Annotated in this window: 82 protein-coding genes, 1 tRNA gene and 2 pseudogenes; 33 read left to right on the top strand and 52 right to left on the bottom strand. The window is 42.7% G+C overall.

Going from position 1 to position 104,601, the window contains the following annotated elements:
- Positions 1–93: 93 nt before the first annotated feature.
- From KTR06_RS11625 to KTR06_RS11595, 7 genes are all read right to left on the bottom strand, one after another.
- Entirely contained in the window at positions 94–753 is a 660-nt protein-coding gene (locus tag KTR06_RS11625; RefSeq protein ID WP_007855991.1) for a hypothetical protein, read from the bottom strand.
- A 90-nt stretch (positions 754–843) separates the two neighbouring features.
- The gene (locus tag KTR06_RS11620) at positions 844–1,422 is read right to left on the bottom strand and encodes a hypothetical protein (protein ID WP_007855990.1); all 579 of its coding nucleotides are present in this window, start codon (positions 1,420–1,422) and stop codon (positions 844–846) included.
- A 310-nt stretch (positions 1,423–1,732) separates the two neighbouring features.
- The gene (gene mobV / locus KTR06_RS11615) at positions 1,733–3,040 is read right to left on the bottom strand and encodes a MobV family relaxase (protein ID WP_007855989.1); all 1,308 of its coding nucleotides are present in this window, start codon (positions 3,038–3,040) and stop codon (positions 1,733–1,735) included.
- 266 nt (positions 3,041–3,306) lie between these two features.
- Positions 3,307–4,278 (bottom strand): toprim domain-containing protein, encoded by a 972-nt coding sequence (locus KTR06_RS11610; protein WP_007855988.1) that lies wholly within the window; start codon positions 4,276–4,278, stop codon positions 3,307–3,309.
- A 251-nt stretch (positions 4,279–4,529) separates the two neighbouring features.
- On the bottom strand, positions 4,530–5,771 hold the full coding sequence (locus KTR06_RS11605; RefSeq protein WP_007855986.1) for a primase-helicase family protein: 1,242 nt from the start codon (positions 5,769–5,771) through the stop codon (positions 4,530–4,532).
- Between the two features lie 268 nt (positions 5,772–6,039).
- Positions 6,040–6,417 carry a hypothetical protein gene (locus tag KTR06_RS11600; RefSeq protein ID WP_007855985.1) on the bottom strand — a complete coding sequence of 126 codons (378 nt, stop codon included), beginning with the start codon at positions 6,415–6,417 and terminating at the stop codon, positions 6,040–6,042.
- A gap of 12 nt (positions 6,418–6,429) precedes the next feature.
- Entirely contained in the window at positions 6,430–7,650 is a 1,221-nt protein-coding gene (locus KTR06_RS11595; protein ID WP_007855984.1) for a site-specific integrase, read from the bottom strand.
- Between the two features lie 307 nt (positions 7,651–7,957).
- Between KTR06_RS11595 and KTR06_RS11590 the strand changes: the two genes are divergently transcribed.
- From KTR06_RS11590 to KTR06_RS11540, 11 genes are all read left to right on the top strand, one after another.
- Positions 7,958–8,545 (top strand): TIGR00730 family Rossman fold protein, encoded by a 588-nt coding sequence (locus KTR06_RS11590; RefSeq protein ID WP_061447943.1) that lies wholly within the window; start codon positions 7,958–7,960, stop codon positions 8,543–8,545.
- Complete coding sequence (locus tag KTR06_RS11585) at positions 8,542–9,375, top strand: DUF4271 domain-containing protein (RefSeq protein ID WP_008641572.1); 834 nt, start codon at positions 8,542–8,544, stop codon at positions 9,373–9,375. The genes KTR06_RS11590 and KTR06_RS11585 overlap by 4 nt, the downstream gene beginning before the upstream one ends.
- 4 nt (positions 9,376–9,379) lie before the next feature.
- Entirely contained in the window at positions 9,380–10,126 is a 747-nt protein-coding gene (locus KTR06_RS11580; RefSeq protein ID WP_008023747.1) for a uroporphyrinogen-III synthase, read from the top strand.
- Positions 10,127–10,131: 5 nt separating this feature from the next.
- Positions 10,132–10,521, top strand: a complete 390-nt coding sequence (rnpA, locus tag KTR06_RS11575; RefSeq protein WP_009040713.1) for a ribonuclease P protein component — start codon at positions 10,132–10,134, stop codon at positions 10,519–10,521.
- Complete coding sequence (gene yidD, locus KTR06_RS11570; RefSeq protein WP_009040714.1) at positions 10,518–10,793, top strand: membrane protein insertion efficiency factor YidD; 276 nt, start codon at positions 10,518–10,520, stop codon at positions 10,791–10,793. Before rnpA ends, yidD begins: the two co-directional genes overlap by 4 nt.
- A gap of 24 nt (positions 10,794–10,817) precedes the next feature.
- Positions 10,818–11,504, top strand: a complete 687-nt coding sequence (locus KTR06_RS11565; protein WP_217290367.1) for a TatD family hydrolase — start codon at positions 10,818–10,820, stop codon at positions 11,502–11,504.
- An 86-nt stretch (positions 11,505–11,590) separates the two neighbouring features.
- Positions 11,591–12,883 carry a tyrosine--tRNA ligase gene (gene tyrS / locus KTR06_RS11560; RefSeq protein WP_008641576.1) on the top strand — a complete coding sequence of 431 codons (1,293 nt, stop codon included), beginning with the start codon at positions 11,591–11,593 and terminating at the stop codon, positions 12,881–12,883.
- 107 nt (positions 12,884–12,990) lie between these two features.
- A tRNA-Gln gene (locus tag KTR06_RS11555) sits at positions 12,991–13,061 on the top strand.
- A 410-nt stretch (positions 13,062–13,471) separates the two neighbouring features.
- Positions 13,472–14,314: a 5-dehydro-4-deoxy-D-glucuronate isomerase gene (gene kduI, locus KTR06_RS11550; protein ID WP_008023755.1), complete on the top strand. Its 843-nt coding sequence runs from the start codon at positions 13,472–13,474 to the stop codon at positions 14,312–14,314.
- Positions 14,315–14,354: 40 nt separating this feature from the next.
- Positions 14,355–15,158, top strand: a complete 804-nt coding sequence (locus KTR06_RS11545; protein WP_004313702.1) for a gluconate 5-dehydrogenase — start codon at positions 14,355–14,357, stop codon at positions 15,156–15,158.
- Positions 15,159–15,374: 216 nt separating this feature from the next.
- A complete protein-coding gene (locus tag KTR06_RS11540; RefSeq protein WP_217290366.1) occupies positions 15,375–16,616 on the top strand; it encodes a DUF4861 domain-containing protein in 1,242 nt (413 codons plus the stop codon).
- 117 nt (positions 16,617–16,733) lie between these two features.
- Here the strand turns inward: KTR06_RS11540 and KTR06_RS11535 are convergent, their stop codons facing one another.
- The 17 genes from KTR06_RS11535 to KTR06_RS11455 all read right to left on the bottom strand — a co-directional run bounded on the left by KTR06_RS11535 (position 16,734) and on the right by KTR06_RS11455 (position 35,784).
- Positions 16,734–17,204 carry a lipocalin family protein gene (locus KTR06_RS11535; protein WP_004307810.1) on the bottom strand — a complete coding sequence of 157 codons (471 nt, stop codon included), beginning with the start codon at positions 17,202–17,204 and terminating at the stop codon, positions 16,734–16,736.
- Between the two features lie 50 nt (positions 17,205–17,254).
- Positions 17,255–17,974, bottom strand: coding sequence for a hypothetical protein (locus KTR06_RS11530; protein ID WP_371745217.1), 720 nt, complete (start codon positions 17,972–17,974; stop codon positions 17,255–17,257).
- A 105-nt stretch (positions 17,975–18,079) separates the two neighbouring features.
- Positions 18,080–18,715 carry an outer membrane beta-barrel protein gene (locus KTR06_RS11525; RefSeq protein WP_008641585.1) on the bottom strand — a complete coding sequence of 212 codons (636 nt, stop codon included), beginning with the start codon at positions 18,713–18,715 and terminating at the stop codon, positions 18,080–18,082.
- Between the two features lie 20 nt (positions 18,716–18,735).
- Positions 18,736–19,227 (bottom strand): hypothetical protein, encoded by a 492-nt coding sequence (locus KTR06_RS11520; RefSeq protein WP_008641587.1) that lies wholly within the window; start codon positions 19,225–19,227, stop codon positions 18,736–18,738.
- A 99-nt stretch (positions 19,228–19,326) separates the two neighbouring features.
- Positions 19,327–19,557 carry a hypothetical protein gene (locus tag KTR06_RS11515; RefSeq protein ID WP_004313711.1) on the bottom strand — a complete coding sequence of 77 codons (231 nt, stop codon included), beginning with the start codon at positions 19,555–19,557 and terminating at the stop codon, positions 19,327–19,329.
- 685 nt (positions 19,558–20,242) lie between these two features.
- Positions 20,243–20,857, bottom strand: coding sequence for a polysaccharide deacetylase family protein (locus KTR06_RS11510; RefSeq protein WP_008023766.1), 615 nt, complete (start codon positions 20,855–20,857; stop codon positions 20,243–20,245).
- Positions 20,858–20,968: 111 nt separating this feature from the next.
- Positions 20,969–24,382, bottom strand: a complete 3,414-nt coding sequence (locus KTR06_RS11505; protein WP_008997643.1) for a DUF2723 domain-containing protein — start codon at positions 24,380–24,382, stop codon at positions 20,969–20,971.
- A gap of 562 nt (positions 24,383–24,944) precedes the next feature.
- Positions 24,945–25,781: a metal ABC transporter ATP-binding protein gene (locus tag KTR06_RS11500; protein ID WP_217290368.1), complete on the bottom strand. Its 837-nt coding sequence runs from the start codon at positions 25,779–25,781 to the stop codon at positions 24,945–24,947.
- 36 nt (positions 25,782–25,817) lie between these two features.
- Complete coding sequence (locus KTR06_RS11495; RefSeq protein WP_074708756.1) at positions 25,818–26,747, bottom strand: metal ABC transporter solute-binding protein, Zn/Mn family; 930 nt, start codon at positions 26,745–26,747, stop codon at positions 25,818–25,820.
- 38 nt (positions 26,748–26,785) lie between these two features.
- Positions 26,786–27,520 (bottom strand): tRNA (5-methylaminomethyl-2-thiouridine)(34)-methyltransferase MnmD, encoded by a 735-nt coding sequence (mnmD, locus tag KTR06_RS11490; RefSeq protein ID WP_087321035.1) that lies wholly within the window; start codon positions 27,518–27,520, stop codon positions 26,786–26,788.
- Between the two features lie 51 nt (positions 27,521–27,571).
- Complete coding sequence (locus tag KTR06_RS11485; protein ID WP_008023780.1) at positions 27,572–28,051, bottom strand: YqaA family protein; 480 nt, start codon at positions 28,049–28,051, stop codon at positions 27,572–27,574.
- Positions 28,036–29,046 carry a hypothetical protein gene (locus KTR06_RS11480; RefSeq protein WP_009041166.1) on the bottom strand — a complete coding sequence of 337 codons (1,011 nt, stop codon included), beginning with the start codon at positions 29,044–29,046 and terminating at the stop codon, positions 28,036–28,038. The genes KTR06_RS11485 and KTR06_RS11480 overlap by 16 nt, the downstream gene beginning before the upstream one ends.
- A 114-nt stretch (positions 29,047–29,160) precedes the next feature.
- Positions 29,161–30,435 carry a phosphoribosylamine--glycine ligase gene (purD, locus tag KTR06_RS11475; RefSeq protein ID WP_120067698.1) on the bottom strand — a complete coding sequence of 425 codons (1,275 nt, stop codon included), beginning with the start codon at positions 30,433–30,435 and terminating at the stop codon, positions 29,161–29,163.
- Positions 30,436–30,503: 68 nt separating this feature from the next.
- Positions 30,504–32,702 (bottom strand): DPP IV N-terminal domain-containing protein, encoded by a 2,199-nt coding sequence (locus KTR06_RS11470; RefSeq protein WP_120067694.1) that lies wholly within the window; start codon positions 32,700–32,702, stop codon positions 30,504–30,506.
- A gap of 14 nt (positions 32,703–32,716) precedes the next feature.
- Positions 32,717–33,277 carry an ORF6N domain-containing protein gene (locus KTR06_RS11465; RefSeq protein WP_004296702.1) on the bottom strand — a complete coding sequence of 187 codons (561 nt, stop codon included), beginning with the start codon at positions 33,275–33,277 and terminating at the stop codon, positions 32,717–32,719.
- Positions 33,278–33,422: 145 nt separating this feature from the next.
- Positions 33,423–34,862 (bottom strand): class I SAM-dependent RNA methyltransferase, encoded by a 1,440-nt coding sequence (locus KTR06_RS11460; protein ID WP_120067692.1) that lies wholly within the window; start codon positions 34,860–34,862, stop codon positions 33,423–33,425.
- Positions 34,863–34,878: 16 nt separating this feature from the next.
- Positions 34,879–35,784 carry a serine O-acetyltransferase gene (locus KTR06_RS11455; protein WP_004296704.1) on the bottom strand — a complete coding sequence of 302 codons (906 nt, stop codon included), beginning with the start codon at positions 35,782–35,784 and terminating at the stop codon, positions 34,879–34,881.
- 123 nt (positions 35,785–35,907) lie between these two features.
- Here KTR06_RS11455 and KTR06_RS11450 point away from each other — a divergent pair, with 123 nt between their 5' ends.
- Together KTR06_RS11450 and KTR06_RS11445 are read left to right on the top strand one after the other, a co-directional pair.
- A complete protein-coding gene (locus KTR06_RS11450; RefSeq protein ID WP_120067689.1) occupies positions 35,908–37,950 on the top strand; it encodes a histidine kinase in 2,043 nt (680 codons plus the stop codon).
- A complete protein-coding gene (locus KTR06_RS11445) occupies positions 37,947–38,726 on the top strand; it encodes a LytTR family DNA-binding domain-containing protein (protein WP_004296706.1) in 780 nt (259 codons plus the stop codon). Before KTR06_RS11450 ends, KTR06_RS11445 begins: the two co-directional genes overlap by 4 nt.
- A gap of 88 nt (positions 38,727–38,814) precedes the next feature.
- Here the strand turns inward: KTR06_RS11445 and KTR06_RS11440 are convergent, their stop codons facing one another.
- A complete protein-coding gene (locus tag KTR06_RS11440; protein WP_004296707.1) occupies positions 38,815–39,210 on the bottom strand; it encodes a DUF3836 domain-containing protein in 396 nt (131 codons plus the stop codon).
- 390 nt (positions 39,211–39,600) lie between these two features.
- Positions 39,601–42,450, bottom strand: a complete 2,850-nt coding sequence (gene polA / locus KTR06_RS11435; RefSeq protein ID WP_217290364.1) for a DNA polymerase I — start codon at positions 42,448–42,450, stop codon at positions 39,601–39,603.
- Between the two features lie 88 nt (positions 42,451–42,538).
- On the opposite strand from polA, the gene KTR06_RS11430 reads away from it, so the two are divergent.
- Complete coding sequence (locus tag KTR06_RS11430; protein ID WP_008641604.1) at positions 42,539–43,513, top strand: polyprenyl synthetase family protein; 975 nt, start codon at positions 42,539–42,541, stop codon at positions 43,511–43,513.
- Here KTR06_RS11430 and KTR06_RS11425 read toward each other — a convergent pair whose 3' ends face one another.
- The 8 genes and pseudogenes from KTR06_RS11425 to KTR06_RS11390 form a co-directional block, all read right to left on the bottom strand.
- A complete protein-coding gene (locus KTR06_RS11425) occupies positions 43,514–44,194 on the bottom strand; it encodes a DUF1266 domain-containing protein (RefSeq protein ID WP_120067727.1) in 681 nt (226 codons plus the stop codon).
- Positions 44,195–44,592: 398 nt separating this feature from the next.
- A complete protein-coding gene (deoC, locus tag KTR06_RS11420) occupies positions 44,593–45,495 on the bottom strand; it encodes a deoxyribose-phosphate aldolase (RefSeq protein ID WP_217290363.1) in 903 nt (300 codons plus the stop codon).
- Positions 45,482–45,820 (bottom strand): nucleotide pyrophosphohydrolase, encoded by a 339-nt coding sequence (locus KTR06_RS11415; RefSeq protein WP_004313731.1) that lies wholly within the window; start codon positions 45,818–45,820, stop codon positions 45,482–45,484. Before KTR06_RS11415 ends, deoC begins: the two co-directional genes overlap by 14 nt.
- Before the next feature lie 39 nt (positions 45,821–45,859).
- A complete protein-coding gene (gene dtd, locus KTR06_RS11410; protein WP_004313732.1) occupies positions 45,860–46,312 on the bottom strand; it encodes a D-aminoacyl-tRNA deacylase in 453 nt (150 codons plus the stop codon).
- Between the two features lie 245 nt (positions 46,313–46,557).
- Entirely contained in the window at positions 46,558–48,402 is a 1,845-nt protein-coding gene (gene uvrC / locus KTR06_RS11405; RefSeq protein ID WP_120067684.1) for an excinuclease ABC subunit UvrC, read from the bottom strand.
- A gap of 70 nt (positions 48,403–48,472) precedes the next feature.
- Positions 48,473–49,003, bottom strand: a complete 531-nt coding sequence (locus KTR06_RS11400; RefSeq protein WP_004313735.1) for an adenine phosphoribosyltransferase — start codon at positions 49,001–49,003, stop codon at positions 48,473–48,475.
- A gap of 50 nt (positions 49,004–49,053) precedes the next feature.
- Positions 49,054–50,940, bottom strand: a complete 1,887-nt coding sequence (mnmG, locus tag KTR06_RS11395) for a tRNA uridine-5-carboxymethylaminomethyl(34) synthesis enzyme MnmG (protein ID WP_120067682.1) — start codon at positions 50,938–50,940, stop codon at positions 49,054–49,056.
- Between the two features lie 923 nt (positions 50,941–51,863).
- Positions 51,864–51,953: pseudogene (locus KTR06_RS11390) on the bottom strand (DNA-binding protein); the annotation flags it as partial.
- 308 nt (positions 51,954–52,261) lie between these two features.
- Between KTR06_RS11390 and KTR06_RS11385 the strand changes: the two are divergent.
- The 12 genes and pseudogenes from KTR06_RS11385 (at position 52,262) to KTR06_RS11335 (ending at position 71,308) form a co-directional block, all read left to right on the top strand.
- Positions 52,262–53,587 (top strand): VapE domain-containing protein, encoded by a 1,326-nt coding sequence (locus tag KTR06_RS11385; protein ID WP_217290362.1) that lies wholly within the window; start codon positions 52,262–52,264, stop codon positions 53,585–53,587.
- Positions 53,588–53,953: 366 nt separating this feature from the next.
- Entirely contained in the window at positions 53,954–54,523 is a 570-nt protein-coding gene (locus tag KTR06_RS11380; protein WP_074705654.1) for an RNA polymerase sigma-70 factor, read from the top strand.
- Between the two features lie 247 nt (positions 54,524–54,770).
- Positions 54,771–55,976 carry a FecR family protein gene (locus tag KTR06_RS11375; protein ID WP_217290361.1) on the top strand — a complete coding sequence of 402 codons (1,206 nt, stop codon included), beginning with the start codon at positions 54,771–54,773 and terminating at the stop codon, positions 55,974–55,976.
- A 49-nt stretch (positions 55,977–56,025) separates the two neighbouring features.
- Positions 56,026–57,541: pseudogene (locus KTR06_RS24745) on the top strand (carboxypeptidase-like regulatory domain-containing protein); the annotation flags it as partial.
- A 141-nt stretch (positions 57,542–57,682) separates the two neighbouring features.
- On the top strand, positions 57,683–59,398 hold the full coding sequence (locus KTR06_RS24740; protein WP_371745216.1) for a hypothetical protein: 1,716 nt from the start codon (positions 57,683–57,685) through the stop codon (positions 59,396–59,398).
- Between the two features lie 19 nt (positions 59,399–59,417).
- Positions 59,418–60,908: a RagB/SusD family nutrient uptake outer membrane protein gene (locus tag KTR06_RS11365; protein ID WP_151935811.1), complete on the top strand. Its 1,491-nt coding sequence runs from the start codon at positions 59,418–59,420 to the stop codon at positions 60,906–60,908.
- Positions 60,909–60,930: 22 nt separating this feature from the next.
- A complete protein-coding gene (locus tag KTR06_RS11360) occupies positions 60,931–61,707 on the top strand; it encodes a DUF4843 domain-containing protein (protein ID WP_234393982.1) in 777 nt (258 codons plus the stop codon).
- Between the two features lie 18 nt (positions 61,708–61,725).
- Complete coding sequence (locus KTR06_RS11355) at positions 61,726–63,450, top strand: PKD-like family lipoprotein (protein ID WP_151935810.1); 1,725 nt, start codon at positions 61,726–61,728, stop codon at positions 63,448–63,450.
- A 4-nt stretch (positions 63,451–63,454) separates the two neighbouring features.
- Positions 63,455–65,791: a DPP IV N-terminal domain-containing protein gene (locus KTR06_RS11350; RefSeq protein ID WP_151935809.1), complete on the top strand. Its 2,337-nt coding sequence runs from the start codon at positions 63,455–63,457 to the stop codon at positions 65,789–65,791.
- 18 nt (positions 65,792–65,809) lie between these two features.
- Positions 65,810–68,167 carry a DPP IV N-terminal domain-containing protein gene (locus tag KTR06_RS11345; RefSeq protein WP_151935808.1) on the top strand — a complete coding sequence of 786 codons (2,358 nt, stop codon included), beginning with the start codon at positions 65,810–65,812 and terminating at the stop codon, positions 68,165–68,167.
- 3 nt (positions 68,168–68,170) lie between these two features.
- The gene (locus tag KTR06_RS11340; protein ID WP_217290360.1) at positions 68,171–70,864 is read left to right on the top strand and encodes a prolyl oligopeptidase family serine peptidase; all 2,694 of its coding nucleotides are present in this window, start codon (positions 68,171–68,173) and stop codon (positions 70,862–70,864) included.
- Positions 70,865–70,885: 21 nt separating this feature from the next.
- Entirely contained in the window at positions 70,886–71,308 is a 423-nt protein-coding gene (locus tag KTR06_RS11335) for a lipocalin family protein (protein WP_074705670.1), read from the top strand.
- A 120-nt stretch (positions 71,309–71,428) separates the two neighbouring features.
- On the opposite strand, the gene ybeY is transcribed toward KTR06_RS11335, so the two are convergent.
- Positions 71,429–71,848, bottom strand: coding sequence for an rRNA maturation RNase YbeY (ybeY, locus tag KTR06_RS11330; RefSeq protein WP_217290359.1), 420 nt, complete (start codon positions 71,846–71,848; stop codon positions 71,429–71,431).
- A gap of 16 nt (positions 71,849–71,864) precedes the next feature.
- Positions 71,865–73,097 (bottom strand): nucleoside recognition domain-containing protein, encoded by a 1,233-nt coding sequence (locus tag KTR06_RS11325; protein ID WP_055278528.1) that lies wholly within the window; start codon positions 73,095–73,097, stop codon positions 71,865–71,867.
- A gap of 127 nt (positions 73,098–73,224) precedes the next feature.
- Here KTR06_RS11325 and ruvB point away from each other — a divergent pair, with 127 nt between their 5' ends.
- The 5 genes from ruvB to KTR06_RS11300 all read left to right on the top strand — a co-directional run bounded on the left by ruvB (position 73,225) and on the right by KTR06_RS11300 (position 80,141).
- On the top strand, positions 73,225–74,256 hold the full coding sequence (gene ruvB, locus KTR06_RS11320) for a Holliday junction branch migration DNA helicase RuvB (RefSeq protein ID WP_004313748.1): 1,032 nt from the start codon (positions 73,225–73,227) through the stop codon (positions 74,254–74,256).
- A gap of 62 nt (positions 74,257–74,318) precedes the next feature.
- Positions 74,319–75,095 carry a dienelactone hydrolase family protein gene (locus tag KTR06_RS11315; protein WP_207895138.1) on the top strand — a complete coding sequence of 259 codons (777 nt, stop codon included), beginning with the start codon at positions 74,319–74,321 and terminating at the stop codon, positions 75,093–75,095.
- A gap of 30 nt (positions 75,096–75,125) precedes the next feature.
- Positions 75,126–76,622 carry an oligosaccharide flippase family protein gene (locus KTR06_RS11310; protein WP_217290358.1) on the top strand — a complete coding sequence of 499 codons (1,497 nt, stop codon included), beginning with the start codon at positions 75,126–75,128 and terminating at the stop codon, positions 76,620–76,622.
- A gap of 2 nt (positions 76,623–76,624) precedes the next feature.
- Positions 76,625–77,980, top strand: a complete 1,356-nt coding sequence (locus KTR06_RS11305; RefSeq protein ID WP_004313751.1) for a TIGR00341 family protein — start codon at positions 76,625–76,627, stop codon at positions 77,978–77,980.
- A gap of 19 nt (positions 77,981–77,999) precedes the next feature.
- Positions 78,000–80,141 carry a S46 family peptidase gene (locus KTR06_RS11300; protein ID WP_217290357.1) on the top strand — a complete coding sequence of 714 codons (2,142 nt, stop codon included), beginning with the start codon at positions 78,000–78,002 and terminating at the stop codon, positions 80,139–80,141.
- A 98-nt stretch (positions 80,142–80,239) separates the two neighbouring features.
- Here the strand turns inward: KTR06_RS11300 and KTR06_RS11295 are convergent, their stop codons facing one another.
- The 8 genes from KTR06_RS11295 to KTR06_RS11260 form a co-directional block, all read right to left on the bottom strand.
- Entirely contained in the window at positions 80,240–82,165 is a 1,926-nt protein-coding gene (locus KTR06_RS11295; protein ID WP_118407498.1) for a DEAD/DEAH box helicase, read from the bottom strand.
- A 114-nt stretch (positions 82,166–82,279) separates the two neighbouring features.
- The gene (locus tag KTR06_RS11290; RefSeq protein ID WP_120067722.1) at positions 82,280–83,347 is read right to left on the bottom strand and encodes a tyrosine-protein phosphatase; all 1,068 of its coding nucleotides are present in this window, start codon (positions 83,345–83,347) and stop codon (positions 82,280–82,282) included.
- Between the two features lie 162 nt (positions 83,348–83,509).
- Positions 83,510–84,979: a glycoside hydrolase family 125 protein gene (locus tag KTR06_RS11285; protein WP_120067670.1), complete on the bottom strand. Its 1,470-nt coding sequence runs from the start codon at positions 84,977–84,979 to the stop codon at positions 83,510–83,512.
- A gap of 38 nt (positions 84,980–85,017) precedes the next feature.
- The gene (locus KTR06_RS11280) at positions 85,018–86,178 is read right to left on the bottom strand and encodes a glycoside hydrolase family 76 protein (RefSeq protein WP_120067668.1); all 1,161 of its coding nucleotides are present in this window, start codon (positions 86,176–86,178) and stop codon (positions 85,018–85,020) included.
- A 268-nt stretch (positions 86,179–86,446) separates the two neighbouring features.
- Positions 86,447–88,054 carry a DUF6377 domain-containing protein gene (locus tag KTR06_RS11275; protein WP_055235641.1) on the bottom strand — a complete coding sequence of 536 codons (1,608 nt, stop codon included), beginning with the start codon at positions 88,052–88,054 and terminating at the stop codon, positions 86,447–86,449.
- 152 nt (positions 88,055–88,206) lie between these two features.
- Positions 88,207–89,127 (bottom strand): carbohydrate kinase, encoded by a 921-nt coding sequence (locus KTR06_RS11270; protein ID WP_055235642.1) that lies wholly within the window; start codon positions 89,125–89,127, stop codon positions 88,207–88,209.
- Entirely contained in the window at positions 89,115–89,720 is a 606-nt protein-coding gene (locus KTR06_RS11265) for an SIS domain-containing protein (protein WP_004298060.1), read from the bottom strand. Before KTR06_RS11265 ends, KTR06_RS11270 begins: the two co-directional genes overlap by 13 nt.
- Positions 89,721–89,724: 4 nt before the next feature.
- Entirely contained in the window at positions 89,725–90,258 is a 534-nt protein-coding gene (locus KTR06_RS11260) for a TIGR00730 family Rossman fold protein (protein WP_008023845.1), read from the bottom strand.
- Between the two features lie 105 nt (positions 90,259–90,363).
- On the opposite strand from KTR06_RS11260, the gene KTR06_RS11255 reads away from it, so the two are divergent.
- Positions 90,364–91,584, top strand: coding sequence for a pitrilysin family protein (locus KTR06_RS11255; RefSeq protein WP_055235644.1), 1,221 nt, complete (start codon positions 90,364–90,366; stop codon positions 91,582–91,584).
- 58 nt (positions 91,585–91,642) lie between these two features.
- Positions 91,643–92,737, top strand: coding sequence for an SGNH/GDSL hydrolase family protein (locus tag KTR06_RS11250; RefSeq protein WP_055235645.1), 1,095 nt, complete (start codon positions 91,643–91,645; stop codon positions 92,735–92,737).
- A 133-nt stretch (positions 92,738–92,870) separates the two neighbouring features.
- Here KTR06_RS11250 and KTR06_RS11245 read toward each other — a convergent pair whose 3' ends face one another.
- From KTR06_RS11245 to KTR06_RS11210, 8 genes are all read right to left on the bottom strand, one after another.
- Complete coding sequence (locus KTR06_RS11245; protein ID WP_008023849.1) at positions 92,871–93,785, bottom strand: glycerophosphodiester phosphodiesterase family protein; 915 nt, start codon at positions 93,783–93,785, stop codon at positions 92,871–92,873.
- Positions 93,786–93,848: 63 nt separating this feature from the next.
- Entirely contained in the window at positions 93,849–95,108 is a 1,260-nt protein-coding gene (locus KTR06_RS11240; RefSeq protein ID WP_004313817.1) for an IPT/TIG domain-containing protein, read from the bottom strand.
- Positions 95,109–95,114: 6 nt separating this feature from the next.
- Entirely contained in the window at positions 95,115–96,896 is a 1,782-nt protein-coding gene (locus KTR06_RS11235; RefSeq protein ID WP_120067665.1) for an IPT/TIG domain-containing protein, read from the bottom strand.
- Positions 96,897–96,908: 12 nt separating this feature from the next.
- Complete coding sequence (locus tag KTR06_RS11230; RefSeq protein ID WP_225473428.1) at positions 96,909–97,850, bottom strand: phosphodiester glycosidase family protein; 942 nt, start codon at positions 97,848–97,850, stop codon at positions 96,909–96,911.
- A 10-nt stretch (positions 97,851–97,860) separates the two neighbouring features.
- Positions 97,861–99,147, bottom strand: coding sequence for a RagB/SusD family nutrient uptake outer membrane protein (locus KTR06_RS11225; protein WP_136013345.1), 1,287 nt, complete (start codon positions 99,145–99,147; stop codon positions 97,861–97,863).
- A 5-nt stretch (positions 99,148–99,152) separates the two neighbouring features.
- Positions 99,153–102,407, bottom strand: coding sequence for a TonB-dependent receptor (locus KTR06_RS11220; protein WP_009040956.1), 3,255 nt, complete (start codon positions 102,405–102,407; stop codon positions 99,153–99,155).
- Between the two features lie 222 nt (positions 102,408–102,629).
- Positions 102,630–103,577, bottom strand: coding sequence for a FecR family protein (locus KTR06_RS11215; protein ID WP_008023857.1), 948 nt, complete (start codon positions 103,575–103,577; stop codon positions 102,630–102,632).
- Between the two features lie 148 nt (positions 103,578–103,725).
- The gene (locus KTR06_RS11210) at positions 103,726–104,292 is read right to left on the bottom strand and encodes an RNA polymerase sigma factor (protein ID WP_008023858.1); all 567 of its coding nucleotides are present in this window, start codon (positions 104,290–104,292) and stop codon (positions 103,726–103,728) included.
- Positions 104,293–104,601 lie beyond the last annotated feature (309 nt).

The raw sequence follows: 104,601 nt of genomic DNA, 5'->3' as shown, positions 1-104,601 counted from the left end.
TTAGGCGTGTTCGTACCATCGCTATTACAATAACCGAAATAGCAATTATACAAATTACCCAAATGAACAATGGCTGCATATTGGAAGTAATATTTATCTGAATCTTTCAATCCATCTATAATCATCCCCCTTAGTACTCCACTGAAATTTCCACATATCACCTGTATTATCGTTTATAAGATAGTATTGATACATACTTGTCAGTGGCTGAATAGAGAATATACACCTTTCGTTATTTTCTACTAATTCGTATTTATTTATAGGAATACAAAATAGGTTGTCTAAATCTTGTGTACTATATTGAACTTGCCATAGTCGTCCATTATATGAGTCCAACAATATAAATGTCCACATGTTGTCAGTGGCAAACATCTGAAATCTATTAGTCCAATTTGACGACTTCTCAGGATATGCAAGAGAAAATATGTTGATTGGTGCAGCAAACATGTAATCCTCACCCTTGACACTAAACTGGACTTGCCAATTCTTACCTGTATATGTATCAAGCATTATGAATGTCCACATATTCTGTGTTTCATAAAGGCGAAATCGTCCTTCTTTATCTCCTAAAATTTCTCTCGCACTACAAATTTCCCAAGACTGACCATCATCTTGAATTTGTTGTACTTCGCCTGTCATTGTATTTAAGCGAAGTTGATTATGATAGTTCCGAGTCTTATACATTTTATAGACTTGAGCATATGATGTAAAAGCTATAACCATTAAAGCGAATAATACGAAAAGCTTTTTCATAATTCTGTTATGTTATTATTTGACAATTAACGGATTGTATTTCTTATTCATGTACCAGATACATTTTGAATAAGTCGCATACATTGGATACTAAATATCCTCTAAATCTTTTTGAATTTTAGTTTCTACATTTTGAGAATCACGATAACGAATCATTACCATACCCTCATAAATACCAGAAGTTTTTTCTATCGATAATTCAATGTTTCCTCCTGTTACCTCCCAAGCACTACCCCAAACAACAGTTCCTTGATGAACTTCTGCCATTAAAGCTGTATTGGAATCCGAATGGGCAGGGTTCTTCTCTTTTGAAATAGTCGGATTGCCATATTTTCGGGTGTATAAATCTTTATAATAGTTATAAGTATTAACAAGCGTATTCCATTCACCACTTGGGTCAAACAACACAGCTACGGCAAATACACTTTTCCCATCATCTGTAGCTGTTACACCTATAGTTGCATTACGACCTGTAAAGTCTCCCATAAACAATGCAAGATTGTTTTCACTGCCAATAGAAGTGAATCCTTTAGCTTTTAACTTCTGACAAAATTCAGTCATACTTCCCTCAATGGGAATTCCCTTAAAGGTAAGGTGTTCGGAACTACTTTGAGCATACGATGTCAAAGCAATTAAAACAAATGCGAATGATACAATCAACTTCTTCATAATTTGTTGTATTATATTTAATAAACATTTTAGTCCAACCTACGAAAAAGCGTGAACTACAAAGCCACACTCTTACTTGAAGGTCGTAGGAAACCATAGATGCAGATGTAACAATAGTAGCCCACGCTATATGCGTGAGAACCACTATGCTATCCTTGCATCTAATTGAAAATTTCCTACGTTTTCAAGTACAAGATAAGCATAACGCTTCTTCTTAATTCTAATATGTTTTGGAAAGAGTAGCCTCAATCCAATACAAAAGTATGAAAAATCCGTGATATACCATTCTACTATCACGGATTTTTTTGATTTACAGTTTCATACTTCTATTCTGTCTTGGCTTCGGTATTCCGATGGCTTCTCTAAACTCATTCATCTTCTTTCTGAACCAGTTCACGTGAGAAACCCCGTCTATCTTGAAATCGAATTTACCGTTTTCATCCTGTTTGATAGAGCAGACGGAGTGTCGGGTATCAAAACTTCGGTTAAATTCGGAAGAATAGAGTTCGCCTTTTATCCCGACCTCCTTGAACTCGCACAGTCTTCTGATTATTCCGTCATTGAACTTCAATCGGTCACGCAGGAAGTTTATTATAGGCATCAGCTTCTCCACATATGGAAAGTAGCGTCTGACAAAATCCGCAAACTCCGACAGCTTGCGGTGCTGTTGCTCGTAAGCGTTTCTTATCTCCTGTATCTGCTTGGCTTGTTGCCGTTCCCGTTGTCGGGCTTCGTTTTCAAGTTCAAGGATGCGGTCTTGCAAATCCTCGTTCCTGCGCTCCAACGATTTCATCTTTCCACTTCCGAAAAGAGAGCCCACACTGCTTGCAAGGGCGGTTGCCGTATCGGTGGCTGCGTTTTTGAGCTTGTCGGTACGGATTTCCGCTTTCACCTGCTTCAGTTCCTCCTGCGCCTCGGCTTTCTTCTCCTGCAACAGTCTGGTTTCAGTTTCGAGGACTTCATTCTTCTTTTTCAAGTCCCTATAATACTGCATGGTGGTGGTGTGCCGTGCTTCCGAACCCCGTACCCCACGCTGCAATCCGTATTTCGCCATCACCCTTGCGTAATTGTCGTGGTAGGCGACCAAGGTCTGGCGGTTGAACAGGTCATCGGCACACAAGCGGACGGAATTTGTTTTCTTGCGGTACTTGCGCTTACCGTCCGTTTGCTCTTTCTTGGCTTTGCGCCTTTCACCCGTCACGATGGGAACAACGGCTGCGTGGATGTGCGGAGTCTTCTCGTCCATGTGCAGATGTGCGGCAACCACATTGTCTTTGCCGAATGTGGCTTGCAGCCATTGGATGCTGTCGTTGCACCATTCATCGAGTTCTCCTTTTTCCTGTATGTTCATCATGTCCTCGTGCGTACCCGACAAAACCACCCGAACGACACGGACTTGGTCGTGTGTGATTTTCCGTCTGATGCCTGCCGTGTTCAGTCTGTGGGCAATCGCTTCATCCCTGCCGTGAACGCCATCGGGGTATTCGACAAGCACCCTGTTCAGATGTGTCCTTGTCGGGTCTGCGTTTTTAGGTATTATCTTTCTCTCTATATGGTCGGACTGAGTGGTGTCCGATGTACCCTTTGCTTTCTTAATGTCCAATGAAAAATATCCCATTTTATTTCTATTTTGCGGTTATCGTTATGTTTCTTCTCTCTGCCTGTGGCATCGGCTCACAGGGTTTATTATGCAAATGAACCCTTGCTGCACTCGGCATAATCCAAACGAGTTTGGCTTCTGCTCTCGTTTGCACAGGGTTTCCAAAGGGATTTCCCTTTGGCTCGATAGGGTGTTTTTAGCGTTACGGAGTAATGCGTGAAGAAAACGCCCTATTGAGCTATGGTATTTCTGTCTAAATACCTTTCGGAAAGCAGACGAGCACATTACAGATGAAATCCCCCTTTCTTTTTCGGTGGCTGCATCATCCGCCTTGCGGATTGGACTTGCTTCTTCTCCTTTATCGGCTCTGCCGATTGGGACAAGGGCTTACCGCACAGGTAGTCGTTCAAGTCCTTATACTCACGATAGTACATTGACTTGTCAAGCAGCCGTTCCCCAAACTTCTCTTTCAGCTTCTTGCAAGTGTTCCGTCCTGCCGTGTCGTTGTCAAGGAAACAGCCGACTTGGGTGTAGGTCTCCAATATGCTTTCCGCTTTTGCAAGATTGGAAACGGAGTTCAATATGATATAGTCCTGTGTGTCCAATCGCGGGTGTTGCGGATTGTTTTCTACTCGGATGGTAAGGAATGAAAGGTAATCCATGAACCCCTCGAACAGGTAACACATACATCGTTGTCCGCCCTGCTGTCGGATATGGGTGATATCTTTCGGGGCGACACATCCCTTGAAGTATCTGTTGCGCACTTCATATCCTCCTGCCATGTTCGGAAAGCCGATGGCAAAATAGGGTTTGTCGGCATTCATAAACCGAAGCTCCCTGCATTCTCTTTTGGCAAGTCCGATGTTTATTCCCCTTTCTTGCAGATAGGCTATAAGAGCAGGGGAGGACAATTCTCCAACCTTTAATCCCTGATAAGTACGATTGTCGGAATGCTGTCTGCCAAAAGAGAACGATGCAGGGCGGATGTATGCTGTCCGCTCCTCTATGCGTCTCAACAGATAGGCTACATCTTCCGAACGGTAGAGTTCCGCTGCCAATGCGAGGATGTTTCCGCCTTTGCCGATGCCGAAGTCATACCATTTTTCAAGCTCGGTGTTTACCTTGAACGATGCGTCCGTTTCTTCCCGTAACGGTGATTTGTACCACAGATTCCTGCCTTGTTGCTTTACAGGCGTATAGCCCAGACTTTGCAGATAGTCTGCCAGTTTGATTTGCTTTACATCTTGGATTGTCATATTACATACGGTTTTGAAGTTGATGAAAATTTGTTGATTTGATGAATTGTCAATGTAATATGTTTATATACAGCCTCGTAACCTCTCAACATCTTCTCAACAAACCGCTCGCCAAAAGAGAAATCCACAAACGGGTGTCGGTGGTCTCTCAACTTCTCTTTTGGCTTGTTGAGATTTTGTTGAGAATGTATATCGTTTATTGTCAGTGTATTTATACCCATATTCAACAATTCAACAGAAAAATGATAGTATTACAGGGATTCGAGTTGCTTCCTTGTGACGGTGTAGAAGCGTCCCACCCTCTTTATCGGCTCATAGTGACAACTTCTGTTGTAATTGCCCTGATAGGTGGTGTAGGTAAGCCCGTTTGGTGCAGGTGTCAGTTTCCAGCACTCCTGCACCACCTTACGCACTTGGTGCTTTTCCGCCTTTACCTGCGAGTGCACCAGCAGTACGACAAGGTCGTTAAGGCAGAATGAAACGCTATCCACATCCATTGCAACCATAATGTCAAGCAGCAGTTCCGACATCTCTATCTCCAGCCGATTGCGGTTGCTACGGATAATCTTCTGCAAGGCTTCTGTATGCAGCAATGTGGGGTTGAACCACATCCGGCTTTCCTTTTCGGTGGACAGTTTTCTGTGTTGCAGGAAATGGAGAAAGGCGGGTATCTCCGCTTTCAGCTTTTGCAGGAAGTCGGTATCATCGGACTGCAAGCGGTCTATCTTGCGCACCCAATAGCGTGTTTCCCCTGCGTCTATGATTACGGGCAGATGCTCGTTGTTGGAACACAGCACGAATTTGGCGAAGAACGCAATCTCATCACGGTCTTTGCCTTTGGCTTCCACCTTATAGGAAAGTGTGGTGCTGAGGTTCTTCAACCGCTCGCTATCCTCCCTGCGGTTGAGCAGCACCTCATCCACCACGATAAGGAGCTTGCCAGCCCAGTCGGAATTGAACTGGCTGCGGAAATCCTCGTTGGTGTTGAAAGTCACATTGTTCTGAAAAAGGGCTTTCAGAAAGTTCAGGAAGGTGCTTTTGCCCGTGTTGCGTTCTTCCGACACCAACAGCAGGATAGGCAACTTCTGAATTGGTTGCAGGTAGAGCAGTTGCAGATAGTCCATCCCCAACTCGTACTGTTCCCCGAAGATGTGCCGTACCAAAGATTGGATATGCGATAAATCGCCCTCCTGCGGTCGGTGGTCTATCGGTTCGTAGAGGTTAAGGAACTTGCCGACCACGGAACGGTAGCCGATGTGTTCGGGTACTGTGCAGAAGCCGTCATACTTGGGAACTCTGCCGATGTAATCCTTGCCGTAATCCTGTCGCAGGGTCTCGTTGTTCCATGCGATGCGTTTCCTTATATACCCTCCGTTCAGTTTGGGCTGCTCCACAATCTTATAGAGCGTTGTCCCCACTCGGATAAACTCTTCCTTTGCCATGCCGCCATCCGATGGCGGTCTGTGGCTGTCCTGTTGTTCGATAGCTGACATAATCAAATGGTTTTAAGTTTGAAAATTACCAGCTGCAAAAATATAATCAATTATCGGATAGGTTGTTATGCAAAACACGGCAGAATGGTGACAAATAGCCCCCGAAACAAAAACTTTCAATGGTTTGGGACAGGAAACGGGTTGTGCAAACGGAAAACTCCCGAAAAGCGAATGTCGGATTACGCTTTTCGGGAGAAAAAATCAGAGCGTCTGTCGTACTGACTTAATGAATTACTGACTTACCGAGTGAATTATGTCAGGCATTCAGCTACGAGAAGTATTCGGATTTGGATATACCGTTGGTATTCAGCGAGAAGAAGATGCTTGTTTTCTCTTTTCGCAGGTACAGTATTTCAAGAACGGCATTGCGTACCCGTTCCGCTCCGAATGTGCCGATATGGAAAGCGAGGGTAACTATCGCTTCAAGGTTGTAAACCTCCATACAGCAATTATCGGATACCCGTATGCTTCGCCTTATCCCGTATTCCCTTAAAACTCCGCTCTTGCAAAGAGCCTTCAGCCCTGCACGGAATGTCGGGGCGGTTACTCCGAACAGGTCGCAAAGTTCCCATTCGCTCATGGCGGTTGCGCTAATGTCGGTCGGCATGATGATGTTACCGTCTGTTGTTATGATGCTTCGTTTCATGGCTATGCTTGGTTATGGGGTTACACTTCCGAACGATGCGTTCAGCTTGTTGCCGAACATCGTCAGGTCATTGTCAAGTTTCTGCGTGGTTATCTTCGCATAGATTTGAGTCGTGACAATGTTCGTGTGTCCCAGAACACGGCTCACGCTTTCAATGGGCATCCCCTTGCTAAGAGCCAGTGTTCCAAACGTATGACGAGCGCAATGGTAGGAGATTTGCTTCTCTATTCCGCATTCCGCCATTACCTTTTTCAGCTGTTTGCACATCGTCCAATAGTTGATTTTCCCGAAAACCAGCTTGTCTTCCGACAGATACTTGTACCGTTCGATTATCTGCAAGGGAATATCCAGCAGCTTCACTTGGAACGGGACATTTGTCTTGTGCCGTTTCGACAATATCCATTTCTCACCATTCACCTCCACTATTTCATCCGTTGTGAGTTCTTTCATATCCACGAAAGACAAGGCGGTGAAACAGGCGAAAATAAACAGATCCCGCACCAATGCGAGGGTGGGGTTGTCAAACTCGTGCGCCATGATTCTTTTGATTTCGTCCTCTGTCAGATACTCCCGTTCCTTAACATTCGGGCTGATATGGAACTGCGCAAACGGATTTCTCGGTATCAGTCCGTTATAGTGCGCACGCATGACCACCCCTTTCAGCCACATGCAGTTCAGCCAGATGGTGGCGTTTTTCAGTCCCCGTTCAGCCGTAAGATAAGCCGCAAACTCCTTGATGAAGTCGGGTGTAAGTTCCAGCATGGACATGTCCGTCCGTCTGTAGAATGACTTGATAAAGGCTGCGACATAGTTCCTTGCCCTTACCATGACCTTGTACGTGCCGATGCTGCGGTCTTTACCGACACGTTTCAGGAAGTTGGCGCAATCCTTGTCAAAAGCCTTTATCAGTGTCTCATACTCGCTTCCTACCCCTTGGTAGGCATTGCGCACCATTTCAGCCGTTACGTATGCCTCTCGGTCGGATATGCGCTGATAGTGCTTGATGATTTGCGCCTTGATGTTGTCCAATGCCAGATTGACGTTCCGTGCTTCGGCACTCTTGCCTTTGGCTCGGTTGCCTTTCGCATCCCAAAGGGTTTTCGGGATGGTCTGCTTGCAGCTGAACTGCGCCACAGTACCGTTGATTGTCACTCGTCCCATGATGGGGACAATACCGTCTTTCTCCTTGCTGCCGTTCACGTAGAACAGCACTTTGAATGTACTTCTTGCCATACTCGTTTTTTTTGTTTGCAAAGTTAAATATCAACGAGTTAGACCTTGATATGCAAATCGGTGACAAACGGTGCAATAGCATCTCCCATATGTTAAATCTTACTCTTTCACGGGTAATGATTTGCAAACCATTCTTCTTCTTAAATCCGCTTTTCTTTGCGTTTTCCGCTTTTTCGGCTTGTCATCATTTGACACCGTAACAACTCTGATATTAAGTCGTTTAGCGTCATTTCACCCGTTTTTCGAGGTTATTCCAGAGATTTTTCGTAATTTTGCCTTCTCGATATAATAATGGATAGTGATGAAGATGAATCAGATAAATTCCGTATGTGTATATAGTGCTTCCAGTACCAAGATAGACGCTGTTTACTTCCAAGCAGCCGATACTCTCGGCTATCTGCTTGCCGAACACCGTATTCGTTTGATAAATGGAGCCGGAAGTATTGGCCTGATGCGTTCTGTGGCAGATGCTGTATTGAAAAATGGTGGTGAGGTGACAGGTGTGATTCCTCGTTTTATGGTGGAGCAAAATTGGCATCATACGGGATTGACAGAACTGATTGAAGTAGAATCCATGCACGAACGCAAGCGGAAGATGGCAGATTTGAGCGATGGCATTATTGCTTTGCCCGGTGGATGCGGTACCCTTGAAGAACTGCTGGAGATTATTACCTGGAAACAATTGGGATTATATCTCAATCCGATTGTAATCCTCAATATAAACGGATTCTTCGATCCACTCCTCGAAATGCTTGAAAAAGCTATTGATGAGAACTTTATGCGCCGGCAGCATGGCGATATATGGAAAGTGGCGCAGACGCCGGAAGAAGCGGTTCAATTGCTTTATGAAACTCCTGTATGGGACATTTCCATTCGTAAATTTGCAGCGATATGATAGGCGACACACTAAGTTCCCGAAGTGCGGATACGCTGTCCCTTCTTCGGCAGAACCAGACTAGTCCGGCAAAGGCGGACACTGATAGTCTGCAGTTGGTTGATCTTCATGCTGTGCAAGAAGTTGATTCCGGCTTTGAGGGGACACCTATCTCCTACTCTCCCCGCACGGACGATGCCATTGCGTTGACCTTGCTGGCTTGCTTCTTTCTTTCCTCCATAGCCTTGGCGCGCGGAAAGAAATTTCTCTCCCAACAGGTGAAAGATTTTGTATTGCACCGTGAACGAACGAGTATTTTTGATAGTTCTACGGCAGCCGATGTGCGTTATCTCCTTGTGCTTGTGTTGCAGACTTGTGTCTTGTCGGGTATCACATTTCTCAATTATTTTCATGATACATGCCCTGCTTTGATGAACCGGGTATCCCCTCTCCTTTTGCTGGGTATCTACGTTGGATTCTGCCTTGCTTATTTCTTACTAAAATGGCTGATTTACATGTTTCTTGGGTGGACGTTTTTTGATAAAAATAAGACAAATATATGGCTGGAATCCTATTCTGCGCTCATATATTATGTCGGATTTGCCCTCTTTCCATTCGTTCTTTTTCTAGTTTATTTTGATTTAAGTCTCACAAATTTGGTCATAATTGGGGCTATTATTTTAATTTTCACTAAAATATTGATGTTTTATAAGTGGATAAAGCTTTTTTTTCATCAATTTAGCGGGCTTTTCCTATTAATTTTGTACTTTTGCGCTCTTGAAATAGTACCTTGTTTGCTACTCTATCAAGGTATGATTCAAATGAACAATATTTTGCTAATAAAATTTTAGGACGTTGAAAATTAAAAAAGTACTAGTGTCGCAGCCTAAGCCTGCGTCAGAGAAATCTCCCTATTACGACATAGCTGAAAAGTATGGCGTTAAAATAGATTTCCGACCATTTATTAAGGTTGAAAGTCTTTCGGCGAAAGAATTTCGGCAACAGAAAATTTCGATTCTCGACCACACTGCCGTAATATTCACTTCGCGCCATGCTATTGACCATTTTTTCACTTTGTGTACTGAATTGCGCGTGACAATTCCCGAAACGATGAAGTATTTCTGCGTGACGGAAGCTGTTGCATTGTATATTCAGAAATATGTGCAATACCGCAAGCGTAAGATCTTCTTCGGAGCTACCGGAAAGATTGAGGACCTGATACCTTCCATTGTGAAGCATAAAACGGAGAAATATCTCGTTCCGATGTCAGACGTACACAATGACGATGTGAAAAACTTGCTCGACAAGAATAACATTCAGCATACAGAAGCTGTGATGTACCGTACAGTGAGCAACGACTTTACACCGGACGAGGAGTTTGATTATGACATGTTAGTGTTCTTCAGCCCTGCCGGAGTGACTTCATTGAAGAAGAACTTCCCTGATTTTAATCAGAGAGAGATTAAGATCGGCACTTTCGGCTCTACTACCGCACAGGCTGTACGTGACGCAGGTCTCCGTCTGGACCTTGAAGCTCCTACGGTGCAGGCTCCGTCAATGACTGCCGCACTTGATATGTTTATCAGAGAAAACAATAAATAAACAGAGTGGGTATATATACTTTGTGTAAAGCCGAAAGGCTGAATAGTAAAATTTTGATCGGAAAGATGTTTGAAGGCGGCGTTTCGAAGTCGTTTTCCATCTTTCCGATACGCGTTGTATATATGCCTGTTGAGCAGGGCGAGGCTCCTGCTTCTATATTAATCAGTGTATCGAAACGTCGTTTTAAACGAGCGGTGAAACGCAACCGTGTGAAACGTCAGATACGCGAAGCCTACCGGAAGAACAAATCTCTCCTGGTGGACGAATTGCAACGCCGGGAGCAGCGGTTAGCCGTTGCCTTTATCTATCTGTCGGACGAGCTTATTGCAACTTCCGAATTGGAAGAAAAGATGAAAATAGCGCTTGCGCGCATCTCTGAAAAACTATCCTCATGAAACCTCGTAACTCCCGGATATCTGCCCTGTGGGTATTCTTAACGGGAATTTTGAGGAAAGTATTCTCTTTCTTGTTGCTTGTTCCCATCTACTTTTACCGGGTTTGTATTTCGCCTCTTACTCCTCCCTCTTGTCGATTCACGCCAACTTGTTCGGCTTATGCTGTCGAAGCAATTAAGAAACACGGTCCTGTAAAGGGGCTTTACCTCGCTGTGCGGCGTATTCTGCGATGCCATCCCTGGGGTGGTTCCGGCTATGATCCCGTACCTTGAAACAATTAAAATGAGAAATAGAAGATGAAAAAGAATGTGACTGACATTTTGGATATTCATACTCATAAACTGGAGGCCGATTCTCTGGGAAAATCTATCGTGAATTATCCGCTGTTGGCGGACTCTCCATCGTATATGCCTTTCGCAGGAGATGTGGAAGTGGATAGGGGATATTATTATTCTGTCGGCATTCATCCCTGGGAGTTGACAGAGCATAATGCCGGACAGCTTTTGGATTATCTTAAGCAGCAGTTGCGGAAAAAGCAGTTTGTCGCCGCAGGAGAAGCGGGATTGGATAAATTGGCAGCAGCTTCAATGGAACTTCAGTTAACGGTGTTTAAAGCGCAGGTGAGGCTGTCGGAAGAGTATGGTTTGCCGTTGATTATCCACTGCGTGAAAGCAATGGACGAGCTGTTAGCAGTGAAAAAAGAATTTCGTCCCCAACAAGCTTGGATATGGCATGGTTTTCGTGGAAAACCGGAGCAGGCGGTGCAGTTGCTAAAAAAGGGCTTTTATCTCTCTTTTGGAGAACATTATCCTGATGAAACGATGCAGACAGTACCCGACGAACGGTTGTTTCTGGAAACGGACAACAGTTCGCTTGATATTGAAGATATCCTGTGCCGGGCAGCCAAAGTGCGTGGGGTAGAAGTGGAAGCGTTGCGTGAGACGATCCGCCGAAATATCCAAAATGTCTTTTTTAGGGCGTAAGAGTTGTATCTTCCGAGAAAGAGTCGTACTTTTGTCGCACATGGAATTGGAATACAATAAAAACCAAATAATTAAAGAGTAATACGATGAATTTTGTAGAAGAATTGAGATGGCGTGGCATGTTGCAGGACATTATGCCGGGAACAGAAGAGTTGTTAAGCAAAGAGCAGGTGACTGCCTATTTGGGTATCGACCCGACTGCTGATTCGCTACACATTGGTCACCTTTGTGGAGTGATGATCCTTCGTCATTTCCAACGCTGCGGTCATAAGCCGTTGGCACTGATCGGTGGCGCTACAGGTATGATTGGAGACCCTTCCGGAAAATCAGCAGAACGTAACCTGCTGAACGAGGAAACATTGCGTCACAATCAGGCGTGTATCAAGAAACAGCTTGCCAAGTTCCTCGACTTCGAGTCGGATGTGCCTAACCGTGCCGAACTGGTGAACAATTATGACTGGATGAAAGATTTCACTTTCCTCGATTTTGCTCGCGAAGTAGGTAAGCACATTACTGTGAATTATATGATGGCAAAAGACTCTGTAAAACGCCGTCTGAATGGTGAAGCGCGTGATGGATTGTCATTTACCGAGTTCACTTATCAGTTGCTTCAAGGATATGACTTCCTTCATTTGTATGAAACAAAGGGCTGTAAGCTTCAGATGGGTGGTTCTGACCAATGGGGAAACATTACTACCGGTGCCGAATTGATCCGCCGTACCAATGGGGGAGAGGTGTTCGCACTGACTTGCCCGCTGATTACAAAAGCTGACGGTGGTAAGTTTGGTAAAACAGAATCCGGAAATATCTGGCTGGACCCTCGCTATACTTCACCTTACAAGTTCTATCAATTCTGGCTGAATGTAAGCGACTCCGATGCCGAGCGTTATATCAAAATCTTCACTTCTATCGAAAAAGAAGAAATTGAAGCACTGATTGCCGAACATCAGGCTGCTCCGCACTTGCGTCTCCTTCAGAAACGTCTGGCTAAAGAAGTAACTGTGATGGTTCACTCGGAAGAAGATTATAACGCAGCGGTTGACGCATCCAATATTTTGTTTGGTAATGCTACTTCCGACGCTTTGCGCAAATTGGACGAGGATACATTGCTGGCTGTATTTGAAGGAGTACCCCAATTTGAGATTTCCCGTGATGCGTTGGCAGAAGGAGTGAAGGCAGTAGATTTGTTCGTCGATAATGCGGCTGTATTTGCTTCGAAAGGTGAGATGCGTAAGTTGGTTCAAGGCGGTGGCGTTTCGTTGAACAAAGAGAAACTAACGGCCTTTGATCAGGTAATCACAACTGCTGACTTGCTCGATGAGAAATATCTGCTTGTTCAGCGCGGTAAAAAGAACTATTTTTTGCTGATTGCAAAGTAATGATGCACGATTCACTCGATAGAATGTAAAAAAGTGAACGAAATATTTGGAGGTTTGCTTGCAAACCTCTATCTTTGCACCGCTTTTTAACAGAAAGCACATAAGTTTGGACTATGGTGTAATGGTAGCACAACAGGTTTTGGTTCTGTTTGTCCAAGTTCGAATCTTGGTAGTCCAACGAAGAAAAGCCCCGAAAGAGACATCTTTCGGGGCTTTTTCTTTCGTGACTCTGAAGTCGTCGTTTTTGTATATCCTTATAAAATTGAAGTATATAGGGGATCAGCGTATATAAAATTCATTAATCTTATTTTATTCGTTATATTGACTATTTTAATGCTTATCGTGTTGGTCGTTGAATAGCTTGTATTTTATTATAGAAGGTTCAAACTGTATTAGGTAGAAATCTCTCCCAAATCGTATTATAGTTCGTTAAAAAAGTGTACATTGCACAGATTCTGGACATTTTTGGTGGATAATTGGAACAAAATTGCAAGGTAAACCCGTTTTCTTTTGCTATTTTTGCATCGTGTACGTAAACGAAGTGCACGTAGAAAGAGAACTTATTCAATAACTATAAATAAATAAGGTATGAAAACGAACTATGAAATTCGCTATGCTGCGCATCCTGAAGATGCAAAAAGTTATGATACTACAAGAATCCGCAGAGATTTCTTAATTGAAAAGATATTTGTCCCCAATGAAGTAAATATGGTATATTCCATGTACGACCGTATGGTGGTAGGTGGTGCGCTGCCGGTAGGAGAGGTGCTGACGCTTGAAGCAATCGATCCGCTGAAAGCTCCGTTCTTCCTCACCCGTCGCGAAATGGGTATCTACAATGTCGGCGGTCCCGGTATTGTGAAAGCGGGCGACGCAACCTTCGAACTGGATTATAAAGAAGCTCTTTATCTGGGTTCGGGCGACCGTGAAGTGACTTTCGAAAGCAAGGACGCTGCTCATCCTGCCAAATTCTACTTCAACTCACTGACTGCACATCGCAATTATCCCGACCGTAAGGTGACGAAAGCCGATGCCGTAGTAGCTGAAATGGGTTCTTTGGAAGGCTCCAACCACCGTAATATCAATAAGATGCTGGTGAATCAGGTGTTGCCCACCTGCCAGTTGCAGATGGGTATGACGGAACTGGCTCCGGGAAGTGTATGGAACACGATGCCGGCCCACGTACACAGCCGTCGTATGGAAGCCTACTTCTATTTCGAGATTCCCGAAGATCATGCTATCTGCCACTTTATGGGTGAGGTAGGCGAAACACGTCACGTATGGATGAAAGGCGATCAGGCTGTTCTTTCGCCCGAATGGTCTATCCACTCGGCTGCTGCTACCCACAACTATACCTTTATCTGGGGAATGGGTGGTGAGAACCTCGACTATGGCGATCAGGACTTCTCGTTGATTACAGATTTGAAATAACAAATCCAATAGTTTTCCTAATTTAATAATAAAAAGAATTATGAATCAGTATTTGAATTTTTCTTTGGAAGGTAAAGTAGCGCTCGTTACAGGTGCTTCTTATGGTATCGGTTTTGCTATTGCTTCTGCATTCGCAGAACAAGGCGCTAAAGTTTGTTTTAACGACATCAATCAAGAGTTGGTAGACAAAGGAATGGCTGCATACGCTGCAAAAGGTATCAAAGCTCACGGTTATGTATGCGACGTGACAGACGAACCGGCTGTTCAGGCTATGGTTGCTACAATTGCCAAAGAAGTAGGTACAATTGATATCCTTGTAAATAATGCAGGTATTATCCGTCGTGTTCCTATGCACGAGATGGATGCTGCTGATTTCCGTCGTGTAATCGACATCGACTTGAATGCTCCGTTCATCGTTGCTAAGGCTGTTCTTCCTGCTATGATGGAAAAACGTGCTGGTAAGATCATCAACATCTGCTCTATGATGTCCGAACTGGGTCGTGAAACTGTATCTGCTTACGCTGCCGCTAAGGGTGGATTGAAGATGCTGACTCGCAATATCTGCTCTGAATATGGTGAATACAACATTCAGTGTAACGGTATCGGCCCGGGTTACATCGCTACTCCGCAAACTGCTCCTCTTCGTGAGAAACAAGCAGACGGAAGCCGTCACCCATTCGATTCATTCATCTGCGCCAAGACTCCTGCCGGTCGTTGGTTGGATCCTGAAGAACTGACAGGTCCTGCTGTGTTCCTTGCTTCTGAAGCTTCTAACGCTGTCAACGGCCACGTTCTTTATGTAGATGGTGGTATCCTTGCTTATATCGGAAAACAGCCGAAATAATGTAAGATAGAAGAGATTCCGATAAGGTGATAGAATGGCAAAGAGCATCCTCTTTTCATCTGTCACCTTATTTTTTATCATTCCCTTTGCAGGAGCTATAGGACCGACTTATTGGACATATATGCCCAACGTGTTGAACATATATAGATCCAACAGATGCGGATATAATAGCCTCTATTTGCAAAGTATATATTATTCATTCAATGTAGACTAATTATGAAAAAGATATTAATTCTGTTCGCTGTAGTCTTGATAGGGTTTGCTTCCTGTGCCGACAGTAAACAGTCAATGACAATCACAGTGACCAATCCGTTGGCTCTTGAACGGGTGGGAGAGATGGTTGAAGTGCCGATGAGCGATGTTGTTGCCAAGTTGAAACTGGCAGATACAGCGCAGATTGTAGTGCTTGATGTTGACGGTCAGCAAGTGCCTTACCAGGTGACGTATGACGAAAAGGTTGTTTTCCCCGCTACGGTAGCAGCGAACGGAACGGCTATTTACACTATTCAACCGGGTACACCGGCACCTTTCGATGTCGTTGCTTGCGGTAAATATTATCCCGAACGTCTGGACGACGTTGCCTGGGAGAATGATCTTGGCGGATTCCGTGCGTATGGCCCTGCCTTGCAAGCACGCGGAGAGCGTGGTTTCGGCTACGACCTTTTCACGAAGTACAACACAACGGAACCGATTCTGGAATCTCTCTATGCGGAAGAACTGAATCCTGAAAAGCGTGCCAAGATAGCTGAATTGAAAAAGACAGACCCTAAAGCTGCCTCCGAACTACAAAAAGCTATCTCTTACCATATCGATCATGGATATGGCATGGATTGCTATGCCGTAGGACCTACGTTGGGTGCCGGTGTTGCTGCTCTGATGGCGGGTGACACTATTATCTATCCTTACTGCTATCGTACACAGGAAATTCTTGATAATGGCCCGCTGCGTTTCACGGTGAAGCTGGAATTTAATCCGCTGGTAGTTCGTGGAGACTCTAATGTAGTGGAGACACGTGTAATCTCACTGGATGCGGGTTCTTATCTCAACAAAACGATTGTTTCATATACCAATCTGAAAGAAGCAATGCCGGTGACTACCGGACTGGTTCTGCGTGAACCGGACGGTGCGACTGTGGCAGATGCTGCCAATGGCTATATCACTTACGTGGATCCTACAACAGATCGTAGCGGTGCAAACGGCAAGATATTTGTCGGTGCTGCATTTCCTGCACAGGTGAAAGAAGCGAAAGTGGTTCTTTTTTCTGAAAAGGAAAAGAAAGAACGTGGCGGGGCCGACGGTCATGTTTTAGCTATCAGCGAATATGAGCCGGGTTCTGAATATACTTATTACTGGGGTTCTGCCTGGGATAAGGCTGCTATCAAGACTCCAGATGCCTGGAATAAATATATGGCTGAATATGCGCAGAAGTTGCGCACGCCGCTGGCAGTAGCATATTGATGTGTTGAATTGCTTTTCCAATAGATTAAGCAAAGGTTTCTTTGGTGAAAAGAAACCTTTGCTTAATTTTATCTTCCTGAAAAAGAAAGAAAGTTTTTATGTTATAACGCCTTTGAATTATCTCGTAAAAGCGTGTTGTTCGTAATATTCGTATGTTGTTCCGTCTTCTTTCTCTTTTTCACGAAGTTCATAGACTAATTCATTTTCTGTCATTGTGGTCACTGTCCACACTTCTGTGTAATTATCCTCTTCAGTGTCGATGAGAGTCAGCTTATTACCGGAGTAGCTCCATGTACCATGATAATAATTAGTACTTCCGGAGGAGTTATAGACATCTTTTTCTACATACGTACCGTCTTCCTTGAACTCTATGGAATAACGGTTGGTTCCATTTACAAAATCTTCTTTAGAGTCACTTACCTTTTCACCATCTTCCCATTCTTGTGAAAGATAATACACTCCATTCCATGTTCCTAACAATAAATCGCGTGAACCGACAGCGTCGTCATCGTCGTCGCCACAGGAATAAATGCTGAACGACAGTAATACTGCAACTATGCAAACAGTTGCTTTCCAGATTGTTTTCATAATAAATTGTTTTAATTGTTTGATTTTGAGATGATTCGTTTTTTTAGACTTTATTTGATAATAGTTTCCACATGTCCGTTCTTGAAGAACAGGTAGAACGAGCTGGAATACATCCATTGTACTTCTCCATTTGATTCTTGAATAGTCTGCGGTTTGCCGAAAGCCAGTAGACATTCATCTTCCGTCATGCCTTTCACCGGCTTGTTGATGTTGATTTCATTCCAGTGAGTAATCGGTGAAAGCTGGTTCGTTATGATGAAGTCGAACATTTTGTTCAATACTTGCGATTCAACCTGTACGAAATCATCCATGATTTCTTTGTGAGATGCTTTCTTGTCCGGTTGTAGCTTCTCCATAGGAGTGATTTTTTTCATTATCACTGCTGATGACTCTATCCGTATATTGGAAAGATAATAGACCAGTTTACCGTCCTTTACTTGAAACAGGGCTTTGCAATAGTAAGTATTCTTTTGGCTTGAGTCTGCCTGCGAGGCAAGTATCAGATCGCAACTGAAGTTTTTAGCCGGTACGTTGACCTCCGCTATTCCTTCCCGTAACTGTGGGCAGACATTCTTGACGATCCATAGCAGTGCATTAGCGTAGATGTTTTCGTCTTGCATATCGCTGAAAGGGGTAAATCCGCTGACCACATATTTATTGCCGTCTGCACTGACAGGATAGCTCTTTTTCTGTTCGGTGAAAGTCTGTGCTGTTAGTGGGATAATTCCTAGCAGTAGATACAAGATTACCAGAAATTGTCGTTTGGTCATCATATTCCGTTCTTTTTAAGAAAACAGCATCCACGGCCCTTTTTGTGAAAAGAAAAGATCGTGGACGCTGAATAAATAATATGGTTTATTGAGGTTTGGTTGTCCTTAGAAGGCAATACCCAGACGAATCATAAAGTTACTGGTTTTGAATCCGTCGGCATCGCTGAATGCATCTATAAATCCGCGTTGGTAGGTGAGATCCAGATTGAAACGGTCATACCAGACTCCTACGCCGATATTCATACCGGCATCAAAATGATTGTAGTCAACCTCCATATAATCTGCATAATCACCCCAACTGATGCTTTCTCCATCTTCTTTCATTTTGCTTGTGTAATCGTAACTAGCGAAGACTCCTACATGCGGGTCGATACGGACGTTGTCCGCCACAGCAAATTTCCATCCGAATGTGAACGGAGAATATTGTATGTTGTGAGCCATACATTTCGTGTCGTCCACTTTGAAACCACGGGAGCCAAGTCCAAACTCCATCCCCCAGTATCCTCCTGTACTGCCTAAAGGCTTCTGATAACCAAATGTTGCGTTATATCCGATGTTTGAATCAGCTCCTTCGGCCCCGTCACCGGAGAAATTCATGATATTCAAACCTGCACGCAAGAACCATTGTGTGCTGCTGGCTTGCTTCTCTGTTTTGACGATTGCGCTTCTGGATGATACGATTTGCGCTTGAGTTCCTACACACAATAAGAGTGCGGCAACCATTGATAGTACTTTTTTCATTGTTATTGATATTTTAGTGATTAATTCTTATTCTTAACGACGGGCGCTATCTGGCTTTTTCCATCTGTGGGTGATAACTTTTGCAGACGTATCCATTCATAATCCTCTTTTGTGGCCGGATGCCAGTTGACGAAGATGCCGGGATAACCTACTACTGTGACTGTGTATCCCCCTGTTTTCTCATTATCTTCCACTTTGAAAGTGGCTCCCATGATGACATCGCAGTTGTATTTGATGGTGGACAGATATGTCCCCCATGCACGGATGTTGTCAAGTTCTCCTTTCATGGCGATTTCCACTTCCTCTTTGCTTAGTGTCCATTCATCCTTGATCCGTCCCTTATCTTCCAGTATTTTCACCTCGACAACTGTAGGTTTGACACAAACTTCAGTAACTGCATCACCTGCACGTGCCTGTGCGTCGCGAAACTTGAAGACCGTCTTTTGCGCATGGGCTCCGACGGCACAACCGACAACCAGAGTAATAATCAGAAATAGTTTTTTCGTTTTCATGTCCTTTTGTGATTATATGTTAATATGCCTGCAAAGGTATGCGAAAGGAGTATACTACCGGGTGAAAACATAGTTCCAAGAACGATACGAAATTGTATCCTATTTGGATACACTGGGGAAGCTTCCGGTGTTGATGCTGTCGGACAGATCACGGAAGAAATCGTGGCCGAGGATGTAGGAGATGCGCCAGAGCAGGTGGATGTCGATATTCTCTTTCCGGAATATCTTGTAAACATTGGGGCGTGTGCAGCATAGTTGGGTAGCGAACCAGGTGACGGTGCGTCCCTGTTCGTGAAGCGTGCGTTCAATAAGTTGTCCCGCATGAATCATGTGCCTATTCTGCTTATGTGTGTCCCCCGGATTCCCGTTGGGCGGACAATTCAATCTATTGTTGACAGGAATATATAGAAAAGGCGTGGGAATCTCTCACCTTCGTCCGTTCCATGTTCAAGGCCTTCGCAATGCCAATTATCGGGAACGAACAACGCAGAAAGCCCACGCCGATATGTACAACACCCGTAGCCCCCCTTTGTTTATCAAAGTGAGGCACGGATGTATATAAATACACATCAGGAGGACGTCTTTGTTGCTGTTAGTCATTCCGATAGGTCAAAGTTTGCGAAGTTTTGAACATAAATGACAAACGCTTGTAAACGTCTTCTCAATATAAACATCTCTCCCTCGCCACCCGGAGGCTTTCTGCGGAAGAGACCGTTGCAAATGTATAAAAAAATACGGATGGAAAGGGTAATGTGAATCAGAAACTTTTTGAATACCGGTTATTTTGCCCTCTTTTTTCCCTTTGCCGGGCGAAATGCGCTTGTACTGACATCTTATAAGAAAGAGGAGTGATCTCCCAATTTCGGGCACGAAACAGGCCTTAAACTACAAAAGCCGGGGCGTAAGACCTCGGCTTATATTTTTATCTTCTTATCAGGGAGCTTTTGGGCTCATTGGAGACTTTTTTCAAAAATCTCTGTTCTTTTCGAAGTTCCTGTTTTCTCAAAGGTTGTTTCTATAACATCTTGAACTCATACCCTTCCTCTTTCAGGAATTCAATGGCACGAGGAAGTGCATATTGCAGGTTACCGTTATTCCAAGACTTCAGTGAATCATGGAAAGTGATGATGGAACCGTTGCGTGCATAGCGCTTCACATTGTTCAATACCTGTTCCGGGCGCATCCGTTTACTATAATCACGAGTCACGAGATCCCACATGATAATGCGGTAATGATAGCGCAAGGTATAATACTGCCGGAACCCCATGTGTCCGTGTGGTGGACGGAAGAGATCGGAATGGATAATTTCGTCTACCTTTCTGGCGTTTGCAAGATAATCCGGATTAGAATATTCAAATCCACGGATGTGGTTGAAGGTATGGTTACCGATGCGGTGTCCGTGTTCTACCACCATCCGGTATTCATCCGGGTGCTTGCGTATATTGTCGCCTACCATAAAGAAGGTAGCTTTAATATGATGCTTTTCCAATACTTCCAGTACCCAGGGAGTTACTTCAGGGATGGGGCCGTCGTCAAAAGTCAGATAGACTGCCCGTTCATTCGGATCCATCCGGAAGATAGCTTGTGGATACAACGCCCGGAAAAGCCAAGGTGGTTGTTCTATAAACATGAGAGTCTGTGTTAAACAAGTATTAAGTAATAAGTATTAAGTATTATCCATGCGGAAAACATGTCGGAAGCCTATGGTAATACTTAATACCTGATACTTAATACTTACTATTTATTTCCCTTTCATTCTTGTCACGTACTCGTTATAAAGTTGGTCGAGTTGCGTGGAGTAATGTTTCGCGAGTTCTTCTGATTTGTATTTTTCCATTAAGCGGACTTCGGCGTCAAGCAAGCTGGCGTTGTACACGAAGTTTTCGCCGGCGATGGCAAGCTGGTTATCGTTCAGGCTAAGATACCAGATCATGTATTCGAGCGATTTGTTGGCAAGCTCGTCGATGATCTTGTTGGCTTTCTCGTTCTGTCCCAGCTGGTAATAAGATTCTGCCATTTGGAAGGCGCCGTTTGCCCAGTCGTACGGTACGTTGTATGACGGAATCATCTTTTCGGCGTAGTCGAGTGCGGCGAGTGCCTTATCCTTCTTGCCTTCTTTGATAAGCTGGCCTACAAGTTGCGTGAAGATACGGCGGTGCGTGTAGCACATACGCATCACGTTCTCGTCGATATAGATACCCGGTTTGTCGATACCGCCGAACTTGAACTTGTTCATCAGGTTGTCATACATCTTTTCGCTGTCTATCTTGCTGTCCAGTTTGTCCGTATCGAATGGTGTGAAACGGTAGGCAAGACCTTCCTGCATAAAGTGGTTGCCCATGCCCAGATGGTTTTCGCTTCCTACGGTGATTGCCATATAGATAGGACGTTCCCAGTTGGCATTGGCAAGCATTTCGAGCATCATCAGTTCACTCTTGTAGAGGGCGCGTTTCGGGTTGCCGTTGGCGTCTCTAAGGGTGATTGTCATGTATTCGGGGATAGAGTCGCCCAGAGCTTCCGGTATCTTCATGCCGGAGCGGCGTACGGCTTCTTTGTCCACCTTCATTACGATGCTGTCCGTAGGGATAAGCGGCAGTTGGATATCTTTTCCAGTCTTTTTGAGAAGCTCTTTCAACTGGTCGTTCTTACCGAGCATCCAACGGTTGATGATTTCCTTCAATTCGTATGGATTCTCACCAAAAATGGAGTGAACGAGTGATAATATGGTAGTGTCTCCCTGTGCAGCCAGTTCGTTTGCCTGTTTGAAATAGCTGTCGATGAAAGCCTTCATTTCCGTACGGATAGGAATATATTCATTTTGTCCTTCTACATATTCCACACGGTCCCAAGTGATAGGAAGCGAAGGGGAATCGTAGGCTGGGCGTTTCATTTGGTCGATATACCAGTCTGTTTGCAAGTAACTTAGGTTACAGGTGCGGGCATCTGTACGGAAGCCTTCTGTTTCCTGGTTGTACCACAATGGGAAAGTATCATTATCACCATTGGTATAGATAATCGGATTTCCTTTTTCCTGTAAGGTCATCAGGTAGTTCTGTCCGAAGTCGCGGGCAACGAAGCGTCCGCTACGGTCGTGGTCATCCCAAGTCTGTCCCGCCATCTGGATGGGGACGAACAAACAGAGCACTGAAGCCAATACGGCTGCCGGAAGTTCCTGCATCTTACAGTATTCTCGCAGCATACGGATGATACCTGCCACTCCCATACCTACCCAGATGGCAAAGGCGTAGAACGAACCGGCATACGCGTAATCTCGTTCACGGGGCTGTGCAGGGGTTTGGTTGAGGTAGAGCACGATGGCGATACCTGTCATGAAGAACAGGAAGAAGACCACCCAGAATTGCTGGATACCCCGCTGGCTATGATAAGCTTGCCAGAAGAGTCCGATTAAGCCGAGAATCAGCGGCAGACAGTAGAATACATTGTGTCCTTTATTGTTTTTGAGATCCTGCGGAAGCAGTTCCTGATTACCTACCAGCAAGTTGTCGATAAACGGAATACCGGTGATCCAGTTGCCGTGTTCAATTTCTCCGCTACCCTGTATGTCGTTCTGCCGTCCGGCAAAGTTCCACATGAAATAACGCCAGTACATGAAGTTCAACTGGTAGGAGAAGAAGAATTTGATATTTTCCCATTGGTTAGGCATGTTCACCATTACCATTTCTCCGCACTGGTCGTAAGGAACGTCGTGTCCTTTGATGTCTACCCATTGCTTGTAGAGTGGTGCGTGTGACGAGCTGTACATACGCGGGAAAAACATATTCTGTGCATATTCGTATTCCACACGTCCGGGAAGTTCGATATAAGAGTCTTTTTCGTCGGGAGAAGTCTTTTCCTTGCGGACAAACTTGCTTCCTGCTTCCGACTGGCGCGGAATACAATAGCCGTCTTTTACGTCGAGTGCCACTTTCGAAGAGAAAGCAGGGCCGTAGAAGAGCGGACGGGTTCCGTATTGTTCACGGCCGAGGTATTCGCCCAGGGTGAATATATCCTCCGGTGAGTTTTGGTCCATCGGAGTGTTGGCAGTAGAACGGATAACGATCAGTGCGTAAGAAGAATACCCGATTACGATCATCATGGTGCACAGCAATGCTGTGTTCATGGTGCGGGCGGTGATACGCCATCTCTCTTTGATTTTAGCCTGTACACTCGGAGCAAGATAAAGTCCCAGTGCGGCAATAACCAAAATACCGATGATGATACTGCTGGCTCCGTGTCCGTAGAATGGGATACCCAGCAAAGCGATCGTCAGGATAAAGGAGATAGCCATGCGCGCTTTGTTCTTTTCGGTGTAACTTTCGTATACACCCCAAATCAGAGCGGCCGCAAGCAGAATGATATAAACCACTACGCCCGAATTGAATGACATTCCGAGTCCGTTGACGAACAACAGTTCAAACCAGCCGCCTACTTTCACGATACCCGGTACGATGCCGTAAAGCACGGCTGCAACGAGCACCATTGAACCTAATAGCGCTATTAACGAACCTTTGGCGGTAGCATTCGGCGTTTTTTTGTAGTAGTATACCAATACGATGGCAGGCAGACAAAGCAAGTTCAATAAGTGCACACCGATACTCAATCCGGTCAGATAGGCGATGAGGATAATCCAACGGTCGCTGTGCGGCTGGTCGGCTACGTCTTCCCATTTCAGTATCAACCAGAAAACAACAGCGGTAAAGAGGGAGGAGAAGGCATATACTTCACCTTCCACGGCCGAGAACCAGAATGTGTCACTGAATGTATAAACCAGTGCACCGATCAGTCCGCTACCCATCACTGTGATAAGCTGTCCTTTGGTGATATTGTTTTCGTCAGTGATAATCAGTTTGCGTACCAGGTGGGTGATGCTCCAGAAAAGGAACAGGATACAGGCGCCACTCATGAGGGCACTCATGTAATTCACCATTTTAGCAACAGTTGTTACGTCGGAAGCAAATTGAGAAAACAGATTCGCCACTAGCATGAAGAAAGGTGCGCCGGGCGGGTGACCGACTTCCAGTTTATAGCCGGTGGTTATGAACTCCGGGCAATCCCAGAAACTTGCGGTCGGTTCTATTGTCAGGCAGTAGACGGTTGCCGCAATGATGAATGTAAGCCAACCCATAAGGTTGTTTACGGTTCTGTACTGTTTCATTAGCACTATCGTAGTTTATTCGTTAAAAACAAATTATGAGGTCGCAAAGATAGTGATTTGTAAGGATAATGAGGAAGAAAGTAAGAAATATTAAGTAACGGAGGGGTGATTTACTATCTCTTTCACTCTTCCGGAAGGCGGGAACTTGTGTGTTGGCAAGTAAGGAATTTGTTTTTAGCCCTTTAATAAATAAGCTCTGGTGTATTAGAGATAAACTTCCTTTATCCTGTTAGTGAACTTCTTTTGCCTTAATAACAAACTTCCTTTTCATTAATCATAAACTATAATTGCAAGTTTTGTTTTTATAAATGAAACTTGCAATTATAAAAACAAAGCTTGCAATTTTATAAACGTAACTTGCGTTTATAGATTATCCTTAGTCAAGCACAACTTTCCTGTTAGAGAAGAACAAGTTTACTATTAATACAACGGAAGTTTACTATTAATAGCTTGGCCGTTAGGTGTTAACACTTGTAATATCAGCTGTTAATGGTTGAGATTTCAGGTATTAATACTTGGGTTGCTGTATATATATGTTTGGGATATTGAATATGTGTATCCTTTAATGATGGTGATGATGTTCTCCTAAAACCCGATGAGGCAGTGTGCCGTGTCCCAATAGCTCGATGGGGCAGTTGAAGTTTCTTTCCAGCCATTCGGTAGTGACGCCCGTGTCCGGATGGTAATCCAGTGTTTCATTGATACAGGCGATGGATTTTACCTGTTGCAATACAGTGCCAATGTCGTGACTGACAAGGATAATGGCACATTCTTTATTGATTTCAGCCAATAACTCATAAAGGCGTGCTTCGAAACGTTTGTCGATATACGTGCTGGGTTCATCGAGAATCAACACTGCAGGGTCCGAGATGATGGCACGTCCTAACAAGGCACGTTGCAGTTGTCCACCGCTTAATTGTCCGATAGAACGGCTTTCGAGCCCTTCTAATCCCATGCGGGCGATAATCTGTTTGCCTTTCTCTCTCTGTTCGGGAGTGAACCGGGAGGTGAGCGACTTCTGTATGCTCAATCCGGACAGGATCACTTCTTCCACGGAAATAGGGAACTTCCGGTCTATGGTGCTATATTGCGGCAGGTAACCGAGGAAAAGCTGGGATTTCGCGGAAGAACTTTGGTGGGAGTTTTTGGCAGATGTTTCTGTCGAAGTCCCTTCCGTAGATGTTCTTATGGGAGCCTTCTCGGGAGTATGGAATATAATTTCCCCTCCGGTTGGTTTTAACAAACCGAGGATGCACTTTATAAGCGTTGTTTTGCCGCCTCCGTTCGGACCTATAATACCTAGAAAATCCCGTTCGTAGATGCTTAGATTAACATCGTGGAGAACAGTGCGACCGTCATATCCGGCGGAAAGATTCTTTATTTCGATTATCGGTTTCATCATTGGAAAGGGCTTGATTGGTCTTTCTTTATACGTTTATTTGGTGGCAGCTTGCGGCGCAAGGGCTTTGGCTACATTCAGCATCTCTTCCTCCCAGTCATAACTTAACGGGTTGATAGGGACCACTTTCGTTCCGGTTTGCTGTGCGATGGTTTCCGCATTGCGTTTGTCAAACTCCGGTTGAACGAAGATAACGCCTACATTTTCCGCCTGACAGACGTCTATCAGGTCTTTCAGATGAGCGGGAGAGGGTTCTTTGCCTCCTTCTTCGATCGAAATTTGATGCAATCCGTAGTCGCGGGCGAAGTAGGAGAGGGCCGGATGATAAATCATGAAGGCTTTGGCTGCTTCGGGGACAGAGAGTTGTCGGCGAATCAGGCTGTCGGTGTGCTGGATGCGCTGACAGAGAGAGTCGTAACGGTTTCTATAATATGGTTCGTTTGCTTTATCCAGTTGGCTAAGGGCCTTGTAGGTGTTTCCGGCGATGATTAAAGCATTACCGGTAGAATTCCATACGTGTGGCTCTACGGCGTGGATATGGCCGTCGTGACTGTTGTGGCCGTGGGCATGGCCATGGTCATCATTATTGAGTATGAGGTCGATTCCTTTCGAGGTGTCGAACACTTGGATATGGGGAGTATTGTTCATCAGGCGATCCATCCAGGTTTGTTCGAAGCCGATGTACCCGATGCGGAAATAGGCTTTGCTGTCTCCTAAAGAAACAAGTTGCTGGGGGATAGGATCGTATGTCTCCGGGCTGGAACCTTTGGGTACCATGCTGACTACTTTGAATTTATCTCCGGCAATAGCTTCGGTGAAATAACGTTGCGGTTCCAGTGTGACGGTTATCACCGGCTTTGTCTCGTCATCGTTACTTGCTTGGGAGGAACGTCCTGTGCAGGCTGCCATCAGGAGGCAGGCACCAAGAAGGAAAAGTGTTCTCATATCTTTTAGTTGTTGTTTCATGATTTTTTCTGTTTCGGGGTTTCAATCTTATCTTGTTTCTACTCTTGTTTCCGGGCCCGTAATATTTCCCGTTTACCACCCGGAGGCCCGGGGAGACGTTCTACTGTGAATCCGGCTGTCTGCAACATTCGGCGTACTACACCTTTGGCACAGTAGGTAGTCAGAATTCCGTCTCTATCTAATAAAACATAGAGGCGGTTGAATAGTTCTTGCGACCACATTTCCGGTTGCTTTTCCGGGGCGAAGGCGTCGAAATAGACTAGGTTAAATGGAGAGTTCTCAACTCTCCACTTATTCACGTCCGTTTCTATTTTTCGTAAGGTGAAGTGCGGTGTAAGCTGCACGTCTTTTTCCCAGGGCGATGTATGAAGCTGCTTAAACAATTCGATAGCCGATTGTTGTTCTTCTTCATTCGGGGTAAATTGCTCATTGATTGTTGTTTGCTTCCGATGTATGGTAAGCTGTTCATCGCTGGAGATATATCCTAGCTGTTCTACTGTCTGCCAGTCTAGTGGATAGAGTTCCAACCCTGTATAGTGTATATTTCGTCTGCTTCTTTCCGCTTCTTCAAGGGTGAGCCAAGCGTTGAGTCCTGTCCCGAAGCCGATTTCAAGAACACGTGGAGTAGCGGCAGGAGAGGCTTTCAACCCCATATCGATGAAAATATGTTGAGACTCCGTGCGTGCCCCTTTCGTCGAATGATAATGTTCATTCAATTCCGGAACAAACAGAGTAGCGCTCCCGTCATCGGTTCTCTCAATTATTCTTTCCATCACTCAATCTTTAATACTTAATACCTAATACTTAATACTTAAAAAAGACCTCTACCCCGCCATAGCATCCCAGGCACTTTCGAGCACATACAGGAGAAGGATATAACGTATCAGTTTGCCGACAAACATGGAAACAATAGTAAGCCATGTGTTGCTTCGCATAAATCCCAGTGCAATGGCGATCACCTCGCCAATGGCAGGAAGAAAGGTGAAGAATGCCATTAATGCCCCTTTCCCTTGCAGGAATTTCACCATTTTGTCTACCTTTTCTTTCTTTACCTTGAAGTATTTCTCAATCCAGCTGATTTTGCCCAGACGTCCCATGTAGTAACAGGTCATTCCGCCCACTGTATTGCCCAGAGTGGCGGATATCAGACAGGCTATCGGGGGCAGGCCGAGTTTCACCAATGCCACCAATACCAGTTCGGAACTGAAAGGCACGATGCTCCCAGCCAATAAAGCCGAGATGAATAATCCCGGAAGTCCCCATTCTATGAGGAGTTGTATCATTGAATCTACAAAAGCGTCCATATATTAAAAGCAAATAAGAGGATGAGGCCGACCAATGAAATGATAAAGAACACATTCGAACTTTTACTATTGGTCAGTACAAAGAAATGTCCGATCAGGATGCTGTTGCTTATGATAAGCAAAGGCAGCAGGGCACTGCAATATATCGGTTGCAAGGCAATCAGCAGGAACAGGAAGAGCGTCAGGTCTATCAAAAACTGGAGATAGGCACGTGTGCGTATCTTATCTTCAAATCCGGCAGCGATGCAATGGACAGCACTGACGATAAACATCACGAGCAGATAGCCCAGTATAGCCAATTCCCAGGGTTGAAGGATTTGTAAGTTAAAGACTTCTCCGAAAGCTAATAGCTGGTTGAAAGGGCGGTAGAACAACTCCATCTCATTATAGAAGAAGGCGTGTCCGAACAGCATCCAGTAGGGCAGCATCCATCCGAGCAGCGCGCCGCAGAAACTACGCGGAGTGAGCGACTGGAAACGGTAGGCTTCGAGCAACCAAAGCACCGAGAGGATGGTGAGCTGTGGGAAAAGAATGCTTCCCGCTCCGATAAAGAAGAAGGAATAGAATAGATAGCCCGCAGCTTGAGCTTGCTGATAGCTTTTAAACAGAAAATAAATGGAAATAAGAGAACCGAGGGCGACAATGTCTCCTATGTATAGTAAATGCATTCCCGGACAAACGGTAACCAGCAGGAAATAAATAGCTGTCTGCATGGAAGCCCTCATGCGGATAATACTGAACTGGTTGTTCAATTCTATCAGAAAATAGCCGATGATTGCGTAAACCAGAAAGCTGACAATTCGTTCTGCCCATCCCGGAAGCAGTAGATCGCGGGTGGATTGCAAGAAAGAAGAGCTGTCCTTGGGTGTTGTTGAGGCTATGGAGTCGGGAAATAAAAAGTAAGTCAACACCCAGCATAGGGCGCAGATAAAGATAACGGCAGGCAGGGTCCACCGTCCTGCCGTCACTTGACTTTGTAGTCTTTTATTTCTCATTTGTCTGTCAGTTCTTTTGCCGCCCGGCGGGCATATATCATCGCTTTGTAGGATCTATATGCTGTGCAAATAAGGGATTTATGCCTGCCGTGGCGTATCATTACAGGTTGTTTCTTACAAATCGAATCCGATGTCGCGGCGGAAATACTTCTTGTTGAAGTCGATCATGTCTGCCACTTTGTAGCTCTGTGCCAGTGCTTCTTCTTTCGTTGCACCGTAAGAGCAAACGGCAATCACACGTCCTCCGTTCGTCACCACTTGTCCGTCTTTTATGGCTGTTCCGGCATGGAAGATGATGCTGTCGGTGGCGGAAGCCTGTTCCAGCCCGCTGATAGGGAATCCTTTTTCGTAGGCTTCGGGGTAACCGCCGCTGACAAGAATAACGCAGCCGGCCGAACGTGGGTCCATCACCAGTGTTTTCTCGTTCAGATTGCCTGCCGCTGTGCCTTCAAGCAACTCTACGAAGTCGCTTTGGATGCGCAACATCACGCTTTCTGTTTCCGGGTCGCCCATGCGGACGTTGTATTCGATAACCATCGGTTCACCTTTCACCTTGATAAGACCGAGGAAGATGAAACCTTTGTAGGTGATCTTTTCTTCTTTCAGACCATTGATGGTCGGTTCGATGATGCGTGTGCGTACTTTTTCCATATATACTTCATCAGCAAACGGAACCGGAGTAACGCTACCCATACCGCCTGTATTCAATCCTTTGTCACCTTCACCGATACGTTTGTAGTCTTTCGCTACAGGGAGGACTTTGTAGTTGTCTCCGTCTGTCAGTACGAATACAGAGCACTCGATACCGCTCAAGAATTCTTCAATCACAACGGTTGCCGATGCGGAACCGAACATGCCGCCGAGCATTTCTTTCAGTTCTTTCTTCGCTTCATCCAGCGTAGGAAGGATGAGAACTCCTTTCCCGGCACAAAGGCCATCAGCCTTCAATACGTAGGGAGCTTCCAACGTTTCGAGGAAAGCGAGGCCCTCTTCGAGGTTTTCGGAAGTAATGCTTTTGTAGCGGGCTGTCGGGATGTTGTGGCGCATCATGAAGCCTTTGGCAAACTCCTTGCTGCCTTCCAGTTGTGCTCCTTGAGCCGAAGGACCGATCACGGCAATATGCTTTAGCTCCGGACGGTTTTGGAAGTAATCGTAGATTCCTTTTACCAACGGATCTTCGGGGCCTACTACTATCATTTGGATGTTCTCTTTTAGAGCAAAAGCACTGATTGCTTCAAAATCGGTTGCTTTGATGTTGACATTCTCGCCTACGGCAGTTGTTCCGGCATTTCCCGGAGCAATGTATAGTTTTTCAACTTTCGGACTTTGGGCAATTTTCCATGCCAGTGCATGTTCGCGGCCGCCCGAGCCTAGTAATAATATCTTCATCTTTGTATTGTTATGGATTTATACTGTTATCTATGATTTGTATGGATACGGTGGTGTCTTTGTCAGTTTTATAAGTTCTGCTCAAAGTACCGGGTGATTTTCTCATGCAGATGTACACGGTCGCGTCCTGCTACGTTGTGCTTGTGGCACGGGTAGATAAACAGGTCGGGATAAGTGCGGGCATCTACACAGGCTTTCATGAACGACAGGGTGTGCTGTGGCACGCAGGTGTCGTCGTGGTCGTCGTGAATAATCAATAGGTGACCTTTCAGTTGGCCGGCAAGGTTTTTCAGGTTACATTCTTTGTAGCCTTCCGGGTTGCTTTCCGGTGTATCCATATAGCGTTCGCCGTACATCACTTCATAATAGCCCCAGTCGATTACCGGACCTCCGGCAACGCCTACTTTGAATATTTCCGGGTAACGAAGCATCAAGGCGGTAGTCATGTGTCCTCCGAAGCTCCATCCGTGTACGCCGATGCGTTCGCTGTCTACGTAGGGGAGGGATTTCAGGAATTCAACACCTTTTACCTGGTCTTTACCTTCTTCGATGCCAAGACGGCGGAAGGTGGCATTTTCAAATGCCAGTCCACGGTTGCTGCTGCCACGATTGTCGATGGTAAACATGATATAGCCTTTACCTGCCATGTATGTGTCCCATCCGCGTGCGCCGTTTTGCCATCCTCCGGTGACGCATTGCGCGTGAGGACCTCCGTAGACGTATACGATGACGGGATATTTCTTGGCCGGGTCAAAGTTGGCCGGTTTCATCAGGCGATAATGCAGGTCGGTGGTGCCGTCTGCCGCTTTGATCGTTCCGGTTTCGATGCTTGGCATTTGGTATCCTTCGTAAGGGTTTTCAGCAGTCAGCAGATTGGCTGTTTCTTTGAAGTTTTTGGTGTCTACCAGGTTGATGACGCGAGGCTGGTCTTTTGTTGAATAACGGTCGATAAGATAAGTGCCGGAAGCGCTAAGCATGCCGCTATGTTCGCTTTCTTTGCAGTTCTCGAACGGTTGGCTTATTTTTCCATTGCTCACGTTTACAGCGAAATGTCCGCTTCTCAAGCCTTCTACGGCTGTGAAGATGATTTCTTTACGCTTTGTGTTGAATCCCAGGACGTCGCTGACCAGCCAGTTGCCTTTGGTCAGTTGTTTGACTTTGCCGGCCTGGAAATAAGTACCACCGTTGTCGCTGTTATAAGTTTCACCTTTCATGTTGGCTGCATTGGCATCAAAGAGATAAAGATGATTGTAGCCGTCACGCTGACTTTGATAGATGAACTTGGTAGGGTCCCACGGCAAAAATACGATTGCGTTTTGTGGCTCCACGTATTTAGGATGCATTTCTTCGTAGAGAACGCCCATCGGTTCTCCTGTTTCTGCGTTGTACTGGCAAAGTTTGGCGTGGTTCTGGTCACGGTTTACTTCAATCAGGTAGAGGCTTTTTTCATCCGGTGACCAGCTGATATTGGTGAAATAACGGTCTGTGGGATCACCTGCGTTCAGATAAATGCTTTTGCCTGTGGCAGGATTGTAAATGCCTACTTTTACCTGATGGCTCGTCATGCCTGCCATCGGATAACGTACATTGTTCACTTCGCCTACGCGTGCAGTGATGTCTACAAGCGGGTATTGTGTCACCATGCTCTCGTCCATACGGTAGAAAGCGAGCAGGTTACCTTTCGGGCTCCAGAAAGTGCCTTTGTTGATACCAAATTCATTCCGGTGTACAGTCTGTCCGCAAACGATGCCTTCGGGTTCATTAGTTACCGCTTTCTCGTTTACATACAGATTGTTACCTATCGTGTATGCCACGTTTCCACTGGCTGCGCAATAGTCTTCATTATCTGCTCCGTCTTTGGGTTTGAGAGTGCTGACAACTTGATTGCTCTTGAAATCATATACAATGAACTTTCCTGCTATCTTGAATAGCATTTGTGGCTTATCGGCCCATGGGAAACTGACGGAATACAGGTGTGATAACTTTCCTGCCTTGTTCTCTTCAAGCACTTTGTTGATCTGTTCACGAGTGATAGCCATTGTTTCCTTTCCCGTTTTGGGTTGGATAGAATAAAGGGTATCTACGCCCGGCTTGATACATTCGTCACCCCACCATTGCAGTCCGTACAGGTTGTCTGCATAGCGGTAACTCTCGCCACCCGGAATCAATTCTTCCAGTATCGGCTTTTTGGTTTCTTGTGCCATAACATTGAATCCGATTGGTAGTGCCAACAATAAAAGCATGGCTCTTTTTCCAATTTTACTCATTGCTCTTTTCTTTATTATTTGTTTTTAAATCCTTCTATTTTTACTCTGTCCAAAGGAGTCTGTCTTGATTGGATAATTGCACTTATTTTAGCAAAGGCATTAAATAGGTCGTCAAATTGTTTTTCGTAACTTTCCCTATCAGAGGTAATATCTTCTTCGAGATATTCGATGCGTTGTTTTAATTCTTCCAACTCCTTTTTAGGTATATTGGATAGAAGATATTGGCGCATGCGTACAAAAGCACGGATAATATTGATATTTACTTCCACAGCGGTCTTGGATTTGAGGACGCTGGATAACATAACTATACCATATTCAGTAAATGCAAACGGAAGATATTTGATGTTATATCCTTGTCCTGTTTTCAAGGTCGCAATTTGCGACCTTGAAATTGCAACTTCTTCCTTTGTTAGCTCGAACATGAATTCAGCAGGAAAGCGTTCAATATTACGACGTACTTGTTCTTTGAGGCGTTTAGTCTCAACTCCATACATTTCTGCCAAATCAAAGTCAAGCATAACTTTTTGCCCTCTGATTTCGTATATTTTGTTTTCTATAATGGCTATATCATCCATCTTTTTTTGTTTAGACAGGTTCCAATTTGGGACTGAACATTAGAACTATGATGTAAACTTGAAGTTCCAAATTGGAACTTCAAGTTTTTAATTAATTATTAACTAGCGAATTACAGGATGAATAAGTTGTTGGAATTAGAATTGTTTATTCCTCTTCCTTCTTCGGAATCCTCGGCTCCCGGTTCCCCCTAAATTCTCTTGGCCCTCTTGAATCTCTTCCTCCGCGGAATTCTCCCCGTGGCTTTCTGTCTCTGTCACCACCTTTGAACTCACCACCTTCTCTGCGCGGCTTGTATTCTCCCTCTTTGCGAGGCCTGGATTCACCATCCCGACGCGGTTTGAACTCACCTTCGCGGCGTGGTTTAAATTCTTTTTTTTCTCTGAATCTTGGAGCCTGTTCTCCTTCAGCCTCTTTCTTTTCTTCTCCCTCTTCCTGGCTCTTGAACTCTTTGTATTTTCCGTCAAAAATCTCATATTCGCGGAACTCACACTCCAATGGTCCATTGAACAAAGGAACTTTCTGACTTGCTTTCAGACCAATCTGGTCGAAACACTCTTCCCGATAAGAAAGCACCCATGCCTCGTTTCCTACAAACGCATGTTTCAGACGTTCACCGATCATCTGATAAAGTCCAAGCAAATCATTAGTGGAAATACGTTCACCATATGGCGGGTTAGTGATGATAATCGACTTTTCCTGCGGCTGTTCAAACTGTTGGAACGGCTGCAGCTTCAACACGATGTCTTTCGATACACCGGCAGCTTTTATATTATGAGTCGCAATCTCATTAGCTTTCGGATTGTTATCGTATCCGTAAATCTTATGAACAAATTCGCGCTCCTGACTGTCATCATTGTAAATCTCATCGAACATATCCGCATCGAAATCTACCCATTTCTCAAAAGCAAACCCTTTACGGAATACTCCCGGAGCGATATTCTTAGCAATCAGTGCCGCTTCAACAGGGATAGTACCCGAACCACACATCGGGTCGATCAAATCACATTCTCCGCGCCATCCGGTCATTAGAATCATGCCGGCAGCCAATACCTCATTTAACGGGGCTTCTACTGCTTCCTGGCGATAACCGCGACGGTGAAGTGATTCTCCAGACGAGTCCAAAGACAACGTACAGGTAGTCTGTGCAATATGAATATTCAGAAGTACATCCGGATTGTTGATACGTACCGACGGACGTTTTCCTGTTTTATCACGGAAATAATCCACAATCGCATCTTTCACCTTATACGAAACGAATTTCGAATGGCGGAACTCATCGCTGAATACTACTGCATCGATAGCGAACGTCTTGTTCACATCGAGATATTCTTCCCATGGAATAGCCTGTATTTGATTATAAACCTCATCGGCATCTTTGGCTGTAAAGTTTTTAATTGGTTTCAGGATACGGATGGCGGTGCGAAGGCAAAAATTCGCCTTATACATCATACGTTTATCTCCTGTGAATGAAACCATGCGGCGTCCTATTTGAATGTCGTTGGCTCCTAATGCTGTCAGTTCTTCTGCAAGTATCTCTTCCAGTCCCTGGAAAGTCTTGGCTATCATCTCGAATTGTTCGCTCATATAGATTCTTTTGATTTTATTTTTTTGCTTTAGTTTGTACGATTCTTGCTCCTGCAGGAACATTCTCCGTTACCCAGATATTACCGCCTACAGTCGCATCACGCCCGATGGTGATTCTTCCCAAAATAGTGGCGTTGGAATAAACAATCACATTGTCTTCCAGGATCGGATGGCGGGGGATTCCCTTGATTGGTTTTCCGTCGGCATCCAGCGGGAAACTCTTGGCTCCCAGTGTGACGCCCTGATATAGTTTGACATTGTTTCCGATGATACTCGTGGCACCGATTACAACACCCGTACCATGGTCGATAGTGAAGTGAGTGCCAATCTTTGCGGCCGGATGGATATCAATTCCCGTTTCGCTATGCGCCATCTCCGTGATGATACGGGGAATTAAAGGAACACCCAGTTCCAGCAGTTCATGCGCGATACGGTAATTGCTGATCGCTTTAATGGCCGGATAGCAGAAAATTACCTCTCCATAACTTTCGGCAGCCGGATCGCCATTATAGGCGGCTTCCACATCCGTTGCCAGTATTCTTCTCATGGCAGGTAGCTTACTGATGAATTTAGCAGCAAGACGTGCTGCCTCTTCCCGTTTCGAGTCGGAGCAGACGTTGCATTTCCCCTCTATGGAAGTGCTAAAACACAATCCGGCCAGGATCTGCTCACAAAGTAAGTCAAACAATTTTTCAATGTTGACGCCGATGTGATAATTAATTGTCCGGCTGTTAATAGTAGAATTTCCGTAGTATCCGGGGAAGAGAATGGAGCGTGAAAGCTCAATAATTTCATACAAGACTTTAGCAGAGGGCAGTGGTTCGCCATCTTTGTGCTGATGAAACAGTCCTTTATAAGATTCGCTTTCCGATAGCTCATCGACTGCCTGTGTCAAAATGTGGGTGAAGTTCAGTGGACTCATTAGGTCAGTTACTCATATTTATATGGGCACAAAGGTATTAAAAAAAATAATAAAATTCGCTGGGATTCAGGATAAATAATGTATTTTTGTCACATTCAAAACATGACATGAATAAGGGGACTGATGAATCGGAAGACTGCTATGAAACTATTTGGACTGTTGGGGCTGTTGATGTTGTTGAGTTGCGGATATGCTGATAGACACCGCAATAACTCTTCGTGCGAACAGGTGTTGGTTGATTCTCTGGAAGTTCGTGTACAGGATTCTTTGTTTTCCAATGTGCATTATTCCCGTTCACAGGTGCTTGACGCACTGACACAGGCGCAAGATTCCCAGGTCTATTATCGTTTGCTTGCCCTTTATGGGAAAACATTCTTTGTCTCTTCCGATTTTGATTCTATACTCTATTACAATCGCCGGGTAAAGGAATTTTTCCGCAATGCTTCCCAATCTTCCCAATCTCCACAATGGAATGATGTATTATCCGATGTTTATAATATCGAAGGCAACGTGTGGATGCAACTGAACCGCCCTGATTCTGCAATTACCGACTATAAGAAAGCCTACGAATATCGCCTGAAAGGAAAGAAACTGCACCTGCTCCCGGATATTTGTATCAATATTGCTGATGCCTATCTGCATCGCAGTGACTTGGCGCACACTGCTTCGTATTACCGGCGCGCCCTGTTTCTCTGTGATTCTTTGAACTTGTCCGAGCACACGAAATTTCCTGTCTACTACGGATTGGGGCAGACTTACATGGAACTGCGCGATTTCGATTTATCCAATCATTACTATGAATTGGCCGGGCAGTTCTTCGATGAAATGAACGTGAGCGAGCAATGGACCTATCTCAACAATCGCGGCAACCATTATTATTACCGGAAAAACTATCAGGAGGCTTTGAAATATATGCGCAGGGCCAATGCACTCGTATCTTCTTATCCGCAGATGGTGTTTGAACAGAACTTTATCAAAGTAAACCTGGGAGAATTGTACTTGCTGACTGACAAACTGGACTCCGCACAGATCTGCCTGGACGAAAGTTATCGTTTCTTCTCCGATATACAGCATAACTCGGCTGTTCATTACATTGAAACCCAGATGATTGAACTGGCATTGAAGAAAGGTAATATAGCCCAAGCGAAGACTATGATCGCCCGGACTGCTCCTGTGGGGCATCTTGACGCCAATATGTTGACTATACGCAATCAGTATCTGCAACATTATTTTGAGCATACCGGTGATTACCGCCGTGCCTATGAATACCTGAAACGTGATTGCCATCTGGACGATTCCATCCGGAGCGAACGGATACAGATGCGTGTTGCCGAATTGGATATGCGTTACCGGCAGGATACGATAGTGCTTCGTAAGGAAATGAAGATTCAGCGACAGGCGGCAGAGATGAGAGTGCTCAAGTTGAGCGTATCTATCTGGGTACTTGTCTGCGTGTTGCTTGTGGCAGGGGTAGTGGTAGTTGTCTGGTATATGCGTAAAAAGAGGGAGTTTCTTCGCCAGCGTTTCTTCCAGCAAATCAACCGTGTCCGCATGGAGAATTTGAGAAGCCGGATTTCTCCTCATTTTACTTTTAATGTACTGGGACGTGAGATCAATCAGTTTAACGGCTCGGAAGAGGTGAAACATAATCTGATGGAACTGGTGAAATATCTCCGTCGTAGCCTCGAACTTACCGAGAAATTGAGCGTATCTTTGCAAGACGAACTGGATTTCGTCCGTACATACATCGAACTGGAACGTGGACGTGTCGGAGAAGATTTTGTCGCAACAATCACGGTGGAGGACGGTTTAGATGCAACCCGCATCATGATTCCATCTATGATTGTGCAAATTCCGGTGGAGAATGCTATTAAACATGGACTGGCGGGAAAGGACGGAAAAAAGGAGCTAATGGTATATGTTTCCCGTGAAACAAATGGGATTCGCATAACGGTTACCGACAACGGACGCGGGTATCTCCCGCAGGTAGTTTCCGCCACACGGGGTACTGGTACAGGATTGAAAGTGTTGTATCAGACCATTCAATTACTGAATACAAAGAACAAGAGTGATAAAATACGTTTTAATATAACCAACAGAAGCGATGGACAAACCGGTACGGAAGTGTCGGTATATATCCCGTTTCGTTTTTCTTATGATTTATGATGGAGACAGAAGAAAAGTATAAGGTAGTCATCGTTGACGATGAACGTACAGCGATTGATGCTTTGCGCCGAGAGTTGGAGCCCTATCGTGAATTTGAAGTAAAAGGAATCGCAGGGAATGGTGCAAAAGGTAAAAAGATGATTATGGAGTTGCATCCGGACTTATTGTTTCTTGATGTGGAACTTCCGGATACGTTGGGACTCAATCTATTAAGTGAAATCAGGGAGGATATTTTGTGGGATATGAAGGTTGTGTTTTACACCTCTTATGACAAATACTTGCTTCAGGCGTTGCGTGAGTCGGCTTTCGACTTCCTGCTGAAGCCTTTTGAAGCAGAAGACCTGAAAGTAATTATGGACCGTTACCGGAAGGCTATGACCTCTACTTCGCTTCCTCTTTTGCCTTCTTTTGCTTCTTCTATTAGTGCATTGATGCCCCAGCAAGGCATGTTTATGATTAGTACAGTGACAGGCTTCAAACTCTTGCGACTGGAAGAAATTGGCTTTTTTGAATATCTGAAAGATAAACGTCAATGGCAGGTGGTCTTGTTTAATCAAACTTGTCTGAATTTGAAGCGAAATACAAAAGCAGAAGATATTATCAGTTATTCACAAGCTTTTGTACAGATTAGCCAATCTGCTATTGTAAATGTTAATTATCTGGCAATGATTGATGGTAAATGCTGTCAACTTTATCCGCCTTTTCACGATAAGAACGATTTGATTATTTCCCGAAGTTATCTAAAAGAACTGCAAGAGCGTTTCTTTGTTTTGTAATGTAGACCTCATATTATGAAATACGCCACTTCTTCAGCAGAAGCGGCGTATCCTTTTGTTAGAATATTAGAATGAGAGAGAGTTTATGTTACATGTTTGTATTATCCATCGTAACGGTCATTTCGGGTACCAGTACGTAGGCTTGTTTTTTAGCGTTCCATTTATAATAATTCGTAGTAACGGTCTTGCCTTCATAAGTGTAATTGATACGTAGGTCTTTTTCCCATGCGTCTTTGCTATTGTTCCATTTCAAGGCCTCGCTTTCAATCATACGTTTGTTGTCATCGTACTTGTAGTTGTACTTCATGTAGTTGGCAAGTGTATTTCCGTCCATTTTGTAAACGGTTTGTCCCACTGTCATGCCATTCTCTTCGATTGGATTATAAATCAATTGATTATCGTAGCTACGTGCAGAAGTAGCAAGCGATACAACAAGAAGAGCTGCAGATAAAACGAACATTTTTAAAGATACTTTTGCTTTCATGGCTATTTAAGTTTTTGGGTTATACTTTCATTTGTCTACCAAATACATTGGTTTTATGCTGCAAATCTACATATTAATTTGGTATTTACGCATTTTAGAAGATAAAAGATTGTCAAAATGTCAAGAGTGGAGGTGGGTGATAACTAGCTTTTTGCCAATATTGGTGACAAAAAAATATCCGGCAGTCAATCTGCCGGATATAGAATGAATCACTTCGTCGAAAAAGGAATCTTTTTTCTAGCTTTCTGGATACAGAGTTAAATAATGTTATTACCCAGACTTGCCTCCATTTTGTAAGCGGAGGTCCCTGATAAGGTGGAGTCTCCTTGTGTAATTAGTGTCTAAAAGATAGCAATTCCTTATTGAGGTGGCCTTTATTCACTTGATGGTTTAATGTGCCTCAAGCCAGTTTTTGCCCCATCCGCAATCTGCTTTCAAGGGGACGTGCATGCGGTATGCTTTCTCCATTTCTTCGATGACGATTTCTTCTACACGCTCTTTTTCATTGACAGGAACGCTGAAATTTAATTCGTCATGTACTTGCAGGATCATTTTGGCTTGTATTCCTTCGGTCTGGAACCGTTGATAGATACGTGCCATTGCTACTTTTATAATATCTGCCGCACTTCCCTGGATAGGGGCGTTGATGGCATTTCGTTCCGCATATCCGCGTACAACGGCATTCCGCGAATTGATGTCCGGCAAGAAGCGCTTCCGATGGAAGATTGTTTCCACATAGCCTTTTTCCTGGGCCACCTGAATGCTTTTATCCATATATGCTTTCACTCCCGGATAAGTTTCAAAGTAACCGTCGATTAACTCTTTGGCTTCTTTACGATCTACATTCATTCGTTCGGCAAGACCAAATACGGATATGCCATAGATGATACCGAAATTGGCAGTCTTGGCTTTACGGCGCATGTCGGAACCTACGTCTTTCAGGTCGATCTTATAAACTTTGGCAGCAGTGGCCGCATGAATATCGTGATTGCTAAGGAAAGCATCAATCATATTCTTATCCTCGCTAAGGTGTGCCATGATGCGCAATTCAATTTGCGAATAGTCGGCAGAGAAGAAGAGGCAGCCTTCATCGGGGATGAAAGCCTTGCGGATTTCTTTTCCATTCTCGTCGCGGATAGGGATATTCTGTAAGTTCGGGTTACTTGAACTAAGGCGTCCCGTAGCGGTTACAGTCTGGTTGAAAGAGGTATGCACCCTTCCTGTGCGTGGGTTGATAAGTAGGGGAAGCGCATCGATATACGTGCCCAATAGCTTTTTCAGTCCGCGATGTTCCAGAATCTTTTCTACCACAGGATGTTTATGCCGGAGGCTTTCGAGCACTTCTTCCGAGGTGACATACTGCCCGGTCTTGGTCTTTTTTGCTTTTTCTATAATCTTCAGCTTGTCAAACAAGACTTCGCCGACTTGCTTGGGTGAAGCGATGTTGAAGGTCTCACCGGCCAGTTCGTAGATTTCTTTTTCGATTTGCTCCATCTGGGCGGTGAAATGAGCGGATGATTGTTGCAGTGCTTCCGTGTCTAGCAATACTCCGTTCCGTTCGATATTGACTAATACCGGAACAAGAGGCATTTCTATATCATAGAATAAACGTTCGGCGTCATTCTCTTTCAGCTCTTTCTCCAATACGTTTTTCAGTTTCAGAGTGATGTCCGCATCTTCGCAAGCGTACAGATATACATCTTTCGGGTCGAGGTCGCGCATGTTCTTCTGATTCTTTCCTTTGGGGCCTATCAGTTCGTCAATATGGATAGTCTGATAATGCAGATAAATTTCTGCCAGGTAATCCATACCATGACGAAGTTCCGGTTGAAGAACATAGTGAGCGATCATCGTATCGAAAAGCGGACCTTTTACTACTGCACCATAATTTTGAAGAACAATCATATCGTACTTGATATTCTGTCCGACTTTTAACGAATTCTCATTTTCGAAGACCGGGCGGAACTCCTTTACGATTTTTAACGCTTCGTCCCAGTCTGATGGAACAGGAACATAAAATGCTTCATTTTCGGCAATGGAAAAACTCATTCCGACCAATTCGGCATCCATTGGTTCGGTTCCGGTGGTTTCCGTATCTAACGAGAGAATTTTAGATGTAAGTAATTTTTGAACAATTTCTCTTCTTTTCTCCTCTGTATCAATGAGTTGATAGTTGCCTGACTGCGATTCTAACGTCTCTAGATTTGATTTTTTTGCTTCATCCGGCTCATTGGGCGTGAAATTCGCAAACAAATTGCCTTGTATTCCGCCTCCTTCTTCGGGAAAAAGTGGAAGAGGAGAGGGGGCGCTTTTTCCGGTGGCGACTTTGCTTCCAGGAGTGGAGGTTATTCCATTTCCGGAAACTCCTTTTTTTAGTACCCGGTCGATGAGCGTTCTAAATTCCAGTTCTTCGAAAATGCTGCGAAGTGAATCTTCGTCTGCTTCTTCGCGGACAAGAGAATCCATTTCAAGTTGGATGGGCACATCAATTTTAATCGTGGCGAGGAATTTCGAGAAAGTAATCATTTCCCGGTTCGTTTCCACTTTTGTTTTCAGTGCACCTTTCAGTTGGTCGGTATGCTCTAATAAATTTTCGATGCTTCCGAATTCGGAAATCAGTTTTTGAGCAGTCTTTTCTCCTACTCCGGGACATCCGGGGATATTATCCGAAGAGTCGCCCATCAGTCCGAGCATGTCAATCACTTGTGCCGGAGACTGAATGTCAAACTTGGCTTTCACTTCTTCAACACCCATCACTTCGAAACCTCCTGTGTGCTTGGGACGGTACATAAATACCTTGTCGCTTACCAACTGCCCGTAATCTTTGTCGGGAGTCATCATATAAGTGGTGATACCCTGACGGCCGGCTTCGGTGGCAAGCGTACCTATCACGTCGTCGGCTTCGTAGCCTGCAACTTCCAGAATGGGGATGCGGTAAGCACGTATAATATCCTTTATAATAGGTACGGAAAGGCGAATCGCTTCCGGAGTTTCCTCCCGCTGTGCTTTATATTGTTCGAAAGCTTCGTGTCGGAAGGTAGGTCCTGCGGGGTCGAAGGCTACTCCTATATGAGTGGGATTTTCTTTTTTCAGCACTTCTTCGAGGGTGTTTACAAAGCCCAGTATAGCTGAAGTATTGAATCCTTTGGAATTGATTCTTGGGTTTTTAATAAAGGCGTAATACGCTCGATATATTAATGCATAAGCGTCTAAAAGAAATAATTTATTACTTGAATCCATAGATTTAATTAATTTTTCATGGTAAAAGTACAAAAAAATACGGTATTCAGCGTTTTATTATTACTTTTGTGCTCAAATTGTGTAATTAATGGACAGCATCTCACTCATCAGAACTCCGATTGAAGCAGAACTGAGAGACTTCAAAGAACTTTTTGATAGTTCTCTCTCCAGTTCAAATGCATTGCTCGATAGTGTCGTATCTCACATACGGCAGAGGAATGGTAAGATGATGCGTCCTATTCTTGTTTTGCTGGTGGCACGTCTTTATGGTGCTGTATGTCCTTCCACTCTTCATGCAGCTGTTTCATTGGAACTCCTTCATACAGCCAGTTTGGTGCATGACGACGTCGTGGATGAAAGTACCGAACGCCGTGGACAACTCTCGGTGAATGCTATCTTTAATAATAAAGTAGCCGTATTGACGGGCGACTATCTGCTGGCAACCAGTTTGGTGCATGCCGAACTGACGAACAGCCACCGCATTATTCAACTGGTGTCTACTCTTGGGCAGGATCTTGCTGACGGCGAGTTGCTTCAGCTTTCAAATGTAAGTAATCATAGCTTTTCTGAGGAGGTTTACTTTGATGTAATCCGTAAGAAGACTGCCGCTCTTTTTGCTGCCTGTACGAAAGCTGCCGCTTTTTCGGTAGGTGTAGGGGAGGGAGAAGCCGAACTAGCTCGTTTGTTGGGTGAATATATTGGTATCTGCTTTCAGATAAAAGATGATATTTTCGATTACTTTGATAATAGAGAGATTGGCAAACCGACAGGTAATGATATGCTTGAAGGTAAACTGACATTGCCCGCTTTGTATGTATTGAACACGACAAAAAACGATGAGGCGCAAGAATTGGCAATCAAGGTAAAGGAGGGTGCAGCTACTCTCGATGAAATTGCCCATTTGATCTCGTTTATCAAAGAAAACGGGGGCATTGAATATGCCGTTCAGACGATGAATGTATATAAGCAAAAGGCTTTTGATTTACTGGCTTCTTTGCCGGAATCTGATATTTGTGTAGCTCTCCGGGCTTACTTGGATTACGTGGTAGACCGCGAAAAATAGTTACTTCCTGTGCCTGCCCAGGAGTGAATAGCACGATAATAATCGATCCCAATCTTCTATTTTTCCCGATTTCATCGCTTTTCCTAAAAGGAAACTCTTGTCTATTTCTTCAGCTGTATGAAGATCTAGAGAACATAATTGGGCTGCTTGTTCTATGTACTTCCAGGCTTGTTCCTTGCTGATGTGCCCGCATGTTTGGGAGGCGCGCGCCAAGCTGACAAGCAATCCCATGTCCCATCCGATAATCCCTTTTTCTAAGTCATTTATCCATATAATCGGGTCTCTTCTTTCTTCTGTATATTTCACGAATCTGTATAGATTCTTTCCTTGCTGAATGAAGCGTTCTACTCCGAAAAAGCGCTTTTGGATGATACTTTCGAACTCGTTGATGTTCTCTGTGGAGAGTAAGTAGGGGAGCATAATCTGGTAGGAGACTCTGTTTCCTTCGTTGATCAGGAACTGGAATAATCCGGTGACGGACTTGGTATCGGTGCAGTGGAACTCTTCTGCCAGCAGTCTGGATAGCTTTTGCGGATGGACTCCGGTCTCCATGGAGTTGAGATAGAAGCCTTGCAGTCCAGCTTCCATATAACCGATGCGTAGCCCCTTCTTTTTCTCTGTTCCGAGGATGAGATTCAGAGGGTTGTGATTGAATCGTAAGGTTCTCGTGTAAGCGTCCATCCTTAATACCTCCATAAAGTTCATGAAAAGCGTGAGAACTGTTGCCATGTATTTTCCTGAGGCTTCGGCAAGCCGTTATGAGTATACAAGCAACAGTCCCACGCTCCATTCGATATATAACAAAATTATATACATGAAGGTGCGTGAGACCCGTTTGCTTATTACCATTCATAACTTTGAATTTTGCCGAATTCCAGGAACTGGTAATAAATGAAACGTTCTCTAATATAACTAATTAGCTATATTTTCATCGCTAAACCTTTTACAAAGATAATTATTTTTCCGAATTGTCCAGTAACTATCTTTAGTTTTTCTTAAATAAAAAATACCGCGTCGATTCCCGTGATACGGGAGTCGCGCGGTAAGGCGTATTTGATTGCTAATGTAGCCTTTAATTTTTAGAAGAACTTGATTTCTTCGCCTTTGATGTCGGAAAGGAGGAGGTTGGCTAAACGGCTGGTTCCCAGGCGGAACAGTTGGTTGTCAAGCCATTCTTCACCTAATAGTTCTTTTACAATAGTGTAGTAAATAATCGCATCGTTAACAGTGTTGATACCACCTGCCGGTTTGAATCCAATCTTGTTTCCTGTCTTCTGATAGTATTCTTTGATAGCTTCACACATCACGTAAGCGGCTTCCGGCGTTGCGGAAGGCTGCTGCTTTCCGGTAGATGTCTTGATGAAGTCTGCGCCCGAATACATGGATAGGATAGAGGCTTTCTTGATGTTGGAAGCACTCTTTAATGCGCCTGTTTCGAGGATTACTTTGAGGTGGCGTTCCTTGCAAACTTCTTTTAGTTCCTGTATTTCTTCGCACATTCCTTCGTAGTCTCCGCTAAGGAACTTGCCGATGGAAATCACAATATCTATTTCGTCTGCACCGTCTGCAATGGCCAGTGCTGTTTCTGCCACTTTCACTTCAATGAATGTCTGTGAAGAGGGGAAACCTCCTGATACACAGGCGATATTGACTCCGTCTACTTCCAGCGTGTTTTTAACGATGGCTGCAAAGTTGGGGTACACACAGATGGCTGCTACGTTTTTCAGATCAGGATATTCGTCGTCAAACTGATTGACTTTTTCAGTAAAGTGCATCACGCTTTCGTCGCTGTCCGTACTGTTCAGGGTGGTCAGATCAATGCAGTTGAACAGGAATTTCTTAACGTCCTCCGTGTTGTTCTCCGGCACTTTTTTCTCAATCAATTCAGCTACGCGAGCTTGAATATCTGCATCGCTCAGATTGGTATTATACTTTGCCAATGCGGCCTTGTACTTGTTGGGCTGTGAGTTATTCTCTTCCATGATCTTTCAGTTTTGGGTTGTTGATATGTCTTTTATTATCTCGTTTCGTTTTCTTCTCCATGCTTTTCCGGAAAGCGTCAGTGATGTCTACTCCCGTCTGGTTGGCGATGCAGAGAAGCACCCATAAGACGTCTGCTATCTCTTCATCTATGTTGTCTTTTTCTCCTTCCTTGAAGGATTGGTCGCCATATTTGCGGGCCATGACACGGGCCAGTTCTCCTACTTCTTCCGTCAGGACTACCATATTGGTCAACTCGCTGAAGTAGCGGACACCGTATGTTTTCACCCATTGGTCCACTTGTTTCTGTGCTTCTTCCAGAGTCATTTTTTTAATGATTAGTGATTAATGATTAGTATGGAATATCTATTCTTTGTTTTTGGTATCCATGCATATAGTAACAGGACCGTCGTTTAAAAGTTCAACTTTCATGTCTGCTCCGAAGATTCCTGTGCCTATTTCTTTTCCCAGTGCACCGCTTAAATCTTTGCAGAATTGCTCGTAGAGTGGGATAGAGATATCCGGTTTGGCAGCTTTGATGTAGGAGGGGCGATTTCCCTTTTTGGTAGAAGCGTGTAGCGTGAACTGGCTGATAACTAAAATTTCGCCTCCATCTTCTAAAATAGACTTGTTCATCACCCCATTTTCATCGTCGAAGATACGTAGATTTACTATCTTTTTGCAGAGCCAGTCGATGTCTTCCTGCCCGTCTGATTCTTCGATGCCAACTAATATCAGCATCCCCTTTCCGATGGACGATTTGCAGTGTCCTTCAATGGTTACTGACGCATGGCTTACCCGTTGTATAACTATTCGCATTGTTATTTATTCTATTTCGTGGTTAGGAAAGGCAAATTTACAAAATTCGAAAGAGAAAACGGTGTGTTGGCAGGAAAATATTATAAGGTTTTGCCGAAAGCTTTAATGGTTTATTATTTAGGCATGGATTATACAGATTGAAAGGATAATGCGGTTTTTAGTAATTTAACCGTGAAATCCATGCAATCTGTGTAATCCGCGGCTAAAAATGATAGAAAGATAACTGACTCCATTCCGCCGGCTTCTTATTCATTTTTTGATGATTCATTGCTTAATCCCTCTTTTACGGTCTTGGCTTTCGCTTCTCCGATGATAGCGGCAATCTCCTCAAAAGAGGTTTCTTTTATTCGTTTTACGCTCTTAAACTCTTTCAAAAGTGCTGTTTTTGTCTTTTCTCCGATACCTTTGATGGTATCCAGTGCGGACGCAACTTGTCGTTTGCTGCGTTTATCACGATGGAAACTAATAGCAAAACGGTGTACTTCATCCTGAATCTGTGTCAGCAGACGGAATAATGGGCTTTGCTGTTTGATACCAATCGTCTGCGGAGGAAATCCAAAAAGCAGCTCCGATGTGCGGTGGCGGTTGTCCTTTGCTAGTCCGGCAATAGGAATAGCCAGATTCAGTTCGTCTTCAATGACTTCTCTGACGACCTCCATTTGACCTTTTCCACCATCAGTGATAATCAGGTCGGGTAGAGGAGAATTCTCTTCGATAGCGCGTTGATAACGCCTTCTGACGACCTCTTTCATGGAAGCATAGTCATCAGGCCCTACAACCGTCTTTATATTGTATTTCCGGTAATCTTTCTTTGATGGCTTGGCCTTCTTAAATACAACACAGGCTGCCACGGCATCAGAACCCTGTATGTTTGAGTTATCAAAACACTCGATTTGTAGCGGCGGTCTTTCCAAATGCAACTCTTGCTGAATTTCTTTCATTAAACGCATGCTTCTTTGCTCCGGATTCAATTTTTCCGCCTGTTTTAGGCGATCGGCCTTGTACTGTTTCACGTTTAGAACCGAAAGATCCAGCAATTTCTTCTTATCTCCCCGCTGTGGAACGGTAAATACGACATTGTTTAACTCCAAATCGAGTTCAAAAGGCACTATAATCTCTCTGGATTGGCTTTTGTAGCGTTCCCGCATTTCGATAATACCAAGCCTTAAAAGCTCCTCTTTTGATTCGTTCAGCTTCTTTTTGTATTCGAACGTGAAAGCCTGATTGATGGCACCATTTGTAATGTGCAGATAATTGATGAAAGCAGAGTTCGACTCGTCTTCTTCGATTGAGAATACGTCGATATTGTGCAATACGGAGCTTACTACTTCCGATTTCGAACGATAACTCTCAATCAAAAGATACTTCTCTTTAACCTTCTGTGCCTCTTCAAACTTCATTTCGCCGGCCAGCGTCTGCATCCTTTCCAGCAACATACGGCTGATATCTTGTGTATTCCCTTTCAGGATTTCCTTGATTTCATCTATGTTTTTGAGATATTCTTCCTGTGATTGCAATCCGATGCATGGCCCGGCGCAGTTTTTTATATGATATTCCAGACATACATTAAATTTGCCCGCCCGTATGTTTTCCGGACTTAGGTTTAAATTGCATGTGCGCAAGGGATATAAATGCTTTATCAGGTCCAATACCGCATACATTGATGGAATGTGACTGTACGGGCCATAATAAGAGGAGCCGTTCCTGATAACCTTTCTTGTTTTGAAGACTCTCGGAAAGTATTCATTCTGCACGCAAATAGAAGGGTAGGTCTTGTCGTCCTTTAACAGAACGTTGTAGCGCGGCTTATATTTCTTTATCAGATTATTCTCCAGCAATAACGCATCTTCTTCTGTGTTGACTACGATATAGCGAATATCAGCGATTTTGCTGACCAGTACTCGCGTCTTTCCCGGCTCATGCTCTTTGCTGAAATAAGAATAGACTCTTTTCTTTAGATTTTTTGCCTTTCCAACGTATATAATCGTTCCTTCCGTATTCAGGTATTGGTAAATACCCGGTTTCTCGGGAAGGTTGGCTACAATCCCTTTCAGATATTCATTGGTTTTGCTTTCCGGTTCTACATTCATAATCGTTAGGTATGAGAGATCGCTAGCTGCTTACTTTTGACATATTCTCTGCAATATAGATGCAAATCCTTTATAAAGTCAATACCGATTCTACTTCTACGTCGTCTCCGAATACTGATTTCCCATTCAGTTCTTTCAATTCAATGATGAAGTTTACATATACCTTTTTAGGTTTTAATCTTTTCACCAATTCGCAAGCCGCTTTCATCGTACCTCCTGTTGCCAGCAAGTCGTCGTGTAATAAAACTACGTCGTTTTCATCCAGTGCATCTTTGTGAATTTGCACGGTGTCCTTTCCGTATTCCTTGTCGTAGCTTTCTTCAATTGTTTCTGCAGGGAGCTTGCCGGGCTTGCGGATAGGAATGAAACCGGCGTTCAGGCGGGTGGCTAAAATCGGTCCCATGATGAAGCCCCTTGATTCTATTCCTACTACTTTGGTGATCCCTTTATCCTTATACATATCAAACATAATGTTTGATAATTCTTGCAGGCACCATGGATCTTTGAATAGGGTGGTGACATCGTAGAATAGGATTCCGGGGATCGGAAAATCGGGTACTTCCCGAATACTTTTGATTAGTGTTTCTTTGCTCATAATCATTGAATTATATCGTTTCTTTAAATGATTTGTTTCACGTGAAACGTTACCGCCTATCGTCCCGAAAGCACGAGCAGTACGTTGATGTCACTTGGAGAGACTCCCGGAATTCTGCTCGCCTGCGCAATCGTCTCCGGATCTATCTTTGCCAACTTTTGCCGAGCTTCGGTGGATAGGGACTGAATGGTGGAATAATCAAATTTTCCTTTGATCTTTATGCTCTCCAAGCGTGCCAGCTTTTCAGCAATCATTCGTTCTCTGTCAATGTATCCTTGATACTTGATTAAAATTTCAGCCGCTTCGAGAATCTCTTCTTTTCGATCTTGATCCGAACTTGTCGCTTTCTCCAGTTCCCGTTGAAACGCCGGAACATGTTCTATTATATTCTCAATTGTCACCTGCGGACGGTTTAGAATTTCTATCAACTTGCACCCTTGACGCAGGGGAGTTGTTCCTATCTTTTCGAGAGCATCATTAATTAATGCCGGTTTCATCGAATAGTTGCGTGCGAAAGAGACGATTTGTTCCACAGCTTCCTTCTTGCTTCTTACCAATTGATAGCGGTCTTTCTTTGCCAATCCAAGCTTAAATGCTTTTTCTGTCAGGCGCATATCCGCATCGTCCATGCGAAGCAAAATGCGATATTCTGCACGGGAGGTAAACATACGGTAGGGTTCATCCACACCTTTGGTAACCAAATCGTCGATTAATACGCCAATATATGCTTCGTCGCGGGCTAGAGTAAATGCTTCTCCGCCGTGGCAGTTGATATGCGCATTGATGCCGGCTACCAATCCTTGTCCTCCTGCTTCCTCGTATCCGGTAGTGCCGTTCACTTGTCCGGCAAAGAACAGATTTTTGATAATCTTCGATTCCAACGTATGTTTTAATTGGGTCGGATCGAAGTAATCATATTCGATAGCATATCCCGGACGATAGATGACCAGATCTTTGAAAGCCGGGATTTGTTTCAGTGCCGCAATTTGTATTTCCATCGGAAGTGAAGAAGAGAATCCGTTAAGATATAGCTCTTGTGTTGTTTCGCCTTCCGGTTCCAGGAATAATTGGTGCTGGTCTTTATCGGGGAAAGTAACAATCTTGGTTTCGATGCTCGGGCAATAGCGTGGTCCGATACTTTGTATCTGTCCGTTGAATAGGGGAGAATCGGGCAAACCTTCGCGCAAAATCCGATGTACTTCTTCATTAGTGTAGCATGTCCAGCATTGAAGTTGCTTTAAGTGGTGCGTGCTGGTATTCATGAAAGAGAACTTGTGGAAGTCACATTCGCCGGCTTGTGTTTCCATTTGGTCAAAATGAACGCTGCGTGCATCGATTCGTACCGGAGTACCGGTTTTCATTCTTCCATAGGTGATGCCGTGACGGGCGATGGATTCGGTCAATTGATAAGAAGCCGGTTCGGCCATTCTTCCTCCCGGTAATTGATGGCGACCTACGTGCATCAGTCCGTTGAGGAAAGTTCCTGCGGTGAGCACAACGCATTTCGCTTTGAAAGTGACACCCCACGCAGTGACCAATCCGGTAACCTCACCGTTTTCAACGAGCAGTTCGCATACCGTATCTTGCCAGATATGAAGGTTGGGTGTATTTTCCAGTTTCTCCCGCCAGGACCAGATGAACTTAGCCCGGTCGCATTGGGCGCGGGGACTCCACATGGCAGGGCCTTTCGAACGGTTTAGAATTCGGAACTGAATGGCTGTTTCATCTGTCACCAATCCCATTTGTCCACCCAGTGCATCTATTTCACGTACAATTTGTCCTTTGGCGATTCCTCCTACAGCCGGGTTGCAACTCATCTGCCCAATCTTGTTCATGTCCATAGTGATGAGACAAGTCTTGGAACCTAAATTAGCTGCGGCTGCCGCTGCTTCACAACCAGCATGTCCGGCACCAATTACAATTACGTCGTACTTAAAATCCATTCCTATCTTATTTATTATCAAACGCTGCAAAGTTACGGAAAAGTTGCGAGACTTGTATCTTCAAGCTGTTTTTGCTTCTGAAAATCCGGGGAGGAATCCGGTTTGACTGAAAAAATCGCCGTAATTTTGAGTTAGAAATATGCAGATTGTTCGAAAATAGCCCGCTTATTGTTTTTTGTGATTGTATGTTTTTAAATAGAATGGTAATAGATTGTGTTTTAAATTCCCTGTTTTGCTTTCTTTTTGTTAGTTGTGTACTTGCTCAATTATGAATGCAACTAGAGAGTAAAAGGAAAGATTTGTTGAGAAGACGGATTGTTGTGGGAATAAACGTGAGGTTTACACTCTAAATTTACCCTACCTCTTGACATAAGTCAAAAAAATAAGTCTGAATGTAATTTTTTGCATGATGGCTTTTGCTGTTTTCGCAAACAGCTATACCTTTGCAGTGTAGTTGTGAAACTACTTATATTTTAGGTATTAGAAAAAGGTAATAATTAAAAGGTATTAGTTTATAAAATTAAGGTATTAGATTTTAAGATTAGTTTTTAGGAAAAAGATTGTTTTGATTAGGTATTAGGAAAAAGACGTTTTCAGGTAAAGAGTAAATGAAAGATGAAGAAAAAGAAGAATCCCATTTATGGGGATTCTTTAAAGGTGGAGCGGAATGATTCGCTCTTTTTTTTGTACCCTTTGCTCTCGTAAATAATAGGTTCACCGGTAATAATATACATTCGGCTGTCTGATGGGATATGACGATGCAGGATATAGTTTTATGCCAATATATTTTCTTTACTGAATGTTTGTTCATTCTCTTCACATGAGGATAAGTCTCAATCTATCAACTCTTTCGTGTGATTACTCTAAGAAATATGCTTCTTTCACATCTTCACAGTCGTTAGTATGTAAGGATGTGCCGTATCTTTTCCATTCATGAAGATACGTGGATGCAACGCTTCTTCTTCTTCCGAAGAGGCATTAGGATTTTCATACCAATCAAACACAATAGCCATTACTTCTTATCAATTTAAGTGTGTAACTTCATCATAGGACAACTTTAATTGGCTATTCGGACGACTGGAATCGGCTGTTCAGCCAACTATTGTCAGCCAACCGGACAACTCCAGTCGGCTTCTCTTAAACAAGTACTAAAGATACGACAAAGTAACGACTTATCCCCATAAGAAAGCTTGTTTTTCATTTCAGGAGAAAATAAACATTTTCTTAGTTAAATACTTGCAAACCCCATATTTCATGTTATACCTTAGCAGCATCAACCGGTCGAAAAAACAACATTTATTCATTTAAAAAGAAGAAAAATATGAAGACATTAGAATATAACTCGAAACGTTTGGCGAAAAGAATACGGGTATTAATGAAAGAATCGTCAAACGTCATCGTTTCACCGAACACTTTAAAGGAAGAGCCAAAAATACAAGAATTGCATGAGCAGGAAGCAGATAAGAAAGAAGTACATAAACAGGAAATACATAAGCAACCCGTCCTTCTGACGCAACAAGTGATCGACTTTTTGAAAGTGCGATATGATTTCCGCTACAACCTACTCACCGAAGAAACTGAATTTCGCCCATTCGGCCAACGAGAAATTCCTTTCTGCCGCATAGACAAGCGAGAACTGAATACTTTCTGCCTAGAAGCCCACAAAGAAGGAATCAACTGCTGGGACAAAGATCTTCAAAGATACATCTACTCCACCCAAGTGGAAAGTTACCATCCTTTCCGGCTTTATATGGACGAACTACCTGCATGGGACGGAACGGATCGGTTGAAGTCTCTGGCGAAGCGAGTATCCGACGCTCCTATATGGATAAAAAGCTTTCACACCTGGATGCTGGGGCTTACTGCTCAATGGATGGGAATGAGCCAAGTACAAGCCAACAGCGTTGCCCCGATACTTATCAGCGAAGAGCAAGGGCGGCATAAATCCACTTTCTGCCGCATGCTAATGCCGCCACAACTGGCCCGTTATTATTCGGATAATCTGAAATTAACCGCACAAGGTAATCCCGAACGCCTCCTAGCCGAGATGGGATTACTGAACATGGATGAATTTGACAAATACGGAGTGCAAAAGATGCCGTTACTGAAAAATCTGATGCAAATGTCCAACCTCAACATTTGCAAAGCCTATCAGAAAAATTTCCGGTCGCTTCCTCGTATCGCCTCTTTCATCGGAACGAGCAATCGGACTGACTTACTGTGCGATCCGACAGGCAGCCGCAGATTCATCTGCATTGAAGCGGAACATGATATTGACTGTACCGGAATAGAATATTCACAAATCTATGCCCAACTGAAAGAGGAATTGCTTGCAGGTGCCCGCCACTGGTTCAATAAGGAGGAAGAACATGCTTTGCAATATCATAACATGGCATACTATCATGTCAACCCTATAGAAGACATTGTACGCAACACATACGCACCTGCCACGTTGAACGAACCGGATTGCTTGTCACTCTCCGCTGTTATTATTCATCAGGAATTAAAAAAGAGATTTCCCGCCGTGCTTCGCAACTGTACACCTATCCAACTGGCGCAAATTCTGACCGTAGCAGGTATCAGCCGACAGCATACGAGATTGGGTAATGTGTATTTGGTGAAGAAGGTGAAAGGTTGTGAAGAGTGAGAATGATACTGCTTGTTCACATAAGATGTCTGTGAATAAGGTAGTTATATCTTTGTGACGACTGTGAATAACAGCATATGTCATTATAAACAGAAAGTAATAAATAATCAAGCCTCGGAGATATTTTGATTGGTAATGACTTTAGTTCCAATAATGTTGTTACTAATCGAAGTATTTCTTGTTTTTATATTCTTCTTTAAGGCTAGTCTTTATACCTTGTTGCATTTTATTTTCTATTTTGTAAGCCGGCAAGGTCTGCGTTTCTGAAAAAAAACAATATATTTGCATCCATAATTATCGCAAAAGTAAGTAGTTACGGCGATTTTTGTGAATTCTGTTTCCTTTTTTCGCAGGTAATGTGACAGTATGAACGATAAAATTGACACCATAGTAGCGGGAGTAAACCGGAAGGATGAAAAGATGTGGGGCGATTTCTACGATCGTTTTTATGCTGCTTTATGTGTTTATGTTTCCAAGATATTGCCGGTTCCTGATGCGGTGGAAGATTTGGTACAGGAAGTCTTTATTTCTGTATGGGAAGGGAAGCGTACCTTTTCTGATATTAAAGAGCTTACCAATTATCTTTATCGTGCCTGCTATAATAATACCTTATTGTATATACGCAATAACCAAATCCATGATACCATATTGAGTTCTTTAGCCGAAGAAGAAAGCGTAGAAGACGAGGATATGATTTATGCATTGACGGTAAAAGAAGAAATTATTCGGCAACTCTATTACTATATCGAAGAACTTCCGTCTGAGCAACGCCGGATTATCTTAATGAGAATTGAGGGATATACATGGGAAGAGATAGCGGAACGTTTAGAAATAAGTATTAATACTGTTAAAACCCAAAAGACACGTAGCTATAAATTTCTTCGTGAAAGGTTGGGGGATTCCATGAATTCCATAATTCTTTGTTTATTTCTCTAAAATAAGAAAAAGTCAAATTGATACTTCTTTGTCTTTTTAATGATTGATTAGGACATATTTTCTTTGTTAAAATGGGCGTTTTCTCTTTTAAATTATAGCATAATGCTATTTATGTGTCCCTAAAATCCTATTATTCATACTCTTATCTCAAAAAAATATATTCTTTTTGTCACCCCTTTCCATGAGTTATGTATATCTATAATAAAGATGAATTAAACAAATGTTTAATTAAAAAGTTAGCAATAAGATGAATAAGTTCGAAAATGTATATCAAGATGCCGCTTTGATGAGAAAGGTTCTTTTGGGAGAAGCTAATGAAGTGGAGCAACAAGACCTTGAAAAACGGCTGGCGGAATGTCCGGACTTACAAAAAGTATATGGGCAACTTCAGAACGGGGAGACTTTGAGAGTCGCCTTTGGAGAATATCAGAATTATTCGTCAAAGAAAGCCTATCAATCTTTTCTTCAGAAAATCGGGCGGATGGAGCCGAAAGTACAGAAGCGTCGTTCTCTCCGGGTTTGGTGGTGGGCTGCTGCGGCTGTCGTTACTTTAGCCGTCGCTCTTTCTTTCTACATGTCGAATTATATCTCACCGGAAGAAGAGGGAAAAGTCTTGATTCAGCCGGGAACTCAACAGGCACAACTGACTTTGCCCGATGGCAGCGTGATTGATGTGAATAAGAAAGAAGTGAGCGTAATAGTGGACGGTGTTCAAGTAAAATATAAGAAAGGGGTGCTGTCTTACCAACCTACCGTCACAACACAACACGAGGAAAAAAACGTCGAAGAGCAACCAGCTAAATCAAATGAACTGGTTATACCGCGTGGAGGTGAAAACACCGTAATCCTCGCAGATGGAACTACGGTTCATTTGAATGCCGGTTCCAAATTGACTTATCCGGTACGTTTTGCCGGTAAACGCAGAATTGTACGTTTGGAAGGTGAAGCCTATTTTGATGTTGTGGCGGATGAAGAGCATCCGTTTGTTGTGCAGACGCATCTTGGGGACGTAATCGTACTGGGTACTGCGTTCAATGTAAATGCTTATGCCGATGCACCTATTTGCTACACGACTCTGGTACGTGGGAAAGTGAAATTTTCTACACCGAATGCGGAAACGATTACTCTTTCACCGGGAGAACAGGCTGTAGTCCTTGCCAATAGTTCAACGAAACGTGTGGTGAATTTGGAAGAATATGTAGGTTGGGTAAATGGCATGTACATCTTTAATGATCGTCCTCTAGGAGATATAATGAAAACATTCGAACGCTGGTACGACATACAGGTTTATTATGAAACCCCGAACTTGCGTGACATTACCTATAGCGGCAGTTTGAAACGCTACGGAACGATCAACTCATTTCTGGATGCGTTGGAGCTCACTGGGGATTTGAATTATAAAATCAGTGGTAGGAATATATTGATATACGACAAAGTGGAAGAAATGGAGTGAAAATAGAATAATTAGAATATTAGATATACAAAAGTTTAATTATTAATTTATGAGAGAAAAACGATGGCTGCTATGTTTTCTAGTGGCAATGTGCTGCACGTTTAGTGCATGGGCTTTACCGTCACAGGACAAGACGGTAACTTTGAAACTGCACAATGTCTCTATCGAGACTGCCTTGGATGCAGTGAAAAAACAGACAGGTGTGAATATGTTGTATAATTCACAAATGTTCAAGGGCGTTCCCCCTGTGTCGATTAATGTGAAAAATGAGAAATGGGAGATCGCGCTTAAGTTGATTCTTAATCCGCAGGGATTTGATTATGCAGTGAAAGACGGTATTGTGGTAGTCCGCAAAATGCAGGCGGAGAAACGGGAAAATCGTATTCGTGGTATGGTGACAGATTCGAATAAGGAGCCGATACCAGGAGCTAGTATTATCGTCAAAGGTACTCGTTCAGGTACTTCTACAAACATTGAAGGTGAGTTTACACTGGATGTGAAAAGTGATAAAGTGACTCTGGAAGTCTCTTTTATTGGTATGAAAAAGCAAACTATTCAGGTGGACGCTACCCGCAAGAAAATGCTTGAAATTACTATGGAAGATGATATAAAGACGTTGGATGATGTTGTCATCAATGGATATAGTAATGTACGTAAATCCAGTTTTACAGGTAGTTCAACACAGATTTCGGGTGATGATTTGCGTAAAGTATCACAGACAAATGTAATTGGAGCTTTGCAGTCGTTTGATCCATCTTTCCGCTTGGTTAATAACAACCAGTTTGGTTCTGATCCGAATGCACTTCCTGAAATGTATATTCGTGGTCGTTCGGGCTTTGGCGTGAAAGAATTGGATAAAGACCAACTTTCCAAGTCAAATTTAGAGAATAATCCGAATCTGCCGACTTTCATTATGGATGGATTTGAAGTCAGCATTGAGAAAGTGTATGATTTGGATCCTACTCGTATTGAAAGTATGACAATCTTGAAGGATGCTGCCGCTACAGCTATTTACGGGTCGAGGGCCGCAAACGGTGTGGTAGTTATTACTACCGTTGCACCGAAGCCGGGAGAAATTCGTGTTTCTTATAATTTTACCGGAACATTGGAAATGCCTGATCTACGCGATTATAATCTAGCGAATGCTTCAGAAAAACTGGAGATTGAGCGTCTTGCCGGATTATTTGAGAAAGGAAACAATAATAATAATACGACAGCAAGCGGATTGAATGCATATAATGCAAAATACGCACTTATTCAGAGAGGAATAAATACCGACTGGATATCTATGCCTTTGCGTAATGCTTTTGACCACAAACACAGTATTTATATAGAAGGTGGTACTCCAAATTTGCGTTATGGAGTAGATGCTTCTTATAATGGTGGTGAAGGTGTTATGAAAGGTTCGGGACGTGATCGCTATAGTATCGGATTCTCTTTAGATTATCGGGTAAAAAAACTGCAAGTAAAAAACACGGTAAGTTTCGGGCATACGAAGTCAACAGAATCTCCTTATGGTTCATTTAGTGATTATACAGGTTTGCAGCCCTATGAATCACCATACGACCCGTATGATGAGACAAAATTACGTATAAAGATGAAGTATAGTTCTAAGGGGGGGAAGCACTGTTAATAATCCGCTTTATGAAGCTACTCTCAAAAATTATGAATGGAGTGCGTATGATGAGATTATCGATAACCTGAGTGTGAATTGGTATTTGACGGATTATTTAACTCTTAAGGGACAGTTCAGTGTAACGAAGCAGTATACTGATACCGAACGTTTTTATGATCCGTTGTCATCTAAAGTGTCTGTTTACGGCACAGATGAGACTAATTTACAGGGCGATTTGTATACGACTGACGGAGGAAGTCTGAGCTGGAATGCAAATGCTTTTGCTTATTATACTCGCAGTTTTGGTAAGCACAACTTTAACTTCTCTGGAGGATGGGAAGCTGCCGCTTACAATGTGGATAATACTTCCGCTCATTATCGTGGTTTTCCGTCAGGGGAATTTAATTCATTGAACTATGCTGCGGAGGTCTATAAGAAACCGACCCGTTCAGAGAATACGACTCGTCGTGTCAGTATATTGGCTACTTTAAATTATACATGGAATGATGTTTATTTGGCGGATGCTTCCGTACGTTTCGATGGATCGTCCGAATTTGGAGCGAATCAAAAATGGGCACCGTTCTTTTCCGGAGGTTTGGGGTTGAATATACATAATTATGATTTCTTGAAGGGAAACAAGGATGTCAATAAGTTGAAAGTACGTGCCTCGTATGGACGTACAGGTAAAGTGAATTTCCCTGCCTATGCAGCAACTACGATGTATGAGGCATTGTTTGACGAGTGGTATATTACCGGCTATGGAGTAACTCTTAAAGCTTTAGGAAATAAGGACTTATCATGGGAAAAAACAGATAAATTCAATGTCGGTCTTGAAACCCAATTTTTCGATCGTCGGCTGACTGTCGATTTTGACTATTATTACGAAAAGACTATTGACTTAATCAATGACGTGACTTTGTCAAATACTTCTGGTTTTTCAACTTACAAGAACAATATGGGAGAAGTGGAAAATAAAGGTGTAGAGCTTCAAGTGCGTGCAGATGTGTATCGGGATCGTGATTGGACAATTGCTCTGTGGGGTAATATGGCTCATAACAAGAACAGGATATTAAAAATTTCAGAATCGCAGAAAGCGTATAATGAGCGGGTTATGGAATTCTATCGGGAAGAACTGAAGAATCAGGATTTATACAAGAATGCTTTAGCTAACGCTGAGTATGCAATTCCCATACCGCAATATTCCGAAGGACAGTCACTTACTTCTATTTGGGCGGTGCGTTCATTGGGTATTGATCCTACTACGGGTGAAGAGTTGTTCCTTAATCGTGACGGTAGCATTACTGACAAGTGGGATCCGGCGCAAGAGGTGGTAGTGGGTAATACAGAACCTAAGTTGAATGGTTCGATAGGTTTGAATGCTACCTATAAAAATTGGAGTTTGTTTGCTGCTTTCCAATATGAGTTCGGCGGACAAGAATATAATCAGACATTGGTAAATCGTGTAGAAAATGCAGATATTAAGGGTGGAAATGTCGATTTACGGGTATTGACCGATCGTTGGCAGAAACCGGGGGATGTGGCACAGTTTAAAAATATAGCTAATAGTAATCTGACTACTTTGCCGACTTCTCGTTTTGTGCAAGACAAGAAATATATACGTCTCAGTAGTGTGACTTTAAGTTATGATTTTAACCGCGAATGGATAAAGAAGCATTTACATATGAATATGCTTCGGTTTGAAGTAAGTTCTTCGGATTTTATCAATTGGAACTCTATTCGTCAGGAACGCGGATTGAGTTATCCTAAATCTTGGAAAATAGACTTTTCATTGAAGGCGCAATTCTGATAAAAAGAGAGTAAGTAATATGAAAAAAATATATAGAACAATCGTCTTATTAAGTGCAACTGCAGTTTTAGGAACTTCATGTAGTGATTGGTTAAACGTGTATCCGTCCGATCAGATCAAAGAAGAGTTCTTGTTTGAGACAGGAAACGGTTATCGTGCTGCATTGAATGGTGTTTACCGGAAAATGGCTTCTTGGAGTATTTATGGAAGCAATCTTAAATGGGGACTTATAGATGCCTGGGGGCAGGTATATGATATGCAACTGTCTACCATACAGCATGGTGGACAAGCTATGGTGAAGATAGAAGGATTGGATTTTAAGCATTATGAATTGGTTTCTGCTACAGATCAAATGTGGAACGATTCATGGAATGTGGTAGCAAATTGTAATGAATTAGCGCAACAGGCCGAACAAGCTGACAGTACACTTTTTTATGGTGGCGAACTGGAACGTAAAATGATTTTAGGGGAGGCTATCGGGTTGCGTGCATATCTTCAGTTTGATTTATTGCGTGTATATGCCCCGTCATTGGCTATGAATCCGGAGAAACGCACTTTTATTCCTTATGTGAATGAATACCCTTCGTATGTAAATAATCGGCAAACGGTATCTTATTGCTTGGAACAAGTGATTAAAGATTTAAAAAGAGCTCAAGACTTGTTGACCGAAGTTGATAAAGATGTAAGATGGAATTGGCGTTTCAATGAAGAAACGAATGATGAAAAAAAGTTTTTGAGTGCCCGTGGGTACCGATTAAATTATTATGCGATAACGGCACAATTAGCGCGTGTTTACTTGTATGCGAATATGCCTGACGAAGCTTACGAACAAGCAGCGATCTTGATTGAGCAAAATAGTAACTTTGAAGCACTTGTTGGTAATGCAGGATTGAAAGCTATAAAAAACGGAAATGTGAAGATGTTTGATGACATTATTTTTGCGCTATATTCTCCTACTGATCAAGTGGAGTGGGATCGCTTGATAAATCACACCAGTGATACAGCGGAAGGAAGTAGTGAAAAAGATAAGTTTTTGGGCATTACTGCTGAAATAGCAGAGAGGCGTTATGGAGATGACTTAGAGACAGATTGGCGGATTTGTTATCAGATGGAGAAAAAAAATATAGATGATTACTGCACGATGAAATATTACCAACAGCCGGAGAGCTTTGCGTATAGTGAAGATAATAATCAAATTGTTCCTATGCTTAGAATGTCTGAAGTCTATTATATAGCAGCTGAAGCTATTTACCAACAGGATTTGGAGACGGCTAAAAAATATTTGTCGCATGTAAAAAAGACTCGTGGAGTGATTACAGACCTTGAGAATGTGACAAAAGATAACTTTATGAACGTGCTGGTGAATGATGCTCAAAGAGAGTTTTTTGGAGAAGGACAGACTTTCTTTATGTTTAAACGGTTAATGAGAACGATGAAGGGACGTGAAGAAGTACAGGCTACAGAGGAAAATATGGTATTGCCATTGCCGACTTCAGAGAGCGAATTTTAATGGTATTAATAGGAAGAGTTTTATGAAAGAAAGAAATAATATATTATTGGCAGGAATCATGACTGTGGTGGGCATGCTACTTTTTATTTCTTGTCAAGAGGAAGGACTGGTAATGAACGGTAATGATGTATCTTATGTTAGCTTTGGCAAGGACATGACAAAAGATACTACCAGGGTTTGCTTTGAGTTTTACGCATTGGAGGAAGGAATGGATGCGAAGGTAGCTGAAATTCCATTGGCAGTGTCTGTCAGTGGAAAAGTACAAGATAAGGATTTGCATTTCACAGTGGGTGTAGATGAAAAATTATCGACTTTTCCTACGTCACAGTGTATTTTGCCTGAAGATTGCGTGATTAAACAAGGGCAATTACAAGACACTATTTACATAAAACTGAAGAATTCGCCTGATTTGAAAGAGAATACAAAGTTTTTAGTGATAAGAATCAATGCCGCCGGTGAAGTGAGTGAAGGGGTCGTTGCTAAGTCTAGAGCAGTTATTGCAGCGACTGATCGTCTTGTGAAACCGGACTGGTGGGAGTATAAAGACTTGTATGATGGTGAAGAAAGTTCCGTAGACTGGTACTATTTGGGAGATTATTCGGAAACAAAATATCGTATGTTTCTGGAGGTCTTGCGTAATAATGATGATATTCTTTTTGATGGACAAGATCGGGCTAAGTTGCGTAAATATTCTTTGGAGCTAAAATATATGGTAGCCGAGGAGAATGAGCAGCGGCCTGCTGATGATCCGTTGCGGGATGAGATGGGAGAAATTATAGAAATACCGGTTGCGGGATAACTAAATGCGAATAAAGAGATGAAAAGAAAATCAATATATTTATTTATTTTGGCGGGGTTAATAGCTTTGTCCGGTTGTTTGGATGATAAAAACAACTATGATTATACTGATATAAATGAGTTGGAGGGTGAAATTACCGGAATGAAGGACGAGTATTCAATCTCATATTCTGAAGATTTGACTATAACTCCGGCTTTTAAATTTACCATTGATCGGGAAAATCCGGATGTCTCTTATGAATGGCGATTGGATGGAAATCTACTTCAGGGAGAAACCGGACCGTCTTGTACTTTTAGCTTTGAGCGAGGGGGCTTATACGAAATTACTTTTTCTGTCATTGATAATAAAACTCAGGTAAGGTTCTCTAGGAGTTGTCGTTTGAAAGTGCGTTCACCGTTTACTCGTGGATGGGTTGTTTTAAGTGAAGGTGGTGGACGACAATCAGTTCTTTCTTTTGTAGGTGGACGGTCTGTTACTCATAAAATGCCAGTCACTTCTCCTGACGGAGCGGAGACTGTCATTATAGATCGTGATTCGCTGGTTTATGATTATGTGGCAAGAGACGTACTTCCCGGTTTAGGAGAGAAACCGACAGGGTTATTTCTGAATGCGGGGCATGTCGGTTCCTATGGTGAATTGTATGATGTTAGTGATGAGGTTGGTGTGATGCAGGAACGTTGGGCGGAATTGAATGGAACTACTTTGGAGCGCTCTGTTTACACGGATCAAGAATTTAGAGGAAGCTTTCCTGAAGCCGGTTTTCATCCTCAAGCGATTTCCATGACTTATTCAGCCAAGGCAATGTTGAATTCCGATGGATATATTTATTGGGCGGCAAATAGTTTTGCTAATGATTTTCATACATGTACTTACGTTAACTTTCCATTGGGAAAAGGCAGAAAGTTTACTGGAGTATACCCAAGTTATCGCTTAAATAACTATCATGCAGCTATACCGGCTTGTACGGAAGAGAATGAAATCGTAGGTATCGTGGATGATGCTACTCCTAAATCGTTTGAGGAACCTAAAATACAAGAATCGTCTTATAGCAGCAACATATATAGTGTTTCCCTTGGTAGTTATGACAAAAATGTGGATGAAAACTATAAACTGGGTGATTGGAAGATTGTAGATATGATGCCTGCCACCCCTTCGTCTGACGACTTTGGTGGTCTGCAGGATGTAAGACCGGGGCATTTGGCTTTGCTGCAAAAAGGTTCTCAATACGAACTGTTCTATTTCCATTGGGCAATAGGAACCCGTAGAACTCAAAGTCGTGTTTATAATCTTGAACGTATCAGGTTCTCTCTTGATGGTTTGAGTGGATATACGGATATGGCTGTGTTTAACAATAAACAGTTTGTGCTGATAGCGGAAGGAAATTCGTTGTGGTATTGCCAGTATAAAAAGGATGGTGAGCAGACGTTGAAGAAAATTTATACTTTTGACTCTCCGGTTAAGGCGTTAGCAGCGAATGATATCCGTGCTGTTCATGTAGAGTGGGGTAATCCTGCTGTAGAATGGCAGCCCGAGCATAATGGTCAGTTGGGAGTGGCATTGGAAGATGGTACTTTCTATATTTATGAAGTGTTGGAAAAAAGTGAAAAACGTGAGAAGGTGACTATTAATCAACTTTTCCCAGATCCAAAGGCTGAACAACCTGTCAATAATAAATTTGATAAGATTGTGGATGTCATTTATAAATATGGTTCTGTTGCCGAATTTAATACTTTTGTATATTAATAGGATGAAATACAAATATTATATAATATTCAGTTTGTTCGTCGGAGTCTTGCTTGCTGAGAGTAAGGCTCAGCGACAAGCGGATTATGTAGCTGCGGAAAAGTATCGCGTCTTTGATCTTGGGGGAGAGTTATCGAGAAATAGTTTGACTATTTATCCACGTGAAATTAATGGTACCGATAATTTTTGGTTCGACTTTCGGACAACAGAAGGTAATTTCTTTTATTATGTAACGCCTCATAACGGAAAGCGCGAATTGTTGTTTGATAATAATAAAATGGCGATGGCGCTGACCGAATTTACGCGTGAGACAATCAATGCCTCGGATATGTCTTTTCAGGAGTTCAAATTTTCTAAAGATCAGAAAACATTTACTTTTGAGCGTAAAGGAAGGACGTATGAGTATAATCGTTTGACTCGGCACTTGAAAGAACTACCTTTAAAGACTGATGAACAGAAAGAAGAAGATGTAGTTTATTCTTGGATGAATTTTTCTCCGGATAAAAAGTATATTCTGTATGCCAAGAATCATAATCTTTATGTGAGAGGTAACAAAGCAATGGGGATAGATACTACAGAAGTGCAACTTACTTTTGATGGAGTAGAGAATTATACGTATGCCAGAACCAATGACGGGTATAGGCCGAATGAAGAGATGCCTGCCAAGGCATGTTGGTGTAAGGATAGCCGTCATGCATATGTTGTTTTGGAAGATGAACGGAAGTTACGTGATTTCTGGGTAATAAATTCATTGTCGGAACATCCTGAGTTAGAGAAATATAAGTATGAGTTTCCTGGTGATAAGTACGTGACACAGCATGATCTGGTGATTGTGGATGTGAAAGAGAAAAAGGCTGGAAAGGCAGATATAGACAAATGGCCGGATCAATATGTGATGGTGTTTGATGCTTCTCCTAAAGGGGACTTTATCTATTTCGAACGAACCAAAAGGACATGGGATGAAGTGGATGTTTGTTCTGTAAATACGAATACATTGGAAGTGAAGGAACTTATACATGAGGTGGATAAGCCTTATCGTGACCCTCATGCCCGTAGTGTTGCCATATTGAATGACGGAAAAGATATTCTTTTTCGTTCCGAACGCACCGGTTGGGGGCATTATTACCATTATGACGGGGAAGGTAATCTGAAAAATGCATTGTCGTCAGGACCTTGGGTTTGTGGTCATATTGCTTCTATCGACACATTGAACCGTACAGTTTATTTTTATGCTTATGGAGATGATCCTAAGATCAATCCGTTTTATTATAGATTATATAAGGCAAGTTTGGATAAAGAAGGGGCTATATTGCTTAGCAAAGAAGATGCTCAGCATAGAGTGACGTTTTTGAAATCCAATAAGTATTATATAGATGTTTTTTCGCGGGTGGATATGGAACCTAAATTTTTGTTGAAGGATAACAATGGTAAGGTTATTTGTGATTTGGCTACTCCGGATTTAAAAGCTGTATATGATGCCGGATGGAAGAAGCCGGAGCGGTTTGTGGCAAAAGCGGCCGACAATAGGACGAATCTGTATGGAGTGATGTGGAAACCGGCCAATTTTGATCCGAATAAGAAATATCCTATTATCTCGGTTGTATATCCGGGACCTTATTTCGGTTTTGTTCCTACTTCATTTTCTTTGTCCGAAAGATACTGCGACCGTATGGCGCAATTAGGATTTATTGTCATAGCTGTGGGACATCGTGGTGACTCACCGATGCGTGGAAAGGCATACCACCGTTTTGGATATGGAAATATGCGCGATTATCCGTTGGCTGATGATAAATATGTGATAGAGCAGCTAGCCAAGCGTCATTCGTATATCGACATCGATAAAGTGGGTATTTGCGGGCATTCCGGAGGAGGATTTATGGCGGCGGCGTCTCTCCTTACATATCCCGACTTTTACAAGGCGGCAGTCTCTTGCTCTGGAAACCATGACAACAGTATCTACAATCGTGGTTGGGGAGAATGCTACAACGGTGTGAGAGAAGTAGAAAAGGTGGTGAAAGATAGTCTTGGGAATGAAAAGAAAGAGTATGAGTATAAATTCAGCGTGAAGTCTAACGCAGAACTTGCAAAGAATCTGAAAGGAAATTTGATGCTTGTGACCGGAGACATGGATAAGAATGTGAATCCTGCTCATACTTACCGTTTGGCGCAAGCTTTGATTGAAGCCGGAAAAGACTTTGATATGCTTGTGATTCCCGGAGCTGGACATGGATATGGTTCTGCTGATGAATATTTTGAGAAAAAGATGTTCCGCTTTTTCGCCAAGCATTTGCTAGGTGATACACGGTCAGATTATTGGGGAGATATCAACCGTAATAAATAAGATTAAGATATAACGTTTATGAAAGACGCTCGTTTTAGGTGTTTGTGCTTGATAATGTTTATGTCAATATGCGGCATTGCCGGTGCACAGCAGAAAGCGAATTATCAGTTGGGGGAGAAGTTTCGTCTATTAACTCAGAACCCTATTAGTAAGTATTCGACAAGTATTCATCCGACCTTTATCAACGATACGGATTGTTTTTACTATTCTTTTACTACAAGTGACGGAAAAAAATATTATTATGTCAATCCACAAAAGAAGGAGAAACGTTTATTGTTTGATACCCCTGAGTTGTTGAGTAAGATTGCTGTCTATACAGGGAAATCTTATTCTCCTGCGAATGTGTATTTGTCATTCACGTTTGAAAGTGACAATGAAACGATGCGTTTTGATTTTGACCGTGAGTTTTATACGTATAATATGCGTACGAAAAAGGTGAAAAAGTTAGGAGAGAAATCATCCTATGCGAAAAGCGACCCATATTGGATGAAATATTCTCCGGACAGCCTTTTCTTTTTGTATGCGGAACGGCATAATTTGTATTTTGTTGGTAATGGCAAAAAAGGACAGGATACGATCCCGATACAGTTAACTACTGATGGTGTTACGAATTATACTTTTAATCGTGAAGACGAAGGTGAGTCAGGAGGAAGATGTGGAGCTGAATCTGCTCATTGGATTCCGGGCACTCATCGTTTTTATGCGGTGCGTGAGGATAACAGGAAAGTACGCGATTTATGGCTGATTAATTCTTTGTCTACTCCTTCTCCTGAATTGAAAACATATAAAGCTGAACTGGCAGGTGATAAGCATGTCACTCAATATGAATTATTGATTGGAGATGTTGATACCCGTGAAGTGAAGAAGATTGATATTAACCGTTGGCCGGATCAGTATATTGATGTGCTATATATGTCAAAAGATGGAAAACGTTTGTACTTCCAGCGTTATAATCGTCCGTGGAATCAATCGGATATTTGCGAGGTAGACGTTGAAACTGGAAAAGTACGTGTGGTGATACATGAGGAAGATAAACCATATCTTGATTATCAGATGCGCAACGTTTCTTTTCTAAATGATGGAAAAGAAATCCTGTTCCGTTCCGAACGCACCGGATGGGGACATTATTACCTGTATGATACAGCAACGGGAAGCTTGAAGAATCAATTGACTGACGGTACTTGGGTAGCCGGTCCGGTCGCGAAGATTGATACGGTAGGGCGGAAAATGTACTTTTATGGGTTTGGTCGTGAGAAAGGGATTGATCCTTATTACTATATTCTTTATGAAGCGCAACTTGATCGTCCGAATGTTCTCCGAAAACTGACTGCGGAAAACGCATCGCATGATGTGCATATCTCTCCTTCGGGACGCTATATGGTGGACTCATACTCTACCGTGTCACGAGAGCCGGTGAATGTGGTTCGTAACCGAAAGGGGAAGGTGATTATGACATTGGAGAAACCGGATTTGCGACCTGTGTATGATTTGGGATGGAAAGCACCGGAACGGTTTAAAGTGAAAGCCGCCGATGGGGTTACAGACCTTTATGGGGTTATGTGGAAACCTGCGGATTTCGATTCGACCAAGGTGTATCCGATTATTTCAAATGTCTATCCCGGACCGTTTTATGAGTATGTGCCTACGCGTTTCACAATTAATGACGATTATAATACTCGTTTGGCACAATTGGGATTTATTGTGATAACCGTTGGGCATAGAGGCGGTACTCCTATACGGGGAAAGGCTTATCATACCTATGGATATGGCAAGCAACGCGACTATCCGCTGGCGGATGATAAATATGCGATTGAGCAATTGGCAACCCGTTATCCGTTCATAGATGGTACGAAGGTGGGGATTTACGGACATTCAGGAGGCGGTTTCATGTCTGCTTCTGCTATTTGTACGTATCCTGAGTTTTATTCGGCGGCAGTTTCGTCTGCCGGCAATCATGATAACCGGATTTACAATAAAGGGTGGGTGGAGATTCACTTTGGAGTAAAGGAAAAGGTGAAAACGGTCAAAGATAGTTTGGGAGTGGAACATACCACCTATGAATATAGTGTTGAAACCCGTCCTAATCAAGAACTGGTGAAGAACTATAAACATGGTTTGTTATTGTTTACCGGCGCCATGGATAAGACAGTAAACCCGGCTAATACGTTGCGTATGGCTGATGCCTTGATTAAAGCCGGTAAAGATTTTGATATGTATGTGTTGCCTAAATCTACTCATGGTTTCTTTGGAGAATCAGAAGACTTTTTTGAGCATAAGATGTGGCGCCATTTCGCTCGTTTGCTGTTGCATGATGATTCGGCTGAAGCGGATGTTGATTTGAACAAGAATATGATTAACGGTGATAAAAGAAGGTAATAGATGATGAATCGGATAATAGTAGGATTAGGAGTTGGCTTGTTGTTCGGACTTACTCAAAGTACGGATGCGCAACAGCAAAAGAAAGCTTTAGATATCAATGCTTGTATGGCATGGAAGCGTGTTGATTCTCCGGAGATATCTTCGACAGGAAGGTGGGTTACGTATCGCGTTGTTTCAATGGAATATAATCCGGAAGATAAGGAGGCGAAAACGTTACACTTGTTTGATTCGCGTACACGGGAGGAGGTATTGTTGCCGAATGTAGAAAGATTGGAATTTTACAATTCGGATCAGGCTGCCTATTATCAGATGGCAGATTCCGCAGGAAATATGAAAACAATGCTTATGGAACTTCCTTCGGGAATCAGAAAGGAGTGGGTATACAAGGAAGCTTTCCGGCCTGTAGCGGGAACTCCTTACTCTGTTTCTATGACCAACGTACCAAAGGATACATTGAACCACATTCCGTCATTTGATCGTTTGGTGATTCGTCATTTGAAGACAGGAGTGGCTTTTCATATTGACAGTATTGGTTATCATAGTTTATATAATCAAGGTCGCTCTATTCTTTTCATCCGTAAACAGGCAAAAGGAAATGCTTTGTGTTATGGTCCGTTGGCAGGTCCTTACCGAACTATTTATGAAAGTGCTGTCAAGAAAGAACCTTCTTCTTTCCGATTTGACGAGAACCGGATGAACGGAGAGTTTACGGTAAATGACTCGCTATGGTATAATTTTTCTTTGAAGAATAATACCTGTGATCTAATATTCGACCGTAAAGAGATTGCTATTCCTACCAGAATGGAGATTGTTCATGCCAATTTGTCTCGTCAACAGAAGTTTCTGACGCTGCAAATTAGGCCATTGCTTCCAAAAACGGACAAGGATAAGCAGGAAGATGAACCGAAACCGGATAAAAGTTTTGAATTGGAGTTATGGACTTGGAATGAATATGAGGTGCCTACTTTGCAGACTCGAAGCCGTTACTATCGTCCCGAGTACCCTAAATATATCTACGATATAGCTTCGAAAAAATTGACGGAAGTAGCTCCCGGTCATGTTGATTTATTCGAGCCGGATTGGGCGGAGGAGATTCATTATGTGCTTTATACGGATGAGACTCCTTACCGTATGCAGAAAGAGTGGCTTGATAAAGTGCCATTTGACATATATGCTGTAAATGTGCATAGCGGAGAAAAGAAACTGGTGGGACGTAGCTATCGGAGTACTCCGAAATGGTCGGTGAATGGAAAGTGGGCAGTCATGTACGATCCGATTGCGAAAAATTGGAATAAGTTTGATGGAAATACGGGTAGGGTGACTGATATTTCGACTGCAATCGGCTATCCGGTGTTTGACGAGGATTATGATAAACCTGCGCCTGCACCTGCTTACGGTATTGCGGGTTGGACTGCTGATGGAAACAGTGTGTTGATTTACGATGCGTATGATTGGTGGAAGATAGACCTGACCGGTGAGTGTCAGCCGGAATGTTTTACGAAGGGATATGGTCGTAAGAATCGGAAATCTATCCGTAAAATGACTAGTAATATTGATAAGGAAGTGTTTGCACCGGATGAAAAAATAGTAGTGAGCTTGTGGGACGAAGATACGAAAGATCAAGGGGTGTATCAGATTGATATGAAAGGTCGTCTAAAGAGGTTGATGGAAGGTTCTTATCTATACACTGTTCATCGTTTTTCTGACAATCGGAAATATTGTATATGGAATCGTCAGAACATATCTGAATTCCGTGATCTGTGGTGGAGTAAATCGGATTTTTCCGATCCTGTTCGCATAACAAATGTCAATCCTCAACAAAGTGAATATAAGTGGGGAACTGCAAAACTGGTGGAATGGACTAACTACGAGAATAAATCTAATAAAGGAATACTTTATCTTCCGGAAGACTATGATGCTGATAAAGAATATCCTGTATTGGTGCAATTTTATGAAACACATTCTGGCGGATTGAATGTGTATCATGCTCCTATGCTGAGTAGTGCAATGGCAGATGTAATATACTTTGTAAGTAACGGTTATATTGTATTTATGCCGGATGTACATTTCACCATAGGAACACCAGGGCAGAGCTGTTATGATGCCGTAGTGAGCGGAACGAAATACTTGATAGAGCAGCGGATAGCACATCCGGGCAAGATCGGTCTTCAGGGGCATAGCTGGTCGGGCTTTCAAACGAGTTTTTTAGTCACAAAGACTGATTTATTTGCTTGTGCTAATATTGGTGCTCCTATTACTGATATGGTAACCGGCTATTTAGGTATTCGCAATGGTAGCGGTTTGCCACGTTACTTCATGTATGAAGAGACGCAAAGTCGTATGGGAAAAACTCTGTGGGAAGCTAAAGACAAGTATTTGGCAAACTCGGCTATAGTGGAGGCGGATAAGATACATACTCCCTTGTTAATCTGGCATAATGATAAGGATGAGGCTGTTCCTTATGAGCAAGGGCGTGCTTTGTATTTGGCTATGCGCCGCTTACAACGACCGGCATGGCATCTTAATTATAAAGGTGAAGGCCATTTTCTTGGCAATCAGGCGGCTCAGAAGGACTGGACTATCCGGATGATGCAATTCTTCGATTATTATCTGAAAGGAACAAAAGAACCGCGTTGGATGAAAGAAGGCATTCATTTGAGAGAACGCGGGATTGATCAGAAATATGATTACTAAATGAATAAATATTGACAAAAGATGAAGAAATTATTAACAGTAATTATGGCTTTAGCCTGTTTTGCATTAACGAGCTACGCTCAAAAAAATGTAGAAAAACAACTGATAGGTAAGTGGTGTAATCCTTATACTTATCAGTCTACCGGTGAACTCAAAGGATTCCATTTTCAGAAGAATGGCAAATGTTCCGCTATCAACGTGCCATCTTTAGATCTTAGAACATGGAAGATAGACAAGGACGGTTATTTGATAATCGAAGGGTTTAGCACAGAGGATGATGGAAGAACGGAAGTGTATAAAACGCGGGAACGTATTGAAAAACTGACATCTGATTCGTTGCGGTTGGTGATGAAAGAATCAAGTCCTCGGCTGGTTTTTCTGTATGTGAATAAAAAAACAATCAAGAAATTGGTTACTCCGGAAGTAGCTCCTGATAAGAAGTAATAAATCTCTCTCTTAAATAATTTAGTGTTTAATATTAGCATGTTGTTGCTAATGAAAGCGCCTCGTCGTAGTGATTACGATGAGGCGTATTCGTTTTACAGTATTTATACAGAGGCTTGTTTACACTTGTCGCATAGCCAATGCCTTATTCTCCGCAGCTTCCATAATCTCCCGTTCTCCGGGACCTTTATCATTGATGCCGCACAAGTGAAGAATCCCGTGGATAATCACGCGATGTAGTTCGTCTTCGTATGAAGCACCAAACTGTTCCGCATTGGTGCGTATCGTATCTAGGCTAATGAATAAGTCGCCTGATAAACGATCACCTTCACAATAATCGAAAGTAATAATATCCGTGTAGTAATCATGTTGCAGATACTGACGGTTTACTTCCAGAATTTTTTCGTCCGAGCAGAAGATATAAGCGATTTCACCGAGTCTTTTCCCGTAAGAAGCAGCTACGGCCTTTATCCATTCCGTAGTCTCACGTTTCTTGATATCAGGCATTTTTACACCTTCTGTTTGATAAGTTACAGCCATAATTGAATGTTATGATTTAAAAGAAAAATAAATAACTGATTAAGATAGCGGCTATGATACCCGAGAAGTCTGCTATCAGACCGCAAGTCACCGCATTACGAGTCTTGGTGATCCCCACACTGCCGAAATAAACGGCCAGAATGTAGAATGTGGTGTCCGAAGCTCCGCGAACTACACAACTCATACGTCCTACAAACGAATCAGGTCCCAGTTCTTTCATCGTATCGATCATCAATCCGTTTGCACCGCTACCGCTAAGCGATTTCATCAATGCGGTAGGCAGCGCTCCTACAAAGCTCGTGTCCACTCCGCATAAGCCTACTATATAGCCGATGCCTCCCACCAGAAAATCCATTGCTCCCGAAGTGCGGAACACTGCAATTCCTACAAGGAAAGCAACCAGATAAGGAATGATGCGTACAGCCGTCGTAAACCCTTCTTTAGCTCCCTCCACAAACGAATCGTATACATTGATTTTCTTTCTGACTCCCGTCAAAATAAACAGAATGATGACACTGAACAGCAGAATATTCGCTATCAATGTAGAATAAGTACCCATATCTTCCCGCGAGACACTTAGAAACAGATAAATCAAGCCGGAAAAGAAAAGGCAGATAACGCCCATTAAAATGAGAATAGGCTTATTGATTAAGTTTATCTTTTGAGCGATGCTGACTGCTATGACTCCTACTAGAGTTGAAATGAAAGTACTTAGCAGAATAGGGATAAATACATCTGTAGGCTGTGCAGCCCCCATTTGTGCACGATATACCATGATACTGATCGGAATGATGATAAGGCCGGAGGTATTAATCACCAAAAACATAATCATCGGATTGGAAGCAGTGTCTTTTTTCGGATTCAGTTCCTGCAGCTCTTTCATCGCTTTCAGCCCCAATGGGGTGGCTGCATTGTCGAGACCAAGCATATTGGCAGACATATTCATGAAGATGGACCCTAACACCGGATGTCCTTTAGGAATATCCGGAAACAGTCGGCAAAGCACCGGACTAAGAAAGCGAGCCAGTGCGTTAATCAATCCACTGTTTTCTCCGATTTTCATGATACCCAGCCAAAGAGCCAGTACTCCCGTAAGCCCTAGAGAAATTTCGAAAGCTGTCTTTGAAGAATCGAATGTAGCGTTCATGATAGCCGTAAATATCTCCGTATCTCCCAGAAAAATCACTTTTACAAGGGCGATGATAAAGGCGACGACAAAGAATCCTATCCAAATGTAATTTAGAACCATAGTTGATAGCGTGTATATAGATAGTGCAAAAGTAGTTATTACGTTTCAAATAAACTAAATCTTCGTCTTTCTTATACTGAAAATGAATGTAAATCTCTATCTTTGTCTCCTACTTTTCAAGAAATAAATGGAACAGGAAGATTTTAACATACGCGAACATCAGCTTACTTCAAAAGAACGGGATTTCGAGAATGCACTCCGTCCGTTAAGCTTTGAAGACTTTAGCGGCCAGGACAAGGTGGTGGAAAACCTTCGCATTTTTGTGAAGGCGGCACGTCTGCGCGGCGAAGCACTTGACCATGTGCTGTTGCATGGCCCTCCCGGATTAGGAAAAACAACTCTTTCAAATATTATCGCCAACGAATTGGGAGTCGGCTTTAAAGTAACTTCCGGTCCGGTGCTAGATAAACCGGGTGACCTGGCTGGTGTATTGACCAGCCTCGAACCGAACGACGTGCTTTTTATTGATGAAATTCATCGTCTGTCACCCGTAGTGGAAGAATATCTTTATTCGGCCATGGAAGATTACCGCATCGATATTATGATTGATAAGGGACCTTCGGCACGCAGCATCCAGATCGATTTGAATCCTTTCACGCTGGTTGGTGCAACCACGCGTAGCGGTCTGCTGACGGCTCCGCTTCGTGCACGTTTCGGTATTAACCTTCATTTGGAGTATTATGATGATGATATTTTGAGCAATATCATCCGTCGTTCTGCGTCCATACTGGATGTGCCTTGCTCGGTACGTGCAGCCTCGGAGATTGCTTCCCGCAGTCGTGGGACGCCCCGTATTGCTAATGCTTTGCTTCGCCGGGTACGTGACTTTGCACAGGTGAAAGGCACCGGCTCTATCGATACAGAGATTGCCCAGTTTGCACTGGAAGCATTGAATATCGACAAGTACGGACTGGATGAGATAGACAACAAGATACTTTGTACCATTATAGACAAGTTTAAAGGCGGCCCTGTCGGTATAACGACCATTGCTACGGCTTTAGGAGAAGATGCGGGAACCATCGAGGAGGTTTACGAACCTTTCCTGATAAAAGAAGGATTCATGAAACGTACTCCCCGCGGACGTGAGGTAACCGAACTTGCCTATAAGCATTTGGGAAGAAGTCTTTATAATAGTCAGAAAACACTGTTTAATGACTGACATAAAGCGTCATGTGACAAGTGGTATTAACGGTATAAAAGAACTTTATAAAGCATAGTTGGATGATGAAGCAATGGATTACTTTATTTGTTTTTCTCTTTTTGAGCCTTTCTTTATCGGCTCAACAGGGATATGGAAGAGACATTTTTGTTTCTTCTAAAGGAGATTCCTTACCTTACCGGATGATTCACCCCGAATCGGTGAAACCGGGTGAGAAGTACCCCCTCGTGCTGTTTTTGCATGGAGCCGGCGAACGGGGAAATGATAATGAGAAACAGTTGACTCATGGCGGACAGATGTTTCTTAATCCGGTCAATCAAGAAAAGTATCCTGCTTTTGTGCTGATTCCGCAGTGTCCGACAGACGGTTACTGGGCTTATACGGAACGTCCGAAGTCTTTTATACCTGCTGAAATGCCGGTAGAACAGGAGATCAGTCCTATATTGCAGACACTCAAACAGTTGCTCGATTCCTATCTGGTGATGCCCGAAGTGGACACGCAACGGGTTTATATTATCGGCCTTTCAATGGGAGCGATGGGAACGTATGATTTAGTAATACGCTACCCGGAGATATTTGCTGCTGCAATTCCTATCTGTGGTATAGTCAATCCAAGCCGGTTGTCGGCTGCCAAAGATGTGAAGTTCCGTATCTTTCATGGAGATGCAGATGATGTAGTTCCAGTGAAAGGTTCTCGCGAAGCATATAAAGCACTGAAAGCTGCCGGTGCAGATGTGGAATATATTGAATTTCCCGGTTGTAATCATGGAAGCTGGAATCCGGCTTTCAATTATCCCGGATTTATGGATTGGTTGTTCAAACAAAAGAAGAAACGTTGAACCAATCTGAATGATAATCACTAATAAAACATGGCTGGACTAAAATCATTAGCTAAAGATACTGCAATTTATGGGTTAAGTAGTATTGTCGGACGATTCCTTAACTACATGCTGGTACCCTTGTATACAGCTGTATTACCGGCTTCCACCGGAGGTTACGGAGTCGTATCGAACGTGTATGCGTTTACAGCCCTGATGCTCGTACTGCTTACGTTCGGTATGGAAACGGGATTCTTCCGTTTCGCCAATAAATCGGGAGAAGACCCGATGAAAGTATATGCCAACTCCCTATTGTCAGTAGGAGGCGTATCTTTGATTTTCGTTCTCCTTTGCCTGTTATTCCTGCAACCTATTTCCAATTTGCTGGATTATGGCGATCATCCGGAATTTATAGCGATGATGGCTGTTGTGGTAGCTTTAGACTCTTTTCAATGCATCCCTTTTGCCTATTTGCGATATAAAAAACGCCCTGCCAAGTTTGCAGCTATCAAACTGCTCTCTATCATTGGCGGCATCGGTTTGAATCTGTTTTTCCTGTTGGTGTGTCCGTGGCTGAATGTACATTGTCCGGCAACCATCTCTTGGTTTTATGATCCGGACTATCTGGTGGGATATATCTTCATCAGCAACCTGATAATTTCGGTTGTCCAGATGTTCTTCTTTATCCCGGAACTGACAGGATTTGCTTATAAGTTGGACCGGGTGTTGCTGAAGCGAATGGTAGTATACTCTTTTCCGGTATTAATCTTAGGTTTGGTAGGTATTCTGAATCAGACTGTTGACAAGATGATCTATCCGTTTCTCTTTGAAGATCGACAGGAAGGGTTGGTACAATTGGGTATTTATGCGGCAACCAGCAAAATAGCGATGGTGATGGCCATGTTTACACAGGCTTTCCGTTACGCTTACGAACCGTTTGTATTTGGTAAAGACCGCGAAGGAGATAACCGAAAAATGTATGCGGCTGCGATGAAATATTTTCTTATCTTCTCGTTGTTGGCTTTCCTTGCTGTAATGTTCTACCTCGATTTGTTGCGTTATCTTGTAGCAAAAGGTTACTGGGAAGGCCTTGGAGTGGTGGCTATTGTGATGCTTGCAGAAATCTGTAAAGGGATTTATTTCAATCTTTCCTTTTGGTATAAACTGACGGATAAGACCTATTGGGGAGCTTACTTCTCGGTGATCGGCTGTGTCATTATTGTTGTATTGAACATATTATTTGTGCCGGTTTACGGCTATCTTGCTTCGGCATGGGCTTCTGTTGCAGGCTATGCGGTAATCTTGCTGTTATCCTACTGGATAGGACAGAAAGAATACCCGATTCGTTATGATTTGAAAAGCCTCGGACTTTATGTTCTGCTGGCAGCGGTACTTTACGTTATTGGAGAACAGGTGCCTATCCCTAATCTGGTGCTCCGTCTCGCTTTCCGTACCGTACTTTTATTGCTATTTATAGCTTATATTATCAAGAAGGATTTACCATTGAGTCAGATTCCTGTTATTAATCGCTTTATAAAGAAGAAATAACTATGAAGACAGATGAACGTAATAAGTTTGCTATCAAGTCCTTTCTGGGAGAATATCTGGACTTGAAAAAAGACAAGGATAACGAACTGGCCACTGTAGATTCTATCCGTAAGGGTGTAGAGTTTAAAGGTGCCAATTTATGGATCCTGATTTTTGCCATCTTTATGGCATCACTCGGATTGAATGTAAACTCTACCGCAGTAATTATCGGTGCCATGTTGATTTCTCCGCTGATGGGGCCTATTATGGGAGTAGGACTCTCTGTCGGACTGAACGACTTCGAATTAATGAAACGCTCTTTAAAGAGCTTTCTCATAACGACCGCTTTCAGTGTGACGACGGCCACTATCTTCTTCCTTCTTGCCCCTATTGCCGGTTCACAGTCAGAGCTGCTGGCACGTACATCGCCCACTATTTATGATGTATTCATCGCACTTTTTGGTGGTTTGGCAGGCGTGGTGGCTCTCTCTACCAAGGAAAAAGGAAATGTGATTCCGGGCGTTGCCATTGCTACTGCATTGATGCCACCGCTTTGTACGGCAGGTTACGGACTGGCTTCCGGTAATCTTATTTATTTCCTGGGTGCTTTTTATCTTTACTTCATCAACTCTGTTTTTATCAGTCTGGCTACTTTCCTCGGAGTTCGTGTGATGCATTTCCAACGAAAAGAGTTTGTAGATAAAACCCGTGAGAAGACCGTACGTAAATACATCGTTCTGATTGTGGTGCTTACCATGTGCCCTGCGGTTTATCTGACATTTGGAATTATAAAAAGCACCTTCTATGAGGCGGCAGCCAATCGTTTTATTAGCGATCAGTTAAGCTTTGAAAATACACAGGTACTTGATAAAAAGATCAGCTATGAACATAAAGAAGTGCGGGTTGTTTTGATTGGTCCTGAAGTGCCCGATGCTTCGATTTCTATTGCCCGTAGCAAGATGAAAGAATATAAGTTGGAAGATACGAAGCTAGTTGTATTGCAGGGGATGAACAATGAAGCGGTAGATGTGACTTCTATCCGTGCCATGGTCATGGAAGACTTCTACAAAAACAGCGAGCAGCGACTTCAGCAACAGGCAGTGAAGATTTCCCAACTGGAGACAACGTTGGAACAATACAGAACGTATGACGCAATGAGTCGTACATTAGTGCCCGAACTGAAAGTGCTTTATCCTTCCATCACTACGCTCTCCATCGCTCATTCGCTCGAAGTGCGGGTTGACTCGATGAAGACCGATACGGTAACATTGGCTGTTTTGAAATTCGACAGACATCCGTCTGCTGCCGAGAAACAGAAAATCAGCGAATGGCTGAAAGCCCGTGTAGGAGCGAAGAAGTTGAGGCTGATTACCGAATAATGAATCTAAAAATAGTAATATGAAATTCAGACTAACTGTCTTGATAGTCTTTTCCCTCTGTCTGTCGAATGTATTTGCCGATGAGGGAATGTGGCTGCTGGGAAATCTCCGCAAGAACAAACAGACAGACCGGGTAATGAAAGAACTTGGTTTGCAAATGCCTGTGAATAAAATATATAATCCGAAGAAACCTTCTCTTTCTGATGCTGTTGTCAGCTTTGGAGGTTTCTGTTCGGGAGTGGTGGTTTCCGAAGACGGTCTGGTGTTTACCAATCATCATTGTGGTTTCAGCAGTATCCAGCAACACTCTTCTGTGGAACATGATTATCTGAAAGATGGCTTTTTTGCACGTAGCCTTGACGAAGAGCTGCCGAATCCGGAGTTATATGTCCGTTTTCTGCTTCGTACGGAAGACGTAACCAAACGGGTATTATCTGCCGCCCGCTATGCTAAAACGGAAACAGAACGCCGTGTAGCTGTTGATTCGATCATGAATGTAATCGGTCTGGAAGTTTCCGAAAAAGATTCTACGCTGACCGGTATTGTTGATGCTTATTATGCAGGTAATGAATTCTGGCTTTCCGTTTATCGTGATTATAACGATGTTCGTTTAGTCTTTGCACCTCCTTCTTCTGTCGGGAAGTTTGGATGGGATACGGACAATTGGGTGTGGCCGCGACATACGGGCGATTTCAGCGTATTTCGTATCTATGCAAACACCAAGAATGGTCCGGCTGATTATTCTCCTGATAACGTCCCTTATCGCCCTGAATATGTAGCGCCCATCTCTTTGGATGGATACAAGGAAGGTTCTTTCTGTATGACGCTTGGTTATCCGGGAAGTACGGAACGTTATCTTTCTTCGTATGGTATCGAAGAGATGATGAATGGAATCAACCAGGCAATGATTGATGTGCGGGGAGTAAAACAAACGGTTTGGAAACGGGAGATGGATTGTCGTCCGGATATTCGTATCAAGTATGCTTCAAAATACGATGAAAGTTCCAATTATTGGAAGAATAGTATCGGAACAAACAAGGCCATCAAGCATCTGAAGGTGTTGGAAAAGAAGCGGGCGGCTGAAACAGCCCTTCGCGACTGGATTCAGTCTCATCCGGAAGAAAGAGAGAAACTGATTCGTTTATTCTCTTCTCTGGAGTTGAGTTATAGTAATCGTCGGGAAACAAATCGTGCGTTGGCTTATTTCGGTGAATCGTTTATCAATGGTCCCGAGTTGGTGCAGCTTGCTCTTGAAATTCTCAATTTCGACTTTGAGGCCGAGGAGAAGCTGGTGATTACCCGCATGAAGAAGTTATTGGAGAAGTATGATAATCTTGATCTTTCCATTGATAAGGAGGTTTTTGCTGCCATGCTCAAAGAATATCAGTTGAAAGTGGATAAGAAGTATCTGCCTGCTATGTATGAAAAGATAGATACACTCTATAACGGGAATATTCAGGCTTATGTAGACTCTTTGTATGCAACGTCCAATATAACGTCTCCTAAGGGCCTAAAACGTTTTCTGGAGCGGGATACTACGTATAATCTGATAGAGGATCCGGCTGTTTCTTTGAGTCTGGATCTGATCGTGAAGTATTATGAGATGAATCAGAGTATTTCCGAAGCTTCCGAGCAGATAGAGCAAGGGGAACGTTTGTTTAACGCTGCCATGCGCCGTATGTATGCCGATCGTAATTTCTATCCGGATGCCAATTCCACTATGCGGCTTAGTTTCGGAACGGTTGGGGGGTATACTCCTTTTGATGGGGCCACTTACGATTATTATACCACTGTGAAAGGCATCTTTGAGAAGGTGAAGGAACATGCAGGTGATATTGACTTTGCCGTCCAGCCCGAGTTGTTGAGTTTGCTTTCTTCCGGTGATTTCGGAAGATATGCCAATGCACAGGGAGACATGAATGTTTGCTTTATTTCTAATAATGATATTACAGGCGGTAATTCCGGCAGTGCCATGTTCAATGCCAAAGGAGAATTGCTTGGGCTGGCTTTCGATGGCAACTGGGAAGCAATGAGCAGTGACATCGTATTTGAACCTGACTTGCAGCGTTGCATCGGAGTAGATGTGCGGTATATGCTCTTTATTATGGAGAAATATGGTAAGGCGGGCAATCTTGTTCAGGAGTTGAAGATAGCTCGATGAAGTAAATGTTTCGATAAAAGATATATATTTACTAAATAGAAAGGCAACTAATCTGTGGTAGTTAGTTGCCTTTCTATTTTATTTAAATGAATTCCTTTTTACTTTTTGGGTTTTCTACGTGCCCATCCTTCCTCGCTGAAGTCAGGCTCTTTGTCTTTGAAAAATTCTTGCCAGTCATCTTTCTTTTTTGGACCACGGGCATCAGAATAACCTCGTTCTGCACGACTAGGTTTATCTTTTTTAGCTGATTTAGCACCTTTTGCAGAAGCATCTCTCGATTTTCTATCCTTATTCTCATAGCGTGGTGCACGTTCGTCACTTTTGCCGCCGAATCGTTTACCTCCCTTGCGCTCATTAGAACTGCTTTCGCGTCCTTTTCCGCTTTCTTCACCGGCTATTTCAATAACGACCTTACGTCCGTTCCATTTAGCTTTGTTCAGCGCTTTAATTACATTGGTCGCTTCCTTTTCGGGTACTTCAAAGAAAGAATAGTTCTGCATCAGGTCAATGCGTCCCAATTCAATGCGCCCTCTTGTATTGCTGTTCAACAGTCCGATAAGATCACTTGGAAAGAAACTGTCCGTTTTACCCAGATTGATAAATAAGCGGTTGAAGCCTGGAGCAGCTTTTCGGCTTCTTTTCTCGAAACCTCCTTCTTTACGATCACCACGTCCGGCGCGTTCTGCACGCATATCGGTTGGTTGCTCTATTTCAGGACGGTTGCGGTAATATTCTGCAAAACGGTTGAATTCGTGAGAAACCATTCGTTTAATCAAGTCCTCTTTGCTTAGCCATTCCAGTTTGCGATAGATTTCCGGCATAAAGTCGGCAATCTCTTCTTCGTTCACTTTCACTTTTTCGAGATCATCAATTACCTTAATCAGCTGTTTCTGACAGATACCTGCCGCTGTCGGCATTTCTCCGACAATAAATTTTTTGCTGATAATCCGTTCGATTTCTCTCATCTTTCCCTTTTCGCGGAGGTTGATGATGGCAATGGAAGTTCCGGTTTTTCCGGCACGCCCTGTACGTCCGCTACGATGTGTATAGCTTTCTGTGTCGTCAGGCAATCCGTAATTGATGACATGTGTCAGATCGTCTACGTCAAGTCCACGGGCAGCCACGTCAGTTGCAACGAGCAGTTGCAGATTACGGATGCGGAATTTCTGCATAACGGCATCCCGTTGTGCTTGGGAAAGTTCGCCATGTAAAGAATCGGCATTGTAACCTTCCTGCATCAATTTGTCTGCAATTTCTTGAGTCTCTTTACGGGTACGGCAGAAAATGATACCGTATATTTGTGGGTAGTAATCGACGATACGTTTTAAAGCTTCATATTTATCTTTAGCCTGTACGGTATAAACAACGTGTTTAACGTTGTTGGTACTTTCATTCTTACGGCCAATAGTTATTTCTTTCGCGTTACGTAAGTAGTTCTTGGAGATACGTGCGATTTCCGGGCTCATTGTTGCAGAAAACAGTAGAGTGTTACGTTCCTGCGGCACATCAGCCAGGATGGCATTGATACTCTCTGTGAATCCCATATTAAGCATTTCGTCCGCTTCATCCATTACAACGTTGTGGATGGTAGATAAAGATACGGTTTTGCGCTCCATCAAGTCGAGCAGACGTCCCGGTGTGGCAACGATGATATGTACACCTCGTTTCAGGCTGCGTATTTGGCTATCAATGGAAGAACCACCATATACAGGCAGTACTTTCAGTCCGTCAATGTATTTGGAATAGTCGTTCAGATCTCCTGCTATCTGGAGACAAAGCTCGCGGGTAGGGCAGAGGATAAGCGATTGTGGAATTCTGTTTTTTACGTCAATCTGTTGGAGCAAGGGCAAACCGAATGCGGCTGTTTTACCTGTTCCTGTCTGTGCAAGAGCTACTACATCATTATTTTCTCCTAAAAGGTACGGAATCACTTCCTCTTGTACCGGCATGGGATTCTCGTATCCCATTTCTTCAATTGCTCTACGTATCTCCGGAGAAACGCCAAGCTCTTCAAATGTCTTCATTAAATCTCTGTATATCTTTTATTTCGGCTGCAAAGATAGTTAATTTAGTTGATAATAAATGGTTGATAACGGATAATTATTGTAGACGTCATCGTATTTATCATTTATCAACAATCAATTATCTGTTAATAAAATGCTGCGCAACTGTTTTAAATCTTCCGTAGAAAGTCCGATTCCTTTTTTCAGATAGGTTTGTACACTCCCATATTCAGCTTCAATCTGTTCCTTTGCGGCATTCAGGAAATCTTCTTTAGCCGAATAGATGGTAGTGATTGCTTCTTGAGAGTTGATCGGCAATTTGTAGGCGTATTTAGAGGCTTTGGGGATATTGAAATAATCGTTACTCAAACGATAATCTTCCATTATCACATCTTCATTGACGCCTAGAGCGGCGAGTAGGAGTGCGGAAACAATTCCTGTACGTCCTTTTCCGGATGTACAATGAATAACAACCGGATAATTGCTACGGTCGAGAAGAATGGTGAACAGCTCTTTGAATTCCTTTTGGTAGTTTGTAACCAGTTCCCGGTTCATTCGTTCTACGAGGCGGTAGATGGTATCAGTTTTTATTTTTTCTTCCCGAATACCTTGCAGAATTTTTTCCATGTTCCCTGTGAGGATGGGGATATGTACGATTTTAAACTTGTTATCATGTAGTTGCGGATAGTTGTGGCGTTCGCTTTCAGAACGTAAGTCTATGATTGTTCGTATTCCCATATTCTTAAGCTCTTGGCAGGAACAAGGAGGGATACTGTCTATTTGTGCGGAACGGTATATCATTCCCCAACGAAGAGATTTTCCGGTGTCGGCAGATTCGTATCCTCCTAAGTCGCGGAAGTTCTGTATACCGGGAATATTGATGTTGCGGGTAGCTACTTTGATGCGGTATTTGTTGTTAAACACCATCAAGTAGTAATAACGTTGGGACGGATCATTGGTTACGATTGTCATTTTACCACTGGAGATGCTAGCCATTGCAATGGGAGAATCTTCCGGAATAATTTCCGGAGAAGTAGAGGTGTATACTTTTACCTGTCCTTTTAATATCGGTGTTGTTTCCCATTTGATAATACAGTTTCCTATATTATTTTCCTCACACACCACAGATATAGCAGGTGATGTGCCGGAGCACGACGGGAGCACTAATAAAACAGTAAGCCAGCTTAACAGGTTTTTATACATAGTTTCTTTGTCTTGAATCGTATACTGCAAAGATAAGAATTACCCGAAGATGTGATAATTCCTTTGCGATAATTAGCCAAAGTTAATAGTAATTTACGTGTTAAAAAAGGGCGCATCTTCCGGTGGAAGAGCGCCCTGAATGAGAAGTTGCTTGAATCAGCTTTATTGGATACTGTTTAATAAATCCGTTTTTCCTTCATTGATTAACTTTAGAATAAGTTCGCCAAATAAGGTATTTTGCCATGCAAACCAAGCACGGGTGAAGTTATTGGGGTCATCTTTGTGGAAAGATTCATGCATAAAGCCTGTCCCTGCATCCGTATTGAGCAGCATCTTTACACAATCTTTGATCTCCTGATCGTCCTGACTGGTAAATGCTTTCATCATGATGCTCATCGGCCATACCATATCATAACCGATGTGAGGCCCGCCAATACCTTCTCCTGCCTTTCCTTTGAAGAAATAGGGGTTATCCTTGCTCCATACAAAACGGCGTGTATTTTGATAGATAGGATCGTTGATTTCTACATCACCAAGATAAGGCATTGCCAGCAGACTTGGTACATTAGCATCATCCATTAAGAAATGATTTCCGAAGCCATCTACCTCAAAGGCATAAATTGTACCATATTTAGGGTGATTATAAGTCGCATATTTTTTTAGTGCAGCTTCTACTTCTTTTGCCAGATCTGTGCATTGTTTTGCCAGTTCTGCATTTTGATTTACAGCATTTAGAATTTCGGCAGCTTTCTTTAGCGAAGAAACAGCGAAGAAGTTAGACGGCACGAGAAATTGCAGGGTTGTAGCATCGTCAGATGGGCGGAAAGCTGAAACAATAAGTCCGACAGGATTTACCGGAGCACCTAGGCCATTATTGTTTAATGTATCGAGTGCACGTTCTGTTTTGCGTTGAAATTTATAAGGTCCCACTCCTTCTTTGCGTTGTTGCTCCTTAAAAGTAGTCAGGATATTGGTGATGGCTTGTATCCATTCACTATCAAAAATACTGGCATCACCGGTTTCCTTCCAATATTGGTAGGCCAGACGTAGTGGATAACATAGAGAATCTATTTCCCATTTTCTTTCATGTAATTCAGGTTTCATGTCGGTCAGGTCGGACATCCATTCCCCTCCGACAGCTCCGTCATTAAAAGCATTAGCGTATGGATCAATATTGATACATTTAAATTGTCTGCGGATCACTCCTTCAAGCATTTTCTTTAATTCCGGGTCTTTATTGGCCAGTTGTACATAAGGCCAAACCTGTGCTCCCGAGTCACGTAGCCACATGGCATGAATATCGCCTGTATAAACAAAAGTATCAGGCTTGCCGTCTGTTGTGCGATAATGAACCGTTGTTTCAAGGGTATTGGGAAAACAATTCTCGAACATCCACGCCAATTTTTGGTTAGTAAGCAACTTTTTTACTCTGATAATTTCTGCTTCCACAGCTTTTGATGTAAAAAGACGCTTGTTTACAGGTGGACGGTTACTTTTATAAGCGGCCACTTCAGCTGCCTGATTGACTACATTGGTATGATCTCTAGCAAGAATAAGTTCAGTAGCATTCGCATGACTTCCCATTAATAGGGTGGTTGTAATAATGCATATTCCGATGTTTCTTTTCTTCATCTTTACAGTGTTTTTGAGAGGATTATTAAAAGTGGTTATTATAAGTTGATTCCGGCTAATCTGCCGTACATTTCTACAAAAGCTGCTTGTGTCAAAAGCCATTTTTTCTCATTTTTATCTGTTCCGCTCCAATCTGTTTGGAAGAGTCCCCGTTTATCCCTGGCATATTGCCATGCATAATCAAGGCTTTTTTGGAAGTCGGCTAGATAGGTCTTATTGTGATCTGTGTGATAAAGCTCTATAAATCCTCTTAGCATGACTGCTGTGAACCAGATATTTCCTTTTTTCAGTAATTGAAATGTTTGTCCGTTCGGCGAGGTGAAATGAGTGAAAAAGTGCTTGTGACATGCTTCGGCTATATTTTGAGCATCTTCCAGATAGTTTTTCTGTTTTGTTATTTGGTAGAGTAGGGCGGCTGCTTGCATCATTTGGCCGCTATTATAGGCAAATTTGGCACGCCCGATTTTCTTATTGAGTGCAATGTTGTCAAAGTATAAATGATCTGTTGGATCTTCTAAATTCTTTTTAGTCCATTCGTATAACTCTTTCCCTTGTTTCAAATAGGTGCTGTCTTGAGTTGCCTGAAATAGCTTGAGAGCAAAAACGGCTCCCGGTGCATTTGAACAAGTGTTTTTGGACTCTTTTTTCTGCTCACACCAGTAGATTCCTCCTCCAAGCACTTCGTCTTTACCGCTAAGAATAAACTCCCATATCAGTTCGGCTTTTTCTAGATAGGCTTGTTTTTTAGTCATACGATAAGAATCGGTGAAATCAATGCCTAACCAAACGTTGTCATCATAAAAACGATCAGAGAGAGGTTGATTACTGATATAGGATGAGTAAGCGAATGGTTCTCTTCGTGTGTCGAAATACTCTTCCAATCCAGGGAGTACTTTATTTTCCAGAAGTTTCTTATATTTTTTGTTTCCAGTGCTCTCCAACAGTGCGTTTACTGCAGAGAATGTACCCGAGTACGGCCAAAGATAAGAATATTCATTATGTCTTTTTGCTTGTTCTTCTGACGCTAGATAAGTTGCTTTGTTGTTCTGGTCAGAAGGATAATTTTCGCGCAGCAAACAAGTATTGGGTGCTGCATAGTTTTTGTAAAGGGCATCCAAGCTTTGCTGGGCTCTTTCTGCGTTAGGATTTGTGTTCGCAATGGCGAAAGCACAAATAACATTGAGCAATAGGCTATTCATAGTTTCCTTTCATTAATTGATATTTATAAAATAGTCCAATTTTGTTTTTCAATTTATTGGGGAATTAATCATTGGAGAGCAAGTCCCAGGTATCACTGCTACTGTGACTCTACAAAAATACCTTATTCCGACTACTTATAAAATGGGTAGTAAGCGAATTGTAAATGCTTGTAGGATTTATCTGTTTGATAATTAGGTATATACGTGTTGATGGATATCACATAAATGTAAATGCTATTGTGTGGCTGATAGACTATTATTCTTGAATTTATTGCCCGATTCGAGCCACTTTTTCTTCAAATTCATTCCGATCTCCATTTGCTTTGATTCGCATTTTTGAACGGTAATTATAGATAGTCGACAATGAATATTGCAGGAAGTGGGCTATTTTTACGCTATCTGTAATTCCCAGGCGGATTAGTGCGAAGATACGTAATTCAGGCGTTAAAAGTTTACCCGGACCTGGAATAATTACATTTTCCGGTAAGAGCAATGCATTAAAATCCTCAACGAAATTAGGAAAAAGATTTAGAATTGCTTTATCAAAGTTATTATAAAATTCAGCCAGATCTTCTTCTGTGTTGAGTGAAGAGTGAAGGAATGACGTCACTTTTTTAATATCTTCGCTTTTGGCTATTTTAAGCGCCCTCTTTTTTAAATTGGCTATTTTGTTAATATAACTGGTATATTGTTCCATATATAGTCCTACATATTCTTCTTTGATTTTATTATTATCTGCTAATATTGAGTTCATTTGTTGTATCTCGTAAAGATGATAGGATAAACTTTCATTGGCTTGCTCCACTTTTCTTTTTTGTTTTTTTAGTTGTATGAACAAAGCACACAATAAGATACAGACAAAACACAATGCTACAAGCAATATGGTTATGGTGATAAATTTATTTTTTTCCTTTTCCTGAAATGCCTTATCTATAAAAAGGTACATGTCTGAAGCTTCAATAGTATTGATTCTCGCATTACATAAGATAGCATCCTCCATTGCATTTTTCATATATTTATATGCCCGGTCTATGTCTCCGCTTTCAAAGATCAATTTGGCGAGTATTTTTAGAGAGAGATTCTCTCTGGCTCCATTTAATACGTCGGAGATAGCGGATATCGCGAAATATTTAATCATATTTTCAGAGTCATTTTTGCCTTGATAGGCAGAAGCTAAAGAATATGCAATTATTCCGGCATCTCGTGAATAAGGTGCATAACTTTTGTAAACGCTGTCTAATATGTGAATAGCATTATCGTATTTTTTATGGAAGAGAAGAGTCGGTGCTGACATGAATGCTCGTACGTTTGAGGGGACTTCCTTGCATTGAAGAAGTGAATCGCGATAAATTTGTGCAATCAGATCGTTCTCTTGTGCATCATTCTCATTTGAGGCAAAAGTTTTCTGATGATTATAAATTGTGACTTGTCCGAGAAAATATTCAGCTTTCAGCCGCGGAGATAATTGCTCTTGTTGTGTTGAGTTGACAATCGCTAAGGCTTCTTTAAAAAAGCCCATAGAAGATAGTATTCTTGAATAATCTAATTTCGCCTCAATTAGTAGTTCTTTGTCATTACTTTTTTGAGCAAGGTTATTCATGTGGATGGCATAAACTAAAGCAGAATCTTTCTGAAAAGATGAATATTCAAAACAAAGGGACTGGGCAATTCCTATTTTTTCTTGAATATTGTCGGATTGCCTTAATACTATTTTTAAACTGTCTATTTGCCTTTGTTTTTGTTTAGTATAGACAGATTTGTGTTGTAGAGATTTATCTAATGTTTTTAATAATGATTCGATCTCATTATTTGCTTTTGTAGGCAAACTGGTAAGAATAAGGATTATTATTAATAGAGGCAGAATAAATCTTTTCATGTGTATTAAGTAAGATTGCGTATTAATTGTGGTGTTTGCAAAGATAAGAAAATCCATATTAAGTTAAGGCTTACTGATTAACTTAATATGGATTATATAATATAAAGTCTTTGTAGGATAGGCTGCTGGCTTATAAATCTTAATCTGTAGTTTTACCTGTATTTCTTTGCAAACTCCACGGATACCGAATTACTAAAACTTCTGCAAACCTCGGCTGCGAAGTCTTTTCCGCATTGGATTATTTTATCCCATATTTCTTCATTCAAGTTATTTAAATCGCGGTATCGAACATCATATTTGAGTAATCCATAAATGAGTCCTGCATTAAAATTGTCGCCGGCTCCAATGGTGCTGACTGCCTGTAATGGTGCTACCGGATAATCTTTGTTGACCAGATTGGTGCGCAACGCTACCTTTTCTCCACCTGCAGTACAGATGAAGCGTGGGCAATAGAACTTGATTTTATCCTTGTATATCTTGTCTATATCCTGCATGTTGTACATATAGAGGAAATCCTCTAATGAACCGCGTACGATATCTGCATATTCAAGATTCTCAATAATGGTTGGAGCCAGTTTCATGGCTTCGTTTTTATGAGAAGAGCGGAAATTCGGGTCGTAATAGATGATGGCTTTCTTTTCCCGTGCCTGATCGAGTAATTCGAGAACCTTTTCCCGCAGTACCGGATTCAATGCATAATACGAACCGACCATCACAATGTCATCTTCCTCTAATTTAGGGAATAGGACGTCCAAGCGTTGTTTGGGATAATCCTTGTAAAATATATATTCTGCATCGCTTTGCTCGTTGAGAAAAGCCAGAGATACCGGTGATTTTCCGTCCGGGAATACGTTGACATGATCCGTTGGGATATTATTCTCACGCATGAATTGCAGGATAATATTGCCTACACGGTCATTCCCGGTTTCACTGATGAAGCCGACGTTTATTCCCATTCGTCCCAATGAGACGATGCCGTTGAATACAGAGCCTCCCGGTACGGCTGCGGAAGGCTGGTCACCTCGAAAGATGATATCGAGGATTGTCTCTCCGATACCGATTACTTTTCGCATAGTGATCTTGATTTTTCTCCCAGATAACCACCATGATGGCGTTTTGAATATTCGGCGATCGTAAATCCGGTTTCTTTCATGGTTTGTACCACTAATATATCTCCGATCACTGTCATGGCAGTGGTAGAGGTAGTAGGAGTCATGCCTAACACACAGACTTCAGCCGGCTTACCGGTACTAAGACAAACATCCGACTCTTTTGCCAACGGACTGTCCGGATTGCCGGTAATAACAATAAACTTCAAATCCGGATCCAGATTATGAGCCAGACGGGTTAATTCCACAATCTCCCGTGTCTTGCCCGAGTTGGAGATCAACAGGAGTAAATCATTCTTTTGTAAAATACCCAAATCCCCGTGTTGTGCTTCGCTGGGGTGCAGAAAGACAGATGGAATACCGGTGGAACAAAAAGTTGTAGCAATGTTCATGGCAATCTGTCCGGCTTTTCCCATACCGGAAGTTACCAGTTTTCCCTTTTTCTGATGTATTTGTTCTACAATCAGTTTCACTGCTTTTTCATAAGCGTCTGTTACAGGGATGTTGAGCACAGCTTGTGCTTCCTGTTGCAAAAGTTGTTTGATGGAGTCTATCATATAATCAGTTTATTTTTTCTTTTAATTCGTTCAATGTGTTTGCTACTTCGTAGTAGGTTGAGAATGGTTGTCGTGCAAAACCTTTGTCCTCCAGTGTGTGGAGTGCTTTTAATAGTTCGTCATAGAAACCATATTCGTTGTAGAAGATGACCTTTTTCCGGTGATAACCGATAGAAGCAGCAGCTATTACATGGAAAATCTCATCGAGTGTACCGACGCCTCCGGGTAGTGCGACTAACACCTCCGACTTCTCCGTTATGATGTCTTTGCGGTCACTCAAATTGCGGGTATGAATTTCTTCGTCTAACAGAATGCTTACTTTGCCGTTCTCCTCCAGTTTGGCGGGAACAACTCCGATGACCTTGCCTCCGTTTTCTTTCACGGCGCGGGCTACACATTCCATCAGTCCGAGGCTGGCCCCTCCATATATCAAGGTTTTGCCTTTCTGCCCCATCCATTCTCCTATTTGGCGGGCACTTTCGAAGTACATTTTGTCAATGTTTTCGGAGGCGGAACAGAATATTCCTATCTTTTCCATATACGTTGTTGCTGTTATAGTCCACAAATATCTGCAATTTTCTATAAACAGCAATAAGTTTTATTGTATTTTTGTGGCATTAATTCAATAAGGAAGTATAAAACAATGCAAGGTAACGAATATACATTGCCAAATGGCTTACGTATTATCCATGAACCGACCCTCTCAAAAGTAGCTTATTGTGGTTTTGCGATCGATGCCGGAACGCGCGATGAGGCAGAGAATGAGCAGGGAATGGCCCATTTTGTAGAACACCTGATTTTTAAAGGAACGGAGAAGCGTAAAGCCTGGCATATCCTCAACCGGATGGAGAATGTGGGGGGCGACCTGAATGCTTACACTAATAAGGAAGAAACGGTGGTCTATGCCGCTTTCCTGAAAGAACATCTGGAACGGGCGCTTGAACTGTTGGGGGATATTGTATTTCATTCAACCTTTCCGCAGCATGAGATAGAAAAAGAAACGGAGGTCATTATTGATGAAATCCAGTCGTATGAGGATACTCCGTCGGAACTGATCTTCGATGATTTTGAAGATATGATCTTCCGCAATCATCCATTGGGAAGAAACATTCTTGGTAAACCGGAACTGCTGCGGAGTTTTCGTACGGAAGACGTTCTATCGTTTACCCGCCGGTTTTACCAACCGGGGAATATGGTGTTTTTTGTTCAGGGACAATATGATTTCAAAAGAATCATTCGCCTGGTAGAGAAATACCTCTTGGATATTCCTGATGTAAGAGTAGAGAATCGTCGTACACCTCCGCCTCTTTATGTGCCGGAACATTTGACGGTTCCCAGAGACACACACCAGGCACATGTAATGATTGGTAGCCGTGGCTATAATGCGTATGACGACAAACGCACGGCTCTCTATTTATTGAACAATGTCCTCGGAGGTCCCGGAATGAATAGTAAACTCAATGTGTCCCTTCGTGAGCGTAGAGGACTGGTTTATAATGTAGAATCCAATCTGACCTCTTACACGGATACAGGGGCTTTCTGTATTTATTTCGGGACGGATGTAGATGATATGGATACCTGTTTGAAACTGACCTATAAGGAACTGAAGCGGATGCGTGATGTGAAAATGACTTCCTCCCAGTTGGCAGCAGCGAAAAAGCAGTTGATCGGACAAATTGGAGTGGCATCTGATAACTTTGAGAATAATGCACTGGGAATGGCGAAAACATACCTTCATTATCATAAATATGAATCATCCGAGCTTGTTTTTAAGCGTATTGAAGAGTTAACGGCACAGCAACTACTGGAGGTTGCCAATGAAATGTTTGCAGAAGAGTATTTATCAACGCTGATTTATAAGTAGCTTTTTGATACTGCTACGATATACTGACAATTAATAAACTGTTAATATTAAACTAACCATGAGAAACTTAACACGAAATGTCTGGATTTGCCTGGGTCTGATAATGTTTCCCCTTACAACATTCGGACAGCAGAAGAGCAATTTTACCTATATGCCGGCTCAAGAGCTTTTATTGGTAGGAAAAGCGACTACCGAAGGTGAATATTTCCATCGGGTAGATACAGCAAAGTATTGTACGATGCCTCCTGCAGTAAAGAAGCTATTCACCAACTCTGCGGGTTTGGCTATTTCCTTCACAACGAACAGTCCGGTGATAAAAGCTAAATGGACTGTTCCTGACAATTACCAATTGCCAAACTTGACCAGACTAGCCCAGAAAGGCTTGGATTTGTATATCAAACGGGATGGGAAATGGCAATTTGCCGGAGTAGGGATGCCGGGTGGTGTGACTACGGAAAGAGTGATTGTCGATAATATGGGAACCGAAGAGAAAGAATGTTTGTTATATCTGCCTTTATACGATGAGTTGAAGAGTCTGGAGATAGGTGTTTCTTCTGATGCTCACATACATAAAGGAGAAAATCCGTTCAAAGAGAAAATAGTAGTCTACGGATCCAGTATTTTGCAGGGAGCTTCTGCCAGCCGTCCGGGCATGGCCTATCCGGCCCGCTTATCCCGTAGCAGTGGATATAATTTCATAAATTTGGGGTTGAGTGGCAATGGAAAAATGGAGAAAGAAGTTGCCGGGATGTTAGCGGATATTGATGCAGACGCTTTTATCTTGGATTGTATTCCTAATCCTTCTCCCAAAGAGATTACCGAACGGGCTGTTGACTTTGTAATGACCTTGCGGGAAAAACATCCGGATACACCTATTATTATCATACAGACATTGATACGCGAAACGGGAAACTTTAATCAGAAAGCCCGTGAGAATGTAAAGCAACAGAATGAGGCTATCGCTGAACAAGTAGAAGTACTGCGTAAAAAAGGCGTAAAGAACCTGTATTTCATTAAAGAAGACCGTTTCTTGGGAACAGATCACGAGGGAACCATCGACGGAACTCATCCGAACGATTTGGGATTCGACCGGATGCTAAAGAAGTATAAACCTGCTATCAGCAAGATTCTGAAAATTAAGTTTAGAGACTAATAACGGAAAGAAATAAGAAGAAATAAAGGTCAATTCATGGGGGTGAATTGACCTTTTTTTTGCAAATGTGTTAAGTTGTTCCTGAAAACAAGAAGCTCGCTACTTCTTTAATAAATAAGATGTTTCGAATGACTTATAGAGAAGATTGTTCCAGATCTCTCAATCCTTTTTCCTCCAAATAATGAATAAGTTCTTGTGGACGGTCTGTTTGTATCATTGTTGCTTTATGCTTTAACATCCAGCCCCAATGTTTATCTTTACTTTCCAATAGAGCATTTTCATCATCATGTCCGCCACATAGACTATCCCATAAAGTATTCATCCATATCCGACTACCTGATTTAGCGATTTCATCTATTATTTTTAGATTCGGATTTGCATCATCTTTGAAGCATAATTCGTAAGCAATTGGGGTAAAGTTTTTGATAAAAGTTTGTATAGTGGCAACTGCTTCTTTATCCCATAAATTAACGATAGGCATATAAAGCATGCTTTCATTGGAGCCATACTCTTTTTTCACTTTCTCTACAGGATAGTATCCTTTGATGATGACCTGTTTCTCCATTCCACATTCCTGGATGATAGGCATAATTTCTTTTATGTAAGTACCTCCTTTGTCTATATTGACAAGAATACGGCCTTTACAGACATTTAATGCTTCTTTCAGTGTGGGGATTGGTTGGCGGGTCTTGATTCCGTTGCCGCTGCGTAGGACGAACTTTTTCAGTTCCTCGGTCGTATAATCTTTTATCGGTCCCTTTCCCGTAGAAGTACGGTCGAGAGTTTCGTCGTGCATACAAATAAAGTTGCCATCTTTAGTCGGTTGTATGTCAAGTTCTATCATATCAACTTTCATTGCAATTGCTTTTTCGATACTTTGCAGGGAGTTTTCCGGCGCATTGCGCCAGTCTCCTCTATGAGCGATAACAAAGATATACTTCGATTCATTATCATGTAGATTTTTCAAAAGTTTATCAGTCCTTGTTTGTGCGCTGATGGAAAATGCGGTTAGCAGAATAGGTAGTAAGAAAAAAAGTTTTTTCGTCATAACTTAATAGAATTCATTAATGATGGTAAAAGTCACCCGGGGCATCGCCCCGGGTGCTCGCTATTATTTGACAGTAATGCGGCGAATCAGGTAATTGACGGCGCCTGCCACATACATTGTTTTGCAGTCCTCCGTAATTATGATTTCATACGGTTGGTTGAAGGTAGCCTTCAGTCCTTTTCCGTCGGAGAAACCTGCTTTCCCAGAACCAGCGATGGTTTCCAGCGTTCCTTTCGAGTAGTCTCCATTTGCGTCAGGAGTTAGTTTGCGGATGCAGTTGTACGTGTTATCCGAAAGATACAGGCATCCATCTGAACCGGCAGCTACCCCGAAAGTAGCACCCACTTTTGCACTAAGCGGATTACCGGGTTCTCCGTCATAATACTCTTGTCCTTTTACTCCGTCTCCTGCAATTGTTTTTTGCGTGCCATCTGGACTGATTTGAATCAACACATACCCATTAGAAGTACCAACAATCATATTCTTGTTTTTGTCGAACACAATATAGTTGGGAGATACGTTAAGAGTGGCGAAAGTTGTTTTTGTACCTGAAGGTGTGAATTTATAAATCGCCTTATTGTCGCGTGCCGATACATATATGTTATCTTCATCATCGAATGTAACATTCATTGGACTCTTCATTTCGGATGCTATGGTTGAAACAGACATACTGCCGGTTTCTATTTTCCGTAACATTCCTTTTCCTTTGTCGATGAAATAATAGTTTCCTTTCGAATCGAATCCACCTTGCCAGATAGCACTGCTACCGTCTACTGCCACATCGAGGAGTGAAGTGACCAGGAAGTCCGGAGAGATACGTCGTATATAGTTGTATCCTCGTTCTGTAAACCATAAACTGCCATCCGGAGCAAAAGCGATACCAGTGGGAAGCTTGGTTGTGGCTTCCGTACCGACTCCGTCTGTCATTTCGAATACTCCCTTCTGTCCAACGATTGTTTGAACGATATATTCCTGATCGGGTGTTTTCAGATAATTGAGCTCGAGGCCTGTCAATTCACCCGAGGGGGATTTGACGCGGATGGAATATTTTCCCGGAGCCATTTCAGGTAATATTATTTTCAGTTCGTCCTTGAAGGCTTCTATAACGGTTGCCTGCTGGTCGTTGATGAAAACAGCATTTTCTTCCGGCACCGTGCTGAAATTACGTCCCAGTATTGTAGCTATTTCACCGGAATAAACATTGGTGGGTTTCACGAGGACCAGCCTAAGCTCTGTCACTGACGCTTTGTAGTCATTATCATTGCAGGCTACAAACAATGATAAGAGTGGGCAGGCGAGCAGTAGTATGTATATCTTTCTCATAGTCTTTTATTTATTTACTGTTATGGTACGAATCAAATGGTTTTGCTCATCAGCGATATATACTTTATCCGAAACCAGTACGCTTGCAGGGCAATTGAATGTAGCTGTCAGGGCAGAACCATCAATTTTACCTTTCGTTCCCGGAATACCGGCTATTGTTTTTAATGTTCCTTTCGTATAGTCGCCTTCTGCATCCGGTGTTAGCGTACGTATGGTATGCATTGTATAATCGGTGATATAAAGTACCTCATCCGGGCCGAATGCAATGCCGAATGTTGCCCCCATGGTTGCTTTTGACAGGTCGTTCTGTTCACCATCAGAATAAGTCGCGGCAGTGGGTACTACGCCAGTTCCGAATACAGTTTTTAGTGTACCGTCCGTATCGAACATATGCAGCTGATAAGTACCGCCGGTACCTACAAAAATTCTTCCCTTCTTATCTACCGCCATACAATTGGGACCGGCTTTGAGTGAAGACATATCGTAGTTAGTTACAGTACTGCCGGATGTTATTTTCTTTACTGCCTTATTATCGCGGTCCGCGATATACATATTACCGTTACTATCAAAAGTGACGCTCATCGGACTTTTAAAGGTTGTTTCGGTGGAGAACACAGAGCAAGTGCCTTCCTGTGTAATCTTAATAATATTATTCAAAGCTTTATTGGCTACATAATATATACCCGAGAGATCGAAACCACCTTGCCAGGGAGCATTAAATGTAACGGTGCCACTTTGGGCAACAGTTGAAACATTATATTCCTGATCCATTTTTCTGATGACGTTATTTCCTCTTTCGGCAATCCATATGTCACCATTGGGTGCGAGAGCTAGTCCCTGCGGGAATTTGAAAGAGGCAGCCGTTCCCTTACCGTCAGTAGAGGTAGTTGCGGAGTTACCTGCTACTGTTGCAACTGTGTAAGATAAATCTTCGTAGGTGAAACTTAGATTCTCTACCGTTTTATCTGCGACAGTAACTTTGACTGGATAGGTACCGGAAGGATTCTCCGGAGCAATAATGGTTAGCGTTGTTGCGGTTACAACTTTTACGGTTGCCTGCTTTCCGTTTATGGAAACCATGTTCTCTTCGACCGTTGTTCCAAATCCTTCTCCTGAAATCACCACTTCCTCTCCGGCTTTTCCACGTGCGGGGGTTAGAGAAGAGGTCGTTAATGTCACTGTGTGAAGGTAAGTAAACAGGGGGCTTTCAGCTTCTTTAGTACCAATTCTCACACGGATAGGGTAACTGCCTTCCTCGGTGTCGGGAATGATAATTTTGAGTTGGCTGGAAGTCGCCTCTTTAACTTCAGCAGTCACTCCGTTGATTGTCACCTGATTTTCTGATACCACTGTGCTGAAACACTGACCGATCAGTGTCACTAAATCTCCTGCATAGGCAGAGGAGGGCATAACCTGTAATACAGCAAGTTCAGGTGGAGCTTGAGGTGTTGCATAAGTAAATTTGAGTCCTTCTACAACTTCCCCTTTCACACTAACTTTGATTGAATAAGTACCTTCCGGATTATTGGGAAGAGCAATCACTAAACGATTCTGGGTTGCATCGATAATTTCCGCTTGTACTCCGTTAATAAATACCTCATTATCAATTGCTGTTTCAGAAAAATGAACTCCTGAAATAATTGCGGTACCTCCTGTCGATCCAGCTTTCGGAATAATGGAAATGAGTTTCGGAGGAAATTGTCGGGAATCGGATTCGTCCGATTCCGAACATCCACAGAACAAGTTGCAACAAAATAGGATAGATAAAATAAATATTGAGTTCTTCATACTTTCTGCTTTTTAAGGTTCATTGACTGTTACCATCCACGTATTTACGACAGGTCGCTCCTGTCCATCAGAAGGCCGGTTCCGTATTTGGAATATATCCGCTATCGGATGTCGTATAAGCATTTGGGTAGAACCGCCACCATCCAGGTTCACAGCCCATGAGCATCCTAATGCTTTCATTATTGAACCCATTTCCGGATAAGTAAGTCCGTATGAGTAGAACTCTACACGTCCGTCAGCCACCATGAAGTAGACATGACCATCATCTGAATATCCAAGACAAGTACGCGGATCGATACCTGGATAAGTCGCGCCGGATATTTCTCCATCCCGTAGCACGATAACTCCGCTCCCGGTCACTTCTTTGAGGTTGTACTGCATACCACGATACTCCACAGAGTCGGCAATTACCATTTTGTTGTCTTTCGTCAGCGCGATAAAACTCAAAGCTTGTTGGGGAAGTGTTTCTTTAAAGATGAATGAGTTTTTTAAGATCACTCCATTGCGATGAATGGGCCCCCTGATATCCATTGTACTGACATCCCAAAAATCAGCATTAATCATGGCAGCTACCCGGTGCCACGGACGGTCGGCGTAATCTGCCATTTCTGTTAGTGTCTGCCGCTGGAAGTTGTTGCGTACATCCGCATCATACGGCATACCTACTTCTAATGAAACCCCTGGTTCATTCAAATCAATGTCGATTATAAATATATGAGTAGAGCGGCTGTCTGCCTTTTGAAAGTGGACATCTGTTTCCGTAACTCCCAATGCAACAACAAAGCTGGTATCGGTATATACACGTGCCACTGTTTCACTACCCGCTAATAGTTTTTGACCGATTTTTGTTTGCGGGGTATAATGTACGTCTTCAATTGTATCGTTTGAGCAACTTAAGAAAGCCACTGGTAATACAAATGACAGAATCTGCATGTATTTTAATAAGTTCATCATTTTCATTGTTTTAGTTAGCCCAATATGAATTTTGATTTAAAAGTTTATTGAGAGACCTTTCTTTGGCAGGAATAGGTAATTTGTTATACTTGCGCTCAAAGCCGAGATCACTTTCCAGGCGGTTGAGGCGGACAAGGTCGAACCAACGGAAACCTTCTGCCAGTAGTTCCGTATGTCTCTCATTGAGAATTGCATCTATGAAGTCTTCTTCAGTGGCAGGGTGTACAGAAGGAAGACCACGAAAGTTCCGAAGCTCATTCAAACGGGTAAGCCCTTTGGAAAGTCCTTGTGCTTCAGCACTGATCAGGTACATTTCCCCCAAACGGGTAATAATGATCGGATCGGTAGTCACCTCTCCACCGGGATATTTATTAATGACTTCATTTGTTTCCTGCATATCAATTGATATGGCGGTTCGTTTATCATCCGGTTCGAACATATTCATCACTTTTGTCGTCGGCGCATATGTATAGCTACCTCCATTGGCAGAAGCACGTGAATAGAGGGAAGCACTCAAGTTTACGCTTGATTCATTGAGCAGATTGACAAATGAGAATATTTCTTCTCGGTTTGCTTTTCCACGGAAGATCTGGTCGAAGTCGGCAAGTGAGAAATTGGCATCACCTATCACTTCTTCAGCAAGTTTGGCAGCTTCAGTCATTTTGCCTTGTGCAAGTTTGGTTCTTGCCATTAAAGCCTTTGCCGCTTGTTTTGAGACGTAATACTTGTCGGAAAAAGTAGGAGCATAATCTATTGCTACCTGAAAATTCTTTTCTACAAAACTCCATCCTTCTGTTTCGGTAGATGCTGCGATGTCTCCCGAGAAAGGAGCTTCGAGAATGGGAACTTCTCCATAGCGGGTAACCAGGTGATAATAAATCAGACCACGGAAGAAACTGGCTACTCCCAGTATCTCGTTTCGTGACTGGCTGGCTGCTAATCTGTCAACTGCGACAATCAGTGAATTTACTTGGTAGAGAGCAGTATAAAATCCATCCCACGGTCCGCTGACGAAACCGCTTTCAGGGGTAACCAGGTCTTTTACCAATAATACCGGATCTTTCAGTCCTGTCGCTCCGCCGCGGACAAGATCTCCGCCGACAATGTCTTGTGTAAGATAACCATTGACTGTTGGTTTGTTTTGTATATAAAAGTAGAGTCCGGTAAGCAGTAATTGAGCATCCTCCTCGGTGAGGTTATCACTGGATACGGCATTATGCGGATATTGGTCCATTTCGTTGCAACTAGTGGCAAACACCAATAATACTGTTAATAACGATATAATAAAATTCTTCATATCTGTTAGAATTTAAGATTGACACCTATTGTAAACGTACGCGGTTGGGATGGGTAGAGATAATCATATCCCATATTGGTTGCAGAGAGGCTTACATTTACTTCCGGATCCAGATACGGCCACTTCGTTAATATGAAGAGGTTATCTGCCTGGAAATATATGCGTAGATTATCGATATGTATCCGGTTAATCCAACTTTTTGGGAGGGTATATCCAATAGAAGCTGTACGGCAACGGATATAAGATGCATCGTGTAACATTCGGGTATTGACAAACTTGGTTGAGTTCCACGTATAACCATAAATGGCACGCGGATTTTCGTTAGTACTGCCTGGTCCCGTCCAACGGGATTCTGCAGATGATTTCAGTATCGGCCATGTACCGTTACCCATTCGTAAACCTCCGGTCCACAGTTCATAGAGCTTGTTGCCTGACGAAAATGTAAAGAACAGGCTCAAGTCAACGCCTTTGTACTTGAATGTGTTATTGAAACCACCGGTGAACTTTGGATTAGCCGAGCCGACAAACTGTTTGTCGTTTTCGTCTATGACATCGTTACCATCCACATCTTCGTAAATACAGTCTCCTGCTCTTACGCCCTGATCGTAAATCTTGGCAGGAATTTCATCATCCGACTGGTAAATACCTTTCCACTTAATCATATAGAAGGACCCTATCGGTTCGCCGACTTTAAGGGCGTGCATCGAGCTGGTTGTCAATATCTCATTATTGTCGAGAAGCGCAGTCAGTTTATTTCTGATAAAGGAGATATTGAAATCTGAATGCCATGAGAATGAACCTTTGCTAAGGTTGGCTCCTAAGGTAAATTCGAGTCCTTTATTACGCATTGATCCGATATTACATACCTGGCTGGTATAACCCGATGTAGCAGGAGTTGGCTTTTGGTAAAGCAAGTCCTTGGTATCTTTGATAAATGCATCTGCTGTGAATGTGATCGCACCTCTGAAAAAAGAAAGGTCTACTCCGACGTCAGCTTGTTGGGCTTTTTCCCATTTAAGATCGCGGTTGCCTGCAGTAGTCAGTCCTAAACCGTTCTCACCGTTATAGTTGTACCCTCCACCGGCTAATGCTTGATAAGCATAAGAGCCGATACCTCCCTGATTACCGGTGCAACCCCAGCTTGCGCGGAACTTTACATCGGTTTGTGGATATTTCCACCAAGATTCTTCTCCCAAATTCCAACCGGCGCTGACAGACGGGAAATATCCGTAGCGATTGCTGGATATGAATTTGGAAGAACCGTCAGCACGCATGGTTCCCGTTAGTAAATAGCGGTTCTTGTAGTTCAGACTTAAACGGCCGAAGAATGATTGGAGCAGGAATGAAGAAAGTCCTGTACTTATATCCGAGTATTCGGCAGCAACAGAGTTGACGTCAAAAGAAGGAGAGGGGAATCCGATACCCGTTTGTGCGGCTGAGGAAGTTACATCCTTTTGTATAGAATGCCCCAGCATGACGTCCAGAGAGAAATCTTCTTCAAAGGAGTGTTTATAAGTGAGCACGTTTTCCCATAAAGTACTCGCATAAGATTTTCGTCCGTCAATAAGCTTTCCTACTTTATTGCCATAGGGGTGATCGGCTGTGTAATAAATGTGTTCTTCCGTATAGTTGAAATCCTCTCCGAGTGTAGTTTTGAAGTTCAAGTCTTTCGTTATGTTAAACAGCATATAGAGTGAACCGAGGGCACGGTAATTATCGATATATACATCTTCTTCGTTAAGAGCCTGTATCGGGTTATGGTTGGCCAATTCCTGTCCTCCGACAGCATATTCTCCGTCGGGACGATAAGGGGAATCCCATGGACGTTGTTCGATGGCGCGGGTAATGACACTGGTTCCTATATTATAGCCGGTGGGAACGCGGTTATTACGCGAGTAACTTAAATTCAGGGCGGTTCCTACCTTGAGCCACTTTTTGATTTCCGTGTCCAGATTAACCTTCAAATTGTAACGTTTGAGCTGATTGTTGATAATTACACCTTCGTTGTGTTTGTAATTGGCGGACAAGTAATAATTCGTTTTATCTGTTCCGCCTGACACAGACGCGGTAGTCGTGTAGGTAACAGCCGTACGAAGTACCAGATCGAGCCAGTTTGTCTGTGCTTTTCCCGGTGCAGGGTTATCAATACGTGCCTGCGTACTGTTGGTTTGCAGATTATAGTTGTCGATAGCTTCGTTCAGAACTTCCAGAAACAGATCAGTGTCGGTCATATCCAGTTTGTCTGTTCTGGTCAGGTTGGAGAAACTAACATTCGTGTCAATGTTTACTTTGGCCTGTCCCTTGCTTCCTTTTTTAGTTGTTATCAGGATAACACCATTTGTTGCACGTGAGCCATAAATAGCAGCGGAAGCTGCATCCTTCAAAATCTGTATAGATTCTACGTCGGAGGGATTGAAATCATTCAGACCGTTCATTGATTGTGCTCCCCAAGCACCAGTATCTCCTGACGTATTGTTGATAGGTACTCCGTCAATTACATATAGTGGTTCGTTACCTGCGGTAATTGAACCGATTCCACGGATACTGACCCGATTTTTACTTCCCGGTACACCGGATGCTGACGTTATATTCACTCCGGATACGCGTCCCTGCAACAGTTCGTCAACACCTAATACCTGGCGGACATTGACTTCTCCCGGTTTATAAGTTCCAATGGAAGAGGTAACATCCCGCTTGGTTTTGGAGCCATATCCGATGACGATAACTTCATCCATGACGTGTGCATCTTCTTCCAGCGCTATGTTGATTGTTGGTGAAGCACCGATGCGGATAGATTTCTTTTTGTATCCGATGTAGGATATTTCCAACGGCTTGGATAGGTCTGCTGTGACGGTGAAATTTCCTTCAACATCTGTAATTGTTCCGATGCCACCTTCCTGTATTACATTGGCTCCGATAATCGGTTCGCCTTTTCCATCTGTCACAGTACCTTTGATGGTTTTCTTTTCGTTTTTTTTCTGTTGTTGCACTTCTTGCTTCACTAATACTATGGTATTGTTATTAAGCGAATAAGAAACATTTAATGGAGTGAATACTTGTGACAGTACTTGATCAAGAGGCTTATTTTTACAGTTGACGGTCACTTTCGATTGGTCGTTGAGGACATTGTTCCGATAAACGAATGTATACCGGGTTTGTTTCTCGATCTCCTTTATGAATGTTTTCACCGTACCATTATTGATGTTTACCGACACATTTCCTTTTTGTGCCAATGCTTCTGTTGTGGATAGTAAAATCATTCCAGTGAGCAAAATGGTAAAGTTTCTAAAAATAAGGAGATTATGTCTCCTCTTTTTAAAGGAAAAAATTAACTTTGTGTAATTCATAGTTGATACTATTTTTTCATGTTTTAATGGATTAATTTTATCGACTTTCATACAACCAAAGGATTGGGCGATTCTTTGGTTGTTTTTCTTTAAATAGCTTATATTATATCTTTCATAGGCTCCTTTCTTTTGAGGTTAATAAATAATGATTTTATCTTTATGTATCTCATATTTGAATTTATACTGAAGGCTCAATGAATGGATAACATTCTGTATATTTTCATGGCGGAAAGAACCGGACAGTAAATCTTGTGCAATCTGTGGATATTTTAGTTCTATTTCTACTCCATACCACCGTTCTATTTGCTCTATAACATCAATTAAAGGCTCGGAGTCGAAAATTAGATAATCATTACACCAGCCTGTTTCTACATGCACATCAGCTTTTGTAATTTTGAGGGCTTTGTCTACACTGGAGTAGGTTGCTTTTTCACCGGGAGTAAGCGTATATTCGTGCGGGAGAGAGCCGCCGGATATTTTAATTTTTCCGGTAAGCAGAGAGGTTTCGATAACATCTTTCTTATATGTATTCACATTGAAAGAAGTTCCCAATACTTCGATCTGGAAGTCATTTACCATGACTCTGAAAGGACAGTCCGGGCTTTTGGCTACATCGAAGAAAGCTTCTCCTGATAGATGTACGAGTCGTTGTTCTGTATCATTGACGTCATATCTGATGGTAGTGGCACCATTCAGTTGCACTTTTGTTCCGTCCGGCAATATGATCTCTGATTTGCTGCCGGGTTTTACATTGGCAGTTATCATTTGTTGCGAACTTGGAGTATCGAATAAGGAATATATGCCGAAGGAAGAGGTGACGAGTAGAGCGATGACAGCGGCATATTTCGCAAATTGATACCAGCGTCTTCTCCAGATGATTTGATGAAGTTCCTTACGTATCTGCTTTTTCATCATGGGGGGCATCCCGATTTCCGGTGCAGAATCTTTTTCCATGTTTATCATGGTATTCCAAAGTTCTTCATCCGGTATGTGGTCAAGTTCTTTTTTGAACTCTCTCAAGTCAGAAGAAGGTAGTCCCTTCTCCATATATCGGCGGTATAAATCTTTAAAATGTGTAGCCATATTATAGGTGTTTCTATTGGTTATACGTGAATGGAATAAGAGAGTACTATGATTTCTTTGTGTTTTATAACATAAAAATCAGATAGAGATCTTTTTTGTGGGAGAAGATATTATTGCCTTCCCCTTGTGATGTGTTGCAGTGACGATATTATAAGAAGAAAATAAAGAGAATATTATATTTCATTATTTCGCTGCGAAGGATCTTCAGAGCGGAAGTCAGATAGTTCTTTACTGTTTGCTCGGAAAGCTCCAGTTGCTCGGCAATCTGTTTGACTGGAATATGTTTTTCTCTGCTTAGTTCATAAATCTCTCGTTCCCGTTGTGACAGAATATTCTTTGATTTCTTCAGTTGTTGCAGGAATTCATCATACAATAATAGGTCTTCTGGAGATACATCGCTCTCTTGGTTCTCGCAATACTCCATAAAGTCTTCGAATTGTAGTTCGTTGACTTGTTTGCGGAAATAATCGATTACCTGATGTTTGGCAATAGTGAAAATAAAGGCTTGCAGGTTGCCAAAGCTATTCAGTTGGCTACGGTTGTCCCATAGGCGTAAAAAGGTATCCTGAACAATATCTTGTGCCAGGGAACGATTTTTTAGTTGTTTAAGAACAAAGCTGTAAAGTCGGTCGGCGTAGGCTTCATAAATCTGGGTAAAAGCCTGGTAAGAGCCGTTGCGTAGTTCTTTTATGCACTGTATTTCGTCTATTTTCATCCTTTCTGTAATAGAAGTAGGTCAGGCAAATGTACTGAAATAATTTAGAAATAAACAAATCTATGTGAATAAATAAAGAGAAACCGATGTCCGGTAGTTGGCAGATGAATTTTATTTTGCAATCATATTACAATCATATATTGAGCTTTATTGTACCGTCTCTTGCTTTCCGCTAATTAATTTTGTATCTTTACTGTTTTTTACCCTTGCAAAGACAAGTGGTCATCTTATGCAGTGATAAATATCACTTTATACAGGGCAGACGCATTAAAAATTATTGTTCTGTAAAAGTTGTGACAAATATTTTTC

It is taken from the genome of Bacteroides sp. MSK.20.12, from assembly GCF_019052435.1.
Classification (GTDB): domain Bacteria; phylum Bacteroidota; class Bacteroidia; order Bacteroidales; family Bacteroidaceae; genus Bacteroides; species Bacteroides xylanisolvens.
Note: the sequence above shows the minus strand (reverse complement) of the source record. Positions and strands in the feature narration are given on the sequence as shown.

Coding starts and splice junctions, on each gene's coding strand:
- KTR06_RS11625 (WP_007855991.1), bottom strand. CDS start 753: ATGAAAAAGCTTTTCGTATTATTCGCTTTAATGGTTATAGCTTTTACA.
- KTR06_RS11620 (WP_007855990.1), bottom strand. CDS start 1,422: ATGAAGAAGTTGATTGTATCATTCGCATTTGTTTTAATTGCTTTGACA.
- mobV (WP_007855989.1), bottom strand. CDS start 3,040: ATGGGATATTTTTCATTGGACATTAAGAAAGCAAAGGGTACATCGGAC.
- KTR06_RS11610 (WP_007855988.1), bottom strand. CDS start 4,278: ATGACAATCCAAGATGTAAAGCAAATCAAACTGGCAGACTATCTGCAA.
- KTR06_RS11605 (WP_007855986.1), bottom strand. CDS start 5,771: ATGTCAGCTATCGAACAACAGGACAGCCACAGACCGCCATCGGATGGC.
- KTR06_RS11600 (WP_007855985.1), bottom strand. CDS start 6,417: ATGAAACGAAGCATCATAACAACAGACGGTAACATCATCATGCCGACC.
- KTR06_RS11595 (WP_007855984.1), bottom strand. CDS start 7,650: ATGGCAAGAAGTACATTCAAAGTGCTGTTCTACGTGAACGGCAGCAAG.
- KTR06_RS11590 (WP_061447943.1), top strand. CDS start 7,958: ATGAATCAGATAAATTCCGTATGTGTATATAGTGCTTCCAGTACCAAG.
- KTR06_RS11585 (WP_008641572.1), top strand. CDS start 8,542: ATGATAGGCGACACACTAAGTTCCCGAAGTGCGGATACGCTGTCCCTT.
- yidD (WP_009040714.1), top strand. CDS start 10,518: ATGAAACCTCGTAACTCCCGGATATCTGCCCTGTGGGTATTCTTAACG.
- KTR06_RS11565 (WP_217290367.1), top strand. CDS start 10,818: ATGAAAAAGAATGTGACTGACATTTTGGATATTCATACTCATAAACTG.
- tyrS (WP_008641576.1), top strand. CDS start 11,591: ATGAATTTTGTAGAAGAATTGAGATGGCGTGGCATGTTGCAGGACATT.
- kduI (WP_008023755.1), top strand. CDS start 13,472: ATGAAAACGAACTATGAAATTCGCTATGCTGCGCATCCTGAAGATGCA.
- KTR06_RS11545 (WP_004313702.1), top strand. CDS start 14,355: ATGAATCAGTATTTGAATTTTTCTTTGGAAGGTAAAGTAGCGCTCGTT.
- KTR06_RS11540 (WP_217290366.1), top strand. CDS start 15,375: ATGAAAAAGATATTAATTCTGTTCGCTGTAGTCTTGATAGGGTTTGCT.
- KTR06_RS11535 (WP_004307810.1), bottom strand. CDS start 17,204: ATGAAAACAATCTGGAAAGCAACTGTTTGCATAGTTGCAGTATTACTG.
- KTR06_RS11530 (WP_371745217.1), bottom strand. CDS start 17,974: ATGACCAAACGACAATTTCTGGTAATCTTGTATCTACTGCTAGGAATT.
- KTR06_RS11525 (WP_008641585.1), bottom strand. CDS start 18,715: ATGAAAAAAGTACTATCAATGGTTGCCGCACTCTTATTGTGTGTAGGA.
- KTR06_RS11520 (WP_008641587.1), bottom strand. CDS start 19,227: ATGAAAACGAAAAAACTATTTCTGATTATTACTCTGGTTGTCGGTTGT.
- KTR06_RS11515 (WP_004313711.1), bottom strand. CDS start 19,557: ATGATTCATGCGGGACAACTTATTGAACGCACGCTTCACGAACAGGGA.
- KTR06_RS11510 (WP_008023766.1), bottom strand. CDS start 20,857: ATGTTTATAGAACAACCACCTTGGCTTTTCCGGGCGTTGTATCCACAA.
- KTR06_RS11505 (WP_008997643.1), bottom strand. CDS start 24,382: ATGAAACAGTACAGAACCGTAAACAACCTTATGGGTTGGCTTACATTC.
- KTR06_RS11500 (WP_217290368.1), bottom strand. CDS start 25,781: ATGAAACCGATAATCGAAATAAAGAATCTTTCCGCCGGATATGACGGT.
- KTR06_RS11495 (WP_074708756.1), bottom strand. CDS start 26,747: ATGAAACAACAACTAAAAGATATGAGAACACTTTTCCTTCTTGGTGCC.
- mnmD (WP_087321035.1), bottom strand. CDS start 27,520: ATGGAAAGAATAATTGAGAGAACCGATGACGGGAGCGCTACTCTGTTT.
- KTR06_RS11485 (WP_008023780.1), bottom strand. CDS start 28,051: ATGGACGCTTTTGTAGATTCAATGATACAACTCCTCATAGAATGGGGA.
- KTR06_RS11480 (WP_009041166.1), bottom strand. CDS start 29,046: ATGAGAAATAAAAGACTACAAAGTCAAGTGACGGCAGGACGGTGGACC.
- purD (WP_120067698.1), bottom strand. CDS start 30,435: ATGAAGATATTATTACTAGGCTCGGGCGGCCGCGAACATGCACTGGCA.
- KTR06_RS11470 (WP_120067694.1), bottom strand. CDS start 32,702: ATGAGTAAAATTGGAAAAAGAGCCATGCTTTTATTGTTGGCACTACCA.
- KTR06_RS11465 (WP_004296702.1), bottom strand. CDS start 33,277: ATGGATGATATAGCCATTATAGAAAACAAAATATACGAAATCAGAGGG.
- KTR06_RS11460 (WP_120067692.1), bottom strand. CDS start 34,862: ATGAGCGAACAATTCGAGATGATAGCCAAGACTTTCCAGGGACTGGAA.
- KTR06_RS11455 (WP_004296704.1), bottom strand. CDS start 35,784: ATGAGTCCACTGAACTTCACCCACATTTTGACACAGGCAGTCGATGAG.
- KTR06_RS11450 (WP_120067689.1), top strand. CDS start 35,908: ATGAATCGGAAGACTGCTATGAAACTATTTGGACTGTTGGGGCTGTTG.
- KTR06_RS11445 (WP_004296706.1), top strand. CDS start 37,947: ATGATGGAGACAGAAGAAAAGTATAAGGTAGTCATCGTTGACGATGAA.
- KTR06_RS11440 (WP_004296707.1), bottom strand. CDS start 39,210: ATGAAAGCAAAAGTATCTTTAAAAATGTTCGTTTTATCTGCAGCTCTT.
- polA (WP_217290364.1), bottom strand. CDS start 42,450: ATGGATTCAAGTAATAAATTATTTCTTTTAGACGCTTATGCATTAATA.
- KTR06_RS11430 (WP_008641604.1), top strand. CDS start 42,539: ATGGACAGCATCTCACTCATCAGAACTCCGATTGAAGCAGAACTGAGA.
- KTR06_RS11425 (WP_120067727.1), bottom strand. CDS start 44,194: ATGGACGCTTACACGAGAACCTTACGATTCAATCACAACCCTCTGAAT.
- deoC (WP_217290363.1), bottom strand. CDS start 45,495: ATGGAAGAGAATAACTCACAGCCCAACAAGTACAAGGCCGCATTGGCA.
- KTR06_RS11415 (WP_004313731.1), bottom strand. CDS start 45,820: ATGACTCTGGAAGAAGCACAGAAACAAGTGGACCAATGGGTGAAAACA.
- dtd (WP_004313732.1), bottom strand. CDS start 46,312: ATGCGAATAGTTATACAACGGGTAAGCCATGCGTCAGTAACCATTGAA.
- uvrC (WP_120067684.1), bottom strand. CDS start 48,402: ATGAATGTAGAACCGGAAAGCAAAACCAATGAATATCTGAAAGGGATT.
- KTR06_RS11400 (WP_004313735.1), bottom strand. CDS start 49,003: ATGATTATGAGCAAAGAAACACTAATCAAAAGTATTCGGGAAGTACCC.
- mnmG (WP_120067682.1), bottom strand. CDS start 50,940: ATGGATTTTAAGTACGACGTAATTGTAATTGGTGCCGGACATGCTGGT.
- KTR06_RS11385 (WP_217290362.1), top strand. CDS start 52,262: ATGAAGACATTAGAATATAACTCGAAACGTTTGGCGAAAAGAATACGG.
- KTR06_RS11380 (WP_074705654.1), top strand. CDS start 53,954: ATGAACGATAAAATTGACACCATAGTAGCGGGAGTAAACCGGAAGGAT.
- KTR06_RS11375 (WP_217290361.1), top strand. CDS start 54,771: ATGAATAAGTTCGAAAATGTATATCAAGATGCCGCTTTGATGAGAAAG.
- KTR06_RS11365 (WP_151935811.1), top strand. CDS start 59,418: ATGAAAAAAATATATAGAACAATCGTCTTATTAAGTGCAACTGCAGTT.
- KTR06_RS11360 (WP_234393982.1), top strand. CDS start 60,931: ATGAAAGAAAGAAATAATATATTATTGGCAGGAATCATGACTGTGGTG.
- KTR06_RS11355 (WP_151935810.1), top strand. CDS start 61,726: ATGAAAAGAAAATCAATATATTTATTTATTTTGGCGGGGTTAATAGCT.
- KTR06_RS11350 (WP_151935809.1), top strand. CDS start 63,455: ATGAAATACAAATATTATATAATATTCAGTTTGTTCGTCGGAGTCTTG.
- KTR06_RS11345 (WP_151935808.1), top strand. CDS start 65,810: ATGAAAGACGCTCGTTTTAGGTGTTTGTGCTTGATAATGTTTATGTCA.
- KTR06_RS11340 (WP_217290360.1), top strand. CDS start 68,171: ATGATGAATCGGATAATAGTAGGATTAGGAGTTGGCTTGTTGTTCGGA.
- KTR06_RS11335 (WP_074705670.1), top strand. CDS start 70,886: ATGAAGAAATTATTAACAGTAATTATGGCTTTAGCCTGTTTTGCATTA.
- ybeY (WP_217290359.1), bottom strand. CDS start 71,848: ATGGCTGTAACTTATCAAACAGAAGGTGTAAAAATGCCTGATATCAAG.
- KTR06_RS11325 (WP_055278528.1), bottom strand. CDS start 73,097: ATGGTTCTAAATTACATTTGGATAGGATTCTTTGTCGTCGCCTTTATC.
- ruvB (WP_004313748.1), top strand. CDS start 73,225: ATGGAACAGGAAGATTTTAACATACGCGAACATCAGCTTACTTCAAAA.
- KTR06_RS11315 (WP_207895138.1), top strand. CDS start 74,319: ATGATGAAGCAATGGATTACTTTATTTGTTTTTCTCTTTTTGAGCCTT.
- KTR06_RS11310 (WP_217290358.1), top strand. CDS start 75,126: ATGGCTGGACTAAAATCATTAGCTAAAGATACTGCAATTTATGGGTTA.
- KTR06_RS11305 (WP_004313751.1), top strand. CDS start 76,625: ATGAAGACAGATGAACGTAATAAGTTTGCTATCAAGTCCTTTCTGGGA.
- KTR06_RS11300 (WP_217290357.1), top strand. CDS start 78,000: ATGAAATTCAGACTAACTGTCTTGATAGTCTTTTCCCTCTGTCTGTCG.
- KTR06_RS11295 (WP_118407498.1), bottom strand. CDS start 82,165: ATGAAGACATTTGAAGAGCTTGGCGTTTCTCCGGAGATACGTAGAGCA.
- KTR06_RS11290 (WP_120067722.1), bottom strand. CDS start 83,347: ATGTATAAAAACCTGTTAAGCTGGCTTACTGTTTTATTAGTGCTCCCG.
- KTR06_RS11285 (WP_120067670.1), bottom strand. CDS start 84,979: ATGAAGAAAAGAAACATCGGAATATGCATTATTACAACCACCCTATTA.
- KTR06_RS11280 (WP_120067668.1), bottom strand. CDS start 86,178: ATGAATAGCCTATTGCTCAATGTTATTTGTGCTTTCGCCATTGCGAAC.
- KTR06_RS11275 (WP_055235641.1), bottom strand. CDS start 88,054: ATGAAAAGATTTATTCTGCCTCTATTAATAATAATCCTTATTCTTACC.
- KTR06_RS11270 (WP_055235642.1), bottom strand. CDS start 89,127: ATGCGAAAAGTAATCGGTATCGGAGAGACAATCCTCGATATCATCTTT.
- KTR06_RS11265 (WP_004298060.1), bottom strand. CDS start 89,720: ATGATAGACTCCATCAAACAACTTTTGCAACAGGAAGCACAAGCTGTG.
- KTR06_RS11260 (WP_008023845.1), bottom strand. CDS start 90,258: ATGGAAAAGATAGGAATATTCTGTTCCGCCTCCGAAAACATTGACAAA.
- KTR06_RS11255 (WP_055235644.1), top strand. CDS start 90,364: ATGCAAGGTAACGAATATACATTGCCAAATGGCTTACGTATTATCCAT.
- KTR06_RS11250 (WP_055235645.1), top strand. CDS start 91,643: ATGAGAAACTTAACACGAAATGTCTGGATTTGCCTGGGTCTGATAATG.
- KTR06_RS11245 (WP_008023849.1), bottom strand. CDS start 93,785: ATGACGAAAAAACTTTTTTTCTTACTACCTATTCTGCTAACCGCATTT.
- KTR06_RS11240 (WP_004313817.1), bottom strand. CDS start 95,108: ATGAGAAAGATATACATACTACTGCTCGCCTGCCCACTCTTATCATTG.
- KTR06_RS11235 (WP_120067665.1), bottom strand. CDS start 96,896: ATGAAGAACTCAATATTTATTTTATCTATCCTATTTTGTTGCAACTTG.
- KTR06_RS11230 (WP_225473428.1), bottom strand. CDS start 97,850: ATGATGAACTTATTAAAATACATGCAGATTCTGTCATTTGTATTACCA.
- KTR06_RS11225 (WP_136013345.1), bottom strand. CDS start 99,147: ATGAAGAATTTTATTATATCGTTATTAACAGTATTATTGGTGTTTGCC.
- KTR06_RS11220 (WP_009040956.1), bottom strand. CDS start 102,407: ATGATTTTACTATCCACAACAGAAGCATTGGCACAAAAAGGAAATGTG.
- KTR06_RS11215 (WP_008023857.1), bottom strand. CDS start 103,577: ATGGCTACACATTTTAAAGATTTATACCGCCGATATATGGAGAAGGGA.
- KTR06_RS11210 (WP_008023858.1), bottom strand. CDS start 104,292: ATGAAAATAGACGAAATACAGTGCATAAAAGAACTACGCAACGGCTCT.